This is a genomic window from Paenibacillus endophyticus (assembly GCF_014192395.1).
GTDB lineage: Bacteria > Bacillota > Bacilli > Paenibacillales > Paenibacillaceae > Pristimantibacillus > Pristimantibacillus endophyticus.
This window is the reverse complement of record NZ_JACHXW010000001.1, coordinates 230,686-346,028: the sequence shown is the minus strand read 5'-3', so window position 1 is coordinate 346,028 and position 115,343 is coordinate 230,686. Positions and strand designations below refer to the sequence as shown.

Sequence of the window (115,343 nt, the reverse complement as noted above, 5' to 3'; positions counted from 1 at the left end):
AAGAACACCAAGCACTCTCTTCCACACGCTACTTTTCCACAACTGGTCAGCTTGTGAATGATCATGCACGAGCTGCAGAACTTGAAGCCTTGCAAGCTTCAATTGGTTCCAAAGCGCTGACAAGCCGAACAATACGACAAAGAAAACAACGGTGAATAAAACAGCAGGCCCATATATGGCGTGGTAACCAGTCAAGGTTACTTGAAGCTGCGCAGCCATCAGCCTACCGACTAAAGCGGACAAACCAAAACCTAGCGTTAGACCTATTCCTAACGAAAGGATCCCGACCGCAATCGTCTCGATGAACATAAGCGACCGAATTTTGCTTTTTCTAGCGCCAAGCACCAGATATAAGCCGTACTCACGCTGGCGCAGCGAAAGAAGAAATCCATTTGCGTACAAAATGTAAAAAAGCGTAATCGCCGACAACAGAAATGAACCCATGATATAGACGAGCTGTATAGAATCAATGACAGCATTCGCTTCCGTAAAGCTGCGGTTCCAAGCCATCGTCTGAAACATATAAAAGATAGAGATCGACATGACCAGTCCCGCTAAAAGGATCATATAATCCTTGGCTCTGCTCTTCATGCCTGACAATGCTAACTTGATTAACATAAGTCCACCTCAGCGCCTCTCCTGAGCATAGGAAGCCTCAAAAATTGGACTTGCCGCCGATGCAGCCGCCTTGCCATAGTCGCCGAGCACATCCAATATTTGCTTGTAGAATACTTCCCGGCTGCCGGTGCGGTGCAGCTCCTGAACCAGCCGACCGTCTTGAATAAATACAATTTTCCCGCAATAGCTGGCGCTGAACGCATCATGCGTAACCATTAAAATTGAAATTCGATCTTCTTCATTCAAGCGCTTCATCGTCTCAAGCAGGCTGACTGCATTTTTCAGATCAAGGGAGCCAGTCGGTTCATCGCCAAGCAGCAAAGCCGGCTTATGCACGAGCGCGCGGGCGGCTGCGGTACGCTGCCTTTGCCCTCCGGAGATCATGGCCGGATACTTATCGGCGATCAGAGATATGCCAAGCTTCTCCATGACCTCGTTCACCTTGCTTTTCATTTGAGAGACAGCCATGTTTTGAAGAGAAAGCGGCAGTGCAATATTCTCGTATACGGTTAAGTTGTCCAGCAGATTAAAGTCTTGAAAAATAAATCCGAGCTGCTTGGCGCGAAAATCCGAGAGCTCCCCCGACTTCATGCGGGTAATATCCGTACCCGCAATGCTGATCGTCCCTTCCGTTGGATTGTCCAATGTTGAAATGACATTAAGCAGCGTAGTCTTGCCTGAGCCGGAGGCTCCCATTATGCCAATGAATTCGCCTTCCTGCATCGTGAAGGAAACATCTTTTAACGCATAGAACTGATTTGCAGGACTGCTTCCATATATTTTGGATAGTTGTTTAATTGCAATAACTGGCGTACTTCTCATCTCTCCAGCATCTCCTTCTATTTAGGCAAATAGGTTCGCCTTTCTTTCACTTTAAGTATAGATAAGACAGCTCTAGCAAACGTAATGTAACACTAAAGAAAACATGAAGATTTCCTTAACATTTATACTAATGGTGTAAAGAACGCAAAAAACCGACGTCAGCGCCAAGCGCAAACATCGGTCTATTAGCAGTCATTAAAGAAAAGGTTCAGCCTATCATTGCTGCTGTTTCCATGCGGGCAGCCCCGTTTCGCCCGTTATCCTTGGCAGTGTACAACGCTTTATCACAAAGCTTGTAAAGTGATTCCAGCTTCGTTTGCTCCGTCGGAATGACGGTAACAACGCCTAGGCTTATAGATAGCCTGCTCGCCATCTCGGGAACAAGTAGCTGCATGGTGGACTGCCTTAATGCTTCCACCAGTTGGTCGGCTTCGTACTCATCCGTCTCTGGCAGCAGAATAGCGAATTCATCACCGCCGTAGCGGCTGAAGCAGTCCTTGCTGCGCAGCAGGGAGCCTATGTGCGCAGACAGCTGCTGCAGCGCGCGGTCGCCGATTACATGCCCATAGGTATCATTAATCTTCTTGAAATGGTCAATGTCAAACAGTACGAGAGACAAATGCTCGCCTCTTCTAGCGTGCTCGGCAATTATTCGCATGGAAAATGAAATAAACGTCCTTCGGTTGAGAACACCCGTCAAATCATCATAATTAGCGAGCCTTACCAGCTCTTGATCCGCCTGTTCCTTCAGAAGAAGAACAAAGCCAATGTTGCCGATGAACATAATTAAAAATAACGACAGAAACGTAAAGGTCTGATAGAGGCTTGGCGTGAACATGCCGATCATTTCATGCGTACCAAGCGCAAAGAACGCTCTTCCGAGCAGCGCTGCCAAAATGGAAACATACAGCAAGCCGATTATTCTCTTAATAAACGACGGATTCTGTGAGCGGATCAATATATAGGCTGGTACCGCCATAAACAATGCTATTCCAATCGAAGCCACTGCAATTCTTACATTCTCATGATTGCTTGTGAACAAAACGATATGAAAAGCGGCAATGATAAGGATCGTCAGCATAAGGTATAACATTCGGATCGAATGACTGAAGCGATGCTGAAGCTTCAGCATCGCCGTTGTTTCCAGCGAGAAACCGATAAAGAGCAGCGAGTTTGTCAGCGATATCGTTAACAAATCCGGAATGCCGTTCCGCATGACGATCACCAGCCAAGCAAGGACTTGCGTACCTTTAGCGATTAGAAACATGCTCAGCATGTGATCTTTCATATGGGTACGCCAATAGGCGCTGATGAGAATAACCGAAAAAACATGTCCAAATACTATCAAGACCATAACCGTCTTCATATCCAATAGCATACTCACTCTGGGCACCAACTTATGCAAGGATTTACCGTATGCCTTGATTATACTAGATAGCCAATGTTTTTTCATTTACTTTATTGCATTAATTACTAGATGAACCATCCCCTACGCCTAAACGCGAACACTTATCTTCGGTTAGCCCATGAGCGTGCAGCTGTCCGCCGCTTTCACAGCTCGATTCATCCTTTGCTCGTTATGAATGATATAATTCATGCATGTCCCTAATCTTCTGAGCCATTGAAGCTATCCCTTCTGCAGGCGCGACAATTTTGGCTTTCACCCCCAGCGACCAGATCAGCTCGATGTAGAATGACAGATCCTCTAAGGCAATTGGTACCGCAGCCGTACCGCTCCCATCTTCATTTCGGCTAATAAAGGGCGCAAAGCGCGTATTCGTTTCCAGCTGCCAAACTCCTTGCTGCGTTAGTTCCAGCTTCAGCAGCGTTTGTTCAAGCAGACGCTTATCCGGTTTATCCAGCAGCGTCAGCTGTTCAATTTCTTCACGACTTTCGATATTCGGGTTCATTTCCACAAAAGTCATCCGATCCGCTCTGAATTGCCTGATCTCATCTCGTAAGAAGCAATACGCTGGGCAATACCAGTAACCAGAGCTCGCATACAGTCCAATAGGTTGAATATCACGCAGACTCTCACCGTTGCTGGAACGATATGACACCGATACAACGCTTCGATTCATAATCGCTTGAAGGAGAGATTGCAATATAATGGGGGACATTTCCCGGTAAGGGCTATAGAGTGCGACTCTATTTCTCAGCTGGTCGATATGTTCCTTCATATCCGCGGGCAAGTAATGATAAAACTTATGGAGTGCCAAGCTCGCCCCTTCTCCAAACGGAAGCGAGCTGAAATAATCCAAGGACTGTCCGGCAAAAAACATGGCAACGGCCTCGCTTTCCGTGAAGCTGATCGGCGGAAGCAATCGCTCCCGCAGCAGCCTATATCCGCCACCACGTCCCTGTACGGAATAGACAGGCACGCCAAGCTCGCTTAGCTCGAGCAAATCCCTCGTAATCGTGCGAGTGGATATACCGAATTCATCGGCTAGCTCCTGCACCGTGAATGATCTTCTCGCATTAACAATCATCATTAATTGTATAAGCCGCTGCGACTTCTGCAAAGGCAACCCTCACTTTCACTCCTTTTATTTTAGCTTAATTTGTAAACAAGACAATATCTGTCTTATTTGAAGGATAGGATATAAGTGCAGCACCAATCCAAACGATAGATTAGTGGGGGGAATACACATGAATAAGATCGATGGCTTGCCGCAAGAAGTTGGTTTCGTATTCATCCATGGGGCCGGTTTGAACAGCGGGATCTGGAGTAAAACGGTGGAGAGTTTCGGATATCCTTATTTACTCGTTGATTATCCGAATCGAAGCGGTCGTCATGATGCAGGGAACAAGCTAACTTTGGCGGATTATACGGCGTATATGCATGAGCAAATCAAGCAATGGGGCATTCAGCGATTCATACTCGTTGCCCATTCTTTAGGAGGTGTGCTTGCCCTTCGATTAGCAGAAGCGTTCAAGGAGCGCATTGCAGGTTTTATAGCAATTGGCGCCATTATTCCAAGCAAGGGCAATTCATTCCTCTCGACACTCCCGATGCCGAATAGAATTCTGATGCATGCCCTCCTGCGGATGATAGGAACCAGGCCTCCCAAATCGGCCATTCGCGCCGGAATATGCCATGATCTAACAGAGGAGCAGGCAGCCGAGCTTATAGACGGATATATCCCTGAGTCTCTGCGCGTATATCTAGACCGTTCTGATTCGCCAGTGCCTCCGGTGAAAAAGCTGTATGTGAAGCTAAGCAATGACAAGGAGCTCAGCCCCGCCATGCAAAATAAAATGATTGCCAATCTGGAACCTCATGCCGTGCAAAGCATGAATACTGGTCATCTGCCTATGCTTGGCAATCCCGCACAACTTCGCGAGCTGCTGCAAAGTTTCCTGACTTATTCAGCAGAAGCCCCCTGAATTCAGGCTGAACCTATTTCAGGCTTTTGGCTGGTTCAGCTCCCAAAGCAGCAGTACTTTAAATTTTCACTGCATTCCTGTGTAAATATTCTCAGCCTTTCTGCGGGCAGGGCAGAAGCAGGACAGCAGCAGGACAGCAAAAAGCCTCTGCTCTCGTTGCCGGCAGCAGAGGCGATTGACACGCTTTATTTATAGTGCTTTTTCCGAGCATGGCTCCTCTTTAATCAATAGCACCGAAATATATTGCAGCACGGCCATTGCGAAGAGTACGACAGGCATCCATATCGATTCCAAATCCTTGGCTAGAAAGATAAGCAGTGTAATGGACAACACTCTCCCGACATTAAGGAAGAGCTCCCGCATGACCACAGACTCTACGCGAAGCTGCCCTTTCAACGGCAGCGTGCCGATTAAGCGGTAATAATAAGAAGTCAGCGTATTGACAGCGAGCGGGTTGCAGATGGAGAACAAAATCATAAATATGGCGACTGACCAAAATTCAACTTGGACAAGCAGCAGCGACGAACCAAGTGCCACGCCTGTCGTAGAGAGCAGCACATATTTGCGTACTTGCTCTTTCTGCGCTTTTCTTGATATGACATAACCGGTAGCAACGGTAAGCGAGGAGAAAAACACGCCTAAGTACCCGACCCAATCTTCGCGTCCGACCGTTTGGAAAAGCATGATATTAGGCAAAAAAAGCATAATGCCCTGGAATAGGCCGAGCACGAAAAAACTAAACAATGCTTTCATCCATCGCCGGTTCTTGTTCATAACAAGCCCCATGAATTTCAAATAATACGCTTTGTGATGGGATTGAATCATCGGAATGCGGAAGCTCACAATCGCGGCGATCAGGAACATAATAAACGCCATGGAAAAGATAATGACATACCCCTGCAAGCCTTCGCTGCGCTGAATGATGAACCCGGCTAACGCAGGTCCGGCAAGCCCGGAAGCATTAAACGCGATCATATTGATCGCAAGAAAACGAATGCGGTTCGCTTCGGTTGAGACATCGTATTGAATGACTAAGTAACCGGTCCAATACAAGCCGGCAGCGACTCCGTTGAAAATAGCAAACAGTATGTAATATTGCGCGACATGCTCCTGGGCAATGACGACCATCAAATAAAAGACCGCGATCATCACGATGCCGAGCCGGTACGTAACCATTCGGTCACGACGCTTGGCAATCCACCCGCCAAGCGCGAATGCAGGCGGTGTGAGTAAAAATACGATAATGTTGTAAATTCCGTTGATCATCAAATCCTGCGTTAACCGCCATAAATATAAATTCAAAAACAAGCCTGACATGGATGCCCCGAACTGAAAGCAGCAATGAATAAGCAGTGCCGTGACGGCATTTTTGCTCAGTTTGCTCTCAGGAGATAGCGGTGCACCTTTAAAAAGGTTTAATTTGGTCCAAAATCTGGTCCGATTCCCCATCTGCTGCATCCCCCGTTGTACATCAACTGGATAACGTTTTCTTTTTATTTATTTTATCATATCGATTCCGTATTCCCCTCAGGCAAGAAAGCGCTCTCTTGCTCAAATTAGCCACTAGCCCCCCATATGGCAAGCTGTAGGAAACCTATTCTTTGTTTTAGTTCATTGTTCTCTCGTTTAAGGTTACAGCCTTGACTTGAAAATGTAGGACGAAACAAATTTCGTAATTAAAAATAAAAGAAGCTTAATCACAGAGCGACGCTCCGGATTAATGCTTCTCCATCTTAAGCTCATATCTTGTCAGCCTGGTGAATATTTCTTCCTCTTGGATATGCTGTCGATCAAAGTTGCGGAAATAGGTTCGAAGCTCCAGGTATGCGTCCTTAGCTTGATCCATCTCCCAAACCCGCTGATAGTCGCATAAAATAGGATATACGGGAGCCACCCTATTAATTCGCGGCTCTAATGCTGCGCAAGCCAGCGCAAGCCCTCCGCCTTGTGAACCGCCTATGGCCCCAACGCGATTCGCATCTACTTCAGGCATATCCATCAAAATTCCCGCCAGCTGCGCCGCATCCTCCCTTCTTTCTTTCTGTCTGGCGCGAAAGCATTTCCCTTGAGACAGCTCACGTTTACATGCCGTTTAGGCTAGAGCAGCGCTTCGACTCTGCTGCAGAACGATGCCTCTGTCTCCAGCCCGGACCAATAGGTCAAAGCTTCGTTGAAAAATAGGTTCCACTCGCTTTCCGTAAGACCAAGCTCACTGTTGTATCGAAACGTGGGAATGATTTCGCGATACATGTTAAAACGGGCAGGTCTGTATCCATCCTCATGACCTGCCCATTCCGCCGCCGTTTTCAAGCTGGGCAAGCTTAATGTCTTCTGACGGATCAATAGCTGCGCCTTATGGCTGGTCAGAAAATCAACAAGAACCCGCGCAGCCTCCACATGAGGCGATTGCTTATTCACCGAAAGTCCAATGGAAATCAAATGCGTCGCAGGAACTTTTAGATGCGGGAGCTGTGCCACATCATAATCGATGCCCGACTCGCGAATGCGGTTTAGACTCAAATAAGTCGTAATCATCATCGAAATTTTACCTTGCGCGAATAGCTCCTCTGCATGGAAGTTCGTATCCTGCTTGGGCAGGAGCGATGTCATTCGGTTAGCAATCATGTCCTTATAATATCGGATGCCCTCCATCATGGCTGTTCCGCAAAGCTTAACGCAACCATCGGAGCGCTTCTCGAATATCGCCCCACTCTGGAGCAGAAATACGGCACAACGGTTTCGTTGAGACACGGAAAAATGGAACCCGATACGTTCGTTGTCGATATTCAATTGATTGGCCGCATCGAACAATTCGTCCCAGTCCCAGCTGCCGTCAGGCTCTAACAAGCCTTCCAGTTCGAAATGGTTACGGTTGTAACATAGAATGGCCGGACTAAACATGAAAGGTTGAGAGAGCAATTCCCCGTTGACCCTAAAAACATCCGTCAGAAAGGGATACATATCCGGCATTTCCTCCAGAGGAGCCAGATAGCTTCCGCTATTCGTTTCAACAAAATCCTGAAATTCAGAATCATTTAACGTCATCACATCAATCATGCCATAGTCCATGTAGGGCTTCATGACGTCCGGACTATGAGCGGGAAGGGTTACATCTTGGACTTGAATATGGGGATATTCGTTATGAAAAGCAGCGAGCAGGTCACTTAACCCCGCTTCCAGCAAGGTCGTGCCATGATGGCCGAGCTTTATGGTCATCTTCTGCCGTTCCCCCAGATTCACGACTCGATTGCCTACCCGTGGCAGCTTTTCAATTAATTGCTCATCGACTAATGCATCCAGCACCGTACGCACGGTTTTATTGCTGAGGCCAAACTGGTCAGATAGGCTCTTCTCGGAAGGCAAATATTGTCCTTCTGCCCTCTTCCCCGTAATAATCTCGTTTCTTAATTGCTGCAGCATCTCATCCTGCCGCAAACGAAACGTCTTGCGGCTGTGTTTATTTTTCATCTTATTCTCCCTGAATGAATCGTTGTTGCTTATTGGTTATGCTGTCTACATTATGCTTTCGACCCATCTTGGCCAACCGTCTTCAACCAATGATCCAAAAATAAGTATGCAAGCATGCGCATCCCTTCTGGAAAATCATGACCGCCAGAACCCATCCATGACTGAAACTGGTCCTCTTTGCCTAACCAGCGATAAAGCTTTTTAAGCTCCAGCATCCCTTCCCCGATGCATTTCCAGTGCGGGAAAATATGATCTTCTTGACCCGCATAGCTAAAGAATGGCGTAGGTGCGCATAAAGCTACAATTTCATGAAATTCAAATGGAATCTGATCCTGCAACAAGTCTGCCGATATTTTGGGAATATGCGTGTAGGGGTAGCTTCGGAACGTCCAATGCTCTGGGTTGGGATCACCTGTAAAAGGGCTAAAGCCACAGCTGGACACCACAGCCTTGATCCGCTTATCTATCCCAGCCAAGAAATAGGCATTGTATGCCCCGAATGAATGTCCAAGCGCTCCAATTGCGTGTGGATTCACCACTTCAAGGGAGCATAACACCTCAATCCCTTGAATATGATCCGTTATGTTTTTGGCGATGGTAGACCATTCTGGATGCTGTTCATAAAAGGGTTGGCTGTTGAATGCCGATTGGCCTGGATAGACCCGTTCGCCGGCTGTCAATGCATCCGGTACAAGCACCACATACCCGCGCTGCACGAGCTCGATTGCATACATGCGATTCTTTCTACCAGTTACTAGAGCAATGTCATCTTTTCCTTGCGCTATGGTGGGATGCATCGCAATAACAGCGGGAAACGTTGGCTTGGGAGAATCATTGGAACCGTTTACAATCGGAACGAGTAAATAAGCGGTAATCCAGTCCCCGTACACCGTGTCGTATTCGATATGGTGCCGAACATAACCTGATTCCCTGCTCTCTGATATCCTTTGCAAGCGAACAGGTACCTTGGATGGCACCTCGCCAATGTAATCCAACCATACTTTCCGAATGTCTGTAATCTTCGTTGTCCACTGTTCATCACTATCAATCCCGTCTAAGAGCGGAGGAATGCCGATTTGGTTGAGTTGCGATAATCGATATGCGATAGTTGCTGCCTCCCTTACTTAAGCAAAAAAGTACGGACCTTCAGTCTGACTCACATCTGGTTTATATATCGCGATTATAGCCGCTCGATATCGGCGAGTCAATACACTAGACATGAGTTAGAAAGCAAATGTCTCCCGTATCGGAATAGCCGCAGGAAGATTATGACATACCCTTCTGGGAAGCGTGCCTTTATCATAAAATATTGCACATCCTCCGATACATCTCTGGTGAAACCCCTTGCCATTTTTTGAATACATGACTGAATTGATGAAGGTCTTTATATCCCACGAGCGTGCCGATATATTCGATCTTCAAATCCGACTCTCGCAAATATTTAATAGCTTCATGATGGCGAATTCGCTGTAAATACTGGTACGGTGTTGTCCCGAAGGTTTCTTTGAACAAGCGAATGAAATGATCCTCGCTTAGATTAAGACGATGCGCCATTGCTGAATTAGACCATTGCATATGCATATTCTGATGCAGTTCCTTTGTCAATTCATGAAGCGCCTTGTCATAGGCAGGCAAGGTTACCCTCACGATTTTCTCTTGATGTCTCATTAGTGCGGTAATAATAAGCAGCATCAAACCTCTGCATACCGTTTCGAATTCTGGCCTTGCGGACATAAACTCATCCTTAATGCTATCCATCCAACGCACAATCTCCTGAGGAATAGAAGTATAGCGGCGGGCAAATATAGCATCTCCCTGTCCGTTAACCGGCAGGAAACAGAATTGATCATCGTGTACCGCCTGTTCATCGACAATGACGCCGAGGTCGTTTCCGATATCCAGCTCATCGTAAAAGTCAAAATGAATGCCCAGCAATTGCGCGCCTGGCGCAGATGTAATTTCTATCCGATGATAATCAGCCGACTGCAGAAATAACAGATCCCCGGCATTGTAAGTGATCGGATCGGGCTCATTGCTGAAATGTACGCGCATCTCGCCTGCAATCACATACATAAATTCAAAATCATATAATCTACGGGTCGTTCCGCGCATGCTCAAAACATACTGATTCTGTGCCCAATGTACACTCGGCAACAGTTCCCGGCTCACAAATTTACGAGGTTTAACATGTGAGGCTGCTATGGCTAAATCCCCCCTTCTCCAGAAAATAGATCGATTTATGACAACTTTATCACGGAAACACGCAAATACATCCTCATTTTCGAATGTTACTATTTATGTACCATATCGGAAATAAGCAATAAACATAAAAACTCATGTAGATAGGATGATATGCGATGAGAATCGGTATTATTGGGTACGGCGCTCGTATTGAAGGCATATTCACGCAATTATCAAAGGTAGATCCCAGTTGTCAGATCGTCGCCATTGCCGATCCGCGCATGGAAGAGCTTAAGCTGTCGGCCACATTCGACCATTCAGAACAGGTGCAATGGTTCGAGTGCGCAGATGAACTCTTGGATAACGTAACGTTGGACGGCGTTGTTGTAGGCACACGCTGTAATCTGCATACGGAAATCGCTCTAAAGGTGCTGAAGAGAAATTTGCCGTTGTTTCTTGAGAAACCCGTCGCAACGACTTACGATGATCTATTCCGGTTAAAAGCTGGCTATGAGGCATCCCATTCACAGGTTGTCGTCTCCTTTCCTTTGAAGAACACACCTTTGGTAAAGCTGGCCAAAGAGATTATTGATTCCGGGAAAATCGGTACGGTGGAACATGTCCAAGCCGTTAACAATGTTCCCTATGGCAATGTATATTACCAGAATTGGTATAGAGATGAACAGATAACCGGTGGCTTATTCCTGCAGAAGGCTACGCATGATTTCAATTACATTAATTATCTGGTTGGCCAGCATCCAGCGGCGGTATGCGCTATGAAATCGAAACAGATCTATAAAGGCGATAAAAAAGCAGGATTGCAATGTACGGATTGCGATGAAAAATACAGTTGCCCTGAAAGCTCATTAAACCATGAATTAGGCAAATATTGCAGCTTCGCCGAAGACACCGGTAACGAAGATTCAGGAAGCGCGCTTATTCGTTATGATACCGGCATGCATGTGTCGTATTCGCAAAACTTCTTCGCCCGGCGTGCCGCAGCAAAACGCGGTGCGCGGTTGCTCGGCTACAAAGGCACATTGGAATTTGATTGGTACACAAGTGAATTGAAGGTGTTCATGCATCATGAAGCACGGGTGGAAACCCATCAGCTTGACGCCAACGCCTACGATGGGCATGGCGGAGGGGACACGAAGCTGCTTCTTAACTTCACGAGGGTCATGCGCGGGCTTGAGCAATCCGCAACACCGCTCGAAGATGGATTGCTTAGTGCATTATTATGCTTGAAAGCTAATGAGTCAGCGGACACCAATACGTTCCGTACCATTGATTGGAACAGGTAAACGACTTATTTGCTTGCTGCATGCGGGTTTAGCACCTTTTGCCTCTGCAAAAAAAAGAGACGGGCTCAGCGAGAGGCAAATGCCCCTTTCCTAAACCGGTCTCTTGTTTCATCCGCGAAATAAAAGGTTATTTATCACTTTTAGCGAATAATATGCGTATAGAACCTTACCTTATTACTAGAAAAAGTGGTGAAACAGCTATGAATGCACATGATTATACCGTCATTGACTTTGAAACGAGCGGACTCGATCCGAAGAAGGATCGCGTCATTGAAATGGCTGCAATCCGCTGCGTGAACGGTGAGATCGCCAGCGAATTCAGCACCTTGGTCCGCTATGATGGCAAGCTTTCAGCCAAGATAACGGAGCTAACCGGCATTACCGATGAAATGACCGCAACCGGCATGGATGAGGATACCGCATTCCGCATCTTAAACCGCATGCTTGGCGATAACGTTATTATTGCGCATAATGCCGCCTTCGATCTCGGCTTCCTGCACCATTCCTTGCAACGCATCGCAGGGAGATCGTTTACGAACAGCTTCATCGATACGCTTACGATCAGCCGTGCACGACATGTCTATCCACATACGCTTAAGGATATGTCGGACCGTTACGGCATACCGCTGATCGGCGGACATCGGGCGCTTAACGATGTTATCGCCTGCTGGGAAATCTTCCGCAAGATGGACGAGGAAATGCCTGCTGCAGATTTTCTCAACACGCTTGGTTATCTCAAGAAGTTCGGTCCTCCTGCATGGAGCCCTCCCGGAGCTATCCTAGAGCCGATTGAGCTGAAGTACGCGCCGCGTTAGACGCGCTCCTTGCCTTTATCCGATTCGCCAGCGTTCTTATTCGCTGCGTCACGGTCCTGCTGCATCTCTTCGACCGTCTTCACTTTCAGGCGCGCTGCACCTGCGTAATCACGGGTAGGAAGCAGCGGGCCTTCCGTTTGGCGTTTCTTGGCAGCTGCAATAGATTCCGAATACTGCGGCAGCCATTGCTCCTGCGCCACAAGCATCTCATCGACCATTTGCCAAATTTCATTAGGATTGCAGACAGCGCCAACAAGCGGATCCATCATGAACGCTTGACGCAGCAGTTTGTCGTCGCCATGAATAGCAGCCTCTACTGCCAAGCGCTGCACGGATATGCTGACATTGCATACCGCTGCTGCCCCAAGCGGCAGATCGCCAACCGTTGGCATGGAGATACCATTGCGGTCCACATAACCTGGAGCCTCGATGATTGCATCGTTAGGCAGATTCCCGATAACGCCGTTATTCTCTACGTTGAAATGTCCGCGATACACGCGTCCCGTTTCCAATCCCTCGATAATATAGGAGCCATGCTCATGGCTGCGCAGCTCGCTTTTGAATTCGTTGGCCGGATCCTTCATCCAGTTAGGGAAATCTGTCTCGAACCAGTTGCGTCCTTCCGTGCAAACGCGCAAATAACCGCCAGTTTCTCCGTTAATCCACGAGCTGAGATCAATCCAGTCGTTAATTTCCTCTGGACGCTTCCGGTACCAAGGCACATACTCGCTTAAGTGTCCATTCGATTCCGTGCTGTAATAGCCGAAGCGGCGCAGCATGTCGATGCGTACTTTCTCAGTACGGCTAAAGTCTGGATGCTTCTCGAAGGCTTCCAGCAGCTTGCCGGTCAGATCCTCGCCGTTATGCTTAATTTGGACATACCATGTCTGATGGTTGATGCCTGCACAAATGATATCGACTTCCTCTTGTTTAAGGCCGAATGCTTCAGCGATCTGCCAGTGGCCGCCCTGTACCCCATGGCATAAGCCAATCGTACGCACGCCGCCGTATTTATTGCATGCCCATGTCATCATAGCCATCGGATTGGCATAGTTAAGCAGAAGCACATCCTCCGCTGCAACCTCGCGAATATCACGACAAATGTTCATCATCTCTGCGATGCCGCGCTGTCCGTACATAATGCCGCCTGCACTCAGCGTATCGCCTACGCATTGATCGACGCCGTATTTCAGAGGAATGTCCACGTCTGTTGCAAAAGCTTCAAGTCCTCCGACGCGAATTGTACAAATTACGTACTTCGCATCCTTCAGCGCTTCGCGGCGATCCGTTGTCGATTGAATCTGGATCGAGAGCCCGTTCTCATGAATGTCACGCTGGCAAAGCGCGGTAACCATCTCAAGGTTATGCGCGTTGATATCGGTGAACGCGAGCTCGATGTTTTGAAATTCAGGAACAGCAAGCAAATCCCGCATTAAGCCGCGCGTAAATCCGATCGATCCTGCACCAATGAAAGTTATTTTAAAAGCAGACATGCGAATCAGCCTCCGATTATCGTTTAATAGAGTCGTTCTATCTCCTCTATATTGTAACAACGATAATAAGGAAGCGTTATCAAAATTGTGACTTCATGATCTATTCCTTGTCAGAAATCGTCACTTTCATTCGCATTTTTTTGCCCGCGATAATCCCATATTTGCGTATTTAGCGAGTTCCGATAGGCGATAGGCGTGCTGTCGGTATACTTTTTAAACATCGCGTGAAAGTATTGCCTGCTTCCTACGCCGACATAATCGCATATATCAGCAATCGCGATATCTGTCTCGCGAAGCAGCATCATGGCTTTCTCCATGCGAAGCTCTGTCAAATAGCCGGTTAATGTTTTGCCGAGCTGCGCCCGGAATACCCGGTGCAAATAACCGGGATGCAGGCTGACCGCGGCCGCAATATCTTTGACTTGAATATCGCGGTCATAGTTATGGTGCATGTATTCAATCGCTTGTTTCACGTAACGGTCAATGGAACTCGCGCCCTCTGAACCCGTTTCGCTCCGCAGCCTGGCAATCGCAAGGATCAGCTGGGCAAAGAGCAGCTCCGCTTTCATGTTCAGATTTTTCCCTTTTCGGTCAAGCTCCAGCACCAAGCCTTTGAGCACCTGATAAACCTCGCTTGGATCACGTAAAAACAAATAAGAGGACGGCTCTGTGATCAATTCAGCCACAAATTCGTCCTCCACAGCAAGCTGACGCATAGAAGGGAACGCCGCCTGGCGCTCCCTGAAATCAAATTCCACGTTCAGCATACGGCATGGCCCTCGCTCATCAACCGTTAACCGATGCGGCGTATTGGCGTTCAAGATGACGAAGTCGCCTTTTTTAAGCGTCATATCGCAGCCTTCTGCTTCCGCCGTTCCTTCGAACCCAATTACGCAAACACCAGAAATCACATACATGATTTCGATCGAATCATGTGTGTGAAAGGTCATCGCGTAATCCGACCATTGCTTGAAATAATAGGCGAACACATGCGGATGCAAATCGCCAATCATCCATTCCTTCTTAAAAAGCGTTCCTCCCATTGCATGCGTCCCCCTTGCCCATCAGCTAGGTTGTTACACGGAAGCCAGCTTAGCTACAGCACGCAGCGCCGTGTCAATCTCACGCTCTACCGCCTTCGCAACTAGGTCGGTGTGCGGATCGTATTCACCCGCCAAATCAGCATCCGCATACCCGTCCAGCGCTAGAATAGCGCCAGAGCGCGCGCCGCGAAGCGTTGCAATAATGTAGAGCGCAGCGATTTCCATCTCAACGGCTATCGCTCCCGACTGCTTGTACGCCTTATGGGGAATATCAACGACTCCCGAGAAAAAAACATCCAACGTAACGGTAATTCCCTTCTTCACGATGCCTTCGCTTTCTTGAGCCGCAGCATAAAGCGCCTCCGTAACCTCGCTGTCCGCGATTGCCGGGAAACCGGCAGGCACCAGCTGATGCGTCAAGCCTTCCGCCCTTACAGCGGCCGTGCTTACCACTAGACTGCCCGCGGGATAGTCAGCAGAATAAGATCCGGCCGTACCTACGCGAATAAGCGTCTTTACGCCGCCGCGAATGAGCTCCTCGAAGCATACGGCCGCGCCTGGGGAACCTACGCCATGGCTGACGACAGCCAGCCGCACGCCTTCGTATTCGCCAACGAACGTCCGGTACTCTCGCGCGAACGCAAGCTCTTTGGCATGATCAAGCTTTTGAGCGATTAGCTCCGCCCGGCGCGGGTCTCCGCACACGATGGCATACGCTGGCAAATCTTCTGGATTAACCTGTAATATAGGCAGCATCTTATTAATCAAACTCCTTCTTCAACCATTCGTCCTCAGGCATTTCATTTTCTTCGCTGCTGAAGCGCTGTTCTTTGAACGGATCCGCATAGTTATGGAAGCCGTTGCGCTCCCAGAACCCTTCGCGGTCCTCCTTCATGAATTCGATGCCCGTGATCCACTTCGCGCTTTTCCAGAAATACAAGTGGGGAACAAGCAGCCGCATCGGCCAGCCATGCTTGTCTGTAAGCGGCTCTCCGTCGAAGCGGTGCGCGAGCAATACGTTCTCTTCCAGCAAATCCGCAAGCGGTACATTCGTATCGTAATCCTCGTCAGCGTGAATCATCGCATATTGGGCATCAGGCTTCACCTTGAGCAGCTGCATCAAATCCTTGAATTTAATGCCTTCCCATTCCGTGTCAAGCTTCGACCATCTCGTCACACAGTGAATATCGCAAACCGTCTTCGTCTGCGGAAGCGCAAGCAGCTCCTCGAAGCTGAACGTACGCTCCTCCTCCACCTCGCCAAACACACGAAGCGACCAGCTGTTTATGTCGTATTCGGGCACTTCTCCCTCATGCAGGATCGGGAACCGTTCCGTTACCGTTTGGCCGGGCGGAACACGATGCGCAACCTCTGGCGAAACCGCCGCTTGCTTAATGCTAGTTACTTTTTTTAAACGCTCTGCTTTTTTGTGCATCGTCTTTCTCCTTATCTGCTACCTGGAGCTTTCGTTTGATTTGCGTGCTTCCTGGATATAGCCTTTGTCTTTGAAAAACAGCATAGCGATAATCGTAACGATATACGGCAGCATCATCGTGAAATGCGTAGGCAAGGCAAAGCCTTGCAGCCGGATGCTGAGCGCATCCATAAAGCCAAAGAGCATGCTTGAAGCCATGACGCCGATCGGATTGGATTGTCCGAGCATGGTTGCTACTAGCGCGATAAAGCCCCGCCCAGACGTCATGCCCTCGGTGAACATCGTTACATTGCCTAGGGACAGCTGCGCGCCTGCTAGTCCGCATAACACGCCGCATATGAGCACTGCGCCGTATTGAATCCTTGACACTTTAATGCCAAGGCTTCTAGCCGCGGTCGGGTTCTCCCCTGAAGCAAGCAGCCGGAAGCCGGTTACGGTCTTGAATAAGAAATACTGCAAGCCGATTACAAGCAGAATCGATAGATACACGAGCGGCGAATGCCCTGACAGCACATCCCCGAGCCACGGAATATCTTTGAGAAGCGGAATATCCCACTTCGGCAAACCAACCATATCCTTATTGTAGTATGCGCCTTTCACATCAAAGATTGCGCGCAAGGAGAAGGTGGTGAGGCCAAGTGCCAAGAAATTAAGCGCGATACCGACTACGATTACGTTGGCCTTGAGATGGATGCTCATATACCCGAAGATAATGGAAAATAAAAGCGAGCATAGAACTGCAATCAACACCGCTGCTAATACATTGCCAGTAAAGTGGTTGCCTACGATGGCAGAGAAAGCGCCGATCAGGATTAAACCTTCAAGGCCTACGTTAAACAAGCCGACTCGCGCACATATCGCACCGCCAAGTGCCGCAAGCAGAATCGGAGTTACCATCCGAAGCGTCGAGGCAAATAAAGAGGCATCTAGTAAAAAGTCCATCTTATGACCTCGCCTTCTTGCGTTTAATAAATGAATATGTGAATTTGGCAGATACGAATAAGATGAGTACCGCCTGGATAATGCTCGATACTTCGAGCGGTACCTCCGTGTTGCGCTCCATCCCCATGCCGCCGGTCTGCAAAGCGGCCAGCAGTATTGCGGCAACTGCTGTTCCGAGCGGATGCGATCCCGCTAGCAGCGTCGCCATAATTCCTGACCAAGCATAGCCTGGCGAGGTTAAGGCGCCGTCCAAATAACGATACTGGGTGCCGAGCACCTCAACGGAGCCGGCAAGGCCTGCGAACCCACCGCTTACGAACATGCTGATCAGCATCATCTTGCCGCGCTGCACGCCGCCGTAGCTTGCGAACAACGGATTTCCGCCCAGCATGCGAATTTCGTAGCCCTTCACCGTATAACGCATGAACAGGAACAGCAGAATTGCGCCGACTACCGCCAGTATGAAGCCCGCGTGGAGACTCATTCCCTTGAACAGCTTAGGCAGCCAAACGCTTTGATCCAGCATGACCGTCTGCGCCATCGCGGCTGAGCCTGTTCGGTCTTTGAGCGGATAAGAAACCATGTATCCGGCGAACAATGTGGCAATATAGTTAAGCAAAAGCGTCGTTATCAATAAATTCATTCGGAATCTAGCATCTAGCCATCCCGCAAAAGCTGACCAAATGCCGCCGGCGATAATTCCGGCAATAATAGCTGCAATAAGCTTGACCAAGCCTGAACCGGGTAAATAAATGGCCGTTACCGCGGCGCTTAGCGCGCCAAGCACCATCTGCCCCTCTGAGCCCATATTGAAAAACCCAGCCCGAAACGCAAGTGCAACCCCAAGCCCAATCAGTATAATAGGTGTCGCCCGGCTTAATGTATTCGTCAAAAAGTAAAAGCTGCCGAATGCGCCCTTCCACATTTCAGCATAGGTCTCCATGACGGAGCCGCCAACGATGACGATGGCAATCGCGCCTGCAGCCAGTCCGACAATGACAGCGAGTAGCGGCTGCATCAGCGACCGTCCGAATTGTACCAGCTTATCCAACTGCTTTTCCTCCCGCCATTAACAAACTGATCTGTTCCTCCGTGGCCGATTCCGCATCAAGCTCGCCGACGATTTGTCCTTCATACATGATCAAAATACGATCAGAGAGCTTCAAAATCTCGGTTAGCTCTGATGAAATGAGCAGAATCGCTCCTTTTTCATCTCTTTTCTTGAGCAGCTCGCCGTGAATGATTTCCATAGCACCGACATCCACTCCCCGGGTAGGCTCTGCAGCGATCAGAAACGGCGTATGCTGTGCAAGCTCCCTTGCGACAATAAGTTTCTGCAAATTCCCTCCGGAGAGGAACTGCGCTTTGGTTGATAACGAGCCTGTCTTGATTCCGAATCGCGACACCCATTCACTCACCATTCCGCGAATGCCTGAGCCATTTAGAATACCTAGCTTTTGGTGCCTGTCCGTATGGCCCATTAAGCCGTTTTCCGTTACAGTTGCATCCTTTGCGACGCCCCATTGATAACGGTCCTCTGGGATGTGGGCGAGTCCTCGCTCGCGAATAGATCCGACAGAGGCGCCAGTCACATCCTGTCCAAGCAGCTTGATGACACCATGATCTGTTTTCATTAGACCGGATATCGCTTGAATGAGCTCTGATTGCCCATTGCCGGAAATCCCCGCGATACCCACGATCTCGCCCTCATCAACATGAAGACTGATATTCGTTAGAACTGGCTTCGTTTTCGCTCCTTTTATCGAGAGGCCAGCAACCTCGAGCACCTTCTTGCCTCTGGACGCTTCATTCCGCGATATATGTATCAAATCCCGGCCAACCATTAGCCGCGATAGATCTTCCGCATTCGTGTCCTTTGCATCCACGGTTCCCGTAACCTTGCCATCGCGAAGGACGGTAACCCGGTCCGCAACCTCCATAATTTCCTGCAGCTTGTGGCTAATCAGCACGAAGCTTTTGCCTTGCGCGGCCAAACCTTTAATCGCGACAAGCAGCTCCTTCACTTCAAGAGGAGTAAGCACGCCTGTCGGCTCATCCAGAATAATAACCTCGGCGCCTTGGTACAGCACCTTCAAAATTTCAACGCGCTGCTGCATGCCAAGCGAACAGTCAGCTACCTTCTTCCATGGATCGACGGGCATGCCGTAAAGCTTGCCTATCCGCTCTGTTTCAGCGGCTGCCGCTTTACGGTCAAAGCCGATTCCTTTGGACGGTTCCCGTCCGATAACGATATTTTCTGCAATCGTAAACGTTGGAAATAGCATGAAATGCTGGTGGACCATGCCGATTCTATGCTTGATCGCGTCAGCAGGACTTGCGAACGAAACCGCCTTCCCATCCAGAAGGATTTCGCCGCTTGTCGGGCTTTCCATTCCGTATAAAATGCGCATCAGTGTTGTCTTGCCGGCACCGTTCTCCCCGACCAAGGCATGAATTTCACCGCGGTTGAGCGAGAACTGCACCTGGCTATTTGCGGTTACGCTGCCATACGATTTCGTAATGCTGTCCATTTGCAGCAACATACTCATGATCCTCCCCTTTCCTGCCATAGGCGTTTAAACAAAAAAACCGCTTCCTCCATACTGGAGGAAGCTTCCAAGCAACGAGCAAACCGGCTGCAAAGGTAGCAGCCGGCCAGTAATTCTATTGTGCGAGCGGGTTAACTACTACGATTTTACCAGATTTAATATCTTCTGCAATCGTCTTAACTTTATCAACGTTCTCTTGGCCGATGAATGGGCTAAGTGCAGAAGTGCTGTCTCTTGTTACAAAAGTAAGGCCTACGCCGTCCTCTTTCAATCCATAGTCGGCTACGCCGAATGCGAAAGTGCCGTCTACGAAACTTTTAACCGTTTCGTATGCTACTGCATCCGTACCTTTCAGTTGCGAGAGAACGATATGCTCCGGATCTTCCTCCGTACGGTCTGTATCTTGCCCGGAAGTGAAGAACCCTTTTTCCTTCGCTGCTTCGAATACGCCGTTATCGCCTACTGCAGCCATGCCTGCGATGAAGTCAGCGCCTTTGGATTGTTGAAGCAATGCAAGCTCTTTCCCTTTAACCGGGTCTGTGAAGCTGCCTACATAGTTGATCAGAAATTGCGCTTCTGGATTCGTGCTTTTCAAGCCTTGCTCGAAGCCTGAAGTATATTTGCTAAGCAGCGGCGCGTCCATTGCAACTACAGCGCCCACGATATTTGTTTTTGTAGCTAGGCCAGCAAGTGCACCCATTAGATAAGATGCTTCGTGCTCGCGGAAGTTAACGCTGCGAACATTCGGAAGATCTACAACCGTATCGATAACAGCGAACGACTTGTCCGGATTCTCGGCAGCAACCTTCTTCAAAGCATCCTCAGCTTGGAATGTAGCTGTAATAATCAAGTCATAATCTTCTGCAACCGTTGCACGGAGGTTTTGCTCGAAACCGGCAGGGTCAGTCGATTCGATTGTTTTAACTTCAGCGCCGAATTCCTCGCCCGCTTTTTTGAAGCCTTCATCCATTAATACAAAAAATTTGTTTACACCGATTTTTTCAGGCAGCACAAGCGCGATTTTTTTCTTGTCCGCTTTATCGCCAGCCGTGTTATTCGTCGCTGCGCCGTTATTCGCTGCGTTTCCTGCATCATTTTTGTTAGATCCGCAAGCTGCGACAATCGCAACCATTAGAAACAACGATAGTGCTACTGCAAATGCCTTCTTCATCGTAATCTCCCCTAAACCATTAGATGTATTAATTCCTTTTAATCCTAGTTGTTTTATCGGAATTTGTCAACCTATTTCATTTCGACAAATTTCTAGTTTATTCTACACTAATATTCATCGCAATAATAATGAAATATGAAAATAGTCACGAATTTGTAACATCCGTTTCCATATTTCTGCTCATCGTTTCAAAAAGCTGGACACCTTGCTCCATATCCGCTTCCGACATGCCATCAAAAAGCTTATGCATGATCTTTGAACGGAGCTTCTCGATCAGCTTGACGATGTTTAAACCATCGTCTGTTATTTCAAGCATAACGACTCGGCGATCCTTCTCGCCGCGCTCCCGTTTCACGTAACCAAGCTCGATCAGCCTGTCCGCAATGCCCGTTACGCCACCGCTCGTAATTAAAAGCTGTTCAGCCAAAGCCGACGCCTTCTGCGGGCCCGATTTTGCCAAAATCGTGAGCATTCTGCCATGGGTCATCCCGAGACCGTGAACGTTATAAGTATTCCATTCCGAATTAATCTGCCTGCGTACTTGACGAAAGGATTCGTCTAATTTCCTCATCAATTCAAGCCGTTCCGCACTTGAAGCTTCCAATCGATCACCAACCTATTCTTTCATACTATATTTCATAAAACTCAACTCCCTATAGTTTACGTTCCTCAACGCGATTAAGTAACTTCTTTTCTCAAAAAGGCATGAATGAAGCCCTAATATACGAGCATTGCCACGTTAAGACGGGACATTCGATGCATGCAGCTTATTCGCCCAAAAAGGCCAATCCGCAAGATTCGGATTGACCTTCCTACTTAAAGGATATTCGCATGCGCTAGGAACCTTGCAGAAACCGCAGCGGCTGCTTCTCTAGCAAGCTGGCCCTCACAGCCTCCCACAGCTCCCTCATAAGCTGCTGAAGCGGCCAAGCAGCTGTAGACATCGCCGACACCGCGATCCCAAAGCGATGCGTCAGAGACGCTCCTGATACGAGGTTATGCCCCTCTGGAGTAACAAAGCGATCCAGTTTTTGCTGCAGCAGCTCTAGATGCGAACCGTCCAAACGATCGGAGAACACGTAAAAGGTGGCTGAGTGGGTAAGCTCTTCCCAGCACCCCGCTGCCGCCAGCGCATGCCTCTCCGGCTCGATCTGCTGGCGCTGGAAGAAAATAAGCTCCTCGCCGTAGTAAACGGAAATGGTATTTCGATAGGATCGGTAGCCAAAACGCTCACCCCGCAACGATCGTCCTGGACATAGCACCTCTGCTTGCAGCCAGACGGAGCCCTGGCTCAAGTTAACGCGCGTGTTATTCCGGAATGCTGCATCCTTATACAGCATAACCGGTTCCGGCATATGCTCGACTATGGCATTCTCCGCAAGCTCGAATGTCTGCTGCATGGAGGAATCCTCTGGCGGCTTGCTCGGATGCACTTTGGTATAGGATTGATTGGTAATCATCACATGTGATGATTCGCCGCAAGTCCACTCCAGAGCGTAGCGGTCGCCGCTTAGCAGTCCTGGCGACACATCCATGACAATGATGCCTAGCTGCCCCTCCAGAGGAAATGCTTTTGCAATTTTGATGGGAGCGGTATGAAATTTCGTTTCGACAACCGTGCGCCCTAAGCGACTAGCGAAGGCGGCACGAAGCACTGACGTTCTAATTACGACTTCCCCGTCTATAGATGTTTCCCGCGGCTGTTGATCGGCAAGCTCCATCTAGGTCGCAGTATGGCGCTGCTCAGCGGGTATGGCCGTCAGTTGAATGACATGGGAATGCTCCGTCCCACGGGCATGGGCGACCTCATGCGTCAGCCAGCTTACGATCTCGTCCACGCCATCGCCGCCGAACAGGTTCGAAAATACGAATGGGCGCTCTCCGCGCATTTTGAGCGTATCCGCCTCCATGACTTCAAGGCTCGCTCCAACATAAGGTGCCAAATCGATCTTGTTGATCACGAGCAAATCGGAGCGCATAATGCCAGGACCGCCTTTACGCGGAATTTTCTCTCCTTGTGCCACATCGATAATATAAATGAAACGATCGACGAGCTCGGGGCTGAACGCAGCCGCCAAGTTATCGCCGCCGCTCTCGATAAAGATAAGATCCAGATGGTCGAAGCGCCGCTCAAGCTCCTCAATCGCTTCGAAATTCATCGAAGCGTCCTCGCGGATCGCCGTGTGCGGGCAGCCGCCCGTTTCTACGCCAATAATGCGTTCCTCAGGCAGTACGCCTGTATTGAACAAAATTTTCGCATCTTCCTTTGTATAAATATCATTCGTAATAACGGCAACGCTATATTTGGTGTGCAGCTCGCGAGTCAGCCTTTCCACGAGCGCTGTCTTGCCGGACCCGACCGGCCCGCCGATACCGATACGAATTGGCCTTGATGCGTCGATGGCCGGGCTTTCCCATTCCTGATGCGTATGTCCTTGTCCTTGGCACATAAGTTCATTCCTCCATTTGTTTGTTTATAATAATCAAGACATAAATAACCTTGAGTACAACCGCTCATGCCTCATCATAGCAAGCTCCGCCATCGGCATATTCGAGTAAGCCTCTTCCGGCGCAAGCTTCTCCACGATTTTCATCGCTTCCTCCGTAAGCGGAGTCAGCTTCGCAATAAGGAACTGCCCTTCTGTCTGTCCCATCGACATAAGCCTCAGCGCGCTGTTAATGCACGTAACAATGCAAGTGTAGAAATAGCCCTGGATAGCCCGCTCCTCGGACAGTCCAAGCAGCCAGCATGCATAGCCGTGGGACAGCGGATGGGAAGCGAAGCATGCCCCCGCCCGCAGCGCGTCTGCAAGCGGCGACCAATCCAGCTGCGGGTGGATGGCGGATGCCAGCTGAAGCAGTCTCCTGCCCATCTTCTCCACGCCGCTGCGGGTTTCCGAAGCTACTCTCTGCAGATGGACAAGCCGTTCAACTGACCAAAGCCGTTCCCAATCCGCTAGCGGCGCATCGCGGTACACGGCTTTTATAACCATCGCATCCGAGCTTGCCCAGCTTTGCAGCAGCATGGCCGCGGCATACGCGTACAATTGGCCTGATCGGCTCATTCTGCCGTCTTGGACCATCGTCTCCAGTCCAAAGGAATGAGAGAACCCTCCAATAGGGAGCGCAGAGTCAAGCAGCTGCTGCATAGCCAGCCATTTTACGCTTTCATTCATGACTGTCAGCCCTTCCTAGCTACCGATGCGGTACCGTTCAAGATTTAAAATAAGAAGTAACGCTGCGCCATAGGCAGCACTTCAGCCGGCTCGCAAGTGATATGCTCGCCATCCACCATAACGTGGTAGGTTTCGGCGTCCACCTCAAGCTTTGGCGTTGCGTCATTATGGATCATATCCTTCTTCGTTACCGTGCGGCAGCCTTTAACCGGCTCAATACGCTTCTGGAGCCCGAGCTCCGCTGCTATGCCGCGGTCGAAAGCAGCCTGCGACACGAACGTAATGGAGCTATTGAATACCAGCTTGCCGAAAGACGCGAACATCGGTCTGCCGAATACCGGCTGCGGCGTCGGGATCGAAGCATTCGGGTCTCCCATTTGCGCAAAGGCAATACTCCCGCCCTTCAGCACCAAATCAGGTTTGACGCCAAAAAACATCGGGCTCCAAATGACGAGGTCGGCGAATTTGCCTGCCTCCAGCGAACCTACGAGATGCGATACGCCATGCGTAATCGCAGGATTAATTGTATATTTGGCAATGTAGCGCTTTATTCGAAAATTATCGTTCTGCTCATTATCCGGATGCAGCGGACCTCGTTGTTTTTTCATTTTGTCAGCTGTCTGCCAAGTGCGGATGATGACCTCGCCGACACGCCCCATCGCCTGAGAATCTGAGCTAATCATGCTGAACACGCCCATATCATGCAAGATATCCTCGGCAGCTATCGTCTCTGGCCTAATTCGCGAATCCGCGAATGCGACATCCTCAGGGATGCTGCTGTCAAGGTGATGGCAAACCATCAGCATGTCCAAATGCTCCTCGATCGTGTTGATCGTGAACGGGCGCGTCGGATTCGTCGAAGAAGGCAGTACGTTCAGCTCGCCAGCCGCAATAATAATATCGGGAGCATGCCCGCCGCCCGCGCCTTCGGTATGATAGGTATGGATCGTCCGCCCTCCGATAGCCGCAAGCGTATCCTCCACAAATCCCGCTTCATTTAACGTGTCGCTGTGAATAGCGACCTGCACGTCATATTGATCGGCCGCCTGCAGGCAGGCATCGATCGCAGCCGGCGTTGTCCCCCAGTCCTCATGCAGCTTGAGCCCGATTGCGCCTGCCTCTATCTGCTCGATAAGCGGGGCCGTAAACGAAGCATTGCCTTTGCCCGTATAACCGATGTTCATCGGAAAATGCTCCGCAGCCTCCAGCATCCGCCGCATATGCCACGCGCCTGGCGTAACGGTCGTAGCATTGGTACCCGTAGCAGGACCCGTTCCGCCGCCGATCATTGTCGTCACTCCTGAGGATAGCGCCGTTTCTATTTGCTGGGGGCATATAAAATGAATATGCGAATCCACAGCGCCTGCCGTTACGATTTTGCCTTCGCCGGCAATAACCTCCGTGCTTGCGCCAACGATCATATTAGGGTGCACGCCGTCCATAATGTCCGGATTCCCGGCTTTCCCAATACCGACGATATATCCGTCCTTAATGCCAATATCCGCTTTCACAATACCGGAATGATCGATGATGACCGCATTCGTAATTAAAGTATCCAGCACGCCTTCATCCCGCAGCGCACCGCTGGATTGCCCCATGCCGTCACGGATTACCTTGCCGCCGCCGAATTTGCATTCATCGCCATACACCGTATAGTCATGCTCAATCTCCGCCCAGAGCTCCGTATCAGCGAGCCTCACTGCATCTCCCGTCGTCGGGCCGAACATAGCCGCATAGCTTTTGCGATCCATTCTTGTCATGCTCCGCCACCTTCCCAAGCCTTCAAGCGCTCGCGAACCTCATCTGGCATCGCGCCGTTCACCGCTTTTCCTTGGCTAAGGCCGTTCAAGCCAAAGCTAAGCTTGGCACCGCCTAGCTCAACAAGCGTTACCGGCTTCTCTTCGCCTGGCTCGAACCTGACTGCCGTTCCTGCCGCGATATGAAGCCTCATGCCAAAGGCAGCTTCACGATCGAACATCAATGCACGGTTCACTTCAAAAAAATGAAAATGAGAGCCTACCTGCACAGGTCTGTCACCTGTATTCACTATGATAAGCATCGCCGTATTGCGTCCGGCATTCAACTCAATTTCGCCTGCTGCTGTTCGATACTCTCCAGGATTCATATGCAACTGCGCTCCTCTCTCGTCTAAGTATCGCTAGCTCGTAATCGGATCATGGATCGTAACAAGCTTCGTTCCGTCCGGGAAAGTCGCTTCCACCTGAACCTCATGTATCATTTGCGGAATGCCTGGCATAACCTGCTCCGCCTTTAATATTTGCGTTCCATATTCCATAAGCGCCGCAACGGTCATCCCATCCCGGGCACCTTCCATTATTTCAGAAGTGATGAGTGCTACGCTCTCTGGGTAATTAAGCTTTACGCCGCGATTCATCCGCCGCCTTGCCAAATCAGCCGCAATGGTAATGAGCAGCTTTTCTTTCTCGCGTTCAGTCAACTGCATGTCTTCACCTCTTCATCCATAATACTTCCATTATAGACAGCAAATTATGGATAGTAAATCACTCTGCGTTAGTTTTTATGACATTGAAATAAAAAAATCTAGAATAACTCTTTCGAGTCACCCTAGATTTAACATCATACTTACACTATTATTCACATGCGAATTATCGACATTAATCGACATCATTCAACCTATCGATGGATAAATGTTACCCCACTTGAATACCCAGCTTGCTTTGGATGTGACCAATCAAGCTCTCCAGTCCATCGGTTTGAAAACCATAGTCAAACAATAAGCTCGTTTCTGTAAATCGCTGCTCAGGCGTACGCGCTCCCATAATAACCGAAACCAGGCGTCTATCCGCCTGCTTCGCTGTACCTGTGAAGCAATAGCCGGCTTGAGGGGTGTAGCCTGTCTTTAATCCATCATTTCCCGGGAAAGCATAGGGCATTCCGTTCAGCATTAAATTCGTCGTCTGCAGCTTCTGCGACGTGCTTGCAAGCTTTACGCTGCTCCGACTCGAAACCTCCAGCACCTCGGGGTATTTTTTCAATAGATATCCGGCTAGTAAAGCCGTATCTTTGGCTGTCATGACGGTATCCCGCTGATTGGAAGCTTCTTCGAAAGGAAGCAGATCCTCCGCGCTTAAGCCTGTCGCGTTCGCGAAAACCGTTTGGCTCGATAACCCGAGCTTCTCCGCTCTGTTGTTCATCAGCACGGTAAAAGCAGCTTCACTCCCTGCAATATGTTCAGCCAACGCTACAGCAGCATCGTTGGCTGAATGGACCGCCATCGCTTCAAACAGCTCCCTGACCGTATAGCTTTCTCCTGCCCCGAAGCCGATCTGAGAGCCCGGCACCTCAGCCGCGTACGAGCTTGTCGTTATGCGCTCGCTCCATCCAAGCTCCCCTTCATTAGCCATATCCAATACGAGCAGCTCTGTCATAAGCTTGGACATGCTTGCTGGAGGAAGCGGCTCATTGGCATTTTTCTCATAGATGACCTTGCCGGTCTGAAGATCGATTAATATGGCTGAGCTGGCTTCGAGCTTAAGATCGGACACGGCCGGCTTGCCTTTCAAGGATATGAAGTACATGGTGCAAGCTATTAAAGCAACAGCAATCACTAGGATCTTAACAGTTGCGGTAGCGTTTCTTTTGTACGTTCGTTCTTCCATCATCATGTTTCTCCCTCTCGCTTAACGTTCTATACGATCAGTATAGGAGCATCAGCTTAAGGAGACCGTAATCAAACCATAAGAAAAGCTTAAATATTAGTGAATAATCGGTAAGGCTACCCGAAATGACGTTTGTTCGAGATCGCTTGATACCGATATCATCCCGCCATGCTTCTGGATAATTCCCTTCGCAATCGCGAGTCCGAGTCCCGAACCGCCTGCCCATTGCGTCCGAGATTTATCTACTCTATAGAAACGATCGAAAAGATATGGCAAGTCTACCGACGATATCGGCTCGCCGAAATTGATCACCTCAACGATAGCCGCTCCATCCTCGGCGCTTGCCTTGACGATAATCTGCTTGCCCTCTTTTCCATAATTTATCGCATTGGAAATTAAATTTTCAAAAACACGCACGAGCTTAGCCGGATCCCCTTCAAGCATAACGCTAGCCTTATCCGACACAAGCCTGCTTTGCATGCCTGCTTCTTGCAGCGGCAGCCGGAATTGGACGAGCAGCTGTCCCAGCATCTCAATCAAATTGAAGGTTGTCAGCTTAAGTCCTGACGTATCATGACGCATTCTCGTATATTCGAATAAATCGTTAATCAGCACATTCAGCCGCTGCGATTTGTCATAGGCGATCTGAACGTAATGCCTGAGCTCTACCTCATCACGATACCGGTCCTGCTCAATTAATCCCAAATAGCCAAGCACCGAGGTGAGCGGCGTTCGCAAATCATGCGATACATTCGTGATGAGCTCATTTTTGGTTTGCTCGGCTTTGCGCTCGTCGTCGAGGGCGTGGTGCAACCGTCCAACCAAATTATTAATATTAGAAGCCATCGGGCTGAAGAGGCTGCTCTTGCTCACCTCGATCTGGTAATCCAATTCGTATCTTCCTTCAGCAATTCCGCGAACCGTCTGATTCATTTGACTAAGATTACGGAACATTTGCCATTGCAGCATGAAAAAGTACAAAAAAAACAAAACAATTCCTGTTCCGCCAAAAAGGATGGCTTCGGTGAATATCGAAATCAAATTGCGCGATATATCCCTCACGACCGATATTCGGTCAACGAGATACATGCCTGCGAATATAAAGAAAAATACGGTGATAAACGCAAGCGATGCGCTCACGATCAGATTCAGTATCGAACGGAAGACCAGCTTCAAGGCGATATTATCCTTCAATTTTATAGCCAACCCCCCACACGGTAACGATCATTTTATCCCCAAGCTCCTTTTCCAGCTTATCCCTCAGCTTGCTGATATGTACCATTACCGTATTATTGGAATCGAAATACTTCTCTTTCCATACTTGCTGAAATATATCCTCTGCGCTGAATACCCGGCCCGGCTGGCTCGCAAGCAGGTGTAGGATACCGAACTCCGTGGACGTCAAATGAAGCGGATTCCCTTCGATCTCAGCCGTATGGCTAAGCTTGTCAATTCGGAGCGGCCCCAGTCGAAGCTCCTTCTCCGAGCGTGAATCCATGCTGTTTTCTGCTTGTGCTCCATACTGGTAGGTTCTCCGCAGCAGCGACCGAACGCGGGCTATGAGCTCCAGCGGATTAAACGGCTTGATCATGTAATCGTCCGCCCCGGTCATGAGTCCCATTATTTTATCCATATCCTCAGCCTTCGCGCTCAGCATGAGAATCGGCACCGATTGGTCCCGCCGCAAGCGGCGCGTCGCCTCGAGCCCATCCATGTTCGGCATCATAATATCCAAAATGACCAGATCAAACGGATGTTTCGCATAAGCCGCCAAGGCTTGCTCGCCGTCATACGCCTTTTCTGTGGAAAAGCCCTCATTCTTCAAATAAATTTCTATAAGATCAGCAATTTCTCGCTCGTCGTCGACTATTAAAACGCGTCTTTCCATAAAGATGCAGCCTCCTTCAGCCTGTTGTTGTTTTCTCATTGTGTCCTTTGAGCATACTATACATGAATATTGCGAGGCATGTCCCATGCTTTGGCGCATTATCACAATGTTTAAGGCTTTTTTAATGTTTTCTTAAACTATGCCCGAACCCGCTGCCAATCTCACGTTATAGCCAACGCTTGTCTGTTGTGATAAAATCGAGAGTATTATTATTTTATTATGCACATAGGGGGCACTTACATGGCGGCCAAAAGAATGCGTTCAGACATGATCAAAAAAGGATTCGACCGCGCACCGCATCGCAGCTTGCTGCGTGCCGCAGGCGTAAAAGAAGAAGATTTCGATAAACCGTTCATCGCGGTTTGCAACTCGTATATTGATATTATTCCTGGCCACGTTCACTTGCAGGAGTTCGGCAAGCTAGTTAAGGAAGCAATCCGCGAAGCTGGCGGCGTTCCATTCGAATTTAATACGATTGGCGTAGATGACGGAATCGCTATGGGCCATATCGGCATGCGCTACTCGCTTGCGAGCCGCGAGATCATTGCCGATTCCATCGAAACCGTAGTCAACGCGCACTGGTTCGACGGTATGGTCTGTATCCCGAACTGTGACAAGATCACACCGGGCATGATCATGGGCGCGCTGCGCGTCAACATCCCGACCATGCTCGTTAGTGGCGGTCCGATGAAAGCCGGTAAAACATCAGACGGTCGCTCCATCTCGCTTTCCAGCGTATTTGAAGGCGTAGGCGCTCACCAAGCCGGCAAAATCAACGATGACCAGCTCATGGAGCTGGAACAATTCGGATGTCCGACTTGCGGCTCTTGCTCAGGTATGTTCACGGCTAACTCCATGAACTGCTTGGCTGAAGGCATGGGACTAGCTATGCCTGGTAACGGTACAATACTTGCCGTGGCTCCGGAACGCAAAGAATTCGTTAAAGAAGCAGCTCGTCAGCTGATGAAAATCATCGAGCTCGGCATTAAACCTCGTGATATCGTAACGAAAGATACCATTGATAATGCGTTTGCACTTGATATGGCGATGGGCGGTTCAACTAACACCGTTCTTCACACGCTTGCAATCGCGCATGAAGCTGGCATCGAATACCCGATTGAGCGTATTAACGAAGTGGCTGAGCGCGTACCGCATCTTGCAAAAATCGCACCGGCTTCCGATTACCACATCGAGGACGTTCATAATGCAGGCGGCGTAAGCGCAGTTCTTAATGAGCTGTTCAAAAAGGAAGGCGCTTTGCACGGTGATGTTATGACAGTAACAGGGAAAACACTGCGCGAGAACGTTATTGGCTGTGAGATTCAGGATACCGATGTTATTCGTACAATCGACAATCCGCACACCGCGCGTGGCGGACTAGCTGTATTGTTCGGCAACCTTGCTCCTAACGGCGCGATCATCAAAACCGGCGCAGTAGACAAATCGGTAGGCGGCTACCACAAAGGACCTGCTATCTGTTTTGATTCGCAGGACGAGGCACTGCACGGCATTACGAACGGCAAGATCAAAGAAGGCCATGTTGTCATCATTCGTTACGAAGGACCGCGCGGCGGCCCTGGTATGCCTGAAATGCTAGCTCCAACCTCGCAAATCGTCGGTATGGGTCTAGGCGCTAAGGTTGCTCTCGTAACAGACGGTCGTTTCTCGGGCGCCTCGCGCGGAATCAGCATCGGCCATGCTTCACCTGAAGCAGCCGAAGGCGGCCCAATCGCTTTCGTGCAAGACGGCGATATCGTCGAGATCGACATGAACAACCGGACGATGGACCTTCTAATCAGCGACGAGGAATTCGAAAAACGCCGTTCCGAATGGAAAGGCTTCGAGCTCAAAATCAAACGCGGCTACTTAGCTCGTTATGCGCATCTTGTAACTTCCGCCAGCACTGGCGGCGTAATGAAAATGTAATAAGTCTACACGAAGGTGAAACGGCTGTCGCCGTCCTTTGGCGGCGCGGCGCGTTTCATGCCAAGAAATATAGAGAAAGTTTGCGAAATCATATACTTTCCTATATTTTAAAAAAAGGAATGCAAGCTGGAAACAGCCTGCATTCCTTTTTTATGTTCGCGGCGTACCGATTCTAGCCGGCAACTAGCTTGCCTGCCAGCACGATTTCACCGCGCGGCTGCAAGCCTTTTGCATCGGGCTCATGCGTAATTGCGATCTGGTCGTATTCATCAGGCTTAAACGTATAATAGAGTGCGCCCGTGCCGTCATTCGTTAGGAATGTACCTGCATTAACCGGCTTTCCTTCCTTTAGCAGCCAAACCTGAAACGCTTCGTCGTTCGCAAGCTTAGGTAGATTCTCAGCTTGTACGATCAGATGCAACCCATTGGCATCCATAACGATCGTAGCTAGTCCTTGCGCAACGATATCCGGTATGGCTGGTGTAAGCGAAACGACATGATTGACTTGAATGCCTGAAGACGGCTGCTCTGCCGCAGCCAGCTGTTGCTGCAGCTGCTGAACCTGAGCGGCAAGCTTATCAGAATCGCCGTTTAAGCGACCTACCTGTTGATAAAGCACTCCCGATACCACTAACAGAGCGGCAGCCGCCCCGGCGAGCAAAGGGGTCATCCAGCTTTTTGTTTGCTGCTTAGACAACGATTGCGCTGGAGGCATATCTATGACTGGTTTTACTTCCGAGCTCATGGTCTCTTTTTCTTCTTCCAATGAAGAGGACGATGCTTCCCGCGAGCTTGCACGATCCGCATCTGCGACTGCGGCAAGAATGCGAGCCTTCATTCCAGAAGGAGGGGCTACAGGCTCCACCGTTAACGGCATGATATTAAATAATGCGGACAACTCCTCCATTTTGCTCCTGCAAGCTGCACAGCTTGCCAAATGGGCTTCGAATGCCAGCTTGTCCTCGTCATCCATTCCGCCCAGCACATACATTTCAACGTCTTCACAGCTAACAACATGCTCATTGCTCATGGACTTGCCCCCTCCTTCCACGTCGAATCAAATTTCTTTCTCAGCTGAGTCAGTGCCAGCCTGACCCTGCTCTTCACCGTCCCAAGCGGGATATCATGCCTTTGACTAACTTCTTGCTGCGTATAACCCATAAAATAGATAAGTTCGACAACTTGTTTCTGATCCTCGTTCAACTCGCCGAGCGCTTCTTTCATCTGCTCGCCAAGCATTTTATGCTCAACCTCCTGCTCCGTCGAATAAGGAGCGGCCTCTCGTTCAAGCGCCCCTTCCTCCTTCGTCTCAAGCGGTTTTCTTCCATGCTTTCTAAGCCAGTCGATAGATAAGTTTCGTGCAATCGTAAAGATCCAGCTGCTGATCTTCCCAGCTGCTTCATCCGTGCGCAGTCTGCCTGCAGAATTCCATACTCGGATGAATAATTCCTGCACGACCTCTTCGGATGCCATCGCGTCTCTAACGATTCGAAATACGAAAGCATACACCTGGCGCTCATAACGGTCATATAGCTGCTCCAAAGCGGCTGAATCTCGTTCCGCAATTAATCGGATGAGCAGTTCGTCTGATGCTGACTCCCCCATAAAGGGTTCACCTCCTCCGATATTTCCTGCTATAATCATAGCTTTTTCATAACAAAAGGCAAACCTAACGGTATTCGTTCCTAATAATGACGTTTTTTCACGTCTAAACCAATCAAAAAACAGCCGCTTAAGGTGAATGACCCTAGGCGGCTGTCGGAAATTCGCAAATCAATGATTCCACGTTGTATTAAATGGCTGTTGTTTTCGTACCTAGTTGTGCAGCTTCGTCGGCAGCTGCACTTAATGAACGCTCTACAGCTTCGGTAATATCCTGCATTCGATTAAGCTGTTCTGTTGCGTAACGTCTAACGGTCGTAACGGGCATAAACAGCATTCGCGGTGAAACTGTGTCTTTTTTCTTGTTGCTTTTGACTGTTTTCTTCGTATTGGTAAGCACCTTAATCAATATGCGAAGGTAAACGCGTGTGGATTTGGCGAACAGTCCCTCAGGCAGTTGAAAGATCTCGAAGCCCAAGCGATCCGCACCGCGATGAATCATCGTCACGCCATATACCGCTTTGATATCCTTGGCATCTGAATCGGCGGCAAGTTGATTGGCAAGCAGCGGAAGCGCTTGTTCAACCTCCCTGAGCATGCGAATGCCGGTTGCAACTGGCGATCTAGACGTTGCTGCGATACTCGAGAGCATTTTGTTATCGAAATGCAGCTCGGCTACTCGGTCACCCTTGACGACATTCCCGCCCTCGGCAAACGCGATATCCTCGCCATTATAAGTAATGACCCGGTAATGAAAAGCGGCTTCCGCTTCATTGCCAACCGTCTTAAGCCGGAATAGGAAGTGGAAGAGCTTCTCCCAAGTGAGCCAAAGCGAAACCAGCACCTTTTTCCATATGGACCTATGCATCGACTTGGCTGCTTCTGTCAGCTTAATCATTTCATCGATCGCTATGAATCGGTAGCCTTGCTTCGCGCCTTCTTCCAAATAGGCTTCCAGCGCAATAAGCATGTTGCGCGGCGCGTCCTTGTCTGCTCCGAACGTCATCCCGCAATCATGCAGCAGCAAAACCTCGCCTGGCTTAAGCTTCTTCATCATCCGTTTCTTAAGCCTCTCAGAGCCAAGCCGCGTGCGCCAATCACCAAACATGGCAGACCATAGAATAATTTGGAGATGTCCGAATTTCGCATAATCGAATACGTTTACGATTCCCCAAGGCGGCCGATAATAAGCCGAACGCGATCCTGTCGCATGCTCGATAATGTCTAGCGTGCGTTCAATCTGCCGTTTCACTGTTCTTGGGCGCATGAGCCAATTCGATTTGTGCACATAATTGTGAACACCGAGATTATGCCCTTCATCCTTCATTCGACGCAGCAAGTGCTCCTGGCCTTCAGCGTGCGAGCCCACAATAAAAAACGTCGCCTTCGCATTGTAACGAGCCAGCAGGTCGAGAAGCTGAGCCGTGTAAACCGGGTCTGGACCGTCATCGAAGGTTAAAGCTATCTCTTTCTCTACAAGACCCTTCTTAAAAACTCGAAAGCCAAATGTACGGCTAATTAGTCCAGGAAGAAACGCATAGAAGGTTGCAACGTATAATCCCCATAACAGCAAATTTTCCATTTTGTTTTCCCCACCGTTATATGATTTAGTCGACGAATGAATAGCGGTACAAAACAACAACAGTAGCTTTAATTGTAGCATAATGCAATAAAAAATAGGCATCTTTTTAAAAACTATAGTACAATCTTTATGGAAATATGAATATGGAAAAAGAAGGAGTACCCCTTATGTTGCCCTTTTACAAAAAGTATTGGCGAACCGCTTTTGACATCGCCTTAATTGCTCTCACTGTTTACTTAATTATGTACTCTTTCAGTTATTTGTACCGAATCGCAACACCCATTTTCTTCTCCTTCGTTATTTTTTTATGCATTGAACCGCTGGCAAGGCGGCTGAACAAGCTGGGGATGAAGAAATCAATTGCCTCCGGCATATCTGTACTCGTGTTCACCCTTATCATTCTAGCCGCCTTCTCAGGCGCAGCTTACCTGCTAACGAAGCAAGGCACCCAGCTTGTCAATGATTTCCCCAAATATCAAAAAGTACTCGCTGGCCAAATCGCCAACATTACCGTTGAGCTTCAGCAGCGGTTCGGCACAACGTCAGCTGATCTCGATCTGGTACAGCGGTCCAAGGACTTAATTGAAGGAGCGTCCTCTACCTTAGCGAAATTCGGACAAACCGTGCTCCGCAGTGTAGTCGGTTATGTCTCTTCATTCTCCACCTTCATATTCAATTTTGTGGTGGGGATTATATTAGCTTATTTCTTAAGCATCGAAATTACGACATGGAAGCAGACCGCCGAGGAAAAAACACCAAATACGTTCAAATCTGCTTTCTTTTTCCTTCGCAACAATGTATTCAAAGGAATTGCGCTCTACATCAAAGCGCAAGCCAAAATGATCGGCATTACGTTTGTCGTCATCTTGGCCGCACTGCTGCTGCTCCGTGTCGACAATGCTTTCGTCATCGCAGTGGTATCCGCGATTTTCGATATTTTGCCGCTGCTTGGCGTTGGTACGATCTTCATTCCTTGGATCATCTATTTGATCATAGTCGGCAAAATTTCGCTGGCTATATGGCTATCGGCGCTATTTCTGGTTGTGGTGCTGACTCGCCAAATTCTTGAACCCAAAATTACGGGCGACTCCTTAGGCGTGTCCGCTTTCACGATGCTGGCCTTCATGATCGTGTCCCTTTCGTTATTCGGTATTGCCGGCGTCATTCTTGCACCTATCCTCATGATCCTGATTAAAGCGCTGTATGACCAAGGTTATTTCCATCGCTGGATCCGCGCTCCGCTGGGAGAATTCGATTCGCCTCCAACTGATCCCGGCATCGACCATTTGGAGAAACCAGAGAACCCGACTAAAAAGGTTTAGTTCGCTTCAAAAATAGAAGTCATGCCTTAGCAGAATGAAGAGCTTTCTGCTGAAGCATGACTTCGTTTTCATTTCAAATGAAATTCTTATCGTTGTATATTTATAAGGAGGTATATCAGATGAGCGCCATTGCAAAATTGCCAACGCCGCCTTATTATGCGGTGATCTTTTCTTCCGAGCGTACCGAGGGTGATAAAGGATATGGGCTTATGGCCGATAAAATGGTCGAGCTCGCTTCGCGGCAGACCGGCTACTTGGGTATCGAGTCCGCACGAGATGAAGCACTAGGCATTACCGTTTCCTACTGGGCGTCTCTTGAATCCATTAAAGCATGGAAGGACAACGCCGCACATCAGGTTGCCCAGCAAAGAGGAAAGAGCGAATGGTACCAAAGCTTTGCACTGCGCATCAGCAAGGTGGAACGGGATTATTATTTTGATAGGTGAACATCAGCAAGCTGGATCGAGACTGTTATTTCGATTGGTGAACATCAGCAAGCTGGATCGAGACTGTTATTTCGATTGGTGAACACCAGCAAGCTGGATCGAGACTGTTATTTCGATTGGTGAATACCAGAATGAACGAGCTGATCGTTTACGATCAGCCAGTCCCTACAACTAAACGTTCACTAATCCACTATGCTAGATAATAATCACTAATCAACCTTTGAAGATAATCGTTCGCTAGTCAACTATGCAAGATAATAATCACTATTCAACCGTGGAAGCTAATCGGGCGGCAATGTCCATAACGCCGCGAAATAGTCTTGTCGCCTGGTTCGAACTGCCAGGCGGCTGGTTTTCCACAAGCACAGCAATTGCGTAGCGCGGCTTCTTGACAGGGCCGTAGCCCGCGAACCACTGGTGGTTGCGGTCGATTCCGGCCCGCGTTGTCTCAGCGGTGCCCGATTTGCCGGCAACCGCCCACAGCCCTTGGCGGATCGATCGACCGGTTCCATGGTCGACGACCGCCGCCATGCCGCGCAGCAGCGCATGCGCCGTGGCCGGTTTAATCCGGCCACGGGCTGCTTGCGCCCGCTGTGCGGGCAGCTTGACCATCCGCTGGCCGTTGGCATAGCGGATTTCCGTGAGCAGGCGCGGCTCCATTACGCGCCCGTCGTTCAGCAGCGTTACAATCAGATTAGCCGCTTGAAGCGGCGACATCCTTACATCACGCTGCCCAAGTCCGCTTTGCGCGAGCGTACCGCCGTCAACGGCAGCAAGCATCGCAGCTTGCTCGCTTGCCGCATCGGAGGCGCTGCTGGTCTGCTTCCCCGAATTCTTCTCTCCATTCCCCGCTCTCAGCCCTCCACTTCCCTGCTCTTCATTCCACTCACTTAGCTCCCCGCTTCCCTGCTCTCCATTCCACTCGCTTAGCACCCCGCTTCCCCGCTCTTCCCCACCACCTGCGCTTAAGCGCTTTGCAGCCGCAAACAGCTGCCCGCTCTCCTCTTCCTCGAGCAAACGCAACGGCTCCGAGAATGGGCCAAAAGCCTGCTTACGATGCCAGCCCGCCTGCTGCCCGATCCCAAGTGCATCTGCGGTGCGCTTCAATTGAGCCGGCGTCAGACGTTCTGCGATCGTAGCAAACACAATATTGCATGATTGGGCCAATCCCTCCTGCAACGTCACATGACCATGTCCGCCGTCCTTCCAGCAGGATAAGCCGTATTTGCCATATTCTCCGCTGCAGTAGAAAGATTCATGTTGGTTCGCAACACCAGCTTCAAGTGCTGCGGCTTCCGTTACAAGCTTAAATACGGAGCCAGGCGCAAAAGCTTTCACAGCATGGTTCTCCCACTCGGTCCCATCCGCCGTTGCGAATCGTCCTGGCTTAAGCTGCGGTCTCGATACCATTGCCACAATATCGGCGTTCCGTGTATCCAGCACGACAACAGCCCCCTCCTTCAGGCCATGCGCATCCACATATTCCTCAATCTCGTTTTGAAGCCGCAAATCGATTGTCGTCATCGCCTTCAGCGGGTAATAACGATTGTTCGGCTGCGTAATTCTAACATCCAAGCCATGCAAGGGAGCATTTCGTCCATCCATGAAATAAGAAACCGAGGTCGGTCCAATCCCGTGCAATAGCTTATCCAGCGATTTCTCCAATCCTGAGCCGCCGACCTGATCAGCCAGCTTGCGTTTGCCTTCTTCCAAATCCGCCGCCTGCTGGGCTAACAGCCACTCCGGGTGCTCGCTTGTAAATCCAATGAGATGCTTCGGCTGAAAAGAAGACAAATACCGATTGCGATACGGCAGTACCCGAATGCCGTTCAACGATAACTGCTTAATCTTGCTTACCTCCGCTTGCGACAGCCTCAAGGGCTGCTGCTCCCCTGCTTTTTTCCAGAAAACAGGCTCCCGCACTTCGTCCCACATGTTCATCAGCTGTTCTTTTGTGATGTCCAAAATGCGGCTAAGTGCGATTAAATCTGCTTCATTCCCCCTTATATCATTTCTTACCGGAAACAATGCAAGAGACGAATAGGTCTCGCCTGTTAACGGAGCCCCGTTTCGATCATAAAAATCACCACGACCGGAATCCAATACAAGATTGCGCTGCCGCTGCTGGACAGAAAGCCTTTGCCAGCCGCCTCTGCTTGATTTGTTCGAGAGCGCGGCTGCGGGAGCGCTCCCAGGCATTAATTGCAGCCAAGCCAGTCTTCCAATATAAACGAGCATAATCAGGCTGATAGCCATTGCAGCCAGCGATATGCGTTTTAGTCTTCGGTTCCTCAAGCTGCACCCCTCTTTAAATCCTGTCCTGATTTTTATTGCAATATGGTTTTTATTAACTATTGTGTCCTTCAGTCACCCCGCTTCAAACCTTCCAATCCTTCCGAAAAAACAAAAAAGAGCAATTCAGCAGTAATTGCCTGAAATGCTCTTTCTCAAAAACTAAATTAAAAGCTTCAACTCCTGTATGGCTCACATTTAATCAATCTTAAACTGTGAAAGAGAATCCTTCAGCTCACGGGATACGGTATCAAGCTTCTCGGACAAGCGCACCATCCCGTCGCTTATGCTAAGCTGTTCGGAGCTCAGTGATGCTACTTCCTCAGATGTAGCCGAGGACTCCTCCGCTACCGCGCTTACGTTAGTCATAGCATCAGCAAGCACCGCTTGCGACTGATCAAGCTGTCCGATGGAATCGGTCACGAGATCGAGTCTCTCGGCAAGCTGACCCATTTGACCGGACACCGTTAAGAAGATTTGGTTCGCTTCCTTCACAGAGCCAATCTGCTCTTGGAACAATGGATACGCGTCAGACAAAACATTTACCGTTTCGTCGATTTCTCCTCTAATCTTCTCCGTAATTTGACCGACTACATCAATCGATTGACGGCTTTGATCCGCAAGCTTGCGAATCTCGTCGGCTACGACCATAAAGCCTTTTCCGGCTGCACCCGCACGGGCTGCCTCAATCGTTGCGTTCAAGGAAAGAATATTCGTTTGCTTCGTTAGGTTATTCAGCACGTCCAATATTTTCACAATGGAGCCTGTGCTTACTTTAAGCGCATCGACCTTCTCCACCATTGAACGCGTCATTTCCTCCGTCATGCCCGTTTTTTGGATGAGCACGCCCATATATGTCGTACCTTGCTCACTCGCTTTTTCCACTTCTTGCGCGGAGCGGACCATTTCCTCGTTGGCTGCAATTACTTTTTTCATTTGAACATCAATATTACCCGTCAAGTCTGTGCCCTTCTCTGCTTCAACAGCAAGGCTAGTTGCACCGCCAGCAATTTCTTCGGTTGCCACGGCAATTTCCTTAGCAGAAATCGCTGTTTTTCTCGAAGCTTCGCTTAGCTCTGACGCTGTATGAAGTACATCTTCGGCAGAACGTGTTGTTTGTACGGCTAGTGCTTTTATTTGAGTCATCATCAGATTGAAGCTGTCGCTCAGCTCCCCGATTTCATCCCTGCGCTTCTTCATCTCCGAGCGAACCGTTAAATTGCCGCTAGCTCCTTCATTCATAAGATTGCGGAGCTTAACAAGCGGCTGCGCAATCGTCATAATGACAAGGATGCCGATTGCAATGGCAATGACTGCAGCGATCAACACTGTAATCCAAGTCATATTCTGAATCGCTTTGGCATCTTTCACAAGCTCTTTCACCGGTACTGTACCTACCAGCTTCCAATCCATGGTCGCAAAGGTTTTGTATGCCGCAAGAACCTCTTCGTTGTTTTTAGTCTTCATCTTTACGGAATCCTGAATCGCCTTATCTCCTTCAGACGGTAAAGTGATGCTTGCTTCCTTGCCAATCATTGTTGCATCGGTATTCGTAATGTACGTATTGGCTGCATCCAGAATCGCAATTTGGCTGCCTTCGCCTAAGTTAACATCCTTGTACCGCTCAGCAATCGAGTCAACCGATACTTCCATAAGCAGGACATAAGATGCCTCGCTCGAGGTAGTATCCTTGATAAGACGGCTTAATCCGACCGTACTCACACCTGTTGAGTTTGATAAGCCCTCAGGCTGGGGAGGTATCCAATTTGTTTTCCCTGACAGCTCAACCGTCTCCAAGAACCATGCTGTTTTCAATAGTCGCTCTGCGCTGCTGCTGCTCGCAGAGCCTGCTGTAACGACTTCTAGCTTTGGATTTACGGGTAAAAGCATCAATGAAATAATCGTGTTATTGCCCATTACGTATGATTGCATTTTTTCGCTCAGGTTGCGCGAAGCTTCAAATTTGTTGTAATCATCGACGCTATCCAGCATTTTTCTTACGATTTCATGGAAGCTCTTATCGATTAGAATTTGCAGCGAAAGATCCTCATAGGTCTTATAAATAACGTCCATGTTATTAGCGACTTGCTTTATCGTCTCAAAACTGGCATCAGAAACCTTGCTTTCAATAATTTTCTTCGACTGCGAATACGCCAATAGTCCTACTGTCAATACGCATGCAATAATACCTACAAAAATAATCGTGAACAGCTTTGTTCCTACTGATTTTAACGGATTGGAAAGCTTCGTAGTCATGACAGACTCTCTAGCTGCCTTCGCTGATAGCTTCATAGCCTTCATTCCTGATTGCGCTTTCATGCTGAACTCTGATTTCCCAGCATTTGACCCGTTCACAGCTGATTGTTGCTTCGTTTTCTTCGACTTCTTCACTTTTTGTTCTTCTTCGTTTTTCATTGGGAAAGACACCGCCTTCAATATTGTAAGTCTGAATTAGTTCGTATGCTTCTAGCGAATCTTGCCGAAATATGTATTTACTATATATTATTTTATATCGACACAATCTTGTCAATCCATAATAAGAAAACAAAAAAAAGAGCCTTATTTTTTTTGGTAAAATAAGACTCCAGTCCTGCTATATAGGTTTATTTTCGTCCAAGCTTCTTCCTCATCATGTCCATTGGCTTAACCGGCTTAAGTGTACGGATCCGAATCTGCTGCAAAGGATGCCTCGCCGCTTCCAATCCCGCACCTTCTATGTCCGTCATCTCCGTAACGGTCTGCTTGAAGAACGTGCCCTCCGGGCCGACAAACTCCACTTCCTGGCCAACCTTGAAATGATTACGCTGCTGAATGGTAGCAAAGCTTGTTTTCGGGTCATAATCCACAACGATACCCGCAAAGTCATACGGTGCCGCTTTCTCCTCCGGCTCGTAGATGTGATCCTCCGCTCCAGGCTCATCCAGGAAAAAACCTGTGTTAAGCGGACGATTCGCAGCTTTGTTGATTTCCTCGATCCATTCCTGCTTCAGCTCGAAATGCTCTGGATCCTCAAAGTACGCATCGATCGCTTGCCTGTACACATTTACTACCGTTGCCACATAATGAATGCTCTTCATTCTGCCTTCGATTTTGAAGCTGTCAACGCCTACCTCAATCAGCTCTGGCAAATACTCGATCATACAAAGATCCTTTGAGCCCATTGTAAACTTGTCTTCCTCTTCGTCATACATCGGCATATCATCCACAAACAGATCGTACTTCCATCGGCAGGATTGACAGCATCCGCCACGATTGGAATCTCGGTCGGTGAAGTGATTCGAAAGCACGCAACGGCCAGAAAACGAGGAGCACATCGCACCATGAATAAACGCTTCAATCTCAATATCAACATGTTTTTTTATTTCGGCTATATCCTTAAAGCTGGTTTCACGTGCCAGCACCACCCGTGGCAAGCCCTCTTCCTTCCAAAACTGCACCGCTTGCCAGTTCAGCGTTGACTGCTGCGTGCTCAAATGCACCTCCAGCTTTGGGGCGACGCGCTGCGCTGTTTCGATAATGACTGGATCAGCCGCAATAATTGCAGAGATGCCTGCGTGCTCTAAAGCGCGCAAATACTCCTCAAGACCCTCAACATCCTCATTATGCGCATAAATATTAGTCGCAACAAATACCTTTGCTCCGTATCGCTTGGCGAACTCAACGCCTTCCTTCATCTCCTCGAAGCTGAAGTTGTCGGCATTGGAGCGCAAGCCATATTTCTGTCCGCCAATATAAACGGCATCTGCACCGTAATGGACAGCGAACTTGAGCTTCTCCAAGTTGCCTGCAGGAGCAAGCAGCTCTGGTTTAGCAAGACGATGCCGCTTGCCTTGATAGCGCGGAGTCGTTTTCTCTATAGTCGTCAATGTTGTGCACCTCCTGTAGTTTCGCCAAGCGTAAACGGCTGAAGCCATCCTCTGGCGGCTAAGCTTACGTTTCGCGTAGAAATATAGAGATAGTTGGCGAAATCATATACTTTCCTATATTTCAAGCGTAAACGGCTGTCGCCGTCTTCTGTGGCAAAAGCAGTCGTTTCGCGGAGATATATAAGCACATTTATATGTAACACATATAAATTCTTATATATTAAGCAAAACTTGTCTCGCAAGCCTGTTTCTAACGTTATACCGAGTAAAGGAAGCTCGGCCAAATCCCACTTAATATACCTGTTCCTTATAAAAGAATCCGTAGCTTAGCTCCCGATTGGGATCCTGAATCTGTTGGATAGCTTCCAGCCATTCCTCGTTGAACGCATAAGCCTCAGGATCGGACAAGTATGAATCAATAGCCTGCCGATAAGAGCGCACAACCGTTTCATTATAGTCCATTGATTTCATTATGCCTTCAATCTTCAAGCTGCTGACGCCTGCTTCGAGCAGCTCATGAATATTCTCGACCATGCAAATGTCATCCGAGCTCATAATATGAGTCCCGTTTATGTCTTCATAAATCGGATACCGCTCATCCTGCCGTTCTGCTTCCATCACATATAGACCGCGATCCTTATCCTTTTGCGGCAATCGCTCAGGCTCTGTTTGATGATCTAGGTAGCTCCCGACAAGCGAACGTTTGGAATGGTAAATGTTCGTCATCCCGTGTACCTGTACTTGAACCTCGAGATCAGAAGCGGCTGCTGTATCAATGACTTGCTCCATGTTCAGCTCGCGTGCCAGCACATACCGGGTCGCCCCTCTGCGGCCCCAATAATTTGCCGTCACGTAATTCGTAGACGTCATTTCGGCATTCCAATGCAAAGCGATGCCCGGCGCATGTGACCTAGCAGCCATTAATACCGCCGGATCGCCAAAAACAAATGCATCGACGCCAACATCCGCAAGCGTTGAAACATACGTATTCAAAGATTCAGCCGCTTCGTTATCCATTAAATTATTTAGCGCTGCATAAACGCGGACGCCATGAGGCCTCGCAATCTTTACGGCCTCTGCGATCATTTCTAACGTAAATTCCCCTGCTAACCGTGTACCGTAGCGTGCTTCGCCGATAACGAAAGCATCCGCACCTGCTGCAATGAGCCTTCGAAGCTCCTCTAACGATGCGGCGGTAGCTAACAATTCTGGCTTGTACGCCATGCCTGCTCCTCCTTAAAGCTCTAAGCGGACGCACTTGCATATCCCTTGATCAAGTGACGTCTTACCCAGCGGTCTGATTACTCTTTTCGATGTTTCTTAAATGCTCTTTATACGTTTTTGCAAACAAATGAGATTGGCTGCCGTCTTTTTTCGTAACATAGAAGATAAATTCCGTTTCCTCCGGATACAATGCGGCCTGAATCGATGCCAGACTTGGGCTAGCGATAGGGCCGGGAGGCAATCCTTTGACTTTATACGTATTATATGGACTATCTACCAGCAGATCCTTCTCGTACAAGCGCTCCTTGGGCTTATCGAGCGAATACTGAACGGTAGCATCAATTTGCAGCTTCATGCCATCGGCAATTCGATTGTAGATAATGCCGGCAACGAGTGCTCTTTCTTCATCGACAACGACTTCGCGCTCTACGAGCGAGGCGATCGTTAATAAGTCATGGAAAGATATTTTTCTCTCATCGAGCACATCCATCCAGCCTTCTGGTAGCTCTGCCAGCTTCCTGTCAAGCTCAGAGACCATCCGATTGATAATGTCCTCTTCGGTGCTGTCCTTCTTCATTTCATACGTTTCAGGAAACAGATAGCCTTCCAGGCGCTCATGCAGCTTATCGCTCTCTGGAATCGAACGCACAGCCTCAGCGTCTCCCCAGTTTTTCTGAGCCGCAATCAATCCAATAAACTTTTCTCTGTCAATCAGCTTCTCTGCTGCTAGCTTGTCAGCGATTTGCAGAACAGTGAATCCTTCTGGTATCGTAAAACGGACCGTTTCAGCTGCAACAGTGGAGCCAGTATTCAACTTCTTGATAATCGTTTCCTTTTCCATACCTGGGTTAAGCTCATAGATACCGGCTTGAAACTGACCGCCTTCATCCTTCAGCTTCAGGTAATACTTAAATATAAATGCGTTTTTGATTATGCCCTGCTGCTCCAGTAATTCAGCCACCTTATTGGCTGACGTTCCTTTTGGAACCTCTACTCTTTGCATTTCTCCTGATGAGGTAGGCTGCAGGCTGCTCCAGAAATAAAAGGCGACACTGCCTGTACCGATGATCATTATGCCAAGCAAACTCAAAATAACCCATAGCGTAATGCGGCTGCGCTTCGGACCGCGACGTGAATATTGGTCGCCTTGCTCAGCCTGCTGTGATGTCTTATCCAATCTTAGACCCCCCGCTTTATGATACTTAAATATTTTTTTCTCGAATTGCGCAGGCGAAATGGCTGATACCGCATATATGCAGCTCAGCTTCTGCTTGTATTCAACGACAATTGTACCATAACATGTAAGAAGAAACGCATGACGGCGTCCTTTTAATAGACGCCATCGTTTCTACGAAACGTATAGAGAAAGGATGAGTAACCTCATATCCTTTCCTATACGTGAACAAAAGAGCGGTTAGAAACCGCTCTTTCGTTAACTGCATATGCGCTTACTGAACGTTAAGGGCGCTCGTCGGTCGAGAACAAAAGATCATCATAAGCTTCCGATGCCGCTTCCCATTCCTCGTCATCCTCAATGTTTTCAAGCTGCGGCTCTCCGCCCACTTGAACAACTCGGAAAAGCTCGACATCTTCTTCACCGCGCATCGGATCGGATTGAAGTGCCGCGTAAATACGGTCACCTAGCTGAAATTCAGCCTTAATGTCGTATACTTCTACGCTGCCGTCATCCGCTTCTAGCTCAATTTCATTGCCAAAAGCAGTTCTCAAGCTATTCAGCTTCTTAGGCGCTTCATGCTCATTGCCAGACATTAGTTTTCTTCCTCCATCTCGCCTAGAAGCGTGTTGAACGTCTCCTCGACCATGTTCCACTCTTCTTCATCTTCAATCGTATAAAGCTTCAGATCGTCGCCTTCTTCTTCGTAACGGAAAGCGTAAACCTCATCTTCCTCTTCGTTCTCGCCCGTAAGCGGAACAACCATCATATATTTCTGATCGGAACCATCAACCTCAAATTTCATGATGACTTCGAATTCCTCTTCATTTCCTTCTTCATCCGGGATATAAATAATTTCCGGCTCTTCGAATTCCATTTCTTCTTTTGTCATGGTTACCCTCACCTTTTCGCTTTAGAATCGAGATAATTTTGCAAAATGAGCGTTGCCGCCATTTTGTCTATTACGAGCTTTCGCTTCTTCCGGCTGACGTCCGCTTCAATAAGCGTACGTTCGGCAGCTACCGTTGTCAGCCTTTCATCCCAAAGGTGAACAGGTATGTTTAGTTTCTGCTTAATCAGTTCTGCGAATTCAATACAAATTTCCCCTCGCGGACCGATGGAACCGTTCATATTCTTAGGCAGGCCTACTACGATTTCGCTGACCTCATGCTCCTTGACTAACGCAGCAATTTGGTCAAACTCGCTGCCGTCTCTCCTGCGTTCGATAACCCCGGTCCCTTGCGCGGTCCAGCGAAAGGCGTCGCTGACAGCAACACCGATCTTGCGGTCGCCATAATCCAATCCCATTAATCTCATTTCAAGTCCGGCTCCTGCCTCATTTGTTATTGTTTCTTATGGTTTAGGTAAAACCGGACAAGCTCTTCGATTAATTCGTCTCGTTCTTTTTTGCGAATTAAACTTCTGGCGTTGTTGTGCCGCGGAATATACGCGGGATCTCCGGACAGCAAATACCCAACGATCTGGTTAATCGGATTATACTCTTTCTCGAGAAGCGCTTCATGCACGGATAGCAGAATGTCTTGAGAAGATTCAACCCCCTCCGCCGTCACGTTAAATTTCATTGTTTTGTCCATGGAACTCATCGCCAGCACCTCGCTTTCCAAACCGCTTTTCAATGAGATATACAACTATATCATATCACATTTGTTTGATTAAGAACTAGTTCTTCCGCAAGTTTCAAAGCCTCTTCCAGCTTTGATGTATCTTTTCCGCCCGCTTGCGCCATATCTGGGCGTCCTCCGCCGCTTCCGCCGCAATGAACAGCCGCCTCTTTTACGATTTTCCCGGCATGGAAACCCTTCTTAATGAGATCCGCGGAAACCGCTGCCGCTAGGTTTACTTTTCCGTCCGCAATCGCGCCGAGCACGATGACGCTGGACTCCAGCTTCAACTTCAGCTCGTCAACAATTCCCCGAAGCGCATCCATGGAAGGCGCATTGACTTGCGCGCACAATACCGTGATCCCATCAACGGTTTTGGCGTTTTGCTCAAGCGAACCTGCCTCGATCCGGCTAAGCTTCGCTTGCAGCGATTCATTATCGCGCGTAAGCTCCTTCACTTGGCCGAACAGCGCTTCAATCCGTTTCGGAACGTCATTGGCATTCGCTTTGAGAAGACCAGCCGATTGCTTGAGCAGCTCGAACTGACCTTCCAAATAGTTATAAGCATGCTTGCCTGTAACGGCTTCTATCCTTCTAACCCCTGAACCGATACCGCTCTCGCTTAGCAGCTTAAACAACCCGATTTGCGAAGTATTGCCTACATGGCAGCCGCCGCATAGCTCCAAGCTATAGCTCCCTACTTGAACGACCCGGACCTCATCGCCGTATTTCTCGCCAAACAGAGCCATTGCACCCATTGCCTTCGCTTCATTCAATGATTTAATGTCAATCGAAACGGATGTTCCCAACCAGATTTGCTCATTTACGCGCCGTTCGATTTCGACTAGCTCCTCTGCTGTTATGCTGCCAAAGTGCGAGAAGTCAAACCGCAGCCGTTCCGCTTCTACCAGCGAGCCTGCCTGATTAACATGATCGCCAAGCACCTCTTTGAGCGCCTTATGCAGCAGATGCGTTGCCGTATGGTTCTTAACGATATCGTCCCGAACGACTCTTGTTACGCTTGCTTGCGCAGATTGACCGCTTCGAGCGGTTCCTTCGGCAACAATGGCATGATGCACGCTTTGTCCATGAGGCGCCTTCGTGACATCGAGGATGTCGAGTATAAAGCCATCGCCTTTGATGGTTCCCTTGTCCCCAATTTGTCCGCCGCTCTCCGCATAGAATGGCGTACGGTCCAAAATGACTAGAACCTTGCTGCCTTGCGCTGCACTCTCGACTAGCAAGTCATCTTGAACAATGGCAATGATTTTGGAGTCAGATACCAATTCATTATAGCCAACAAACTCGCTTTTAATCGTGAATTCGCCAAGCGGACCGCCTTGAACCTTCATGCTGCCGGTATCTTGGCGGGCTGCGCGAGCACGCACGCGCTGCGCCTCCATTGCTGCATCAAATCCTTCGCGGTCAACGGTCATACCGTTTTCCGAAGCGTAGTCCTCTGTCAGATCGAAAGGAAAACCATAGGTATCATAGAGACGGAACGCATCGTCGCCGTTAATCTCTTTATTTCCTGCTTTCGTGGCAGCTGCCACTAGGTCAGACAACATTGCGAGCCCATCGGACAATGTCTCGTGGAATCTTTCTTCTTCCGTACGAATGACGCGCTCGATAAACTCGCGTTTCTCGACAACCTCTGGATAGTACACCCCCATAACCTCGCCTACGATAGAAGTAAGCTCATGGAGGAACGGACGGTCGATGCCGATCGTTTTACCATAACGTACGGCACGGCGGAGCAAACGGCGGATAATGTAGCCGCGTCCTTCATTAGAAGGCATAACGCCGTCACCGACTGCGAACGCAACCGTACGAATATGGTCTGCGATTACCTTGAGCGCTACGTCATGCTCTTCATTCGTTTTGTAGGTTACCTTAGCAATCGTGCAGGTACGGTCAATGATCGGACGGAACAAATCCGTATCAAAGTTAGAATCCACATCCTGCAGAATGGAAGCAAAACGCTCAAGACCTGCGCCTGTATCAATATTTTTAATGGGAAGCGGCGTATAGCTGCCGTCTTTATTGTGGTTGAACTGTGAGAAAACGACGTTCCATACCTCTAGGAAACGCTCATTTTCCCCGCCTGGCCAGCATTCCGGATCCGTTAGGTCGCCATATTTGTCGCCGCGATCATAGAAAATTTCAGTACATGGTCCGCATGGCCCTTCGCCGATATCCCAAAAGTTCTCTTCTAGCTTATAGATGCGCTCTTCCGGAAGACCGATCTTTTTGTTCCAGAATTCAAACGCTTCCTCATCCTCCGGATATACCGTGACGGATAGGCGGTTCGGATCAAATCCGATCCACTTCGGCTCAGTTAGAAATTCCCATGCCCATGTGATCGCTTCTTCCTTGAAGTAATCGCCGATTGAGAAATTGCCCAGCATTTCAAAAAACGTATGATGTCTGCGTGTTTTGCCGACATTCTCAATATCGTTTGTTCGGATGCATTTCTGCGAGTTGGTAATCCGCGGGTTATCAGGTACGATACGTCCGTCAAAATAAGCTTTAAGCGGCGCCATGCCTGCATTAATCCATAGAAGTGAAGGATCGTTGTGCGGGACAAGCGACGCGCTTGGTTCGATTTTATGACCCTTGCTTTCGAAAAAAGCAAGCCATTTGGACCGAATTTCACTAGCTTTCATGTTAATAAGCCCCCTTTTCATCATAAAACACAAAAAACGCCCCTGTCATTGACAGGGACGAAAACATTCGCGGTACCACCCTGGTTATTGCTCGCTGCATGCAGCCTGCGCAATCGCCTTCATTAGACGTTAACGGGTCCACCCGGTGAAGTTCATTCACACTCCGAAAAGAGCTTTCAGCCACCCTTCGTCATAAAAGCTCTCTCAACCGACACAATTGACTGGCGGGCAGTCACTGTGAAGAAGCTTTCTCTCTGGTTAACGGGCATTGGCCTACTTCAATTCGTCAACGCTTTATCACCTTATTTTTGACACTTGATTATTTTAAAATTATAGCTACACCCTCTCAACCTGTCAAATAATCTTTCTGCGCACGTAATAAGCGAACATATGCTGGATAATGACCTTGCAGGCCGCGAATATCGGGACCGCCAATATCATTCCAACGATGCCGGCTATTTCGCCACCAACTAAGAGCGCGAATATGATGGACAAAGGGTGCATGTGCAGCGTTCGCCCAACAACTTGCGGAGAAATCACATTGCCCTCGAGTATTTGGCAAAGCGTATTAATGATAGCGACTAAAATGACCATTTTCAAGGATACCGTTGAGGCCATTAGCAATGCCGGGGCAGCCCCGAAAAAAGGACCCAAGTAAGGAATGACATTCGTGATGGCAACAATGCTCGCCAATAGAAGCGCATATGGCATTCCGATGAGCAGATAGCCAAAGTAAGCCAATACCCCGACGATAACGCAAACCAAAAACTGTCCTCTTATGTAGCTGCCTAATGCCGTATCAATATCCTTAAGGAGTCTTACTGTGTTTTTGCGATGCGACTTGGGCACATAGGTGATAACCGTTCGCTCGAATACGTCAAAGTCCTTCAATATGTAGAAGGCAAGGAACGGTATAATGAAGGTGATGAATATCGCATTAACCATAGATCCGATATTATTCACGAAGTTGAATAAGCTTTCGGACAGCTTTTTCTCAATATGGACAAGTGATTTGTTAAGACCGCTGCGAATGCTTTCGGGCAAGAAGGATGTATTGTTAATGTCCGTTACGATATTTTGCGCACGCATGGACAACTCAGGCACGTGACGATTCAATTCTTGCACCTGGTTGATAAACATGGGGATCAGATTAACCAGAAGAACGGTAATGACTGCGCAAAAGACCGCATAAATGAGCAGCACCGCAATCGTTCGAGGCACCTTTCTCTCATGCAGGATCGTCACGATTGGATTAAGCACATAGGAAATAATCATGGCTATAACAAAAGGTGCAAAAACAGCCTTCAAAAAGATGTATATGCTCACGATAAGCGGCTTGATCAGCAGCAATAAATAAATGGATATCAGGCCTAATATCAAATAAACCAGCCAAACAAACAGACGGTTCTTTGTAAAGCGTTCCACCGTCCTCACCCCCGAACCTTCGTTTTCCACCTGCCTCCAGCAAGGCGAGCGGAACTAGTTCAGTATATGTACAAGCGGCTCGATTCATCCGTATACAGCAAAAAAAGACGGCCAGAGACCGTCTCTTCAAAGTCATTGTTATGAGAAAGCACGTCAATTGACGTGAATCTGAGTTATTTCCTCTTCAAAGAACAAGTCGTCAAGCGAGCTTAACGTACCATCCTCTTCTACTTGGTAAACCGACATTTTCTCGCCGTTTACCGTCAGTTCTATGAAGCAGCCCCAACAATAAAACTGGTGGGAACCGATCTTTCCGATATCTTTCGAGTTGCAATTCGGACATCTCATCATCTTTCATTTCTCCCTATCCTCTGAAATTGGAAGCTGCGACAGGCTCCAATTCCGCTTCACTGACAGCAGGAACAATAATCGCGTCTTCCCCGAGTAATACGCTATCCGGATCACTCGGCGCTCTCAGCCATTTGCGCCCTTCCATCAGATCCGAAACAAAACCGTCCGTAAGCTCGTAGCCTACTATTTGTGTACCCTCTTTTGGGTAAAAATAAACATCCGACACACGGCCAAGTTGAATACCGCTAACCGTTACGACGGGCAAATCCTTTAATTTCACTAAGCCGGTGTAAAAGGAACGCAGCAATTGCTTCGACTTCATCCGAAAGATCGACGCTTCATCTGCTATAATGACGGTGTCCTCGCCGCAAGTGAGCACGTGAGACCACTCGACGATCTTAGCAGTAGTAGCAAACCATTTGGGACAATCAAGAATGAGCCCCTTTAGTTGCCAGTGCTCATCAAACCAAGCGTCCTTGACCGTGCCAACCAGCTTGCCCGAATGAATGACGATGACGGGAAGTCCAATAAGCCGTTGAAGTTTAATCACGCTTAAGCGGAGTCCTCCTAGTAGTTATTACGAATACGCCTCACGATTAATCCGATCTTCTGTGCGGCTTCTTCTAATTCCTCCAAAGTATTCCCCAATCCGAAGCTAAATCTTACGGCAGATTGAATTCGCTCCTCAGACAGCTCCATGGCTCTCAGCACATGTGATCGCTCAAGCGCGCCAGAAGTGCAAGCGGAGCCGCTTGCTGCAGCAATGCCTTCCATATCCAAATTCATCAGCATCGTTTCCGTATCGACTCCGATAAAGCTGACATTTACGATATGCGGCAAATAGTCCTCCCCGCTTCCATTAACCAAGACGGGTATGCCAGCATGCTCATGAAGCAGTTCTATCCATCTCTTACGAAGCTTGTCCATAAAAGGTTGCTTATTTTTTCTCTCGTTCACACAAATGTCAACTGCTGCTGCAAATCCAACGATTCCTGCGATGTTTTCGGTGCCAGCCCGGCGTTTTCTTTCTTGTGATCCGCCATGCTGGAGAGGTTCAAGCGGAGTCCCTGAAGCGATATATAGTGCGCCAACGCCCTGAGGGCCGTTGATCTTATGGGAAGAGAAACTCATGAGGTCGATCGGCAGCTCGTTGAGCCGGTAATCGAACCAGCTTAATGTCTGTACGGCATCCACATGGAAGATCACGCCCGCTGCTTTCGCCATTCGTCCGATTTCTTCTATGGGCTGAATCGTTCCTACTTCGTTGTTGCCATGCATAATGCTAATTAGGGCGGTCTCTGGTGTAATAGCCGCTTGAACGGTCTCTGGTGATGTGCACCCTACCGAGTCGACAGGAAGTACCGTTAGAGTGAAGCCTTCTTCCTTGGCCAGCCACTCGCACGTATGAAGAACGGCGTGATGCTCGCCTGCAGAAGTAATGAGATGTGTTCTCCCGCGTTTGCGCTGTGCTCTGGCTGCTCCGATAATCGCCGCATTATCGCTCTCCGTCCCGCCTGAGGTGAACAGCAGCTCTCCCGGCTTGCAGCCGATCGCTGCCGAAATTATATCGCGCGACCGGTTGAGATGGAGCTTGGCCGCTCTTCCAAACGCATGCATGCTAGACGAATTGCCGCCAGGACCCAGCATGACCTCGAGCATCGCTTTGGCGACGTCAGGATGCATAGGCGTAGTGGCGGCATGGTCAAAATAATGTTTTGTCATAGGTTCGCTTCCTTTAGATGTAGAACATGTAGCTGTCAGGTTTGCCCGCGTCTTCGAAATTGATGAGATCCGCGAGCGTCGTCGAGTCAAGCACATCAGCGATGCTGTCCCGTATTCTGAGCCAAAGCTGGCGTTTCGCAGGGTCATCCTCTTCCGTAAAGTCTACCGGTGAAATAGGGCCCTCAAGTATGCGAATGATATCGCCGGAAGTAATGGTTTCCGGATCCTTCGAGAGGATATAGCCGCCGTATGCGCCGCGAATACTTTTCACAAGTCCTGCATTGCGAAGCGGTGCTACTAATTGCTCCAAATAGTGTTCGGAAAGCTGATTGCGCTCCGCTATGCTCTTGAGCGACGTTGGGCCTTCCCCAAATTTAACTGCAAGCTCCATCATAATCGTTAAGCCGTAACGGCCCTTTGTCGATATTTTCAAAGTGGCACCTCTTTAGTTGGTTTTATAGTGGTTCATCCATGTGTCTGCATGCGAAGCTATTAATTCTCTGTATTCCCATTTCACTTATATGTTAACATATCACGCACGCGCCGTGTGCAAAAAGCTTGACTACTTCATGAAAAAGTTTGCTTCCTATGTTACAATAATAATGGTTTGATTTGAGCAAGGTGGTGTTTATGATGGAAAAACCAATCGCATCGACAAGGGTTGTCGTCGGCATGTCAGGCGGCGTCGATTCCTCCGTCACAGCTCTGCTGCTGAAGCAGCAAGGGTACGACGTTGTCGGCATATTCATGAAAAACTGGGACGATACCGATGAATTCGGTCATTGCACGGCGGAAGAGGACTCGGAAGATGTCCGCCGCGTATGTGAGCAAATCGGTATCCCGTATTATACCGTCAATTTTGAACGGCAATATTTCGATAAGGTATTCAGCTATTTCCTTGATGAATACAAGCGCGGGCGCACGCCGAATCCCGACGTCATGTGCAATCGCGAAATCAAATTCGGCGATTTCCTTCAGCGCGCAATGGAACTTGGAGCAGACTATTTGGCTACAGGGCATTACGCTCAGGTCGAGCGCACGGAGGATGGGGTTACCAAGCTGCTGCGAGGCATTGATTCCAACAAGGATCAAACCTACTTCCTCAGCGCATTAAATCAGAGACAGCTTGCGAAAGCGATGTTTCCGATTGGACATCTTCCAAAACCCGAAGTTCGCCGCATCGCAGAGGAAGCCGGTTTGTATACGGCGAAGAAGAAAGACAGCACCGGGGTATGCTTTATCGGCGAACGAAACTTCAAGACGTTTCTTAGCGGGTATTTGCCAGCCCAAGCAGGCGATATGATTGACGTTCAAAGCGGCGAGAAGAAGGGCCGGCATGATGGCCTTATGTATTACACCCTTGGTCAGCGCCAAGGTCTTGGCATCGGAGGCTCGGGCTCGGGCGAGCCGTGGTTCGTCGCTGACAAGGATTTGGAACGCAATATCCTTTACGTCGTACAAGGCGAGCAGCATCCGAGCCTCTATTCCGAGAGTTTGACCGCGAGCGGAATGAACTGGATTTCCCAGCCTTTGCAAGCAGGAGAAACCATCCGCTGCACAGCCAAATTCCGCTATCGCCAGCCGGATCAAGGCGTCAGCGTTACGGTGCTTCCAAACGGAGATGTCCGAATCGTTTTTGATAAGCCTCAAAAAGCGATTACCCCGGGCCAAGCCGTCGTCCTGTACGACGAAGCCGTTTGTCTTGGAGGCGGAACGATCGAAACGGTCCAAAAAATCGATGCCGATGCCATGCTGACTAAGCAAGCGTAATCGAATCAATAAAGAAGGCTGCTTCATACATCTTCAGATGTGAAGCAGCCTTTTTTCTTTTTATTCACACGATGTACTTCATCCATGTTGATGACCTGCTTGCTTCCCCCTGTACTCGTTGTCGTTGATTGCCCGAATACGCAAACGGGAAATGCGCAAATGATCAGTCTCTTCGATAATAAACTCAACGTCATCCCCGAATCGGATGTGTTGATTGCTTGCTGGCGGAAGCTCAATTCTAGAATACATCCAACCGCCGATTGTGTCATAATCGTCCGTATCGATGTCTAGCCCAAAGAAGCTGTTCACCTCCTCGATCAGCATTAGCCCGCTGACCGAATACGTACCGTCATCCATTCGCTCGAGCTGCTCACGCTCTTCATCAAACTCGTCTTGTATTTCGCCGACGATTTCCTCCATAATATCCTCCAGCGTCACGAGGCCTGACGTTCCGCCATACTCATCGATGAGAATTGCGATTTGCGATCTTCGTTTCTGCATCAGTTTTAGCAGCGTGCTAATTTGCATCGATTCGGGTACTGTTGTAATGGGTCTCGTAATCTGTCTAATATCACTTAGGCTTTGGTGCGTATCCTTTAATAAATCCTTGATATGCACAAAGCCGATAATATTATCCTTATCATTCTCGCATACCGGATAACGGGTGAGCATTTGCTCAAGCGCATGCTTTTTGTTCTCCGTTATCGTATGGCTGGCATTCAAGCAAATCATCTCTGTGCGAGGAATCATGATTTCCCTGGCATTGGTTTCTGTAAAATCAAAAATGTTATCAACGAGCGTCAGCTCAGTATTATCAATAAATCCATTTTTATGGCTTTCCTTCATCAGAATGCGTATTTCATCCTCGGTATGCGCTGAATCCTTCTCGTTTGCTGGCTCGATTCCCATTTTGCGAAGGAGCTGGTTGGCCATTTCATTCAATATCCAAATAAACGGGCACATGATTTTATACAAAAAAACGAGCGGTGTAGCGGTTAGCAGCGTTACTGATTCAGCTTTGCGGATAGCAATCGTTTTTGGTGCAAGCTGGCCAATCACAAGATGAAGCACCGTAATAAAGGTGAATGCGAGCAGGAAAGAGAAACTATGAAGAACCCCTTCGCTGCGTATCCCGAGCTGGTTTAGGAGAGGCTCGATAACCCTTGCAACCGCAGGCTCCCCAATCCAGCCGAGACCAAGGGAAGCAAGCGTAATGCCAAGCTTGCAAGCCGATAAATAAGCATCCAAATTTCCAGTCATACGCATAGCAAGCTTGGCGCGGGAATGGCCTTCCGAGGCAAGCAAATCCATTCGACTGCCCCTAGCTTTCACCATTGCGAATTCAGCAGCGACAAAAAAACCGTTCATAAAGACCAACAGAAAAATAAGAATCAGGGACAAACTAATCGGCATCGGGTCATTCAACGAGTTCCTGCCCTCCGCGAACAATCATGCCGTTGCGAAAGCAGGTGCACCTCCTTTGGGAACAAAGATACGGCGATCTTTGTGTAATGTGAGAGCATCTCTTGTTGCTGAGCCGCCGTGTCATGCGGTATAACCGGAGGATAAACCATTTTCAAGACCGTAGTTATTTCTATTCCGCATAGGCTATCCATTATACGCAGTTTTCTAACCATTCTTTGGATATTTAAGCGGTGCTTGGATGGCCCTTCAACAAATGTTCATAAAGCCGTTACGAATTGATCATGAAGTGCCCGGCTGACGCTTGGTGAAATCTGTTATAATGCAATCAGTCTGCCAGTCAGACGCGTCATTAAATTATGTAGGAGGTTTACAAATGAAACGAATATTACTGATTTGCTTAGCCGCGTTATGGCTTCTCCCAAGCGTTGCTTTGGCCCATTCAAAACTTGAGGAGGCAGTACCTGCGCAGGATGCGACAGTCGACGTCCTTCCGGAGCGCATAGAACTGACCTATAATACAAAAATCGAGAAGCTTAGCAATTTCAAGCTGTTAAACGCTGCTGGCGAGGAAATAGAAAAGGACAAGGTTGAGGTTGACGGAATGAAGATGAGCGGAGGCTTGCCGGATACGCTTCCCAATGGCATTTATACGGTGAAATGGGTCATCATTGGCGCAGACGGCCATTCGGTCGAAGGTGACTACGCCTTTACGCTTGATGCTCCTGTTGTGACAGAAGCTCCTTCTCCCGAGCCAACGGCGACTGCTGAGACTGCCACGCCGTCACCTTCGCCGTCTAGCGAAACGGACCCAAGCACGAACGCAGGCAGCGATGATAATCCCTCAGGAGCAGCTGGCGATGATACGAACTATACGCCTGCCATCATCATTGGTGCGATTATAGTTGTTGCGGCGCTCGTCTTGTTGATGCGGAGGCGGAAATAATGATTTACGTGAGCGAAGGCCTTCTTTATGTTTGCTTCGCCATTCTAACAGGATCATTGCTGCTTAAGCTTGTACCGGAGAATAGAAGGCCGTCCATTCAAGTGCCGAATGGCTTGCTGCTTGCATGCGCGATAGCGATTCCGATTTTCTCGTATGTGCCTATTCACAACCTTGCCCTTGTTTTCGGCAAAGATTTCGACATGTCCTACGGCTCCATTCTCAAAAGCATCCTGCTGGATATCAATACAGGCAAAGCTTGGCTATGGACGGCTATAGGTTCGGCTGGGCTGGCTCTGCTTCTTGGGCTAAAAGCATTTCGCAACGATAAGCATATGCCCAAGGTTGCTTTGTTTGTGACCTTTTTGCTGATCGTATGGCTGGGCTATGCGGGACATGCTTCGTCGTTATATGGCTTTAGAGGCTTGATTACGCACTCGTCCCATTTCCTAGCCGTAAGCGTGTGGATCGGCATCTTATTCGTTGTCAGCTGGTTTGCAAAGGATAACGCCAATTGGCCTGCGTTTCTACGGTGGTTCTCTCCCGTAGCTATAGCAGCCGTTGTCGTGACGCTGCTTGCCGGGATCATTCTCATGACTTTCACGACACCTGAATATGTTAACGCGTGGATGCTGCCGTATGGTCAAATGCTGTTGATTAAACATTTATTAATACTGCCGCTGCTGTTATTTGCGTACTCCAATGGCTTTGGCTACAAGAAGGCTGTTAAAAACCATGCAGATTTCAATCCAAAGCGCTGGTTGAGAGCGGAGAGCTTGATTGCCCTGCTCGTGCTTGCCGCTACAGGCGTGCTCGGTCAGCAAACTCCCCCTCATATTGTGAAGGAGACGCTGCAAACCGTCTCGCCATCGCCATTATTCACGACCATTTATAAAGGCAGCTTCAGCCCTGATATCGCGCTTCATTTCAACCTTCAGCTGGAAAGCCTGCTTATGTTTGCGGCTGCGCTGCTAATGGCAGGCGGGCTTCTATGGATGTACCGTACGAATAAGCTGATTCCTGCTTTTCTAATGGGCATTCTAACCGCTGTTTTTGGCTATTATGGACTGATGTTCGCTATTGCATAAAACATTTGTTCTGCCTACATACGAAAGGCTGCCCGAGTTTAATATCTCAGGCAGCCTTTTATTGTATGAGACGATAGAAACTGTTTTATTTGCGTTTTTGCTGATTTTGCCGTATTTTGTCCTCCATGCCCTGCTCCGTCGCTTTGTAGAAGGACATGCTTCCAAGCGTATTGGGCAAATATTGCTGCTTCACGTAATGGTTTGGGAAATTATGCGGATATTGATAGCCTTCATGGCCAAGCTGCTGAGCGCCTTTGTAGTGCGTGTCGCGCAGATGCAAGGGCACTTCCGCACCGCCTGCCCTCTCCATCGCCGCCTCTGCATTGCCGATCGCAATGGCCGTCGCGTTCGACTTCGGGCTCTCTACAGCAAATAGAATAGCCTGCGAGATGTTGTACTTCGACTCCGGCCAGCCAATCTTATGGTAAGCGTCCATTGCCGTAACAGCCTGAATCATCGCTTGGGGGTTAGCTAAGCCAATATCCTCGCTGCAAGCTACGATCAGCCTGCGAAGGAAGGTCATGGGATCCATGCCCAGCTTCTCAACCGCATACAAAAACCAGAAGAGAGCCGCATCGCTAGAGCCTCTGACGCTTTTGTGGAATGCCGACAACACATCGTATTGCGTGGAAAGGTCTGCCCGTATTGAGGGCTTGCGTATGGATTCCTGCGCCACCTCCAGCGTTAATCGCACGGAACCGTCCATCTCCGAAGGCGTCGTAACCGCAGCAAGCTCAAGCGCGTTCAGCGCTCTGCGAATATCGCCGCCTGCCATCGACGCAATGTGACGAAGCGCCTCCTCATCTGCTTGCAGATCCATGAAGCCAAGTCCCCGTTCGCGATCACTGAGTGCCCTTCGCATCGCTTCATAGGCATGCTCCTCGCCAAGAGCCTCCAGCTGAAACAGCGTGGAACGAGACAATAAGGCTCCATTGACATGATGAAATGGATTCTCCGTCGTTGCCCCAATAAATATAATGATTCCCTGCTCAACCGCAGGCAGCAGCGCATCCTGCCTTGCCGTATTGAAGCGGTGCACTTCATCCAGAAAAAGTATCGTCTTCTTTCCGTACATCGCTTTATTCGTACGAGCCTGATCGATAACCTCCCGTACATCCTTTACCGAAGCATCCACTGCGTTCAGCTTTACGAATTCACCCGCTGTTCGCAGTGAAATAATGTGTGCTAGCGTCGTTTTGCCGCAGCCAGGAGGTCCGTATAGCAATATGGATGATACCTGGTCCCCTTCAATGGCTCTACGCAGCAGCTTACCAGTCCCAACTATATGTTCTTGCCCAATATACTCATCTAAGGTTTGCGGCCGCATACGGTCTGCTAACAGCCTTGCACGCGGCATTTCCGTTTCCTGATAAGAGAATAAATCCATTCAGCTTCCCAACCTTCTGCCCTCTGTTACGTCGATCATAGCATACAAGCACATTTGTTCGCTACATTTCCCGGTATTGATCAAGGGTTTGATTATGCAAGGTGAAACGGCTGTCGCCGTCCTTTGGCGGCGCGGCGCGGCGCGTTTCATTCCGAGAAATATAGAGAAAGGATGAGCAAACTCATATCCTTTCCTATCTTTCAAGCGTAAACGGCTGCCAGCGTCCTCTGTGGCAAAAGCAGTCGTTTCGCGGAGATAGATAAGCACATTTAGATGTGAAAACATATAGATGTGCTTATCTATCAAAAAAGCCATGCCAGAACTAGCGTTACCGCTGTTTTGGCATGGCTTTTATTAGAAACTTTGAGTATCTCATCGTTTGAAAAGCAGAAGCTTCGATCCTCGTAAGCGCAAATCTTGCTGTCGGTTCGCTATTAGGCCTCAATGCCGCCAGAGTCAAGCAAGTCTTTGACAACCACGCTGACCATGATGAGTCCCGCAACAGGCGGAACAAATGAATTGCTGGCGGGAGGCTGCTTCGCCTTGCGAATTTCCGGCGCATTCTCCGGTACGATTTGTTTCGTTACATCCTCGCGTGGTTTAATCGGCGTTTCTGTAGAGAATACAACCTTTACGCCGCGTTTAATGCCATCCTTGCGAAGCTTCGTCCGGATAACCCGAGCAAGCGGGTCCGTATGGGTCTTTGAAATATCAACAACCTGAAATTTCGTCGGGTCCATTTTATTAGCTGCGCCCATGCTCGAAATAATAGGAATCTTCCGTTCCAAGCATTGCTTGATCAGATGAATTTTATACGAAATCGTATCCGAAGCATCTACGACGTAATCGAGCGGATACTCGAAAAACTGTTCAAACGTTTCCTCCGTATAAAACATCCGCAGCGCTATGACATCACACTCGGGGTTGATCAGCTTTATCCGGTCCCGCATAAGATCCGCTTTCGGTTGGCCAACCGTAGTAATAAGCGCATGAACCTGACGGTTCACGTTCGTAATATCAACGACGTCCTTATCGACGAGAATAATCCGTCCTACGCCTGTACGCGCGAGCGCTTCAGCCGCAATGCCGCCTACACCGCCAATGCCGAGCACGGCAACCGTGCTCCCCTTCATTAGCGCAAGTCCTTCTGGCCCAATAGCCAGCTCCGTACGTGAAAATTGATGAAGCATCAGGCTGCCGCCTCCTTTGCTTGGATTGCTTATTTTTCAGTTGATTCCGCTGCTGCAACTGCCGCTACGGGCTGCTTTGGCTTTAAAACTGTGCGAATGTGCAGCTGCTCAAGCTGTGAAAGCTCTACTTCGGACGGCGCATCGCATAGCAAGTCGGTCGCGCTTGCCGTTTTCGGGAACGCAATCGTTTCACGCAGATTTGTACGGCCAGTAAGAAGCATCACCAGACGGTCGAAACCGAAGGCAATACCGCCGTGTGGAGGCGTGCCATATTCAAAGGCATCGAGCAGGAAGCCGAACTTCTCTTGCGCTTCGTCCATGCTGAAGCCAAGCGCCTTGAACATTTGCTCCTGTACTTCGCGTTTGTAAATACGCATCGAACCGCCGCCGACTTCATAGCCGTTCAGGACTAGATCATAAGCTTGTGCCCGGATCTGGCCTGGGTCCGTATCGAAGAAATGAAGATCTTCTTCATTCGGACGAGTGAACGGGTGATGTTCAGCTACGTAACGTTTAGCATCCTCATCCCATCCAAGCAATGGGAAATCCACAACCCAAGCGAATTTGAATTTGGATTCGTCGATCAAGCCAAGATCTTTGCCCAGTTTTGAACGAAGGTTGCCAAGCACATCCGATACCACTTTTTTCTTATCAGCAGAGAAAGTGAGCAAGTCGCCGTCTTCTACTTGCAGACGCTCGGTTAGAGCAGCAATTTCTTCCGGCTTAAGGAATTTCACGATTGGACCACGCCATTCGCCGTCCTTCACGGTAATCCAGGCAAGCCCTTTACCGCCGTAGCGTGCTGCGAACGGCTGCAGGTCATCTAGCTCCTTGCGGCTCCAGCTCGCACAGCCTTTGGCGTTGAGCGCTTTAACAACGCCTCCGCCAGCTGCAACGCTTGCGAATACTTTCACTTCGCTGCCGGATACGATATCCGTAATATCTTCAATCTCAAGGCCAAATCGAAGATCTGGCTTATCCGAGCCGTATTTGTTCATCGCATCAGCATACGTAATGCGTTGGAACGGGAGCTCCAGCTCAACGCCAACGGTTTCCTTAAGAAGCTTAGCTGTCAGCTCTTCCATCATGGCAAGCAATTGATCTTGCGAGAGAAAGGAAGTCTCGATGTCGACTTGCGTGAATTCCGGTTGACGGTCCGCACGAAGATCCTCATCACGGAAGCAGCGGGCAATTTGGTAGTAACGCTCAATTCCACCTACCATGAGAAGCTGTTTGAAAATTTGCGGCGATTGCGGCAGAGCGAAAAACTCGCCCTCATGCACGCGGCTCGGCACCAAGTAATCACGTGCGCCTTCCGGCGTGCTTTTGGTCAGGATTGGCGTTTCGACGTCGATGAAGCCTTCGCCGTCAAGGAAATCACGGAAAATCTTAGCCGCTTTCGAGCGAAGGAACAGCGTTTTTTGCATTTCGGGACGACGAAGGTCCAAGTAGCGATATTTCAAGCGAAGCGATTCATCCACCTCAACGCCGTCCTCGATTGGAAACGGAGGCGTTTTAGCCGCGTTCATGACTTCAATATTTGTAACCCGCACTTCAATTTCGCCTGTAGCAAGGTTCGCGTTATACGTTTCTGCATCACGCTCAACGACCGTGCCTTGAATCGCAAGCACGAACTCGTTGCGCGCACGGTCAGCGATTGCTAGCGCATCGCCGGAGAAATCCGGGTTAAATACCGTTTGTACGATACCCGAACGGTCACGCAAATCGATAAAGAGTACGCCGCCAAGGTCGCGACGACGCTGTACCCAGCCGTTTAGAATAACCGTTTGTCCAACGTCCGCTTTCGTTAAGCGGCCGCAATGATGTGTTTTTAACAACATAGTTTTCATGCTCCTCATTCAGTTAGATTATATAGGGGTAATTCATTAACCAATTATTTCATCAGCCAGCTTATCTAAAGCTACGACGCGCTGCTCGCCCTTAGCCATATCCTTAAGCGAAATCTCGCCTCTCTCCAGCTCGTCATCGCCAAGAATAGCCGTATAACGGGCTTGCAAACGGTCAGCAGATTTCATCTGAGCCTTCATCTTGCGTCCCAAATAATCGCGTTCTGCTTTGATCCCTCTCTGTCTCAGCTGATAAACCAGCTTCGTAACCTCACGCTCAGCCGCTTCGCCAAGCGCGACGACATACACGTCGATTTGGCTGGAAATAGGCAATTCGGTCTCTTGATGCTGGAGCAGCAGGATCGTTCTCTCCAGACCTAGGCCAAGTCCGACGCCTGGCTGGTCCGGACCGCCGATCTCCGAGACAAGACCGTTATAGCGGCCGCCTCCGCCAACGGTATCGATCGTGCCGATCCCCTCAGCCTTGTATTCGAAAGCGGTATGGGTATAGTAGTCCAGACCGCGAACGAGACGATGGTTGATTTCGTATGGGATGCCCATATCGGTCAAATACATTTTCACTTTATCAAAGTGAATCTGGCATTCCTCGTCCAAACTGTCCAGTATGGAAGGCGCATCGGTGAAATGCTCTTGATCAACCTTGCAATCGAGTACGCGCAGCGGATTTCGATCCATGCGTGATTGACAATCCTTGCAAAGCAGTTCGCGCTTCGGCTCAAGGAAAGCAAGCAAGCGTTCACGGAAAACGGTGCGAACGGCCGGTGTCCCAACCGAGTTGATTTCAACGCGTACGCCTTTTAAGCCAACCTCCGTATAGAAGGTATAACCGAGTGCGACCACTTCAGCATCGATGGCAGGGTCAACCGAACCTAGCGCCTCGACGCCGAATTGATGCAGTTGGCGGTATCTTCCAGCCTGCGGACGCTCATACCTGAACATGGGACCGATATAGTAGAGCTTAGACACGTCTGGCTCACCATACAGCTTGTTCTCGACATAAGAACGCACTACGCCCGCCGTGCCTTCTGGACGCAGCGTTAGGCTGCGATTGCCGCGGTCAGTGAACGTGTACATTTCTTTCTCAACGATATCAGTCGTTTCTCCCACTCCGCGCTGAAATAGCTCCGTGGACTCAAATATTGGTGTGCGAATTTCGCGAAAGTTGTAGCGCTGGCAAATATCGCGTGCCTTCTGCTCTACATACTGCCATCTCTCTACCGCTCCGGGCAAAATATCCTGCGTGCCCGGCATTTTTTGAAAAGCCATAATTAAAACCTCCTGACTCCATAATCGATTTAGAAGCCGTCGCAAGACGCAAAAAACTCCCGTTCCTAACAGCTTGCGCCATAAGGGACGAGAGTGTATCTCCCGTGGTACCACCCACATTCCGAGCCTGCATCCCATGCATCAGCCCGCTCCAAGACGGTTAACGTCCGTCATCCGCAGTCCAGCTAATGAGTGCCTATCACCAAGCCTATTGCTTGCTTCATGCACACTGTTCGCCGTCTGTTCTCCGGGAAGTCTGTTCATTCTGCCGATATAAGGACCCTTGCAGCCAACTGGCGTCCCTCTCTGGATACAGCGCGTAGAATTACTTTGTCCCATCCATGAATCGCTTATCTATACTGAGAATTAATTTTACCTCCAGCAGCAGTTAAAGTCAAGATCGAGATGCATACCGATAGGTTTTCCGTTAATGGGCAGAAAAAAACCTACAAAACGTGTTTGCAGGTCCAAAAGTAAAATATATTTTTAAAAAGGGGGTCGAGGTCTATTATAGGCCAATGATGTTAAAACAAAGTTAGAGATTGATTACAGAAATATTACAATTTCGAAAGCGTTTTATTGCGATTGCGTTCTTCAAACGAAGCAGCCGCCCGGTCATTTGATCCCCGGACGGCTATAGATGCTCGTTATAAATGATTGGGGTTATCACGGCGCGGTTGCTGTGGAAAGCCTGCCCATTCCTCCGCTGCTTCTATATCGTCCTCTAGTTCAGCGAAAATCTTAGCCTCTCTGCGGTCAGGATGTAGCAGCTTGCGTGATATCCTTTCAATGCCTTGCTCTTTGCGTGACTGATGCATGCGCGGAATACCTCCAATATTACATTCGACTTCTGCCAGACAATCGAGCTGTCTACAGAGCTTATGGTCTATTGTTTCCCGCGATTGCCTTCTTACATACCGCTTTCCAAAATTATCGTGACAGGCCCTGAATTAACGAGCTCCACGTCCATCATCGCTCCGAACCGCCCCGTTTCCACGGTTAATCCCATGGCACGCAGCGATTCATTAAAGCCGTCATACAGGTTCTCCGCCTGATCCGGCTTTGCTGCTGCCATAAAGTTTGGCCTTCTGCCTTTGCGGCAATCGCCGTAAAGCGTAAATTGCGAGACGGAAAGCAGCTGCCCCCCGATATCCAAGACCGAGTGATTCATCTTCCCAGTATCATCCTCGAAGATTCTCAGATGAGCGACCTTATCCGCCATCCACCTCACGTCTGCCTCCGTATCGTCATGTGTGATGCCGACTAGAAGCACTAAACCGAAGTCAATGGCCCCAACCGTTTCGCCCTGAATGACAACTTTGGCTTTGTTGCTGCGCTGAACGACGACTTTCACTGCCCGTTAACCTCCTATATGGCTTGCGCTTGCTTGCGACTATTTTCTCAAAATTATTGCATAATCCGTTGAACGGAATAAATATCCTGCACCCGTTTTATTTTCTCTACAACCGCGTTAAGATGCTCAATATTTCGAATGAGCACGGTAATATGAATAAGAGACATATTCTTAACAGAACGTCCGGTTACAGCCGATATGTTCGTTTTACTTTCCGAAACAGCTTGAAGCACTTCGTTTAACAAGCCTCTGCGATCATTTCCGGTGATTTCGATATCCACGCTGTAGTTGGCGTCAATCGTATCCTCCCATTCGACCTCGATAACGCGGTCGCCTTCCTCGCCCTCTTCGCCAAACGGAATATTCTGGCAGTCCATTCTGTGCACAGAAACACCGCGGCCGCGAGTAATGTAACCAATAATGGTATCACCCGGTACCGGATTGCAGCAGCGGGCAAAACGAACAAGCAAATTGTCGATGCCCTTTACCGTTACACCTTGGTTCATCCTAGGCTTCCGATTACCCGGCGATTTAATTTCCTTAACCTCGCTCGTTAGCTCGAGCTGATTGGCAAGCTCGGCTTCCCTGCGCATTTTCTCTGTTAGCTTCGTGCAAATTTGCGCGGCCGTAATCCCTCCGAAACCAATGGCAGACATCATATCTTCAATGTCATTGAATGCAAATTTCGATGCGGCCTCCAGCAGCTTGTCGTCCTGTAGCCATGCTGACGGCTCAAGACCCAGACGCTTCAGCTCTCGTTCAAGCAAGTCCTTGCCCTTCGTGACGTTTTCCTCGCGTCGCTCCTTCTTGAACCATTGCCGAATTTTGCTGCGGGCATGCGAGGACTGTGCGATTTTGACCCAGTCTTGGCTTGGTCCGTATGAATGCTTCGACGTCAGAATCTCAACGATATCTCCCGTCTTCAGCTTATGGTCAAGCGGGACGATGCGTCCGTTCAGCTTCGCGCCAATTGTCCGGTTCCCAACCTCTGTATGGATGCGGTAAGCGAAATCAAGCGGTACGGAGCCGGCAGGGAGCTCAATGACCTCACCACTTGGCGTAAACACAAATACCAAATCGGCAAAAAAGTCCATTTTGAGCGATTCCATGAACTCGGATGCGTCGCGAGCCTCATGCTGCAGCTCCAAAATTTCGCGGAACCAGGACATTTTGTCCTCGAAGTTGCCGCCCGGAACGAGCGAGCCTTCCTTGTAGGCCCAATGCGCTGCGATACCGTATTCCGATGTACGATGCATCTCCCATGTGCGAATCTGCACCTCGGTAGGCTCGCCATTAGGTCCGATAACGGTCGTGTGCAGCGATTGGTACATATTCGCCTTCGGCATGGCGATGTAATCTTTAAAGCGGCCAGGCATCGGCTTCCAAAGCGTATGAATGATGCCAAGCGTCGCATAACAATCTTTAATATTGTCTACGATAATCCGAATCGCAAGCAGGTCATATATTTCAGTAAACTGCTTGTTGCGGTCGGTCATTTTTTTGTAAATGCTGTACAAATGCTTTGGCCTTCCAGAGATATCGCCTTCAATGCCCATTTCCTCAAGCTTCTCCGTAATGCGGCCGATAACATCCTCGATGAACTGCTCTCGCTCCGCGCGCTTCTTCTTCATGAGATTGGCGATGCGGTAATATTGCTGCGGATTCAAATAGCGGAGCGCAATGTCCTCCATCTCCCATTTGATCGCCGAAATACCCAAACGGTGGGCAATAGGGCAGAAGATTTCAAGCGTCTCATAGGCAATCCGGCGCTGTGCTTCCTCTGACTGGAATTTAAGCGTGCGCATATTATGCAGGCGATCTGCCAGCTTTATAAGAATGACGCGGATGTCCTGCGCCATAGCGACAAACATTTTACGATAATTTTCGTTCTGCTGTTCTTCCTTGGAACGAAACTGAATTTTTTCAAGCTTAGTCAGGCCGTCTACCAGCATCGCGCAGGTTTCGCCAAATTTCGCGCGAACCGTCTGCAAATCTACAGTCGTGTCCTCAACGACATCATGAAGCAATGCCGCAATAATAGACAGCACGTCCATTTGCATATCAACAAGAATATCCGCAACCGCTACGGGATGCAGGATATAAGGCTCTCCCGACTTCCGCACTTGTCCGTGATGGGCTTGCTCCGCAAAGTCATAGGCTTCCTGGATGCGTATAAGGTCCTGCTCTTTCATATAGGCGGATGCCTTCTCGAGTAAATGCTCAATGCCCATGAAACGTCCCTTTCTGATTACACTCCTGGCGGATCCCATTCATGCGTTTTCCGAGTTTTTATAATATTATGCCTGTAATAGCAGCACCGCGTCAACTACCGAAGAGCTTGTGGAATAAAATAAAACCGCCTGGCCTTCCCGCAATAAGCAGTAGAAGCAACAGGCGGTGCATGTATAGACTAGCTTCGCTATGTCATTTATTCGTAGGTCATGAGTGAGAAAACGTCAATTCCGTCAAGCTTCTCGCGCCCGGTCAGGTAAGCAAGCTCGATCAGGAACGCAGCCCCGATGACTTCCCCGCCAAGCTGCCGAACCAGATTGATCGAAGTCGCGATCGTTCCGCCTGTCGCAAGCAAATCATCCGCGATGAGAACGCGCTGTCCCGGTGAAATCGCGTCCTTGTGCATAGCGAGCTGATCATTGCCGTATTCCAAGTCATAGCTTGCTGTAATGGTTTCGCCTGGCAGCTTGCCGCTCTTGCGGATAGGAGCAAAGCCCACGCCGAGCGCAACCGCTAGCGGAGCACCGACAACGAATCCGCGTGCTTCCGGACCGGCAATAACATCGATTTTCATATGTGCAATGGCAGCTCGCATTTCTTCAATCGCTGCGCGATAAGCTCCTCCATCCTTCAATAACGTCGTAATATCTTTGAACCTAATGCCAGGCTGCGGGAAATCGGGAATTACCCGAATGTAATCTTTGAAGTTGTATGTTGTGTTGGACACGAGAGGTCAACCCTTTCCTTTTCAAACTATTCTTTAGCGTTAATGACCGGCTACGGACATTCGTGATGCTTCATACTGTTCTTTGGCCGAGCGATAACGCTCCGAGGCCGCCAAATCCCGCTTCTGCGGTGAGCTTGCAGCGGACATCATACCGTTGCTGCGCTCAATAAACGCCAGCTCCTCGAATACATCAAGCATCAGCTCTACGATAACTAATGATAATCCGCTTTGCTTAGCGATTCGTTCATTTAGACCCGATAGCTGAGCTTGCCCAAGCTGCTTCAACTGCTGATAAACCTTGCCAAAATCCTCGCGTTCAGGGAACATTTCCGCAGTGGGGTCGAAATGCATGTCATGCAATTGCAGCTGCGGCTTTCGCTGCCCGTTCCATTCATTGATCGACAGCTCGCCAATAACATCGACTTTGCTTCCGGGACGCAGTCCCTCTGCCAGTATGCCCATGCTGAACCCGATACCGTCGAGCAAGGGACGCCCGCTCCCAAGCGATAGCTTCAGATGTTTGGAATCCTTGCCAATCGTGCGCCGATCGGCAAGCTCAGCACCTTGGAAGAGAAGTCTCGGGGAAGGGTTCCCCATCCCGAATGGCTCGAGCTGTGACAGCTCGGCAATCGTTTCGAGAGTTGCCTCATTCACGGAGCACATCAGATCGACGGCTGTTTTGGGTATCCAATCATCAGCGCTGAGCCACTCCGACGCCAGCGTGCCCAGACGCTGCTCGAGCTCTTGCAAACGATCGCGATGCAGGCTCATTCCGGCAGCGGCCTGGTGGCCTCCGTAATGATCGAGCAGCTCGTCACATGCTGTAAGCGCCGCATGGAGATCAAAGCCCTCTATAGAGCGTGCAGACCCCTTACACATCCCCGTCTTCTCATCTATCCCCAAAATAATAACGGGTTTATAATTACGTTCCAATAGCTTGGAAGCTACGATGCCGATTACACCAACATTCCAGCCTTCTCCTGCAAGCACGATGACTGGCGGTGAGGCAATGCCAGAAGCTTCAGCCTCCGCCGTTTTCATTTGCCAGAGCTGCTCCGCTTCCTTAACAATGCTCTCTACGACACGCTGCCGCTCTTTGTTCAAGCTATCCAGGCTGATGGCGGCAAGAATCGCATTGTCATAATCTTCTGTCGTAAGCAGCTCTACGGCCCGCTTCGCATGATCCAGCCTTCCGGCTGCATTGATTCGCGGCGCCATGCCGAACGCGACGCCTGTTGAGGTTATCGCTTCAAGCTCGATACCGCCCGCTTCCGCCAAGGCACGGAAGCCCACGCTAGGCTGGCTCCTCAAACGCTCCAATCCATATCGGACCAATATCCGATTCTCATCCTTCAGCGGCATCAAATCTGCTATCGTGCCTAAGCTGGCAATATCCGCCCATTCAAGCGGCGGCCGCTCAAGCAAAGCATGCGCCAGTTTAAACGCTACACCGACGCCGGCCAGCCCCTTGAACGGATAATCACAATTTTCTTGCTTCGGATTCACGACCGCGCAGGCGTTCGGAATTTGCTCCGGAGGCTCATGATGGTCAGTCACTACGACATCGATGCCGAGCTCCCCTGCATAAGCGATTTCATCGACTGCGCTGATGCCCGTATCGACGGTTACGATCAAGCGGACACCTTCATCAGCAGCGAGTTTAATAGCTTTCTTATTCAGACCATATCCTTCTAATGCACGATGCGGGATGTAATAATCAAATTCATAATTCAAGGCTCGAAACAAATGTACAAGCAAGGAAGTGCTGGACACGCCGTCAGCGTCATAATCGCCGTAAATTCGTATTTTCTCGTTATGGGCTGCAGCTTGCCTGATCCTCTCGACTGCCTCTTTCATGCCCCTCAATAAATACGGATCATGAAAATGCTCGACACCGCCTCGCAGAAAACGCTCTGCCGTACCTATTTCATCAAAGCCTCGCTTAACAAGAAGCTTGGCCACTAGCGGCGGTAAACCGAGATGCGAAGCCAGCTTTTTGGCGTTTTCTTCGTCGGTTGCAGACCATGGAGCAAGCGCCCACCTTGTTTTCCGCTGAATCATGCTGCTTTCCCCTCCTCTGCTGTTTGGTTTTGCTTATTGCAGCAGTGTCGGCATCTGCTCCTGATTCGGATCATGATTGGACTTGTATGGATAACCAGGATCATAAGGCTCAACATAAATCGATACGTCCGTTACATGAATAAAACGTTTCATGACAAGCTGCTTTACTCTTTTCGCAATTTCTTGGCCTTCAAGCACCGATATGCGCGGATTAACGCTTATAACCATATCGGCTATAACGTAATGGCCATGTTCCTTCGCCCTCATGGACTGCACCGTAATTACGCCTTCCACCCGCTGTACCAGCTGCATAAGCTCATCCGGATTCTCGTCCAACGATGTTGATTCGCTATCCTTGCGGATAAATACGGTCGCCATCCTATAACCGTTCATGACAACAATAACCGCAATAACAATCGCTGCGGCCGGATCAAAATAATAAAGGGCAGGGACCGAGAGCAGTTTCCCAATAATCGCGCCGCTAGCCCCAAGCAAGGCCGCCGAGGAGCAATAAAGCCCCATCATCCGATCCTTTTCCGGGGAGAAAAGCTGCTGTACGATTAATGAAATGACGATCGCTGCAGTTGCGCTCCAATGAGGCGCTGACGGCACGCCGTCAGCAATATCGCGAATTGCCGAAATGCCAATCTCGAGCCCTATGATGAGAAGGACGACTGACAACAGAATGGTTGTCGCCGCCTCTCCTCTTACATTTTCTGTTTCCGCCGTGGAATTAGACTGAACCAGCTTCTGCTGTCTGCTTGTTCGCAATCCGGATATTGCGGCAATGCCCGCTGCTACCTCGGCAGCCGACCGGAATGCATCTGCAAGCAACGCCTTGCTACCTGACAACCAACCTATCACGCCTTTAAATAGAGCCAGCAGCATGTTTCCCCATAAGCCGGCCCAGCTTGCGGACTCTGCTTTTGCATATCGCTGTGTGGTTGACATTTTTACCTCCTAAAAGATTTTGCGAATGCAAAATCTGCTTCGTGAGCATATGCTTAGATTTTGCGAATGCAAAATCTGCTTCGTGAGCATATGCTTAGATTTTGCGAATGCAAAATCTGCTTCGTGAGCATGTGCGAACTTAGAATTAAGCCGTTGTCTTAGCGACTGCTTTCGGTTTTTGTTTGCCTTTGAGCAGAAGCCAGAGCGGGCTTGCAATACAAATCGATGAATATGCACCGCTGGTAAGGCCGATAATTTTTGCTAGCGCGAACAGCTTGATGGACTCGCTTCCGAAGATAAACAAACAAACGGCAACGACGAGAACGGCCAAAACCGTGTAAACATTTCTCGCCATCGTTTGCCAAATACTTGCGTTTACCATTTCAGAAAGCTGCTCACGGTTTTTGTATTGTCCGAACCGCAGGTTCTCCCGAATACGGTCAAATATAACGATCTTATCATTAATGGAATACCCTATTGTCGTAAGAACGGCCGCAATGAACGGAAGGTCTACCTCAAGTCGGAAGATAGAGAATAGAGCAACCACCACAAACGCGTCATACAAAATTGCGATATTTGCTGCAAGAGCAAAACGCCATTCGAATCGAATCATAACATAAATCATAATGGCGACACTCGCGATCAGAATCGCCCAGATTGTCTTAATGCCGAGTTCCTGCGCCATGTCTGGAGACACGACGTTAACCTCTGAAGAAACCTGATCGCCGTATTTGGCTTTAAAGCCTTCTTGAATTTCAACAATCTTGGCTTGTGTAAGAACCTCATCGAAACGGGCAGAAACGCGATCGCTATCCGTACCGCCTACAGTAGGCGTAATGCCTTCAATTCCAGCTTTTACCAGAATCTCTTTGGCATCCTGCTGATTAGCCGCCTTGCCTACCAATATATCCATGTTTGTTCCCGCCTTGAAATCGACACCGAAATTCAGGCTAAAGAAAAGCAACGACAAGATCCCTACTATAGTCAACGTGATTGAGAACAGAAAGAACTTGTTGCGGTTCCCAATAAAATCGTAACGAATCTTTGTATTAAAGTTCACGGATTTCTGCCTCCTTCACACCATAATAGCTTGGTTTTGTAAATAGATTGCTCTTGATAAGCAGCATGATCAAAAACCGGGACAAGAAAATATTCGTCAGCATGCTGACAAGAATACTGAAGATCATCGTTAATGCAAAGCCGCGAATGGCACCATTTCCGATGAAATAAAGGACCGCGCTTGAGATGATATTTGTGATATTCGCATCCATAATGGTACGGAACGAGTTTTTCGAGCCCGCTTTAAGCGAGGATAGCAAGCTTTTGCCGCTGCGGATTTCTTCCTTGATCCTCTCGTACATAATGATATTGGCATCGACAGCCATTCCGATCCCCAGCACGAAGGCGGCGATACCAGGCAGCGTTAACGTAGCGTTCATTAAATTGAATACAACGAGCAAAAGCCAAGTATAAGTAATGACCGTGATTCCTGCTACAACGCCAGGAATACGGAACAGAATAAGCAGGAATACCAATATGATAACCGTACCAATAATGCCCGCCTCAACGGTATCCTTTAAGGAAGCAAGACCGAGCTTAGCGCCTACGCTTTGGGTATACTTTTCAGTCAGCTTGAGCGGAAGCGCGCCTAGGTTGATCATATCAGCCAATTCATTGGCTTCATCTACTGTATAATTTCCCGATATCTGAGCGGAACCACCAGAGATGGGAAAATTAACAGAGGGTTTAGACAATTCTTTATCATCGAGATAAATTGCCAGATATTGGCCTGTCAAACGTGTTGTAATCTCTTCAAACTTTTTGCTGTCCTTAAGCTCAATGGTAACAAACGGCTTGCTTAGGTTATCATAGCCGATACCTGCGCCGTTTGGCTTGAAATCACTGCCGTCTAGTTCAATTTTGCCGTCTGGGCCGCGGAATGTCAGATTGATTGGTTTAGCGAGAATCTCGCGTACTTCATTCTCATCCTCCACGCCAGCCAAACGCAACCGAATCCGGTTCGTGCCTTCTGTCGTAATCTCTGGCTCAACAATTCCGAGCTCATCGATCCTTTTCTCCAAGCTTCTTGCTGTTTCTTTCAAAGATTCCGGCGTTACAGCCTCTCCGCCTTCAAGAGGCGATGCTTCGTACAAAACCTCGAAACCGCCTTTTAAATCAAGGCCTAGCCTTACGTCTTTCACTAGCGATGGGCTTGTCCAAGCGATAACGCCAAACATAATGACTACGATCGCAAGGAAGGCAATAATTCTCTTCCCGAACATACGTCTAAATCCCCCTTATGATCTCAATATTCCTATTATACAGACGAGGCAAAATCGAGTCAAAAAAAAAGAAACCCAGTTGATCAGAACTGGGTTCCCTTGTATGCGCTAATGGTCATGAAATTCATAAATTTCATCACTTTCAGAGATAGAATGTCGTTAACCAATTCGTGAAGCTCCGGGTGTCCCGTCTTCTTGTATTTCTCGCTGACACACTCCCATACCTCTTGACCCGTAACATGCTCGTACCCTATAAGATGAAATTCTTCCGCTTTGCTTATGCATAGCTCTTCAATCACACGATTTAATTCTTCGTCTGCCATGCTGCGCCTCCTAAAGCCTTGTGACATCAACCATCGTTCGTATAGCAAGATAAGCAGCACACCTTGTCCGACCCATGCCTATACACAAAACGCTTAGTCTGTTTCAGCCACTTTAACTTTTCTAATCCAACTATTCGCTGTTGCACATCCGAATTCCTGCACCGTCTTCTGCAATCTGCAAATTGAGTGACATGGAATCGGACATGCCGAGCATAAAGATGATAGTAAAAGCCTGTCTTAAAGCTTCGTCTGATTGCTCAGGCAGGAGCAGATCAGCTATTCCACAATAGAGAAGAGGGTAATCCAGTATGACGAAGCATAAAAACGCAACCAAACAAACATTCATCAAAGGCGCTATGATTTTGCTTGCCGCTGGCATCATTAACCGGTTGCTCGGTTTCGTGCCAAGAATCGCTCTTCCTCGGATCATGGGCGCGGAAGGCGTCGGCTTATACCAGTTAAGCTACCCCTTTCTTACGGTGATGCTCACCATTATTACAGGAGGTATCCCGCTGGCCGTTGCCAAATGGATTGCCGAAGCCGAATCGCAAGGAGATTCGGCGCGCGTGAAGTATATTTTCCGAACCGCGATGGGGTTAGTCGCCTTGCTTGGCGTTATCATGACCGGAGTCATGCTGCTAGGCGCCAAATGGATTACGACGCATATCCTGCCTGATGCACGCGTTTATCAAACCTTTTTGGTGATGACGCCTATGCTGATGATCATAGGATTATCCTCAGTTTATCGCGGTTACTTCCAAGGAAAACAAAATATGATCCCGACAGCGGTCTCGCAAATCGTCGAAACGCTGATACGCATAATCGCATCGCTAACCTTTGCCTTTTTGTTCCTGCCCTATGGTCTGGAATGGGCTTCCGCCGGTGCAATGCTAGGCGCAGTAATTGGGGAAATCGGCGGTTTGGCCGTCCTGCTTTGGAAATATTACCGGGACCGTCCCTCAACGAAACAAACCGTTAAAAAACCCGGTCAAGCAAAATCAGAAAAGAACATACCCGTATTGCGCAGACTGCTTAGCTTATCCATTCCTGTCACCGGGAGCCGTCTAATTGGTTCTTTCTCTTATTTGCTTGAATCCATCCTTACCGCACGAAGCCTAGCAGCTGCCGGAATAGCTACCGGGCTCGCTACCGCTCAATACGGAGCGCTGCAGGGTATGATCGTACCTTTGCTGCTGCTGCCGACCGCCTTGACTTACTCGCTGGCGGTATCGCTTGTACCCTCTTTGTCCGAGGCTGCAGCACGAGGCGATCATGCCTTAATTCATAAAAGATTGCATCAGTCCATGCGGCTCGCTCTTGTATCTGGTGCCCCATTCGTAGTCATTATGTTTTTGTTCGCCGAGCCTATCTGCCGCATGCTCTACAACCATGCCGATATTGCTCCTATGCTTCAGCTCATTGCTATCGTTGGCATTTTCATCTATCTGCAGGCGCCGCTGCAAGCAGCGCTTCAAGCACTGAACAAGCCAGGTACCGCTTTGATCAATACTTTAATCGGCGCCATCGTGAAGCTGTTTCTCATCGTTCAGCTGGCCTCCGATCCCGAATACGGCATATACGGCGCGCTTATTGCCATTAACGTGAATATTGTCCTCGTTACCCTTTTGCATGCGATAAGCGTATTGAAATTCATCGGCTTCCACATGAAGGTGCTCGACTTTGTCAAAGTGGGGGCGGCGATGGTCATTATGGGAGCAGCAGCCCAGTTTACAATGAACCAGCAGCCGTTGCCGGCAGAATGGGTTAATCTGCTGCTTGCCTGTGCGGCAAGCGCAGTTATTTATTTATTATTGATGGTTATCATGAAAATTATCGATCGTCATGATATGGTACGCATTCCGCTGTTCGGGAATTGGTTTAAATAAATAAGCAATAGAAACGGCGATAAAAAGAGGGATCGCCCTCTCATTATCGCCGTTTCTTGTCATGCGTATCAACAAACAGCTTTCCTTTGTGGTCAATGGTGCAGAAAAATACATCCTTAAAATCGGTAACCCCTTTTTCCTGCAGCACATTCTTAAGCCAAAATCTCGTCTTTTCAAGCTTTTCCAAATTCTCGTCCTGTACCTTGCCGTCCATAATGAGCGGTACCGGCAAAATTTCGAATCGATATTTGGACGGTATTATTTTGGATTGGCTATAGGTTTTAAGATTATCCCCACCCAAGTTTATATGATCATCTTGGCCTCTGCCTTCGTCACCTACAGAATCGTTCGAATCCTCTTTCGGTATGACAGAAAGCTTTCCACTCGTTTCCAGTATTGCGAATTCCACGTCCGACACCGCGCTGATTTTGTTTTCCCGCAATTGAAGCATTAAATCATCCAAATTGTAACGCTGCTTTCGCATTACATCGCTATTTAATTTTCCCTTGTCGATAATGACACTAGGCTTTCCGTCGAACAAGAGCCTTAGTTTACGACTTTTCATCGTTATAAACGCACTTCCAACTTGAATGAGCAGCAAAACAATCATAGGCATTATGCCGCTCCACATGGAACGCTCCATATCCTCAATGACAATTACCGCAATCTCTGCAATCATTACGGAAATGACCAAATCGAATACAGACAACTTTCCGATCTCCCGCTTTCCCATAAAGCGCATAATCAGAAACACAACGAAATAAATAATCACCGTCCGGATTAACAGGCTCCAGAATTCCAAGCGGAAACCTCCTCCTCGACTTGTCATTTGAGCTGCAGTCAGCCCCTTTGTGCGTAAAGGTATTCTCACCTGCGGCGCATAACCTCATACTCTGCCCGCTTATACGAATATATGGCAAGACATGCAAGTAGTTGTACTAATCCGGTTAGCTTGACCATATGGATAAGTAATACGTACCAATCGCTGGGGGGAATTTGATGAGCTCGGTAAAACAAGCTGTTAAACCGCCTTTAATTGCATCACCGCTTCTTGCTGGAGTTTTATTTTCTATTATTTGGCTGGCCGCTGGCGCCTTACTGCTATCCTTGCTTTTACATTTCACGGACATGAAAGAAAGCAGCCTGGCTATGAATGCCCTTCTGGTTCATGGCTTCGCTTCACTTGCCGGGGGTTTTACTTCCGGGAAACGATCCGAGAACAAAGGATGGTACAACGGCGGATTGCTTGGTTTAATTTACGGAGCAATCGTCATTATCATCAGCTTCTTAGCCTCGGACGCCTCACTCTCCCTGCACAGCGCAATGCTGCTTGGAGCTTCTCTTCTCGCTGGTGCTTTCGGCGGAATGATCGGCGTCAATATGAAAAAATAAAAAGAAGCTGACATGCATGCATGTCAGCTTCTTTTTATTATTTTTCCAAATCAACCGTTGCTGATGGTGCAGAGTTGATGATTGTGTTGATTGCACTGCGCTCGAATGTCATTTTAGTTGTATCGTTTACACGAAGTACAACTGTGTCATCGCTAAGCTCGACGACCGTTCCGTGCAAACCACCAATTGTTGAAATTTTATCGCCTTTTTTCAATTGGTTGAGCATCGAAGAACGTTGTTTCTGTTTCTTCTGCTGCGGACGAATAAGCAAGAAATAAAACACCGCGAACATAAGTACAAACGGCCAAATCATTCCTAAAATGTTACTTTGACCTGCATCTGCTGCTAGCCACATCGAAATCCCCCCTTTCAAAATCCTTTCTCATTATCGAACAGGCCGTAGCTTGTGAAGAAGGAATCCCGGAAATCAAGCAGCCGGTCATCCATAATCGCTTGCCGAACGTCCCGCATGAGTTGAAGCAAGAAATGCAAATTGTGGTAAGTCGTAAGCCTCATGCCAAATATCTCATCGGCTTTGATGAGATGCCGTATGTACGCTCTCGAATAATTCGTACACGTATAGCAGGAGCATTCAGGGTCCAGAGGGCTGAAATCCTCCGCATATTTCGCGTTGCGAATAACGAGCCTGCCTTGACTTGTCATGGTTGTCCCATTACGGGCAATCCGAGTCGGCAGTACGCAATCAAACATATCAATACCGCGGATAGCACCTTCAATCAATGCATCCGGTGATCCCACTCCCATAAGATAACGAGGTTTATTCGCAGGTAAAATGGGTACTGTATAATCGAGCACATCGTACATCAAATGCTTAGGCTCGCCTACGCTCAGTCCACCAATAGCATACCCCGGGAAATCCATGGAAGTCAAATCATTTGCGCTCTGAATGCGAAGATCCTTGTACATTCCGCCTTGCACAATGGCAAATAGTCCTTGATCCTCTGGTCTTGCATGGGCTTGAAGACAGCGTTCTGCCCATCTTGTCGTACGCTCCAACGATTTCTTCACATATTCATGTTCGGCTGGGAATGGCGGACATTCGTCGAAAGCCATCATAATATCCGAGCCTAGCGCATTTTGGATTTCCATCGCAACCTCAGGCGATAGAAACTTTTTGTCGCCGTTGAGATGGGAGCGGAAATGGACGCCTTCTTCCGTAATTTTACGCATTTCGCTTAGGCTGAAAACTTGAAAGCCTCCGCTGTCTGTCAGGATCGGGCGATCCCAGTTCATGAACTTGTGCAGGCCCCCTGCATTCCTTACCGTTTCATGTCCTGGTCTTAGAAACAGATGGTACGTATTGCTCAATATAATTTGGGCATCCATCGTTTTCAGTTCTTCCGGACTCATCGTTTTGACCGTAGCCTGCGTGCCTACCGGCATAAAGGTTGGCGTCTCGATCACGCCGTGCGGAGTATGCACGCGACCAAGGCGCGCTCCCGATTGTTTGCATTGTTTGATTAACTCATATTTTACAGCCACGATTCACGCTTCCTATTCCTAGTTAGTAAATAAACATTGCATCACCGAAGCTAAAGAACCGATATTGTTGCACAATCGCTTCTCTATAGGCATGCATAACCTCATCACGTCCAGCCAGTGCACTTACGAGCATGACCAGCGTAGACTTCGGCAAATGAAAATTAGTCAGTAACGCATTAACGAGCTTAAACTCGTAGCCTGGAAAAATAAAAATCGATGTCCAGCCGCTGCAAGCCTCAATTGGATTCCCTTCGAACCGGACCGCTACCGTCTCCAGTGTTCTAGACGAAGTTGTGCCCACTGCAATAATACGGGCACCGCTCCGTTTGGCTTCATTTATTATGGCTGCATTCTGTTCATTCAGCTCATAATATTCCGAATGCATCTCGTGATCCTCTACCAAGTCCACCGACATCGGACGAAAGGTTCCAAGGCCAACATGGAGGGTCACATACGCGAGCTTGACGCCTTTTGCTTGAAGCTTGTCAAGAAATGCATCCGTGAAATGTAGTCCGGCTGTCGGCGCGGCAGCAGAGCCTGCGTGTTTGGAGTAAACGGTCTGATAACGCTCGCGCTCCTCAAGCCTCTCCTTGATGTAAGGCGGCAGCGGCATCTCTCCCAATCGATCCAGCAGCTCCTGAAAGATTCCCTCGTATTCGAAGCGAATCGTTCTTCCGCCCATCTCGCCTTCCTTCTCAATAACGGCCCGCAGCAAAGGATTGCCTTGCCCGTCATCGCCAAAGGAGAGAGCGGTGCCAACCTTGAGGCGTTTGGCAGGCTTGCCAAGCGCCTCCCAGCTGTCCCCCTCAAGCTGCTTCAGAAGCAGCAGTTCGATCTTGGCGCCCGTATCGCTCTTCACGCCAGTCAGCCGCGCAGGAATCACTCTCGTATCATTGAGGACAAGCACATCCCCGGCTCCAACGTACTGTTCCAAATCTGTAAAGCTGTTATGCGTTATTTCGCCCGTCTGCTTATTGAGTGCCAGCAGCCTAGATGCTGTGCGATCAAGCAATGGGGTTTGGGCTATAAGGTTTTCCGGCAATTCAAAGTCAAACCATTCTACGTTCATATCGATTCAATCATTCCTTAGCGATGGTTACATCTTTGTAGTAGTATTTCAAAATATATTGATAGTCATACCCTTGCTGGGCAAGGCTTAGCGCGCCATACTGCGATAAGCCAACGCCATGCCCGTTACCGGTACCGATGAAACGGAATGACGGCTCTTTGGTAGCAGCGCGCAAATGCTTGCTGCCATCCATGATAAATAAATTGGACTGGCTGGCCTCTGTTACCTTGCCGCCGGCACTGATCATGTAAACGGGAGCCGAGTCGCCCAGCTTCGTTCTTGTTGCTGATCCCGAACCTAGCAAAGCAACCTTCGCCGTTTCTTCGATTTGAAACAATGTGCTTGGCAGCGAGCCTTGTACCCCTAGCGTGCTGCGGAGCATATCCGGATAGCTCACCGTTAGCTTTTGGCCATTGGCTGTAATCTCGGTTGCACGGCCAGAAGCACCCTTTTGACTAACTTCCAGCGTACGCAGAGGACCCGATATCGGCGTTTTCACTTTGGCATTTATAACGGTCAGCATCTCTTGGGGCGTATAAGGGCCTCTCACCCAAGACATAGAATTAGACTCCACTTTTTTCTCCAGCACGATAACTTTCGTTCCGCTGTCTGCCGTTGCCACAACTGGAATCGTATCTTGAATCTGCGGATGCTTGCGAACCTTTGTCCCATTCGTATTCACCTGCATAATTGGACTTCCGGCCGCCGTCGTTTGACCAGTCTCATCTAACAAATCATCACGCACATATCCGATTTCCCCGCTGGGAAGAACAACGCGGTACCAGCTGTGCAAGCCTGTTTCGCTGGATGTGTCCGGGCTTTTCACCGGCATCAAATAAGGTACGGCATTGCCCCATATCTCCTTGGCATCTGCTGTCATGCCGCCGCCGCTGGCTGCGAACAATGCCTCAATAACTTTCCCATCGTGCATGGCCACTTCGCCTGCCGTATCATCGACAGCTGCGATTGTAGACGGCTTCTCAGAGCCTGTGCCGTAATAGGCTTGGCTAAGCGTGGTATCCACAACATGAGCGATTTGGAAACCAAAGCCTTTGTTCAATGCGTAAGAGCGCGCCGCAACGGCCTGTGCCTTAAGCGCCTCAGCTGGCCATGAAGGATACATCTCTACACCGACAACGGAATATAGATATTGCTCAAAAGGCAATTCATTGATAACCGCCATCCGCCCATTCATCATACTAAGCTCGAATTGCCCGCGATAGCTGCGATTGCTTCGCTCCGTTAGCTTGATCGGATCAGATCCGACTGGAGAGATTGCTATTTTAGTATCGCTCCCTGCAAACATGTATAGCTCTGAGCTGCTTTCAGCTTTCGCGCTAAGCGTATGATCATTGCGAAGCATGAGATAGGGCAGCTTGGCATCTGCCGTTTTCAGCGCGCCGCCTCCTGCCGCTTTGGATGCAGCAGCCTGCACAATCTGCAGCTCTGCATCTGTTACTGCAGCGCCAACCATAACGGAATAGCTTGCCATTTCTGCTTGGGAGTCGCGGACAGCTACATAAGCATCCAAACCGACCGCCCCAAAGCTGCTGGCAGCTGCTATCGCTTCCGCCTTACCTGCAAGAGGAGCAGACTCCAAATGCAAGGGACCCTGCTGCACGGCCTTATACCCGCCAACCAGCTTGGAGATCTCGCTGTCGGCCGCCCACTTGGTTTGAGCAGCGGCTGCTTCTGCCGCCGTCTTATATGTACCTTCTATGACTTGATAAACGATCGAGCCATTTTTGGATAGCGAAGTGAGAAAAGCAGCGCCCTTTAACGCTTGCAGCCTCTTCTGAACCGCAAGGGCAGATGCGAAAGTTGTCGATTCATACACTTTAACTTTAAAGCTGTCTGCTGCAAATCTAACGCTAGTGCCGCCTGACACATTGAACCAGCTGCTTACGCCATCCGGCTGTCTTGAACCGATGTTCAAGCCTGCAGGCGAAGAAAAGGTTGCCGCAGCAGTTGTATCATCATATTTCCCAGGCAATTGCATGAAAAGAGCAACGCGAATTTGATCCAGCTTCGGTACTGCCGCATGTGACGGAGAGCCCGTCCACGTCGTTGCAAGCACCATAATTGCAACTACAAGCATCAAATATTGCTTGAATGACCGTTTATTTGCCATGTTTGTCTCTCTCCTCTCTGCTCTTCGGCAATTCACAGCCGTTAATGGAACAGCTTTGCTCGGTCGAGCCAAACCATTCGTATCTTCGGTTCGCAACAAAACGGTACATGCGATCGGCAATGCGGCTCATGCCCGGAATGCGATAGAAGGCGGACAGCCAGCCAAAACCTTTTACCGTTCTTAGTATCCTAACAACGCCGTCTGCGCCAGCATAAAGCTTCCCTTGTTCATCGACTACATGCATCTTCTCGTATAACGCTGCAAAATCAAGCTGCGGACTTCGCGGCAATAGCTCGTCCGAGCCTCCAGCTGCTTCCAATTTCTGAATTTGTATGAATTGCAAGTCTGCCTTTGAATGAAGTTCCTTCAGCTTAGCTACGGAAGCAAGGCATAGGTTGCAATACCCGTCATAGATAACATAGAGCTTCTCAGCGTACAAGCCGCGTCTCCTTCCCATTCCTGTTACCTCCCCGGAATGGGAAGCCCCAAATGCCTATAGGCACTGTCTGTCGCGATTCTCCCGCGAGGCGTCCGCTGTAGGAATCCAATCTGCATTAAATAGGGCTCGTAGACATCCTCAATCGTTTGACTTTCTTCCCCGATGGTTGCCGCAATGGTATCGAGGCCAACCGGTCTTCCGGCAAACGTCGTCATCATGGCTTGGAGCATTTTGAAATCGATCAGATCTAGACCCATTGGGTCTACCTGCAGCAGCTCTAGCGCGGATCTCGCTAAATCATGCGTAATAACACCGTCACCGCGAACCTGTGCAAAGTCTCGAACGCGTTTCAGAAGCCGATTCGCAATACGGGGTGTCCCCCGCGACCGCATGGCAATCTCCCCGGCAGCTTCCCCGACTATGCTTACATTCAGAATCTCAGCTGTCCTCGCCACAATAAAAGCCAATTCATCAATCGTATAAAACTCAAGTCTGCTTACGACACCGAAACGGTCTCGCAGCGGTGCCGATAGCAAGCCTGCCCGAGTTGTCGCGCCGATAAGCGTGAATGGCGGCAAATCCAGCCTTACAGAGCGGGCGCTAGGCCCTTTCCCAATCATGATATCCAGAGCGAAGTCTTCCATCGCCGGATACAAGACTTCCTCTACCGTCCGGTGCAGGCGATGAATTTCGTCAATAAACAGTACGTCGCCCTCCTGCAAATTCGTCAGCAATGCAGCAAGATCGCCAGGCCGTTCGATCGCGGGCCCGGATGTCGTTCGCAGACTGACGCCAAGCTCGTTAGCAATAATATTCGATAGCGTCGTTTTGCCAAGTCCCGGCGGCCCATACAATAGGACATGATCCAGCGCTTCCTTGCGCAGCTTCGCTGCTTCGATGTACACCTTCAAATTTTCCTTTGCCTTCGATTGCCCGATATATTCGGCCAGATAGCGTGGACGCAGGCTGAGCTCAACCGCCTGGTCTTCCATCATCAGGTTGGCGGAAATGATTCGATCATCCATTTGCCTTTATCTCCTTCCGTTACCCTTTGAACAGCTGCTGAAGCGCCCGCTTCATTAAGGAATCAACGGATTCCTCCGCCGTTGCGCTATGCTGCAGGCCCAACCATGCTTTATCCAACTCTGCTGCCGTATAGCCGAGAGCCGCAAGCCCCTCTCTGGCTTCCTGCCAAGCGGTGCCAGCTCCTTGACCGGAATGCCTGCTCGAAGTAAGATCAAGCGCTATGCCTGCCGCCGTAAGCAAGCCTCCGTCCAAGCCTGCGCCGATCAGCTTGTCTTTCAGATCCAGAATCATTCGCTGTGCGGTCTTTTTGCCAATGCCGGGAAGCTTCGTAAGGAAAGCGATGTTTTCCTGCTGAATGGCCGCAATAACGGCGTCCGGCCTTCCCCCTGAAAGAATGCCAAGCGCTACGCGGGGACCGATGCCCGATACCTCAAGCAGCTTGCGGAATAGGGCCTGCTCTTCTCTAGTCTCGAAGCCGAACAAAAGGATCGCATCTTCGCGAACACTATGGTGAATATATACGGTTACGGGTTCTTCCTTTTTTGCGAAAGCATAAGGATTCGGTGTAAACACGCGATAGCCGGTGTCTCGAACATCCAGAACGATATATTCGGTTTCCAGATGAACGACATTGCCTCTTAAAAAATCAATCACGAACGCTTCACCTCGCTTATTTTTTGATTCAGAACGAACGAATGCGCATGGCAAATGGCCACGGCAAGAGCATCGGCCACATCATCCGGCTTCGGTACTGCCGATAGCTTCAGAAACATTTTGACCATCTCCTGCACTTGCTTCTTCTCTGCTTTGCCATATCCGACAACGGCCTGCTTCACCTGAAGCGGCGTATATTCGCCAATGGGGAGGCCCCGCTGGGCAGCAGCCAAGATAATCGCTCCCCTAGCCTGTGCGACATCAAAGGCAGTGGTTACGTTCCGGTTAAAAAACAGCTTCTCCACGCCGACGGTATCCGGCTTATATTTATCCATCAACGCGCCCGCGGACTCATACACCTGCAGCAATCGCTGCTCGGCAGGGGTATGAGCTTCCGTCAGAATCGCGCCATATTGAACAGGCGTAAGCTTGTGGCCGATCTTATCTATAAATCCGAATCCAACTATGGCATAGCCAGGGTCAATCCCAAGAACGCGCAAACGCCCATCTCCTCAAATAACTTGCTAATCAGCGCAATCGCTGAAAGTTGCTTCGTCTATTATAGCAAAAGATAGGAGGAATGAGAACGCGCGTTTGATATTTCGGCTTTCAGCCCATACAAATAAGGCCGCGCATCGCTGCGCAGCCTCTCTTTCCTTCCTGTTCTTAGCCTAATAGGCGGGTTGCATAACCTTCTGGTTTTGCTCGATGGCATAATCGCTAAAAGTGGATAGCACGCTGTTATACTCTTCGATATCACTAATACGGATACCTTTAGTAATCTGATCAAGCTTGTCCTGCGGAAGGCTGCTCTCCATATAACGTACATCCAGCTGAAAAAAGGTGCGCACAACCTTTTCTTTTTTGGGGATCCCATCATAAAGATTCAAATTCCCCTGCTTGTCCACACCCATATACGCGTTCGCCTTGCAATGCTCGGATAAATCCTCTATGTGCTGCTCAACACGGACCAAGCTATTCGATACATCCAGCTCCGCCTTCCACTCTGGGTGACCCAGCAAAAGCTTTGCAACTTGCTTACTCATCATTCGGCCGAGGGGCTTCGTTTCCTCGCCGCATACATAAACGCGATGCAGTTCCACCGCATACGGGCTCTTTTCGTTCTCAAGCCTATGGATAATGCTTTCTTCTGTGGAGATATCCGGCGCTGCCAGCACAGGCTCAGCTTCGGCAAGTAAAAGCCCGCCTGCCAGCAAGAAAGGGATGATTGCCCCTAAACTCCATGTCGGCCGGCGTTTTCTTCTGAGCTGCCTTTTTAAGTTTTTCCAAAGGCTGAATTCCATCATAGGGAAGACCCCTTCATTATATTTTTTGATAGTATGCGCCAGTAATAGATAAATATACAAAAAACAAGAAAACCCCCAATGGTTGATGGCAACCATTGGAGGTATCCCCCTTGAATTAACGATTAAGCCACGGCTGATTTCCACGATTTTTCGTTTTATTAGGTCGTGAAGATACTGTCCTAATTACCGCCTTCTTCGTGTTTTTCCGCTGTACGACTATTTTCACGGGTTTATCAAGCTCGGGCTCTGCCTGCTTTGCCGCATTTTGATCCGAACGGTTACCTTTGCATCCGCAATCCGCTTGATTGGCATCATTAGCACCTGCCGTTTGCGGCCAGCCTGGATATGGCGGATAGGCTGGATAGCCATATCCATACCCGTACCCTCCATCATGCTGAGCTTGCGCCGGCATAACCATGCCATGGCCGCCATAGCCATAACCATAATCAGGTTGCATATTTGATGGCGATATAAAGCCTTGGTTCGGATGCATCGCATGCGGCGACACCATTCCTTGGTTCGGATGCATTGCAAGCGGCGACACCATTCCTTGGTTTGGCTGCATCGCTAGCGGCGACACCATTCCTTGGTTTGGCTGCATTGCAAGCGGCGACACCATTCCTTGGTTTGGCTGCATCGCAAGAGGCGACACCATTCCTTGGTTCGGCTGCATCGCAAGCGGCGACACCATTCCTTGGTTTGGCTGCATCGCAAGCGGCGACACCATTCCTTGGTTCGGCATTGCCGAAGCTCCCGCCACCATTTGGCTGTTCTCGCTTGCATCCTGCTGGAGCGGATTTACGCCAGGATAACCATATCCCCAGCCAGGCCCTGCCGCCATCGGCATCGTTGAAGGAGACGGATAACTGCCAACAAATACTGTGCCTGGAGGACAGTCGAACGGCACTTCATTACTATCCCCTAGCGGGCTTACCGTGCTTCCGAAGGGAACCGGCTGCTGCCAGCCGCCATAGCCGTAACCATGCCCGGTTTGTGCCGGCATTGCCATGGAATGGCCGCCATAACCATATCCGCCATATGCAGGCTGTTGCTGGACAGGAGATACGGCTTCAGGCGCTTTGGGAAGATCGTATAGTGATAACGCTTCGGTAGCAGGTATCCCATACTGCTTAAATAAATCGACATTAGGCTTATATTCCGAATGAATAGGCTGCAGCTTCTTCTCAACAGGCTTTTGGATCGGAAGCGCTTTTTTAGCCGGTTCAACCGCAGCTGCTTTTGGCGCCGGCAGCGGAGCTGGTTTCACGGGCTTCACGATAGGCGCCACTGGCTTCTCCTGAACGGGAGCAACGGGGGATGGCGCTATTGGCGCAACAGGCACTGGCGCGATTGGCGCCGTTGGCGTTTTGCCCGCAATCGGTCCGGTAGGTATTTTGCCAGTTATCGGAGCTGTAGACAGCTTCCCTACCCAGCCCTGCACGTTTTGCATAATCGATGTGGGATGCAGAGAACCTGCACCGCCGGTACCTTGGCCCATGCCGTGGCCGGCACCATGCCCGTCGGTTCCACCATGACCCTGATCGCTCACCTTAGGGATGTTCACAACCTCACCGGTAAGCAGCACATTCGGGTTTTTAAGCTGCGGATTAGCTTTGATCATGTCAGCAAGCGGCACACCCCAAGCCTTCGACAGCTTCCAGAGGGTATCCCCCTGCTTCACGATATGCTGATGCATGATGTCCATTCCGCCGCCTGAACCGCCAGTATGGCTTGATGGTATTTTCAGCTTCATTCCTACATCGATGACGTCCGGGTTCGTAATACCCGGGTTCAGCTTTAAAATCTCTTCGAGCGATACATTATACTTCTGGCCGATGGAGTATAAGCTGTCGCCCTTTTTTACAATATGGATTTTCACTCGCCGTTACCCTCCTGTCACGTTCTGAATAACATGGCACTGCTTATGCCTATTATCAATCCTTACATCCTATGCAGAATATGGGCGAGTGTCTCCACTTTCACAAAAAAAATAGTAAAAAAGCCGAGATCACTCCTAAGAGTGAACACGGCTAGCTGCTGTTTAATGCTCCATTATGCGTACGTTCTATTTTTTGAACTCAATAAAGCTTGGATAGCTTCCCAGCACGCGAACCTGACAGCCGATTGCTTCAATTTCCTGCAGTGCGGACGGCAACAGAACCGTGTCGAGCGCCATGTCGATATCGATAAAGAAATAATAATTGCCTAGCTTTTTCTTTGTCGGACGCGACTCAATACGGGATAAGTTGATTTTGCGCCATGCAAAAGCTGCAAGCACTTGATGAAGCGCACCTGGGTAATCCTCGGGCAGCGTAACCAATATGCTCGTTTTGAATTTATCCGATTGCCTAGCCGTGTAAGGCTCCGAGCCAACAAGCAAAAACCGGGTATAGTTGTTGTCATGATCGGTAATCTCGCTAGCGATAACATCCAGCTTCTCATTCGCTGCAGCTGTCTTGGTGCCAATCGCCGCCCAGCCGGCATTCGGATTGTTCTGCACGATTCGAACACCCTCGGCCGTACTGCTGACATGCTCCGTCACCGCGTGAGGAAGATTGGTTCGCAAAAACTGCAAGCATTGCGCGATCGCAACAGGATGGCTGATGACCTTCGTAATTTTTGAATAATCTACAGCACCCTCAGCGCCTTGCGCTTCGGCTTGACGGCCAATTAAATTCTGGATGGATGGATAGACCCACTCTGCTTGTATCGGAATATCGACCTCATGCACAAGCCAATCCATATGTAAGCTCACAGAACCCTCTATCGTATTCTCGATCGGAATAATGCTGTACTCACTAATTCCATTAACCGTGGATAGAAACACATCCGAGATGAGCCTATGATACTTCCAATCGATCTGCTCACCGCCAAAAAAGTATCTAGCCGCCTCATCCGATACCGAGCCGGCAGGTAAAACCGCAATCGTTTTCATACCTACACTTCTCCTTTAATTCGTTCAGGAAGAGGAACCGCAGGCTGCTTCGATATATCCTCAACCGTAATTCGAGGGCCTAGAACGGCAGGCGCTAGCCATAATGTTCTAGCCTCAATGCCTTCCTGCTTGAGTGTCTCCAGCAGAAACGGCTCCAATGCATCAGCATCCCCTGCCTTGTCGTCCACAAAAGCAATCAGCGTCGGTCCAGCTCCGCTTAGCGCAGCGCCCAGCGCGCCATATTCAACCGCGCGCTCCAGAATCGTCGCCATGCCGGGAATCAATGCTGCACGGTAAGGCTGGTGCAGCCTGTCCTTCATCGCATGGCGGATCATGCCAAGCTCGCCGCTTGCAAGCGCGGCGACAAGCAAAGAGCTGCGGCCGACATTGTACACCGCGTCGGCCATCGATAGCTGCGTCGGCAGCGCATGGCGCGCTTTCTCCGTCGACAGCTGGAAGGCCGGGATCGCTACAAGCGTCTTCAGCCGTGGATCCGGCTCCAGGCGAATATAGTCCGCGCGCTCCCCGTCCCAAGCAGAGACAACGATACCGCCGAACATAGATGCGCCTACATTGTCAGGATGGCCTTCTAAAGCCGTTGCCATCTGAAACAGCTTATCGTCCGTCAATGGGCTACCGATTAGCGCATTCGCCGCTACGAGAGCTCCTACAATCGCTGATGCGCTGCTGCCAAGTCCGCGAGTCAGCGGAATGTCGCTGTGCATCGAAATCGATAGTTCAGGCACTTGGACGCCCGCTTCTTTGAATACAAGCTGCGCCACTTTGTAGATTAAATTCGACTTGTCTTTCGGCAAACCCCGCATTTGATCGCCATAGAATTGGTATTCGGTTTGTTCACTGACCCGGAGCTCAATCCATGCATACAGCGAGAGCGCCATTCCCAGCGTATCGAAGCCAGGACCCAAATTAGCCGTGCTTGCCGGTACTCTTACAATAACTCTGCGATTATTCATGATCTTACCCTTCTACGCGGTATACGCTTTTCACTTTATGAACCACTTCAAGCGATTCGAAAGTAGCCAGTACTTTCTGAATAGCTGCTTTATTCGCGTCATGAGTAATAATGATAATTTCCGCCTCAGGATTAGACGGGGTCGGCTGCTGCAGCACAGACTCCAGGCTTACTTCAAAATCAGCGAATACCTGTGTAATCCGTGCCAGTACGCCAGCGCGGTCTGCTACTTTCAAAAGCAAGAAATACTTGGACGAAATCTGATCATCTGTCTTAAGCTTCTTCTCTTTATAGGCTAGGCTGCCTTGCATCCCGTTAACGCCTAGCTTCAGGTTTTTCACGACAGCAACCAAATCAGACACGATTGAAGTTGCAGTTGGAAGTTCACCGGCGCCGGCGCCGTAGAACATCGTCTCGCCAACCGCTTCGCCATATACATAAACCGCATTGAACACGCCGTTTACCGACGCTATCGGATGAGATTGCTTAACCATTGTCGGCTGTACGCTAATGCTGATTAGATCATCCTGACGCTCTGCGATACCTAGCAGCTTCACTTCGTAGCCTAGACGCTTTGCATACAAGATATCCTCTTTCGTAACGGAAGATATGCCTTGAACCGACACGTCCTCCAGCGCTACATTGGCGCGGAAACCGATCGTTGCAAGAATCGTCATTTTCCGGGCTGCGTCAAGACCTTCGACATCCGATGTCGGATCGGATTCCGCATAGCCGAGCTCCTGAGCTTCCTTTAGCACATCCAGATAGGATGCACCCTCCTGGCTCATTTTTGTCAGAATGAAGTTTGTTGTACCGTTAACGATACCCATGATTTTGTTTATCCGATCGGAAGAAAAACCTTCAACGAGCGTACGGATGATCGGAATGCCTCCGGCAACGCTTGCCTCATACATGATATCACAGCGATTCTCCTGTGCTTTTGCAAGTATTTCCGGACCATGCAGCGCCATCAAATCCTTGTTCGCCGTTACAACATGCTTGCCAAGCGCAAGCGCTTCTAGAATGTATTCCTTCGTGAGCCCGATACCGCCCATAACCTCAACGATAACGTCGATGTCGGGATGTCTAATAATATCCCAAGGATCCTCCGTGAGCTTATCCTGATCGATTGCGATATTGCGTGCTTTGTTTTTGTTTTGCACGAGCACCTTTTCAATCACGATCGGCGAGCCTACTTGGCTTGCAAGATCCTCCTGATGGCCTTCCACGATGCGAACGACGCCTGTTCCTACAGTTCCAAGACCTAATAAACCTACTTTAACCGGCTTCATATATACCCTCCATTATTCATTCTGTTATCCTTGTCCGATGACCGAAGCTTTACGTACGCCTGGCAGGCTGCGCAGCATATCGACTAGCGTTGACAGTTCCCCGGAAAGCTGCGAAATATCGACTGATATGACAACGTTAGCGAAGCCTTGGAGCGGAATGGTCTGATTCATCGTCAACACATTGCCCTCCAGAGACGCCACAGCGCTGAGCACATTCGAGAGCATGCCGGAACGATGCTCCAAATCCATGGATATCGTGGCAATTCGCTCCCTCTCCAGCTCATTGAGCGCATAAACGCCATCCTTATACTTATAGAAAGCGCTTCGGCTAAGTCCAGCCCGTTCAACCGCTTCGTGCACGGTTGCCGCTTCTCCCCGTCCCAGCATTTCCTTTACTTGTATCGTCTTCATTATCGCTTCCGGTAAAATATCCTCTCGAACGACATAATAGCGTTTATTCACTATACGTCCTCCTCAAAAAGACAATTGTTCACCTATAGTGGACATTATATCGAAATATTTGGCTTGGGGCAATAGGCAAATAAGAAAAGACGGCTTTCGCCGTCTTCGCTTGTTATTTGAATTTTTCTTTATTAGCCGTTCGGATTATAATCGCTGCCCTCGAAGAATTCAAAAGCAAAATCGCCGATTTGCACCATGTCGCCGTCTTTTGCACCCATTTTGCGAAGCTCGGCATCGACGCCCATTTTACGCATCGTGCGCGCAAAACGCATCACCGCGTCATAGGAGGTCAAATTCATCCGCTTCATGTATTTATCGATGCCTTCGCTAACGATAACATACACTTCGTCTTCCTTATGAATCGCGAAGGTTGTTTCTTCACGCTTCTCGTACGTGTAGACCTTCCGCTCGGCAACATCCTTGACATCCTCGATCTCGACTTCCTCGGAGATCGTATCGAGCACGTCAGCCGCTTTGTACAGCAGCTCCTGAATGCCTTGCTTCGTCAGCGAGGATATAGGCAGAATTTCATAATGGCGGTCACCCCTTGCCTCTGCAAGCTGCTGCTTGAACAATTCAAGCTGCTCCGCGGAGTCCGGCATGTCCATTTTGTTAGCTGCAATAATCTGCGGGCGATCCGCAAGCTTCTCGTTATACAGCACGAGCTCCTCGTTGATCTTCAGCCAATCATCGAACGGGTCGCGTCCTTCGGACGCAGACATATCGATGACATGAATAATGACCCGAGTCCGTTCGACGTGGCGAAGAAACTCATGACCAAGGCCTACGCCTTCATGGGCACCTTCGATCAAACCAGGCAAATCCGCCATGACGAAGCTGCGGCTGTCCCCAACATCCACTACGCCGAGATTCGGAGTAATTGTTGTGAAATGATAAGCACCGATTTTAGGCTTGGCACCAGAAACGACAGACAGCAGCGTCGACTTGCCCACGCTTGGGAAGCCAACCAGACCTACGTCAGCCATAACCTTAAGCTCAAGTACAACCCAGCGCTCTTGCCCTTCCTCTCCATTCTCCGAAATATAAGGAGCCGGATTGTTCTGGGTTGCGAAGCGGATATTGCCCCGTCCGCCTCGTCCGCCTTTCGCGATTACGATCTTCTGACCATGACGCGTCATGTCAGCAATAATCTCCTGCGTGTCGTCATCGACGATGACGGTTCCTGGTGGGATACGAACAATCGTATCCTCCGCTCCCGCGCCATGCATGCTTTTTACTTTTCCGCGTTCGCCGCGGTTTGCTTTGAAATGCTTCTGGTAACGGAAATCCATGAGCGTGCGAAGCCCTTCGTCAACTTGAAAAATCAAGTCGCCGCCGCGGCCCCCGTCGCCGCCGGCAGGTCCGCCCTGCTCGACATACTTCTCACGGCGGAAAGAAACGATTCCATCGCCCCCGTCGCCGCCTTTTACAAATATTTTCGCTTTATCGACAAACATGTTGTGCCCCCGTTCATGCGCGCATTTCCGCTCTCAGCAGCACCTTTGCGTACGGCTGCTCGAAGTTGACCGGCTGCATTGGCGCGCCTTCCAACTGCTGTTGTATTTTTTGCTTCCATTGCTGTTCATTCATTAACTCGCCATCGTAGAAAAACGTTGCGCTTAGCGTATCATTCTCAAGCGACAGCTCCAGCGTAAGAACAGCAGCATTACCATAGCCAGGCTTAGCCGCAAACCGATATGCGTTAATCGTATGAATGAGCGTTTCGGCTATTTGATCGGCATCTGCCGTTAATTCGTTTAAATGAATATCGCCTATAATGACGAGCTGCAGCTCCAGCGAATTCGAAATGGTGCGAAAGGATTGAATGTAGCTGATCAGAGACGGAACGCCAAGCTTGGATATTTGGCTCTCCACAGCCATTCGCTCACTTATTTTTCCCACAAACTCCGCAGCTTTATCCAGCTTCTTGAGCCTGATATAGCCAAATACCACTTGAAGGTCATTCATCCAGTCATGGCGATGATGATTGAGAGTTCGTATTGCGGATCCTTGCAATGACAAGATTGTCCGTGCAGTCCGCTCCGCATGCTCTTTCCGTTCCGTTCGTATCCAGTAAGTTGCAACAGCTAGTAGCCAAACGAGAAAGACAGCAGTTAACCACACTTTAGTGGGCCAAATAAATACTGCGGCACAAGGCAATATGACAGTGCCTGCCGCGTAATATTTCGCCTTTGTTAAGCGTCCCATCGATTAAACCTACTTTCATCGTATTTCCCGAAAACATAAGAAAGCATACCTTTTCCATATCCTTATCTTATATTTCTCCGGCAAAGCTAATTCAGCATACAGAGTTCGCCGATGGCGTTTTTACTTACTTATCCAGTATATCATGCGGTCGTCCCACGGTCATCAGCCTTGAAACAAAAAAACCCGGCCTAGCGATGCAGGCCGGGGCTTGGTGCATATATAATGTTGTATTAAGCTTCTACTGCAGCAGCTACCGGAGCTAGAACAGCTGGATACACGCTCACTTTTTTGCGGTCGCGTCCCCAACGTTCGAACTTCACTACGCCTTCTACTTTTGCATAAAGCGTATCGTCTTTCCCGATGCCTACGTTAGTTCCTGGGTGAATTTTTGTTCCGCGTTGGCGAAACAAAATGCTTCCAGCCGAAACGGTTTGACCGTCAGCACGTTTAGCGCCAAGGCGCTTCGACTGCGAGTCACGTCCGTTTTTCGTGGAACCAACACCTTTCTTCGAAGCAAAAAGCTGAAGATTCAGTTTCAACATAGTTATTCCCTCCTTCTTAAAGGTTTGTGGAGCAAACCTGCTTCGGAAGCATGGACATTAAGGCTTGCGGAGCAAACCTACTTCGAAAGCTTACGCATTAAGAAGTTCATGAATGACGACATGCTTGCCGTATGATTTTGCGATAGTGTCAAGCATAACCGCCATCGATTCCAGCAGCAGCTGCATCCGGCCATCCGAAGCCTCGTCCGCCAGCGTCGGAATATCCGACGACAGCCAGCCGTTCTTCATCTTGGCAGGCAGCTCTTCTCCTGCTAAAGCTTCGATCGCGTTGACGGTACCTACCGAAACGGCCGATACTCCCGCACAAACAATATCTTTGCCGGGCTTCGCATATTTAGCATGTCCTTCGACTGCGAATGATACGATGCGTCTGTCAGCGGCTCTTCGTACAAAAGTAATGGTTATCATGGAAATCCCGCTTACGCTTGGATTTTCTCGATTGTTACTTTTGTGAACGGTTGACGATGACCTTGCTTACGACGGTAGTTCTTTTTGGCTTTGTATTTGTAAACGATGATTTTTTTGGATTTGCCTTGTTTCTCGACTTTACCTGTTACTGTAGCGCCGGATACTACCGGAGTTCCAGTTACAAGACCGTCACCTTTAGAAACCGCCAAAACACGATCAAACGTTACGCTTTCGCCTGCTTCAGAATCCAGTTTCTCGATGTAGATAACATCGCCTTCCTGAACTTTGTATTGCTTTCCGCCTGTTACGATGATTGCGAACATTGTTGGTGCACCTCCTTATTTTCGAAGACTCGCCTAATTCAGGTGGTCTGCAGCTTGCGCCGCATACGCTTGTATACCCAATCGGAGCGGTACTTGTACATCTCATTCCACTGAGGCACGAGACACACACCCAAAGAGTGTACCATACTATGCAAGCTATATCAATTGATCCAGCAAAAAAACGGCGATTTATTTAGATCGGTTGTACAATTACACCTGACTTTACTAGACAAACACACACTCAGTACCGCTTGCCGTTCAAAAAAAAGAAAAACCCGCAACAATCGCGAGCCTAGTCTGCTTGCTATTCATTTGCTATTCATTTGCTATTTATTGGCCTTACATCTTTTTTATTTATAATCACGCCACAGGAAGAGCATCGTTCAGTCAGCAAATGTACGGCTGTTTCACGCGCCTTCTTGCGAGTCATCTCCATAAGCCCAAGCTTGGTCCAGCCGAGAATCGTGCATTTCGTTTGGTCGCTGCGAGTCTTCTCCATCAACCTGTGCATCACTTGCTCACGGTGGTTGTCCAATCCCATATCTATAAAATCAACGATAATAATGCCGCCTACGTCTCTCACTCTCAGCAATCTCGCAATTTCATCCGCAGCTTCCATATTGGTATGGAATACCGTATCCTCAAGGCCCGAGGATCCGATAAACTTCCCCGTGTTGACATCGATAACCGTCAGCGCTTCCGTCTCTTCCCATATGAGGTGACCGCCGCATTCCAGCGAAATTTTGCGGTCGAAGGCTTTCCTAACTTGATCGGTCACGCGGTAAGCATCGAATAAGGGCTGGCCCTTCTTATGCTCATATCGCTTCAACCGCTTGCGAAGCTGGGGCGTCATCTCCTCAAGCAGCGCGGATACCTCAGCGAACCGCTCGCCGTCATCTATCCAAATTTCATCCATATCCATCGTCAGCGTGTCGCGGACCGCTCTTCTTAATAACCCGGCTTCACGATGCAGCTCGGAAGGTACGGCTGCTTCTTCGCCTCGATTAACGATATCCTGCCACAACTCTCTGAGCTGTACGATATCGCCGTGAAGGGACTGCTCGCTTTCGCCGCCTGCAGCCGTGCGCAGTATAATGCCTTCCTCGCCTTGCCTCAGCTTTTCTCCGATGGCACGCAATCGTGCGCGATCGCCCTCTATGCTAATTTTTTTGGATACGCCCACATAATCAGCGGTTGGCATATACACAAGCCATCGGCCAGGCAGTGAGAAATGGGTGGTGACACGCGCGCCCTTGCCGCCGAGAGGCTCCTTCATCACCTGTACGATCAGCTCTTGTCCCGGTTTGACTAAATCCTGGATCATCGGTTTTAAAGCGGGCTGTTTTTCCAAATGCGGGTGAAGCAGCTCATCAATATACAAAAATGCATTTTTGGCTAATCCAATATTTACGAAGGCAGCCTGCATACCCGGCAGCACATTAACCACTCGTCCTTTATACACATTGCCGACCATGCTGCTTGCTTTCGTCTTTTCCATAAAAAAATCGATTAGGCGGCCGTTCGCAAGCACAGCGGTTTGCAGCATCTCGCCCTGTACATGCATCAACATTTGCTTCATACCCGAGTATCACCTGCCAGTACGCTTTTCATCTATTTTAACTGAAAAGTTCCGACACTGCACGATTGGGATTATTTTCAGACAAACAGCCTTCGACAATTTTTTGTTCCGGCAGCACTTTTACTTCCTTGCTGCCTGCTTCAAGCATATAAATTAAATGATACCTTTCCCGTTGAAACAATCTAGCAACCGAGATTATAGATTGCCGTCCGTTTACGATAATCGGGCTCGCAATATGGCCCTTCGAGAGCGCATGCAGCGATATGCGTTCGCGGTACATCAGGAAACGATAAAATAAAAAAGGAACGTTCCGGTAATACGTCCAATTGGTCATAACAAGAAAGATGCCAACGATAAGCAGGTTGAGCTGTATACCGCTGGTGCGCAGCAGCCATGGAAGAAGCGACGCTGCAATCATCAGCAGACTAAATAACATGCTGATGCGTGCAGACCATAGCAGCATTTTGTAATAATTCACAGTATAGCTCAAAGCTGCCTGCAGCAGCTTGCCTCCGTCAAGCGGGTGTATGGGGAGCAGATTAAACAAGCCGATCATCAGATTCGCCTTCCATACATAGGTCGCCCATTCAAGGTCCCAAAGGCCAAGCTGCCCGCATGTCCACGCAGCGAGCCCCATCCAAACATTTTGCAGCGGACCTGCTATCGCCACGATCGCTTCTTCCTTCGCCGGCAGCCCGCCTGCCTCCTCTACCTCAACCACGCCGCCGAACGGGAGCAGCTTGACTTCCCGTACCGTCCATCCGTAGCCGAGCGCTACGAATACATGACCAAGCTCATGCACCAGTACGAGTAAAAATAAGGTAATGAGCTCGGCGAAGTACCCCGTCATGACCGATCCAAGCATAATGATGACAAACAGCGGATGAACCGACCATACGATACCTTTCCATTTAATCAATCGGTATCACGCCCACTGGATCGATATACTGATCATTCTGCTTCACTGCAAAATAAAGTAAGCTCGGCTGCGAGCCCTCTGCCTTTAACAGCCTGCCGATCGGATCGCCGGCCTCTACCCAATCATTGACACTCACCTCTGCTTTGCCAAGCAGCCCATATACGGTAACGCGCTGGTTTGCGTGTTGGATGAGGATCGTCGTGCCCTTGTTATCATCCTTATCCGTCAGCAGCAGAACGCGTCCCGTCTCAGCAGCGACAACCTGCTCTTCCGATCCCCCTGCCAGCTCAATCCCGTTCAACAGCTCTGCAAAGGTTCTAACCAAGGAGCCTCCCTCAAGCGGTGCCACAATCGGCAGCTTGACGGTTCCATCCGCACCAATCGCTGACTCGCTATTATCCTTGAAAATGGGGATAAACGAAGGGGCTCCAGCAAACGTATCCTTGTACCATGCGGCTGCTGCCGCAAAATCGATTTCATCGGAAAGCGCCTCTTTGACAAGCGCTTGTCCCTTAAGCGTGTACGACGTATCATAATGGAACATAGCCCAGACCGCTCCAAAAAGCATAATGGCAATGACCAGCTTCCATTTCAGCTCTTTGCGGAAGGAATGCTTGTTTTTTCCGAAATTCGGGTCTTTTTTATTCGTCAGATCCGGAGGCTTCACAAAATTTTTATTATCCATAAACCCCTTGTCGTCGCTCCAGCTCGCCCATGGGTTCGGATTCGTTTTCCAGACAACCTCCGGGTCAAGCTCTTCTGTCTCGTCTGCCAAAACATACACATGCTCTTCGTTAACCTTTTTCCGCATATCAAATTCCTCCCCGCTTCCAACGTCCTTGCGACAGCTTGTTTCTTTATACATGGATATGTGGGGAGAGAGACAAGTATGCGAACCTCCAAACGATAAAAAACTGCCCCGATACGGATCAAATCCGTCTCAGAAGCAGCTTTATCTGTAGCAAAGCCTCAATCGGCCAGCTCGTATTTTTCTTGATGCGCCTTGATGCTGAAAACAAGCCCTATCGACAGCATATTAAGCAAAAGCGATGTCCCGCCATAGCTTACAAAGGGCAGCGTAATCCCCGTTATCGGCATAATCCCAATCATCATTCCGATATTCTGAAACACCTGGAATACATACATGGAAACAATGCCGATTACGATAAACGAAGCACGCAAATCATAACATTTGAAAGCGATTATAATCATTCGGTAGATGAGCAGGAAATAGAGCAGCAGGAGAATAGCCGAGCCTTGGAAACCGAATTCCTCACCGATTACGACAAATATCGAGTCCGAATACGGGTACGGAACGAAGCCTCCATTTTTCATATCCCCTTGCAAATAACCATCACCGCTCAAACCGCCCGATCCGATCGCAATTTGCGCATTCTCTGATTGATGCTTGTCATTTGCAGTCGCAGTCTCTGGATTGATAAACGTGTTGATCCGCTTATGCCAATGTCCCATATCCCTATCATCCAAATAATCGAAGATTTCCTGATTAAAAGTATTAAATAAAGAAACGAACAGCACTAGACCGGCAACGACGACAGCAAGGCCCGCAATGACATGCGTATACTTTACGTTCCCAATCCAGAGCATCCCGAGCACGATAACCAAGTAAATAATCGCATTTCCTAGGTCAGGCTGAATCATAACGAGCAAGAAGGGAAGAAACGAAAAGGCTGCAATCGGAAGCAGGTCTTTCATGAAGGTAAGGCGCTCGCCCTGTCTGCGTCCCATAATGTAGGCAATCCCGATAATAAGCACAATCTTGACGATCTCGGCTGGCTGAAAGGACATGGTGCCGAGCTTGAACCATCCTCTTGCGCCATTGATGACTGCACCGAAGAAATAGACAAGAATCAGCATGGAAACGCCGATGCCGTAGAGCACATGCCAGCTCTTAAGCACAATGCGGTAATCGAACAACGTTGCTGCGATAGCAATAAAAAAACCCATGCCGTAAAAGATAAGCTGTTTAACGTCCGAACCGGCATATTTGGGGAAGTTGGCAGTAGCGCTATGAATAACAACCGTGCTGATCACCATGAGGAATACTAAAATAATCAAAATTCCCCAATCCAGCTTTTTTAGTTTGTTAAGCAAATCGTAATCATCCTATTCCAAGGAACTTACGGAAGCGCTTGAACGCTCCCGCCTTCTCATCAAGCAGCATGAGTGGAACCATATCGCCTAAGATGCGGCGCGCAATATTCCGGTAGGCGATAGCGGCACGCGAAGCCGGATTCATAACCGTCGGCTCTCCGCTGTTTGCGGCAGAAATTACTTTTTCATCATCGGGCACAATACCCACAAGATCAACAGCCAGCACTTGACAGATTTCATCAATATCAAGCATTTCGCCCGTTTTCATCATGTTTTGGCGAATGCGGTTAATAATCAGCTTGCTTGGTATTTTTTCTTGTTCGAGCAAGCCGATAACTCGGTCGGCATCACGTACGGCAGCATTCTCCGGAGTTGTAATGACGATAGCGCGGTCTGCCCCAGCAATTGCGTTCCGAAAGCCATGCTCAATACCGGCTGGACAATCTATGATAACGTAGTCATGGTCCTTCTTGAGTTCCAATATCATATTTCTAACCTGCTCTGGCGTAACGGAGTCCTTATCCTTCGTCTGTGCAGCTGGAAGCATATATAACTCATCAAAGCGCTTGTCCTTGACGAGTGCTTGATTCAATCTGCAACGGCCCTCGGCAACGTCTACCAAATCGTAAATAATCCGGTTCTCGAGTCCCATGACCACGTCTAGGTTACGAAGTCCGATATCGGTATCCACCATGCATACTTTCTTGCCAAGCAAAGCTAGCGCGGTACCCAGGTTTGCCGAGGTGGTCGTCTTGCCGACGCCGCCCTTACCTGATGTTACAACAATCGCTTCTCCCATATTCTACACTCCCTTAAACATGATAGGATTATGCCGTATGCGGAATAATTGCGCTAGCTTATCGATTTGCATTCTGCCTTCGCTTAAGAAGGCGAACTCCATTGAAGCATCGCCGGTCATCCATTCCTCTGGCGGTCTGCTGATTATATCCGCAATGCGAAGCTGGGTCGGCTTCATGAGCGAAGTCGCGATAATGACGTCCGTTCTTCCTCCGATACCCGCATGCGCTGTGCCGCGCAAAGCGCCCAGCACATAAATGTCACCTGTGCACATCAAAGTGCCGCCTGGATTCAAATCGCCGATTAAAAGTAAATCCCCGTCATGCTCATAGGTTTGTCCCGAACGAATGATAGACGTAAGCACCTGAAGATTTGGCTGATCCCCTTGCGTCAAATCAACCTTCAGCGCTTCTGACTCAACGGATTGGACCATCAGATTTCCTTGTGACCGAATCACGCTTTTGATTCGATCCTTGTCATCATCCGATAGTTGCCTTGAGCCGAGCTTTACGTGTACATGTACGAGCGGGCCTGTGAGCAGCTGCTGATGCGTCTTCTCCAGCTTGTATTGCAATTCATCAAGTAGCGTCGCGAATTCACATTTATCGTCGAGAAGGAACACGAGACCTTCTTTTACACCTTTTATAATTATATGCTGCTTATCGGTCACGTTCGTCCCTCCCCAACCTAATGGATTCTTGATGCGACTAACAAAATCCTGCCTGCGCCATTATTTTATTCATCATCCTTCTCCGCCTTCACGCCAGTCTGGCCTTCAAACAGCTTTCTTGTCGGCACGTAACAGGCAAGCGCGAACGCTAGCTGAAGAAACAAGCTTGGAAGAATATAATCGATAAGTGCCCATGCGTAGCTTTCATTCGTAATTCGAAACACGCTGTATACAAAATAAATAACGCTGTCGTAAAGAAGGCATGCGAAGCCGATAATCGAAATCGCCATCATAATCGTGGAACGGCGGCGCTCAAGTAGAACGCCTGTGAAATATCCCATAAGACCCATAATAAAAGCGTTAATGCCGAGTAAATGGCCAAAATAAACGATATCCTGCAGCAAGCCGAAGCTGACGCCAAGCAGCAGGGCCAGATGCCGGCGGCTGTACAATCCAGAGAAAATGACCATGACGAAAACAAAGTGAGGAATGATCCGATGTCCGAAGCCCGCTGGAACAATCCACGGAATTACCGCTCCCTCAATGACGAAAAGGAGAATCATTAGCAGGATGATTCGGTTCATGCTCATTGATCGGCAGCCTCCAGTTCAGGCACCTGAACGACAAACACCTCGGTCAAGTGGTCAAAGCTGGCTGCTAGTTCAACCGATGCCGTGTATGTAAGCCCAAAATCGCCTAGCTGCTTCGATTCCAACGTACCGACAACCAGACCTCTTGGATACACACCGCCCAAACCCGAGGTGATTACGGTATCCTGAATGGTCATTTTATCCGTCTCTGCGATTTTGGTCATGAGAAGCCTGGACGTTTCCTTATTATAGCTGCTCAATATACCGAAAGACTCATCCTCGCGACCCATGATCGTTACCGCAATCAGATTGAATGTCGGTGAAGATTCATCAAGCTCCGTAATCGGAGTCACAGCCGCAGTGTATGGCGTAACCGAACTTACCAAGCCGATCAGCCCTTTAATCGTCGTGACCGCCATATTCGGCTTAATGCCGTTTTTGGAGCCCAGATTAATGGTCAATGTCCGATTGTTAGCGTCATTGCTGACAGAGATAACCTGCGCGATTAAAAAATTATAATCATTCATTTGCTTCTGGGCTTTTGTGAAATCCAGCTCTTCCTGAAGGCGCTTATTCTCTTTTTCTACGAAATTGTAATTGATCTTCTCTCGAGAGTAGGCGGCAGCGGTAAGACGAAGCCGCTCATTCTCCTCATAGATTGTACGGAGATTGCCGATATCCTCAAAGAAGCCCGCTATAGAACCAGCGGGCTTGTAAAACCATTGCTGCACGTATGCTGCCGTATCCTTCAAAAACTTCTCCGGCCATGATAATTCCTTACGGTCACTTAGCGAAAAGCCGATGACCGCTATGCACAATATAAATCCGATCATAAGCATAGACATACGCTTATTCCGCATTAGCTTAAACAGCTCGATCACCTGCCCATTTCATATCCGTATCCCAGCGGACCTAATTTAGCGTCTCGAACGAGATGCTGAGCTTCTTGCTTTGAAGAGATGAATATTATCAAGCGAGCGGCCTGTTCCAATCGCTACGCAGTCCAGCGGATTGTCCGCAACGATAACCGGCATGCCTGTTTCCCGCTGCAGCAGCTTGTCCAGGTTGCGCAGCAAGGCGCCTCCGCCCGTAAGCACGATTCCGCGATCCATAATATCGGCTGACAGCTCAGGCGGACACTTCTCAAGCGTAACTTTCACAGCGTCAACGATCGCATTAACAGTATCTGCCAATGCCTCTGTAATTTCATCGGATGTAATAGCCAGCGTCTTAGGCAAGCCCGATACAAGATCGCGTCCGCGAATTTCAATCGTCTCAGGCTTTTCAAACGGGAGCGCTGAGCCAATCTCCATCTTGAGCTGCTCCGCGGTGCGCTCGCCGATCATAAGATTGTATTGCCGCTTGATGTATTGCGTAACCGCCTCATCCATTTCATCGCCCGCCACGCGAATGGAACGCGCGGTAACGATGCCTCCCAAGGAGATGACCGCTACTTCTGTTGTACCGCCGCCAATATCGACAACCATGCTGCCTGTCGGCTCCCATACTGGCAAATCAGCCCCGATTGCAGCTGCGAAAGGCTCCTCGATTGTATAAGCCTCACGAGCTCCGGCTTGCTTGGTTGCATCCTCTACTGCCCGTTTTTCTACCGCTGTAATGCCTGAAGGCACACAAACCATTACGTTTGGATGACGTGGGAATAAAGAGCGCTGCTTCTGTGCTTGACGAATAAAATATTTGATCATCGTAGCCGTCGTTTCGAAATCGGCGATCACGCCGTCTTTCATTGGACGAACAGCGCGGATGTTGCCTGGCGTTCTGCCGATCATTTTTTTGGCCTGCTCGCCAACTGCTTCGATTGTTTTTGTATCTGTACGAAGGGCCACTACGGAAGGCTCTCTTACGACGATTCCCTTGCCTTTGACGAATACCAACGTATTTGCAGTACCTAAATCAATACCTAAATCTTTCGAAAAACCACCAAACATGTTGTTGCTCCCTTCTAATTGCCACATCACTTTATTATATTACATATGTCCTTGTTCCTTCAAACTTACGAATCTTCCGTCGCCAATTACGAGATGATCAAGCACTTCTATTCCGACTAGCTGGCCGGCCTCCGCCAAGCGCCGCGTTAATGTGATATCCTCCGGGCTTGGCGTTGGATCGCCGCTTGGGTGATTATGAATGCAAATAATAGATGCGCTGCTGCGGGAGATGGCTGCGCGAAAGACTTCACGGGGATGAACAAGCGATGCATTGAGCGTACCAACGGACAAGGTTTCGCGTCCAATAATGTGATTTTTGGTGTTTAAAAACAAGCAAACGAAGTGCTCCTTCTTCAAATAGCGAAGATCCTCCATCACATAATCCGCTGCATCCTGGGGCTTGCGGACGATAATCGCTTCGCCCATTTGACTCCGTGAAATTCTTTTGCCCAGCTCAATTCCCGCACGAAGCTGAATCGCTTTGGCTGGGCCAATTCCGCGAATGGACGTCATCTCTTCCATGCTCATATCCATCAGGTTACGCAAGCTGCCGCATTGTTTTAATATCGTCCCTGCCAGATGCACAGCAGATTGACGCTGCGTACCCGTACGGAGCAATATCGCTAACAATTCGGTATGGCTAAGTGCTTCTGCCCCATATTTCATCATGCGCTCTCTCGGACGTTCTTCATGGGGGACATCACGCAAAATCATCGGTTGCGGCAACATGTCCCAATCCCGCCTTCTCCCTATTGGTTTGTTTATAGCCTGCCTAATTTTTGAAAAAAAATCCGAACGGCGCTGCAAAACATCCTTTAGATTACTGCGATATCAAAGGAGGCCAGCATGTCGGACAATAGCGACAACGGAAGCCCTACAACGTTGAAATAGCAGCCATCAATGTGGTCAACCATCGTAGCTCCCAAGCCTTGAATACCGTATGAGCCCGCCTTATCGAGCGGCTCGCCTGTTGCCACGTATCTTTTGATCTGATCCTCGGTAAGGGACTTCATCGTGACCTTCGTCATGCGATGCGCAACAACAGCTTCAGAAGTAGAAGAAACGACAAGCGCGACACCTGTAAACACCTCATGGGTTCGCCCTTGTAGGCGCCGCAGCATCGACATGGCTTCTTCCTCGTCGGCTGGCTTGCCGAGCACTTCACCATCAAGCACCACAATGGTGTCGGCGCCAATAATTAAAGACGTTGGAACCTGTTGCTTTTGTTGCAGCATTGGAATCGCAGCTTTTGCTTTTCTAAGACTAAGCGTCTCCACGGCCTGCGCCGGGGACCAGCCTGCTTCGATCGTTTCATCCGTATCAGTAGACAAAATATAAACCGGCAAAGAAAGGTCCAGCGATGCGACCAGTTCTTTCCGGCGCGGTGACGAAGAGGCCAGGACGAGCTGGCTGAACGCTTCGTTGCGTAATTGGTTATAAGCCATCAAATTATTGCTTCTCCTTCATGCTTTCCTTAAGCGGTCAATGGCCGTCTCTCTACATTTTGCGGTACAACCATATTGCAATTACAGCTCCAATTAAGCTGAACAAACTGAATTGCAGATGAAGCGCTAGGTTGAAACTGAGCACATATAGATCAATGGCGGGAGACCATGAAGCCTCAATTGGTTTGGTTAGAAATGATATGCCTGGAACGGGGGCCAACCACCGCGCGACTAATGCGCCGGCTAATAAGCCAAGAATGATAAAAATGAGAAGGATCCAGCCGTTTTTCTTCATCTTTCAACGCCTCTCGCCATGAAATGACACCTAAGACCATTATACGCATGAACCTATTCGTTTACAATGCGCTGATGGACTCAAACCATTCTTTCTGTGCGATGACTGCCCGCATAATTCCAGTTTGCGAAGACCATAAGTGAGCTTGTGAGGGCTTCTTATCATACTCTACCATTGATTCTGCAGCCGAATTAACAGCTTGAATGATCTGCTCCAGATAGGCCTTTCCATCCGCGTCACCTATACCTATTCGCATCGCTGCCGCATTTTCGGTCCATTCTTTATGCTCTGCTTGCCAGGAGCTTGCTGCTGTTTTACTCAAGGGATTGAACGTCGGCTGCTCCAATTGAGCCAATGTCAATTCATCCAGCATTTGGACGAGTATACCAGTCTGTTCAAAGAAGCGCTGTGCGACAGCGGAATCACCTGTGAATGGCAGCTTGCCAGGGGTATCGATCGTTACTTCTTTGACGTATAATTCGATCTCCGGCAGCAAACCCTTGATTGCTTCTGCCTGCTTGCGGTCGCTTCCCAATCCCGCATAGACTCGGTAATCCTTAGCGCTCGTCATAGCCGCCGCCGCCAATCCTTGCTTAGCAAGCTGATCAAGCGCGGCATCCTTCCCCTCCGTATTGCTGAAAACGCCGAATTGCAGCATGAAATAAGTATGCTCCAGCCCTGTCAGGCTGATTGTAGCAGCTGTGCTGCCTTGCTGCCCGCCAGAGCCATCCACCGTTGCCGGTTTAGACGTATCACTATTTTTGTCGATTGCTCCGGTCTCCGATCCTTTATCACCAGCTGCGACACTGCCAGTGACAGGTTGAGCATCCGGCTTATTGCCTGCTTCGCTAGGAAAAAGGCTAGCCCCTGTAAATAAGGACAGCAGCAAATAACCAAATAGCGCTCCCGTTGCAAGCGCTGCTGCTACCGACAAAAAGACATTAAACCATGAAGGTGCGGACGAGCCTCTCTTAATTCTCGAGTATTGCGCTTTTCCTCTACGCGGCTCCTCGTATATTCGCTCTTCTGCATGAGCCTGAATGTCATCCAGCTCCTCATGAACGGGGAAAGCCGCTTCTTCATCTATGGCCTTTTTTTCTTTTTTCACCAAATACAGCTCGTCCTTGTACGGATCTTCTTTTTCTATTCTCTCGATAGGCGGTATAACTGCTTGTTTGATTGCTTTCACATTGTTAGCTGCCGGCACGGTATCCGCGTTCCGAATCAGTTCCTCCAGAGCGGCGATATCCTCTTGAAAGGGGCTGTTCCAAGGGCTGACCTCGCTCATAGAATGCTGTTCCGTGGTTGGATATAGGGGAATTACGTTCTTTTTAGGCAATCTATTAACCTGAGGAGCCGTGCTGCCTGCTTCATCGGGTTTGTTCTCAGAGACATCCCGCTGCTTCTCGAGGCTGTTGCCATCTCCCGTTACAGCTTGTCCATTGCGATCGAAACGATAGGTTATCCGATTTTTTTGCGTCATTCCATCCACTCCTTGTCCCTTTCAACTCGTATCATTCTATGAGAGTTTTACGAGATTTAGACCGAACGGAGAAAGGAAGAATATGGCTGATGCCCCACTGGAATTCAAAAAGCCCGATGACTCCAGCGAGGAATCATCGGGCTTTATCGTTTATTGATTCGACTTCAATGATTTGGCAAGCAAATCCGCTACCTTCCAAATATCGCCTGCTCCCATCGTAATGACGAGATCGCCAGGTACGACGCGTGCAGTCAAATAATCGAGCACTTCTTCCTTTGTCGGCAAATACGTGGTGTTCGAATTGCTGTTGCTCTTGATAAGCTCTACAAGCTTAAGCGAGGTCACGCCCTCTATTTGAAGCTCGCCAGCCGGCGAGTAAATGTCGGTAATAATGACTTCATCCGCCTCCGGGAATGCACGGCTAAACTGCTCGAACAAAAAGAAGGTACGCGTATACCGCTGTGGCTGAAATACCGCAATGATGCGTTTCCCCGTCGCTTTTGCCGCGCTAATTGTCGCTTTGATTTCAGTTGGGTGATGGGCATAATCGTCGATAACCAAAATATCATTGATTTCGCCAAGCACTTGAAATCTGCGTTTAGCTCCCCTGAAGGATTGAATGGCTACGGCAATCTTGTCGAAAGAAAGACCCGATTCCAAACAAGTGATGACCGTTGCCATTGCATTATACACATTGTGCAAGCCTGGGACGGACAGCTCAACCTTGCCGAGCTCTGCGCCTTTGTACGTCATCGTGAAGGCTACCTTACGGTCTCCAAGCACAATGTTCTGGGCTTTATAATCCGCATCGCCTTCAATGCCGTAGGTAACAAGCTGCGATTTGTCAATAACGCCTTTGTATACCTGCGGGATCAGTTCGTTAACCGTCTCGTCATCCGCGCATACGATCGCTTTTCCGTCCGCTTTCACCTGCTGCAAAAATTGCACGTAAGCCGCCTTGAGCTTGCCGAAGTCGCCGTCATAATTTTCCAGATGATCGGGCTCGATATTCGTCACGATAGCGAGCGTCGGATGGTAGTGAAGGAAGGAGCCGTCACTCTCATCCGCTTCTGCCACGACGTATTCGCCCTTCCCTGCTTTTGCGTTAGTGCCTACGTTGACGATTTCACCGCCAATAATGTAGGTTGGATCTGCATCGCAGGATTCCATAACGAGTGCGATCATCGAAGAAGTCGTTGTTTTTCCGTGTGCGCCGGCTACTGCAATGCCTTTGCCTGCATTCATCAATCTAGCCAGCATCTGCGAGCGGTGCAGTACAGGAATGTTAAGCTCCTCGGCCGCTTTCCGTTCCACGTTGTCCTTAGACAGCGCCGTGGAATACACAACCAAATCCGCGCCCTTCACATGCTCAGGCTGATGACCGATATAGATGCTGGCACCATTGGCTGCAAGCTTCTCTGTTAATTCTTGCCTAGCGACATCGGACCCGGTCACCTTATAGCCCATTTCCAGCATAACGCGGGCAATGGCACTCATTCCGTAACCGCCGATTCCGATGAAATGAACGTGTTCTGCCGTATTCAAAGACGGTTCACCAACCTTTTTCAGAATCCGAGTTGTACAAAATGCGGGAGCGAACGTCGGCGATTAAATAGAGCGTGCCTGTTACGACCCCAAGGTCTGTTTCCCCGGTTAACTGTTGTAGTTTTTGTAATGCTGCTTGCCAGTTCTGTTCCACTACAAGCTCGAATGCATGCTCTTCTGGCAGTTGCTGGCGCATTTCCTGCACTAGATCAGCCAAAGCAGCCGCATCCTTTTTCATCCGAAAATCAGGCTCGGTCAAGATAAGCGTATCCACTATTGGTAGTATATGCTTAAGTACATCCTGATGATTCTTATTCTCCAGCATACCCATCATAAGATGTAAACGATCATATTGATAAGTGTTTTTAAGCGCCTCAACGAGCGCTTGCGCGCCTTCTGGATTGTGCGCGCCGTCAATCAAGAGGCGCGGCTGCTCTGACAGCATTTCCAGTCGGCCCGGCCACGCTGCCGCTTTGAGCCCTTCACCAAGCACCTCGTCCTCTACCACCAGAGCGTTATATTGGCGCAGCACCTCAAGTGTCATTACAGCTACTGCCGCATTTGTGCGTTGATGCGCGCCGTTTAACGTTATCGTCAAAGGCTCGATGCTGCGGAAAAGATTATTGAAGCGGAAGGTTTGTTCGTTCTCGCGCGCCGACAGCGTCTCAACGTGAAACTGCTCGCCCAGCAAATAAAGCGTGCTTTTTTTCTCGGTTGCCGTGCGTTTGATCACCTCAATCGCCTCAGGCTGCTCGACCGCGCTTATGACCGGTATGCCGGCTTTAATAATGCCAGCCTTCTCGCTCGCCACAGCTTCAATTGTATTTCCTAGACGGTCCATGTGATCGTGTCCGATATTCGTAATGACCGTTACGACAGGCTGAACGATATTCGTCACATCCAGGCGTCCGCCAAGACCAGTCTCCCAGACGACGTAATCGGGATACGTAACTCTCGCGTAAAATAGAATAGCGAGCGCAGTGGACACCTCGAACATCGTTGGCGAGCCAAGCTCCGTCTCTGCAAGCTCTTCAACGATCGGCTTCAGCTCATTTGCAAGCCTAAGCAGCGTTTCTTCGTCGATATCGACGCCGTTGTACTGGAACCGATTCGTAAATTTGGTAATGTAAGGCGACGTGAACGTTCCAACGTCATAACCTGCCCGCAGCAGCACGCTGGTCAAAAAAGCACATGTCGAGCCTTTGCCGTTCGTGCCTGCGATATGGATGAATTTCAGCCTGCGATGTGGATTATCCAGCAGCTCCATCAGCTTTTCGATCCGTTCCAAGCCCGGACGTATGCCGAATGGAATTAGGCCATTTATCCAATCTACGGCTTCCTTATAGGATTGCAGCGGCTCTGAGAGCCGCTGCTCAAATGGTTGATTCGTCATTCCAATCGTTCCTTCTTCCGTTTTGCAGCGTTAACCGCGCAGCTCCGCAATTCTAGCCAGCACCTTGTCGCGTTTGTCTGCATAATCGTTCATTTTGGCACGCTCTTCGTCAATGACCTTGGCTGGCGCCTTCGCGACAAAACCTTCGTTGCCAAGCTTCTTCTCAATGCGCTCAACCTCAGCATTCAAATGCTGATGCTCCTTCTCAAGCCGCGCAATTTCCTGCTCGATGTCGATCAGTCCTGCGAGCGGCAGGTAAAGCTCTGCGCCTGTCAGGATCGCAGTCATCGCTTTGTCCGGCGCACTAATATGCAAGCCCGTTTCAAGGCTTGACGTACCGCAGAAGCGCTTAATGAATTCTTCGTTGCGGGTCATAATAGCGGCTTCAGCCTCGCTGGACGGCTTGATCAGCATCTCGATTTTTTTGCTCATCGGCACGTTTACTTCCGCGCGGATGTTGCGGACTGCACGGATCATCTCCATGAGCAGTTCCATTTCTTTAACGGCATCCGGCGCTTCAAGGGCCGTGTCGTACACCGGCCATTCGGCCAATGTGATCGTATCGCCTGTATGCGGCAGATGCTGCCAAATTTCCTCGCTGATATAAGGCATGAACGGGTGAATAAGGCGCTGCGTGCGATCCAGCACGTAAGCAAGCACCGATTGCGTCGCTTTTTTGGCAGCTTCATCCGTGCCGTAAAGGCTGAGTTTAGCGAATTCGATATACCAATCGCATAGATCATCCCAAATAAAGTTATATAGGATACGTCCGGTTTCGCCGAACTCATAGCTTTCAATTAAGCGGGTTACATCGCGTACGGTCTCATTCAAGCGATGCAGAATCCAGCGGTCCGCTGTGCCAAGACTCACTTTGATGTCGATGTCGGCCGCTTCCACGCCCTCCAGGTTCATTAAGGCAAAGCGCGATGCGTTCCATATTTTGTTCGCGAAATTACGAGCCTGCTCTACCTTCTCCCAGCGGAAGCGCAGATCCTGTCCCGGCGTGCTGCTTGTAGAGATCATGTACCGCATTGCATCTGCGCCGTACTTTTCAATTACCTCAAGCGGGTCAACGCCGTTGCCTTTCGACTTCGACATCTTCTGGCCATCGGAATCGCGAACGAGACCGTGGATCAATACGTCCTTAAACGGCGACTGCTCTGTAAATTCGAGCGCCGTAAAGATCATGCGCGCAACCCAGAAGTAGATAATATCATAGCCCGTTACGAGTACATCCGTTGGATAAAAGCGTTTCAGGTCCTCGGTTTGATCCGGCCAGCCGAGTGTGGAAAACGGCCAAAGCGCTGAACTGAACCATGTATCGAGCACGTCGTTGTCTTGGCTGAGATGCTCGCCTGCCATATCCTCGCGGGACACATGCATTTCGCCAGTCGACTCGTCATACCATGCCGGGATGCGATGACCCCACCATAGCTGCCTCGATATACACCAATCGCGTACGTTCTCGATCCAGTGCAAATAAATTTTCTCGAACCGTTCCGGAACGAAGTTCACGCCTTTTCCAGCCTTCTGGGCAGCAATCGCTGCTTCAGCGAGCGGTTTCATCGCAACGAACCATTGCGTGGACAGATACGGCTCGACAACAGCGCCGCTGCGCTCGCTGTGTCCAACCTGATGCACATGATCCTCGATGTGGACGCATACGCCTTGCTCCTGCAAATCCTTAACGAGCTGCTTGCGGCAATCAGCGCGGTCAAGTCCTTGGTAAGGGCCAGCTTCGGCGTTCATCGTGCCAGTCTCATCCATTACGATAATCTGAGGAAGGCTGTGACGCTCTCCCATCTCGAAGTCGTTCGGATCATGTGCCGGCGTAATTTTCACGGCACCGGAGCCGAATTCCTTATCCACGTATTCATCGGCAATAATCGGAATCTCGCGTCCGATAACCGGAAGCACGATCAATTGACCAATCATGTGCTTATAGCGGTCATCCTCGGGATGAACGGCCACTGCAGTATCGCCAAGCATCGTCTCCGGACGCGTCGTTGCCACCGTGATGAAGCCCGAGCCGTCTTTGAGCGGGTACTTCAAATGGTAAAGATGACCGTTTACTTCCTTATGCTCAACCTCAATATCGGAAAGCGCCGTGCGTGCGGCCGGGTCCCAGTTGATAATTTTTTTGCCGCGATAAATGAGCCCTTTCTCGTACAGCTTTACGAAAACTTCACGTACAGCCTTGGACAAGCCTTCATCCAGCGTGAAACGTTCTCTCGAATAATCGAGGGAGAGCCCCATCTTCGCCCATTGGTCGCGAATCGTGTTCGCATACTCATCCTTCCACTCCCATACCTTCTCCAAGAACGCCTCTCGACCAAGATCATAACGAGACACGCCTTGCTCGCGCAGCTTCTGCTCTACTCTTGTCTGCGTGGCGATGCCTGCGTGATCCGTGCCTGGCAGCCAAAGCGCATCGTAGCCTTGCATACGCTTCGTTCTAATCAAGATATCCTGCAGCGTGAAATCAAGCGCATGACCGATATGAAGCATACCCGTTACGTTTGGAGGCGGTATTACAATCGTATACGTCTCCGCATCCGGGCGCTTGCCCGCCTCAAAAAATTTCCCCTGCATCCAGTAATCGTACCATTTCTGCTCAGCTGCCTTCGGATCATAGGTTGTTGGCATTGCAGTTGTCGTTTGATTTTCTGACATTCGTTCCATCCTCCATAAATCGATCTACAAAAACAAAAAAAACCTGCCGCCCTCAACATAAAGGACGAAAGGTTTAGCTTCCGTGGTACCACCTTTGTTCCACGCGAACGAAGTCCGCATGGCACTCAAACAGATAACGGCTGTAGCCGGCCTGAATTCGGTAGAGCACAGGTTGCTCCTACTTGGCTCAGGCAACTCCGGGGCGACTCGTAGCAGTCACTTCCTGCGGAACCTCTCAGCGTAACGGTTCCACTCTCTGAAGGCTTTGCTGTCTACTATTCCCCTTCAATGTCGTTATAACGCATATATAGCCTTAATCATACCTTTCTTACACAGCTGAGTCAACCAAACTAACGCAAGAAATGCCCTTATCGCTCATTTTTATGAGCAACAAGGGCATTCCCGTCAAGCATCGCATTAAGGAATATACAATAGCTGTCCTTCCGACACTCCTGAATCTTCTAATCGGTTGTAAATGACGATTTCTCTCGGGTTTAAGCTGTAGCGAGAGGCAATGACATCAAGCGTCTCGTCACGCTGCACGATGCACATCCTGATTTTGCGGAATTCTGTATCCTCTGATCGTTTCCCGAGGAACAGGTTTTTCCATTCAATCTCATCTCCTGATGCTTGCACCCTTGCTTCCTCATCCGCTCGCTGCTGTGCAACCACCTGCTCAGCTGCTTCACGGGCCGCTTGCTCACGCCTGCTTGTTTGCAGCAAGGTCAGTATTCCGACATCTGGCGGCGCGCCAGCCCCGTCTTGAGGCTGCTTGCCATTGAAAGCGATTCGCAGCTCTTGCTTTTCAGCTTCGGGCTCGACTCGCTGCACAGGCAATACTGCTCCAATCGACTCGGATGAAGCTTCCGGTTCTTCCGCTTCTTCTGCCTCTGCTTCTTCCGCTGCGAATGCAATGCGTTCTTGCTCCGATGCCTCTGCTTCTTCCGCTGTGAATGCGATGCGTTCTTGCTCTGATGCCTCGGCAGATTCTTCAACCGGCTTCGCAAAGCCTGCGTTTGTATTCGCATACGTGGATGAAGCAGTAAGCCAGCCTTCGCTCGCGAACTGCTGCGAGGCTAACGTTATTTCCCGTTCATCCTCTGCCGGTCCGACATCTTCTTCTGCCTGTTGTTGCGTCACATCCGCAAAAAGCTGCGAGGTACTCCAGCCAGTATCCGAAGCAACGGAAGAAATTGTAACAATCGCCTCCGATTCGTCCGCCCATTCTTCCTGCTGTTGATAGGCAATTTCTTCTTGCCTGCCATATGGATCTTCTGCTGGTATGTACGGCGTTTCAAGCGCCGCATTCTGTCCATCATACGCTTCCGGAATGCGCTCCTCGTACATTTCACGTTGATGCACAACGGTGAACGGTTCCTCGCGCCAGATTTCCTCCTGTTCCAACACAGGCTGAGCAGAGATGCCCCGCAGCGATAATACGCCTGTAATGTTCAGCGTTCTCGCTGACAATAGATCCACGTCGAAATTATCGATCTCGATTGAAATGTCATCCAGCCGCGATATCCGGTTCATTGGCAGCGTAATTTCAACCGGTATCCAGTGCTCAAGCGTGAGTGAATTCTCGGAATCAGTTTGACTCCGATAAACTCCGCTCAGAAGAAGCTGCCCTCTAAGCACAGCATGATCCCCCTGGTCGATAACCTGAATGCGGGGAACAAGCTCGATTTCCTCCAGCTCGTCAATTGCCGCAACATCATCGGGCAAATGGACGCGCTCATACACGTCAAAGCGTAATCCGTTCGTTTGATCCGACACGCTAAAGTCCTCCCCTCTCCTACTGAATGCTTGGTCTAACTTTACATTCACTACTTATCTATATGGTAGGAGAAGCTGGAGCATGACTATCATTTTGATCGTGCCGGCATCTTGCCCGACAGCTGAGCCAGCCACTGCGGCCATGGGGAAGCGATTTCCACGGCCTTGTCCGTCCATGGGTGGGCGAATACCAGCTTTTCCCCATGAAGCGCTTGATGGCCCAGCAAACGGGAATCGCCACCATACAAGCTGTCACCGACCAGCGGATGGCCGATGTAGCTAAGATGGACACGTATTTGATGCGTGCGTCCCGTTTCCAGCTTCACGCGGATCATCGACATATCGGCATTCGAGGCAATCACCTCATAATGGCTAATCGCCGCATCTCCTTGATCCGATACACGCCTTCTTGAACGGTGATGCCTGTCTTTGCCAATCGGTGCATCGATCTTTCCCTCGGCCTTGGTCATCTGCCCGTGCACAACCGCTATATAATGCCTGTCAATCTGCTTTGCCCGCATGGCTTCGTCAAGCTTCCACTGTGCCAAATCGTTTTTGGCATATAGAACAGGACCGGATGTATCATCATCAAGTCTGTGGATATGGCGAACATTTAACGGATCGCCTTGCGCCAGAAGATGCCTGGCCGCTGCATCATCCAATGTGCCGGCTTGTCCTGGGGACGAACCATGAACAGCCATTCCTGCAGGCTTGTCAAAGACGAGACAGAACTCATCCTCGTAAAGCACCATAGGCAGGAGCTCGGCCGAATCCACACGGATATTTCGATAGACGGCGTCACTGCGCGGATCTACCGGCGGGAACGCGAGCAGTTGAAGCACATCGCCTTCCCAGCGAATCCCGCCTACTGAAAACAACCGATTAACCCACTTCTGCGGAAAAAAGGAATGGGCCAGCAGCCACTGCCGCACGATGTGCGGATGACTGCCAGCCCGTGGCTGTGACAGCTCCGGCGTTGCCGCCGGACTCTTCTCCGAAGGGGAATCAATGGCTGGAGCAGCGGCTATGGCTTGAAGAGCCGCATCATCCAGCTCCAGCCACTTGCCGTTTCTCTTAATATGACCACCAATCATTCCCGTTCCTCCTATTCATAAACCTTCATAAACCTATAAACGACCTAATGCGACATAATGCGCCTCGATCGTAGCGTCGATATCCTCATCGGTATGAACGGCGGATACAAACATGCCTTCGAATTGGGATGGAGCCACGCTAACGCCCAGATCTAGCATCGAAGCAAAATAAGCCTTGAATCTTTCCAGATCCGATGTTTTGGCAGACTCGAAGTTGATAACCGTCGTCTCGGTGAAGAACGGACATACCATGGAGCCCACACGATTGATTGTGCTTGGAATGCCATGCTTGCGAGCATTCGATTCAAAGCCGAGCTGAAGTCTGACGGCTTGACGCTCCAGCAGCTCATAAACCTGCGGTGTCAGCAAGCTTAGCGTCGCATGGCCTGCAGCCATCGCAAGCGGGTTGCCAGACAGCGTACCAGCTTGAT

Annotated in this window: 109 protein-coding genes, 1 pseudogene and 2 other annotated features (2 of these 112 only partly in view); of the genes and pseudogenes, 11 read left to right on the top strand and 99 right to left on the bottom strand. The window is 49.3% G+C overall.

What is annotated here, in order from left to right; translation table 11 throughout:
- The 4 genes from FHS16_RS01545 to FHS16_RS01530 form a co-directional block, all read right to left on the bottom strand.
- Positions 1-618: the start of an FtsX-like permease family protein gene (locus FHS16_RS01545; protein ID WP_183557924.1), read on the bottom strand. 1,206 nt of this gene lie to the left of the window's left edge; 618 of the gene's 1,824 nt are visible here — the first part of the coding sequence; it begins with the start codon at positions 616-618; its stop codon lies off the left edge, out of view.
- A gap of 9 nt (positions 619-627) precedes the next feature.
- Positions 628-1,440, bottom strand: a complete 813-nt coding sequence (locus FHS16_RS01540; RefSeq protein ID WP_183557922.1) for an ABC transporter ATP-binding protein — start codon at positions 1,438-1,440, stop codon at positions 628-630.
- Positions 1,441-1,648: 208 nt separating this feature from the next.
- Complete coding sequence (locus tag FHS16_RS01535; RefSeq protein WP_246431558.1) at positions 1,649-2,818, bottom strand: GGDEF domain-containing protein; 1,170 nt, start codon at positions 2,816-2,818, stop codon at positions 1,649-1,651.
- 199 nt (positions 2,819-3,017) lie between these two features.
- The gene (locus tag FHS16_RS01530) at positions 3,018-3,968 is read right to left on the bottom strand and encodes a helix-turn-helix transcriptional regulator (RefSeq protein WP_246431526.1); all 951 of its coding nucleotides are present in this window, start codon (positions 3,966-3,968) and stop codon (positions 3,018-3,020) included.
- Positions 3,969-4,089: 121 nt separating this feature from the next.
- Here FHS16_RS01530 and FHS16_RS01525 point away from each other — a divergent pair, with 121 nt between their 5' ends.
- A complete protein-coding gene (locus FHS16_RS01525; protein WP_183557916.1) occupies positions 4,090-4,827 on the top strand; it encodes an alpha/beta fold hydrolase in 738 nt (245 codons plus the stop codon).
- Between the two features lie 189 nt (positions 4,828-5,016).
- Here FHS16_RS01525 and FHS16_RS01520 read toward each other — a convergent pair whose 3' ends face one another.
- From FHS16_RS01520 to FHS16_RS01500, 5 genes and pseudogenes are all read right to left on the bottom strand, one after another.
- A complete protein-coding gene (locus tag FHS16_RS01520) occupies positions 5,017-6,276 on the bottom strand; it encodes an MFS transporter (protein ID WP_183557913.1) in 1,260 nt (419 codons plus the stop codon).
- 301 nt (positions 6,277-6,577) lie between these two features.
- Positions 6,578-6,901, bottom strand: a pseudogene (locus FHS16_RS01515) (acetylxylan esterase); the annotation flags it as partial.
- A gap of 23 nt (positions 6,902-6,924) precedes the next feature.
- On the bottom strand, positions 6,925-8,295 hold the full coding sequence (locus FHS16_RS01510) for an extracellular solute-binding protein (RefSeq protein WP_183557907.1): 1,371 nt from the start codon (positions 8,293-8,295) through the stop codon (positions 6,925-6,927).
- A 50-nt stretch (positions 8,296-8,345) separates the two neighbouring features.
- Positions 8,346-9,290, bottom strand: coding sequence for a dienelactone hydrolase family protein (locus FHS16_RS01505; protein WP_183557904.1), 945 nt, complete (start codon positions 9,288-9,290; stop codon positions 8,346-8,348).
- Positions 9,291-9,594: 304 nt separating this feature from the next.
- On the bottom strand, positions 9,595-10,407 hold the full coding sequence (locus FHS16_RS01500) for a helix-turn-helix transcriptional regulator (protein WP_183557901.1): 813 nt from the start codon (positions 10,405-10,407) through the stop codon (positions 9,595-9,597).
- 245 nt (positions 10,408-10,652) lie between these two features.
- On the opposite strand from FHS16_RS01500, the gene FHS16_RS01495 reads away from it, so the two are divergent.
- Both FHS16_RS01495 and FHS16_RS01490 read left to right on the top strand, forming a co-directional pair.
- Positions 10,653-11,780 carry a Gfo/Idh/MocA family protein gene (locus FHS16_RS01495; RefSeq protein ID WP_183557898.1) on the top strand — a complete coding sequence of 376 codons (1,128 nt, stop codon included), beginning with the start codon at positions 10,653-10,655 and terminating at the stop codon, positions 11,778-11,780.
- A gap of 200 nt (positions 11,781-11,980) precedes the next feature.
- Positions 11,981-12,595, top strand: a complete 615-nt coding sequence (locus FHS16_RS01490; RefSeq protein WP_183557895.1) for a 3'-5' exonuclease — start codon at positions 11,981-11,983, stop codon at positions 12,593-12,595.
- On the opposite strand, the gene FHS16_RS01485 is transcribed toward FHS16_RS01490, so the two are convergent.
- From FHS16_RS01485 to FHS16_RS01400, 18 genes are all read right to left on the bottom strand, one after another.
- A complete protein-coding gene (locus tag FHS16_RS01485) occupies positions 12,592-14,088 on the bottom strand; it encodes an alpha-glucosidase/alpha-galactosidase (RefSeq protein WP_183557892.1) in 1,497 nt (498 codons plus the stop codon). The genes FHS16_RS01490 and FHS16_RS01485 overlap by 4 nt on opposite strands.
- A 110-nt stretch (positions 14,089-14,198) precedes the next feature.
- Positions 14,199-15,131: an AraC family transcriptional regulator gene (locus FHS16_RS01480; protein WP_183557890.1), complete on the bottom strand. Its 933-nt coding sequence runs from the start codon at positions 15,129-15,131 to the stop codon at positions 14,199-14,201.
- Positions 15,132-15,164: 33 nt separating this feature from the next.
- On the bottom strand, positions 15,165-15,887 hold the full coding sequence (locus FHS16_RS01475; protein WP_183557887.1) for a nucleoside phosphorylase: 723 nt from the start codon (positions 15,885-15,887) through the stop codon (positions 15,165-15,167).
- A gap of 4 nt (positions 15,888-15,891) precedes the next feature.
- Positions 15,892-16,566, bottom strand: a complete 675-nt coding sequence (locus tag FHS16_RS01470) for a sulfite oxidase-like oxidoreductase (RefSeq protein WP_183557883.1) — start codon at positions 16,564-16,566, stop codon at positions 15,892-15,894.
- Between the two features lie 18 nt (positions 16,567-16,584).
- The gene (locus FHS16_RS01465) at positions 16,585-17,508 is read right to left on the bottom strand and encodes an ABC transporter permease (RefSeq protein WP_183557880.1); all 924 of its coding nucleotides are present in this window, start codon (positions 17,506-17,508) and stop codon (positions 16,585-16,587) included.
- 1 nt (position 17,509) lies between these two features.
- Positions 17,510-18,559: an ABC transporter permease gene (locus FHS16_RS01460; RefSeq protein ID WP_376769641.1), complete on the bottom strand. Its 1,050-nt coding sequence runs from the start codon at positions 18,557-18,559 to the stop codon at positions 17,510-17,512.
- Positions 18,552-20,051 carry an ABC transporter ATP-binding protein gene (locus FHS16_RS01455; protein ID WP_183557877.1) on the bottom strand — a complete coding sequence of 500 codons (1,500 nt, stop codon included), beginning with the start codon at positions 20,049-20,051 and terminating at the stop codon, positions 18,552-18,554. Before FHS16_RS01455 ends, FHS16_RS01460 begins: the two co-directional genes overlap by 8 nt.
- Positions 20,052-20,172: 121 nt before the next feature.
- Positions 20,173-21,228: a BMP family lipoprotein gene (locus tag FHS16_RS01450; protein ID WP_183557874.1), complete on the bottom strand. Its 1,056-nt coding sequence runs from the start codon at positions 21,226-21,228 to the stop codon at positions 20,173-20,175.
- 145 nt (positions 21,229-21,373) lie between these two features.
- A complete protein-coding gene (locus tag FHS16_RS01445) occupies positions 21,374-21,832 on the bottom strand; it encodes a MarR family winged helix-turn-helix transcriptional regulator (protein ID WP_183557871.1) in 459 nt (152 codons plus the stop codon).
- A gap of 232 nt (positions 21,833-22,064) precedes the next feature.
- The gene (locus FHS16_RS01440; RefSeq protein ID WP_221226227.1) at positions 22,065-22,949 is read right to left on the bottom strand and encodes an urease accessory protein UreD; all 885 of its coding nucleotides are present in this window, start codon (positions 22,947-22,949) and stop codon (positions 22,065-22,067) included.
- Positions 22,950-23,678 carry an urease accessory protein UreG gene (ureG, locus tag FHS16_RS01435; RefSeq protein WP_183557868.1) on the bottom strand — a complete coding sequence of 243 codons (729 nt, stop codon included), beginning with the start codon at positions 23,676-23,678 and terminating at the stop codon, positions 22,950-22,952.
- A gap of 33 nt (positions 23,679-23,711) precedes the next feature.
- Entirely contained in the window at positions 23,712-24,404 is a 693-nt protein-coding gene (locus FHS16_RS01430) for an urease accessory protein UreF (RefSeq protein ID WP_246431525.1), read from the bottom strand.
- 44 nt (positions 24,405-24,448) lie between these two features.
- Entirely contained in the window at positions 24,449-26,164 is a 1,716-nt protein-coding gene (ureC, locus tag FHS16_RS01425) for an urease subunit alpha (protein WP_183557863.1), read from the bottom strand.
- Entirely contained in the window at positions 26,161-26,529 is a 369-nt protein-coding gene (locus FHS16_RS01420; RefSeq protein ID WP_183557860.1) for an urease subunit beta, read from the bottom strand. The genes ureC and FHS16_RS01420 overlap by 4 nt, the downstream gene beginning before the upstream one ends.
- A gap of 33 nt (positions 26,530-26,562) precedes the next feature.
- Complete coding sequence (locus FHS16_RS01415) at positions 26,563-26,868, bottom strand: urease subunit gamma (protein ID WP_183557857.1); 306 nt, start codon at positions 26,866-26,868, stop codon at positions 26,563-26,565.
- A gap of 208 nt (positions 26,869-27,076) precedes the next feature.
- On the bottom strand, positions 27,077-28,051 hold the full coding sequence (locus FHS16_RS01410; RefSeq protein WP_183557854.1) for a D-alanyl-D-alanine carboxypeptidase family protein: 975 nt from the start codon (positions 28,049-28,051) through the stop codon (positions 27,077-27,079).
- A gap of 90 nt (positions 28,052-28,141) precedes the next feature.
- On the bottom strand, positions 28,142-29,239 hold the full coding sequence (locus tag FHS16_RS01405; RefSeq protein ID WP_183557851.1) for a sensor histidine kinase: 1,098 nt from the start codon (positions 29,237-29,239) through the stop codon (positions 28,142-28,144).
- On the bottom strand, positions 29,229-29,933 hold the full coding sequence (locus FHS16_RS01400) for a response regulator transcription factor (RefSeq protein WP_183557848.1): 705 nt from the start codon (positions 29,931-29,933) through the stop codon (positions 29,229-29,231). The genes FHS16_RS01405 and FHS16_RS01400 overlap by 11 nt, the downstream gene beginning before the upstream one ends.
- 240 nt (positions 29,934-30,173) lie before the next feature.
- On the opposite strand from FHS16_RS01400, the gene ilvD reads away from it, so the two are divergent.
- Positions 30,174-31,859 (top strand): dihydroxy-acid dehydratase, encoded by a 1,686-nt coding sequence (gene ilvD / locus FHS16_RS01395; protein WP_183557845.1) that lies wholly within the window; start codon positions 30,174-30,176, stop codon positions 31,857-31,859.
- A 172-nt stretch (positions 31,860-32,031) separates the two neighbouring features.
- On the opposite strand, the gene FHS16_RS01390 is transcribed toward ilvD, so the two are convergent.
- The 3 genes from FHS16_RS01390 to FHS16_RS01380 all read right to left on the bottom strand — a co-directional run bounded on the left by FHS16_RS01390 (position 32,032) and on the right by FHS16_RS01380 (position 35,043).
- The gene (locus FHS16_RS01390) at positions 32,032-32,889 is read right to left on the bottom strand and encodes an anti-sigma factor (RefSeq protein ID WP_183557842.1); all 858 of its coding nucleotides are present in this window, start codon (positions 32,887-32,889) and stop codon (positions 32,032-32,034) included.
- Positions 32,886-33,464, bottom strand: a complete 579-nt coding sequence (locus tag FHS16_RS01385; protein WP_183557839.1) for an RNA polymerase sigma factor — start codon at positions 33,462-33,464, stop codon at positions 32,886-32,888. Before FHS16_RS01385 ends, FHS16_RS01390 begins: the two co-directional genes overlap by 4 nt.
- A 187-nt stretch (positions 33,465-33,651) precedes the next feature.
- Entirely contained in the window at positions 33,652-35,043 is a 1,392-nt protein-coding gene (locus FHS16_RS01380; RefSeq protein WP_183557836.1) for a polysaccharide deacetylase family protein, read from the bottom strand.
- Between the two features lie 167 nt (positions 35,044-35,210).
- On the opposite strand from FHS16_RS01380, the gene FHS16_RS01375 reads away from it, so the two are divergent.
- Positions 35,211-36,365 (top strand): AI-2E family transporter, encoded by a 1,155-nt coding sequence (locus FHS16_RS01375; protein WP_183557833.1) that lies wholly within the window; start codon positions 35,211-35,213, stop codon positions 36,363-36,365.
- A 119-nt stretch (positions 36,366-36,484) separates the two neighbouring features.
- A complete protein-coding gene (locus FHS16_RS01370; protein ID WP_183557830.1) occupies positions 36,485-36,811 on the top strand; it encodes an antibiotic biosynthesis monooxygenase family protein in 327 nt (108 codons plus the stop codon).
- A 264-nt stretch (positions 36,812-37,075) separates the two neighbouring features.
- Here FHS16_RS01370 and FHS16_RS01365 read toward each other — a convergent pair whose 3' ends face one another.
- The 15 genes from FHS16_RS01365 to cymR all read right to left on the bottom strand — a co-directional run bounded on the left by FHS16_RS01365 (position 37,076) and on the right by cymR (position 53,586).
- Positions 37,076-39,106, bottom strand: coding sequence for a peptidoglycan D,D-transpeptidase FtsI family protein (locus FHS16_RS01365; protein ID WP_183557827.1), 2,031 nt, complete (start codon positions 39,104-39,106; stop codon positions 37,076-37,078).
- A 195-nt stretch (positions 39,107-39,301) separates the two neighbouring features.
- Positions 39,302-41,518 carry a methyl-accepting chemotaxis protein gene (locus tag FHS16_RS01360; RefSeq protein ID WP_246431524.1) on the bottom strand — a complete coding sequence of 739 codons (2,217 nt, stop codon included), beginning with the start codon at positions 41,516-41,518 and terminating at the stop codon, positions 39,302-39,304.
- Positions 41,519-41,706: 188 nt separating this feature from the next.
- Positions 41,707-42,969, bottom strand: coding sequence for a peptidase U32 family protein (locus FHS16_RS01355; RefSeq protein ID WP_246431523.1), 1,263 nt, complete (start codon positions 42,967-42,969; stop codon positions 41,707-41,709).
- Between the two features lie 291 nt (positions 42,970-43,260).
- Positions 43,261-44,193, bottom strand: coding sequence for a peptidase U32 family protein (locus FHS16_RS01350; RefSeq protein ID WP_183557821.1), 933 nt, complete (start codon positions 44,191-44,193; stop codon positions 43,261-43,263).
- Positions 44,194-44,254: 61 nt separating this feature from the next.
- Positions 44,255-45,370 (bottom strand): endolytic transglycosylase MltG, encoded by a 1,116-nt coding sequence (mltG, locus tag FHS16_RS01345; protein WP_246431522.1) that lies wholly within the window; start codon positions 45,368-45,370, stop codon positions 44,255-44,257.
- 281 nt (positions 45,371-45,651) lie between these two features.
- On the bottom strand, positions 45,652-45,963 hold the full coding sequence (locus FHS16_RS01340) for a DUF1292 domain-containing protein (protein WP_183557818.1): 312 nt from the start codon (positions 45,961-45,963) through the stop codon (positions 45,652-45,654).
- Positions 45,963-46,259 (bottom strand): DUF1292 domain-containing protein, encoded by a 297-nt coding sequence (locus FHS16_RS01335; protein ID WP_183557815.1) that lies wholly within the window; start codon positions 46,257-46,259, stop codon positions 45,963-45,965. Before FHS16_RS01335 ends, FHS16_RS01340 begins: the two co-directional genes overlap by 1 nt.
- A gap of 8 nt (positions 46,260-46,267) precedes the next feature.
- Positions 46,268-46,684 carry a Holliday junction resolvase RuvX gene (gene ruvX, locus FHS16_RS01330; protein ID WP_183557812.1) on the bottom strand — a complete coding sequence of 139 codons (417 nt, stop codon included), beginning with the start codon at positions 46,682-46,684 and terminating at the stop codon, positions 46,268-46,270.
- A 26-nt stretch (positions 46,685-46,710) separates the two neighbouring features.
- Positions 46,711-46,971 (bottom strand): IreB family regulatory phosphoprotein, encoded by a 261-nt coding sequence (locus tag FHS16_RS01325; RefSeq protein ID WP_183557809.1) that lies wholly within the window; start codon positions 46,969-46,971, stop codon positions 46,711-46,713.
- 50 nt (positions 46,972-47,021) lie between these two features.
- A complete protein-coding gene (gene alaS, locus FHS16_RS01320) occupies positions 47,022-49,655 on the bottom strand; it encodes an alanine--tRNA ligase (RefSeq protein WP_183557807.1) in 2,634 nt (877 codons plus the stop codon).
- Positions 49,656-50,009: 354 nt separating this feature from the next.
- On the bottom strand, positions 50,010-51,080 hold the full coding sequence (locus tag FHS16_RS01315; protein ID WP_183557804.1) for an AI-2E family transporter: 1,071 nt from the start codon (positions 51,078-51,080) through the stop codon (positions 50,010-50,012).
- Positions 51,081-51,233: 153 nt separating this feature from the next.
- A complete protein-coding gene (locus tag FHS16_RS01310; protein ID WP_183557801.1) occupies positions 51,234-51,431 on the bottom strand; it encodes a YrzR-like zinc ribbon domain in 198 nt (65 codons plus the stop codon).
- 13 nt (positions 51,432-51,444) lie between these two features.
- Entirely contained in the window at positions 51,445-51,981 is a 537-nt protein-coding gene (locus tag FHS16_RS01305; RefSeq protein WP_183557798.1) for a PRC-barrel domain-containing protein, read from the bottom strand.
- A 17-nt stretch (positions 51,982-51,998) separates the two neighbouring features.
- Complete coding sequence (locus FHS16_RS01300) at positions 51,999-53,153, bottom strand: cysteine desulfurase family protein (protein WP_183557795.1); 1,155 nt, start codon at positions 53,151-53,153, stop codon at positions 51,999-52,001.
- Positions 53,154-53,166: 13 nt separating this feature from the next.
- Positions 53,167-53,586 carry a cysteine metabolism transcriptional regulator CymR gene (cymR, locus tag FHS16_RS01295; protein WP_183557792.1) on the bottom strand — a complete coding sequence of 140 codons (420 nt, stop codon included), beginning with the start codon at positions 53,584-53,586 and terminating at the stop codon, positions 53,167-53,169.
- A 200-nt stretch (positions 53,587-53,786) separates the two neighbouring features.
- On the opposite strand from cymR, the gene mnmA reads away from it, so the two are divergent.
- The gene (gene mnmA / locus FHS16_RS01290; RefSeq protein WP_183558479.1) at positions 53,787-54,923 is read left to right on the top strand and encodes a tRNA 2-thiouridine(34) synthase MnmA; all 1,137 of its coding nucleotides are present in this window, start codon (positions 53,787-53,789) and stop codon (positions 54,921-54,923) included.
- A 78-nt stretch (positions 54,924-55,001) separates the two neighbouring features.
- Here the strand turns inward: mnmA and FHS16_RS01285 are convergent, their stop codons facing one another.
- Positions 55,002-56,348 carry a hemolysin family protein gene (locus tag FHS16_RS01285; RefSeq protein WP_246431521.1) on the bottom strand — a complete coding sequence of 449 codons (1,347 nt, stop codon included), beginning with the start codon at positions 56,346-56,348 and terminating at the stop codon, positions 55,002-55,004.
- 373 nt (positions 56,349-56,721) lie between these two features.
- Between FHS16_RS01285 and FHS16_RS01280 the strand changes: the two genes are divergently transcribed.
- Positions 56,722-57,291 (top strand): copper resistance CopC family protein, encoded by a 570-nt coding sequence (locus FHS16_RS01280; protein WP_183557789.1) that lies wholly within the window; start codon positions 56,722-56,724, stop codon positions 57,289-57,291.
- Positions 57,291-58,376 carry a CopD family protein gene (locus FHS16_RS01275; protein ID WP_183557786.1) on the top strand — a complete coding sequence of 362 codons (1,086 nt, stop codon included), beginning with the start codon at positions 57,291-57,293 and terminating at the stop codon, positions 58,374-58,376. The genes FHS16_RS01280 and FHS16_RS01275 overlap by 1 nt, the downstream gene beginning before the upstream one ends.
- 85 nt (positions 58,377-58,461) lie before the next feature.
- Here FHS16_RS01275 and FHS16_RS01270 read toward each other — a convergent pair whose 3' ends face one another.
- The 14 genes from FHS16_RS01270 to FHS16_RS01205 all read right to left on the bottom strand — a co-directional run bounded on the left by FHS16_RS01270 (position 58,462) and on the right by FHS16_RS01205 (position 74,017).
- On the bottom strand, positions 58,462-59,763 hold the full coding sequence (locus FHS16_RS01270) for a replication-associated recombination protein A (protein WP_183557783.1): 1,302 nt from the start codon (positions 59,761-59,763) through the stop codon (positions 58,462-58,464).
- Positions 59,764-60,197: 434 nt separating this feature from the next.
- Positions 60,198-60,953 (bottom strand): tRNA threonylcarbamoyladenosine dehydratase, encoded by a 756-nt coding sequence (locus FHS16_RS01265; RefSeq protein ID WP_183557780.1) that lies wholly within the window; start codon positions 60,951-60,953, stop codon positions 60,198-60,200.
- 29 nt (positions 60,954-60,982) lie between these two features.
- The gene (gene aspS, locus FHS16_RS01260; RefSeq protein WP_183557777.1) at positions 60,983-62,794 is read right to left on the bottom strand and encodes an aspartate--tRNA ligase; all 1,812 of its coding nucleotides are present in this window, start codon (positions 62,792-62,794) and stop codon (positions 60,983-60,985) included.
- Between the two features lie 45 nt (positions 62,795-62,839).
- Positions 62,840-64,087 (bottom strand): histidine--tRNA ligase, encoded by a 1,248-nt coding sequence (hisS, locus tag FHS16_RS01255; protein ID WP_183557774.1) that lies wholly within the window; start codon positions 64,085-64,087, stop codon positions 62,840-62,842.
- 141 nt (positions 64,088-64,228) lie between these two features.
- Positions 64,229-64,426, bottom strand: coding sequence for a hypothetical protein (locus FHS16_RS01250; RefSeq protein ID WP_183557771.1), 198 nt, complete (start codon positions 64,424-64,426; stop codon positions 64,229-64,231).
- A 308-nt stretch (positions 64,427-64,734) separates the two neighbouring features.
- On the bottom strand, positions 64,735-64,905 hold the full coding sequence (locus FHS16_RS01245) for a hypothetical protein (RefSeq protein WP_183557768.1): 171 nt from the start codon (positions 64,903-64,905) through the stop codon (positions 64,735-64,737).
- A gap of 92 nt (positions 64,906-64,997) precedes the next feature.
- Positions 64,998-65,441, bottom strand: coding sequence for a D-aminoacyl-tRNA deacylase (gene dtd / locus FHS16_RS01240; RefSeq protein ID WP_183557765.1), 444 nt, complete (start codon positions 65,439-65,441; stop codon positions 64,998-65,000).
- A gap of 53 nt (positions 65,442-65,494) precedes the next feature.
- Positions 65,495-67,672, bottom strand: a complete 2,178-nt coding sequence (locus FHS16_RS01235; protein ID WP_183557761.1) for a RelA/SpoT family protein — start codon at positions 67,670-67,672, stop codon at positions 65,495-65,497.
- 197 nt (positions 67,673-67,869) lie between these two features.
- Positions 67,870-68,400, bottom strand: coding sequence for an adenine phosphoribosyltransferase (locus tag FHS16_RS01230; protein ID WP_183557758.1), 531 nt, complete (start codon positions 68,398-68,400; stop codon positions 67,870-67,872).
- Positions 68,401-68,439: 39 nt separating this feature from the next.
- Positions 68,440-70,461 (bottom strand): single-stranded-DNA-specific exonuclease RecJ, encoded by a 2,022-nt coding sequence (gene recJ, locus FHS16_RS01225; RefSeq protein ID WP_183557754.1) that lies wholly within the window; start codon positions 70,459-70,461, stop codon positions 68,440-68,442.
- Between the two features lie 33 nt (positions 70,462-70,494).
- On the bottom strand, positions 70,495-71,412 hold the full coding sequence (locus FHS16_RS01220) for a cation diffusion facilitator family transporter (RefSeq protein WP_183557751.1): 918 nt from the start codon (positions 71,410-71,412) through the stop codon (positions 70,495-70,497).
- Between the two features lie 145 nt (positions 71,413-71,557).
- A complete protein-coding gene (gene secF, locus FHS16_RS01215) occupies positions 71,558-72,472 on the bottom strand; it encodes a protein translocase subunit SecF (RefSeq protein ID WP_183557748.1) in 915 nt (304 codons plus the stop codon).
- Complete coding sequence (gene secD, locus FHS16_RS01210) at positions 72,462-73,694, bottom strand: protein translocase subunit SecD (protein ID WP_183557745.1); 1,233 nt, start codon at positions 73,692-73,694, stop codon at positions 72,462-72,464. Before secD ends, secF begins: the two co-directional genes overlap by 11 nt.
- A gap of 83 nt (positions 73,695-73,777) precedes the next feature.
- Complete coding sequence (locus FHS16_RS01205; RefSeq protein ID WP_183557742.1) at positions 73,778-74,017, bottom strand: post-transcriptional regulator; 240 nt, start codon at positions 74,015-74,017, stop codon at positions 73,778-73,780.
- Between the two features lie 308 nt (positions 74,018-74,325).
- Between FHS16_RS01205 and spoVB the strand changes: the two genes are divergently transcribed.
- A complete protein-coding gene (spoVB, locus tag FHS16_RS01200; protein WP_183557739.1) occupies positions 74,326-75,903 on the top strand; it encodes a stage V sporulation protein B in 1,578 nt (525 codons plus the stop codon).
- A 43-nt stretch (positions 75,904-75,946) separates the two neighbouring features.
- Here spoVB and FHS16_RS01195 read toward each other — a convergent pair whose 3' ends face one another.
- Positions 75,947-76,732, bottom strand: a complete 786-nt coding sequence (locus FHS16_RS01195) for a YetF domain-containing protein (RefSeq protein WP_183557736.1) — start codon at positions 76,730-76,732, stop codon at positions 75,947-75,949.
- 170 nt (positions 76,733-76,902) lie between these two features.
- Between FHS16_RS01195 and FHS16_RS01190 the strand changes: the two genes are divergently transcribed.
- Complete coding sequence (locus FHS16_RS01190) at positions 76,903-77,295, top strand: TIGR04086 family membrane protein (protein ID WP_183557733.1); 393 nt, start codon at positions 76,903-76,905, stop codon at positions 77,293-77,295.
- A 37-nt stretch (positions 77,296-77,332) separates the two neighbouring features.
- On the opposite strand, the gene yajC is transcribed toward FHS16_RS01190, so the two are convergent.
- From yajC to hemL, 38 genes are all read right to left on the bottom strand, one after another.
- The gene (yajC, locus tag FHS16_RS01185; RefSeq protein WP_183557729.1) at positions 77,333-77,650 is read right to left on the bottom strand and encodes a preprotein translocase subunit YajC; all 318 of its coding nucleotides are present in this window, start codon (positions 77,648-77,650) and stop codon (positions 77,333-77,335) included.
- A gap of 14 nt (positions 77,651-77,664) precedes the next feature.
- Entirely contained in the window at positions 77,665-78,798 is a 1,134-nt protein-coding gene (gene tgt, locus FHS16_RS01180; protein WP_183557726.1) for a tRNA guanosine(34) transglycosylase Tgt, read from the bottom strand.
- Between the two features lie 22 nt (positions 78,799-78,820).
- Entirely contained in the window at positions 78,821-79,867 is a 1,047-nt protein-coding gene (queA, locus tag FHS16_RS01175) for a tRNA preQ1(34) S-adenosylmethionine ribosyltransferase-isomerase QueA (RefSeq protein ID WP_183557723.1), read from the bottom strand.
- 10 nt (positions 79,868-79,877) lie between these two features.
- On the bottom strand, positions 79,878-81,998 hold the full coding sequence (locus FHS16_RS01170) for a SpoIID/LytB domain-containing protein (RefSeq protein ID WP_183557720.1): 2,121 nt from the start codon (positions 81,996-81,998) through the stop codon (positions 79,878-79,880).
- Positions 81,988-82,455 (bottom strand): thiol-disulfide oxidoreductase DCC family protein, encoded by a 468-nt coding sequence (locus FHS16_RS01165; RefSeq protein ID WP_183557717.1) that lies wholly within the window; start codon positions 82,453-82,455, stop codon positions 81,988-81,990. The genes FHS16_RS01170 and FHS16_RS01165 overlap by 11 nt, the downstream gene beginning before the upstream one ends.
- A 5-nt stretch (positions 82,456-82,460) precedes the next feature.
- Positions 82,461-83,462, bottom strand: a complete 1,002-nt coding sequence (gene ruvB / locus FHS16_RS01160) for a Holliday junction branch migration DNA helicase RuvB (protein ID WP_183557714.1) — start codon at positions 83,460-83,462, stop codon at positions 82,461-82,463.
- Between the two features lie 19 nt (positions 83,463-83,481).
- A complete protein-coding gene (gene ruvA, locus FHS16_RS01155) occupies positions 83,482-84,117 on the bottom strand; it encodes a Holliday junction branch migration protein RuvA (RefSeq protein ID WP_183557711.1) in 636 nt (211 codons plus the stop codon).
- Positions 84,114-84,617 carry a crossover junction endodeoxyribonuclease RuvC gene (ruvC, locus tag FHS16_RS01150; RefSeq protein WP_183557708.1) on the bottom strand — a complete coding sequence of 168 codons (504 nt, stop codon included), beginning with the start codon at positions 84,615-84,617 and terminating at the stop codon, positions 84,114-84,116. Before ruvC ends, ruvA begins: the two co-directional genes overlap by 4 nt.
- Positions 84,618-84,788: 171 nt before the next feature.
- Positions 84,789-85,424, bottom strand: coding sequence for a BofC C-terminal domain-containing protein (locus FHS16_RS01145; protein ID WP_183557705.1), 636 nt, complete (start codon positions 85,422-85,424; stop codon positions 84,789-84,791).
- A gap of 115 nt (positions 85,425-85,539) precedes the next feature.
- Positions 85,540-87,303: a LysM peptidoglycan-binding domain-containing protein gene (locus tag FHS16_RS32175; RefSeq protein WP_221226225.1), complete on the bottom strand. Its 1,764-nt coding sequence runs from the start codon at positions 87,301-87,303 to the stop codon at positions 85,540-85,542.
- 186 nt (positions 87,304-87,489) lie between these two features.
- Positions 87,490-88,359, bottom strand: coding sequence for a prephenate dehydratase (pheA, locus tag FHS16_RS01130; RefSeq protein WP_183557702.1), 870 nt, complete (start codon positions 88,357-88,359; stop codon positions 87,490-87,492).
- A gap of 2 nt (positions 88,360-88,361) precedes the next feature.
- The gene (gene thrB / locus FHS16_RS01125) at positions 88,362-89,333 is read right to left on the bottom strand and encodes a homoserine kinase (protein ID WP_183557699.1); all 972 of its coding nucleotides are present in this window, start codon (positions 89,331-89,333) and stop codon (positions 88,362-88,364) included.
- Positions 89,334-89,337: 4 nt separating this feature from the next.
- A complete protein-coding gene (locus FHS16_RS01120; protein ID WP_183557696.1) occupies positions 89,338-90,624 on the bottom strand; it encodes a homoserine dehydrogenase in 1,287 nt (428 codons plus the stop codon).
- Between the two features lie 24 nt (positions 90,625-90,648).
- Complete coding sequence (locus FHS16_RS01115; protein ID WP_183557693.1) at positions 90,649-91,086, bottom strand: ACT domain-containing protein; 438 nt, start codon at positions 91,084-91,086, stop codon at positions 90,649-90,651.
- 131 nt (positions 91,087-91,217) lie between these two features.
- A complete protein-coding gene (gene obgE, locus FHS16_RS01110) occupies positions 91,218-92,543 on the bottom strand; it encodes a GTPase ObgE (protein WP_183557690.1) in 1,326 nt (441 codons plus the stop codon).
- A gap of 13 nt (positions 92,544-92,556) precedes the next feature.
- Positions 92,557-93,294: a Spo0B domain-containing protein gene (locus tag FHS16_RS01105; protein ID WP_183557687.1), complete on the bottom strand. Its 738-nt coding sequence runs from the start codon at positions 93,292-93,294 to the stop codon at positions 92,557-92,559.
- Positions 93,295-93,524: 230 nt separating this feature from the next.
- Positions 93,525-93,836, bottom strand: a complete 312-nt coding sequence (gene rpmA, locus FHS16_RS01100; RefSeq protein WP_053374800.1) for a 50S ribosomal protein L27 — start codon at positions 93,834-93,836, stop codon at positions 93,525-93,527.
- Positions 93,837-93,926: 90 nt separating this feature from the next.
- Entirely contained in the window at positions 93,927-94,265 is a 339-nt protein-coding gene (locus FHS16_RS01095) for a ribosomal-processing cysteine protease Prp (RefSeq protein ID WP_183557684.1), read from the bottom strand.
- Positions 94,266-94,276: 11 nt separating this feature from the next.
- Positions 94,277-94,588: a 50S ribosomal protein L21 gene (gene rplU / locus FHS16_RS01090; protein WP_138752392.1), complete on the bottom strand. Its 312-nt coding sequence runs from the start codon at positions 94,586-94,588 to the stop codon at positions 94,277-94,279.
- 15 nt (positions 94,589-94,603) lie between these two features.
- Positions 94,604-94,693: a sequence feature (ribosomal protein L21 leader region), on the bottom strand.
- 214 nt (positions 94,694-94,907) lie between these two features.
- Complete coding sequence (locus tag FHS16_RS01085) at positions 94,908-96,167, bottom strand: Rne/Rng family ribonuclease (protein ID WP_183557681.1); 1,260 nt, start codon at positions 96,165-96,167, stop codon at positions 94,908-94,910.
- Between the two features lie 37 nt (positions 96,168-96,204).
- Positions 96,205-97,086: a M50 family metallopeptidase gene (locus FHS16_RS01080; protein ID WP_183557678.1), complete on the bottom strand. Its 882-nt coding sequence runs from the start codon at positions 97,084-97,086 to the stop codon at positions 96,205-96,207.
- Positions 97,079-97,897 (bottom strand): M23 family metallopeptidase, encoded by an 819-nt coding sequence (locus tag FHS16_RS01075; RefSeq protein ID WP_183557675.1) that lies wholly within the window; start codon positions 97,895-97,897, stop codon positions 97,079-97,081. The genes FHS16_RS01080 and FHS16_RS01075 overlap by 8 nt, the downstream gene beginning before the upstream one ends.
- A gap of 158 nt (positions 97,898-98,055) precedes the next feature.
- On the bottom strand, positions 98,056-99,201 hold the full coding sequence (locus FHS16_RS01070; protein ID WP_183557672.1) for an FtsW/RodA/SpoVE family cell cycle protein: 1,146 nt from the start codon (positions 99,199-99,201) through the stop codon (positions 98,056-98,058).
- A gap of 7 nt (positions 99,202-99,208) precedes the next feature.
- A complete protein-coding gene (gene minD, locus FHS16_RS01065; RefSeq protein WP_183557669.1) occupies positions 99,209-100,000 on the bottom strand; it encodes a septum site-determining protein MinD in 792 nt (263 codons plus the stop codon).
- A 3-nt stretch (positions 100,001-100,003) separates the two neighbouring features.
- A complete protein-coding gene (locus FHS16_RS01060; RefSeq protein WP_183557666.1) occupies positions 100,004-100,669 on the bottom strand; it encodes a septum site-determining protein MinC in 666 nt (221 codons plus the stop codon).
- Between the two features lie 65 nt (positions 100,670-100,734).
- Positions 100,735-101,259 carry a rod shape-determining protein MreD gene (gene mreD / locus FHS16_RS01055; protein WP_183557662.1) on the bottom strand — a complete coding sequence of 175 codons (525 nt, stop codon included), beginning with the start codon at positions 101,257-101,259 and terminating at the stop codon, positions 100,735-100,737.
- Positions 101,256-102,104: a rod shape-determining protein MreC gene (gene mreC, locus FHS16_RS01050; RefSeq protein ID WP_246431519.1), complete on the bottom strand. Its 849-nt coding sequence runs from the start codon at positions 102,102-102,104 to the stop codon at positions 101,256-101,258. The genes mreD and mreC overlap by 4 nt, the downstream gene beginning before the upstream one ends.
- Positions 102,105-102,176: 72 nt before the next feature.
- Complete coding sequence (locus FHS16_RS01045; RefSeq protein ID WP_183557656.1) at positions 102,177-103,208, bottom strand: rod shape-determining protein; 1,032 nt, start codon at positions 103,206-103,208, stop codon at positions 102,177-102,179.
- A 39-nt stretch (positions 103,209-103,247) separates the two neighbouring features.
- Positions 103,248-103,937: a RadC family protein gene (gene radC / locus FHS16_RS01040; RefSeq protein ID WP_183557653.1), complete on the bottom strand. Its 690-nt coding sequence runs from the start codon at positions 103,935-103,937 to the stop codon at positions 103,248-103,250.
- 86 nt (positions 103,938-104,023) lie between these two features.
- On the bottom strand, positions 104,024-104,653 hold the full coding sequence (locus FHS16_RS01035) for a Maf family protein (RefSeq protein ID WP_183558474.1): 630 nt from the start codon (positions 104,651-104,653) through the stop codon (positions 104,024-104,026).
- Positions 104,654-104,705: 52 nt separating this feature from the next.
- Positions 104,706-104,948 (bottom strand): DUF4321 domain-containing protein, encoded by a 243-nt coding sequence (locus tag FHS16_RS01030; RefSeq protein WP_183557650.1) that lies wholly within the window; start codon positions 104,946-104,948, stop codon positions 104,706-104,708.
- Positions 104,949-105,009: 61 nt separating this feature from the next.
- Positions 105,010-106,431 (bottom strand): SPOR domain-containing protein, encoded by a 1,422-nt coding sequence (locus tag FHS16_RS01025; protein ID WP_183557647.1) that lies wholly within the window; start codon positions 106,429-106,431, stop codon positions 105,010-105,012.
- 150 nt (positions 106,432-106,581) lie between these two features.
- Positions 106,582-107,976, bottom strand: coding sequence for a UDP-N-acetylmuramate--L-alanine ligase (gene murC, locus FHS16_RS01020; RefSeq protein ID WP_183557644.1), 1,395 nt, complete (start codon positions 107,974-107,976; stop codon positions 106,582-106,584).
- A 7-nt stretch (positions 107,977-107,983) separates the two neighbouring features.
- Positions 107,984-109,369, bottom strand: a complete 1,386-nt coding sequence (locus tag FHS16_RS01015) for a bifunctional folylpolyglutamate synthase/dihydrofolate synthase (protein WP_183557641.1) — start codon at positions 109,367-109,369, stop codon at positions 107,984-107,986.
- A 30-nt stretch (positions 109,370-109,399) separates the two neighbouring features.
- Complete coding sequence (locus tag FHS16_RS01010) at positions 109,400-112,042, bottom strand: valine--tRNA ligase (RefSeq protein ID WP_183557638.1); 2,643 nt, start codon at positions 112,040-112,042, stop codon at positions 109,400-109,402.
- Between the two features lie 57 nt (positions 112,043-112,099).
- Positions 112,100-112,340: a binding site (T-box leader), on the bottom strand.
- A 119-nt stretch (positions 112,341-112,459) separates the two neighbouring features.
- Positions 112,460-113,818: a LysM peptidoglycan-binding domain-containing protein gene (locus tag FHS16_RS32360; protein WP_183557635.1), complete on the bottom strand. Its 1,359-nt coding sequence runs from the start codon at positions 113,816-113,818 to the stop codon at positions 112,460-112,462.
- 89 nt (positions 113,819-113,907) lie between these two features.
- Positions 113,908-114,912 (bottom strand): RluA family pseudouridine synthase, encoded by a 1,005-nt coding sequence (locus FHS16_RS01000; RefSeq protein ID WP_183557632.1) that lies wholly within the window; start codon positions 114,910-114,912, stop codon positions 113,908-113,910.
- A gap of 33 nt (positions 114,913-114,945) precedes the next feature.
- Positions 114,946-115,343 carry the final stretch of a glutamate-1-semialdehyde 2,1-aminomutase gene (hemL, locus tag FHS16_RS00995; protein WP_183557629.1) on the bottom strand. It continues 904 nt past the right edge of the window, so only the last 398 of its 1,302 coding nucleotides appear in the window; its start codon lies off the right edge, out of view; it ends in the stop codon at positions 114,946-114,948.

Bases quoted from the DNA above. Each gene is read 5' to 3' on its own strand.
- FHS16_RS01540 (WP_183557922.1), bottom strand. From the start codon at position 1,440: ATGAGAAGTACGCCAGTTATTGCAATTAAACAACTATCCAAAATATAT.
- FHS16_RS01535 (WP_246431558.1), bottom strand. From the start codon at position 2,818: ATGCTATTGGATATGAAGACGGTTATGGTCTTGATAGTATTTGGACAT.
- FHS16_RS01525 (WP_183557916.1), top strand. From the start codon at position 4,090: ATGAATAAGATCGATGGCTTGCCGCAAGAAGTTGGTTTCGTATTCATC.
- FHS16_RS01520 (WP_183557913.1), bottom strand. From the start codon at position 6,276: ATGGGGAATCGGACCAGATTTTGGACCAAATTAAACCTTTTTAAAGGT.
- FHS16_RS01510 (WP_183557907.1), bottom strand. From the start codon at position 8,295: ATGAAAAATAAACACAGCCGCAAGACGTTTCGTTTGCGGCAGGATGAG.
- FHS16_RS01500 (WP_183557901.1), bottom strand. From the start codon at position 10,407: ATGCGCGGAACGACCCGTAGATTATATGATTTTGAATTTATGTATGTG.
- FHS16_RS01495 (WP_183557898.1), top strand. From the start codon at position 10,653: ATGAGAATCGGTATTATTGGGTACGGCGCTCGTATTGAAGGCATATTC.
- FHS16_RS01490 (WP_183557895.1), top strand. From the start codon at position 11,981: ATGAATGCACATGATTATACCGTCATTGACTTTGAAACGAGCGGACTC.
- FHS16_RS01485 (WP_183557892.1), bottom strand. From the start codon at position 14,088: ATGTCTGCTTTTAAAATAACTTTCATTGGTGCAGGATCGATCGGATTT.
- FHS16_RS01480 (WP_183557890.1), bottom strand. From the start codon at position 15,131: ATGGGAGGAACGCTTTTTAAGAAGGAATGGATGATTGGCGATTTGCAT.
- FHS16_RS01475 (WP_183557887.1), bottom strand. From the start codon at position 15,887: ATGCTGCCTATATTACAGGTTAATCCAGAAGATTTGCCAGCGTATGCC.
- FHS16_RS01470 (WP_183557883.1), bottom strand. From the start codon at position 16,566: ATGCACAAAAAAGCAGAGCGTTTAAAAAAAGTAACTAGCATTAAGCAA.
- FHS16_RS01465 (WP_183557880.1), bottom strand. From the start codon at position 17,508: ATGGACTTTTTACTAGATGCCTCTTTATTTGCCTCGACGCTTCGGATG.
- FHS16_RS01455 (WP_183557877.1), bottom strand. From the start codon at position 20,051: ATGTTGCTGCAAATGGACAGCATTACGAAATCGTATGGCAGCGTAACC.
- FHS16_RS01450 (WP_183557874.1), bottom strand. From the start codon at position 21,228: ATGAAGAAGGCATTTGCAGTAGCACTATCGTTGTTTCTAATGGTTGCG.
- FHS16_RS01440 (WP_221226227.1), bottom strand. From the start codon at position 22,949: ATGGAGCTTGCCGATCAACAGCCGCGGGAAACATCTATAGACGGGGAA.
- ureG (WP_183557868.1), bottom strand. From the start codon at position 23,678: ATGTGCCAAGGACAAGGACATACGCATCAGGAATGGGAAAGCCCGGCC.
- FHS16_RS01430 (WP_246431525.1), bottom strand. From the start codon at position 24,404: ATGAATGAAAGCGTAAAATGGCTGGCTATGCAGCAGCTGCTTGACTCT.
- ureC (WP_183557863.1), bottom strand. From the start codon at position 26,164: ATGACAAGAATGGATCGCAAAAGCTATGCGGCTATGTTCGGCCCGACG.
- FHS16_RS01420 (WP_183557860.1), bottom strand. From the start codon at position 26,529: ATGAATCCTGGAGAGTATCGAACAGCAGCAGGCGAAATTGAGTTGAAT.
- FHS16_RS01415 (WP_183557857.1), bottom strand. From the start codon at position 26,868: ATGCAGTTGACTGAACGCGAGAAAGAAAAGCTGCTCATTACCATTGCG.
- FHS16_RS01410 (WP_183557854.1), bottom strand. From the start codon at position 28,051: ATGATGATGGAAGAACGAACGTACAAAAGAAACGCTACCGCAACTGTT.
- FHS16_RS01400 (WP_183557848.1), bottom strand. From the start codon at position 29,933: ATGGAAAGACGCGTTTTAATAGTCGACGACGAGCGAGAAATTGCTGAT.
- ilvD (WP_183557845.1), top strand. From the start codon at position 30,174: ATGGCGGCCAAAAGAATGCGTTCAGACATGATCAAAAAAGGATTCGAC.
- FHS16_RS01390 (WP_183557842.1), bottom strand. From the start codon at position 32,889: ATGAGCAATGAGCATGTTGTTAGCTGTGAAGACGTTGAAATGTATGTG.
- FHS16_RS01385 (WP_183557839.1), bottom strand. From the start codon at position 33,464: ATGGGGGAGTCAGCATCAGACGAACTGCTCATCCGATTAATTGCGGAA.
- FHS16_RS01380 (WP_183557836.1), bottom strand. From the start codon at position 35,043: ATGGAAAATTTGCTGTTATGGGGATTATACGTTGCAACCTTCTATGCG.
- FHS16_RS01375 (WP_183557833.1), top strand. From the start codon at position 35,211: ATGTTGCCCTTTTACAAAAAGTATTGGCGAACCGCTTTTGACATCGCC.
- FHS16_RS01370 (WP_183557830.1), top strand. From the start codon at position 36,485: ATGAGCGCCATTGCAAAATTGCCAACGCCGCCTTATTATGCGGTGATC.
- FHS16_RS01360 (WP_246431524.1), bottom strand. From the start codon at position 41,518: ATGAAAAACGAAGAAGAACAAAAAGTGAAGAAGTCGAAGAAAACGAAG.
- FHS16_RS01350 (WP_183557821.1), bottom strand. From the start codon at position 44,193: ATGGCGTACAAGCCAGAATTGTTAGCTACCGCCGCATCGTTAGAGGAG.
- FHS16_RS01340 (WP_183557818.1), bottom strand. From the start codon at position 45,963: ATGTCTGGCAATGAGCATGAAGCGCCTAAGAAGCTGAATAGCTTGAGA.
- FHS16_RS01335 (WP_183557815.1), bottom strand. From the start codon at position 46,259: ATGACAAAAGAAGAAATGGAATTCGAAGAGCCGGAAATTATTTATATC.
- ruvX (WP_183557812.1), bottom strand. From the start codon at position 46,684: ATGAGATTAATGGGATTGGATTATGGCGACCGCAAGATCGGTGTTGCT.
- FHS16_RS01325 (WP_183557809.1), bottom strand. From the start codon at position 46,971: ATGAGTTCCATGGACAAAACAATGAAATTTAACGTGACGGCGGAGGGG.
- alaS (WP_183557807.1), bottom strand. From the start codon at position 49,655: ATGAAAGCTAGTGAAATTCGGTCCAAATGGCTTGCTTTTTTCGAAAGC.
- FHS16_RS01310 (WP_183557801.1), bottom strand. From the start codon at position 51,431: ATGATGAGATGTCCGAATTGCAACTCGAAAGATATCGGAAAGATCGGT.
- FHS16_RS01300 (WP_183557795.1), bottom strand. From the start codon at position 53,153: ATGACAAAACATTATTTTGACCATGCCGCCACTACGCCTATGCATCCT.
- mnmA (WP_183558479.1), top strand. From the start codon at position 53,787: ATGGAAAAACCAATCGCATCGACAAGGGTTGTCGTCGGCATGTCAGGC.
- FHS16_RS01280 (WP_183557789.1), top strand. From the start codon at position 56,722: ATGAAACGAATATTACTGATTTGCTTAGCCGCGTTATGGCTTCTCCCA.
- FHS16_RS01275 (WP_183557786.1), top strand. From the start codon at position 57,291: ATGATTTACGTGAGCGAAGGCCTTCTTTATGTTTGCTTCGCCATTCTA.
- FHS16_RS01270 (WP_183557783.1), bottom strand. From the start codon at position 59,763: ATGGATTTATTCTCTTATCAGGAAACGGAAATGCCGCGTGCAAGGCTG.
- FHS16_RS01265 (WP_183557780.1), bottom strand. From the start codon at position 60,953: ATGCTTCATCAATTTTCACGTACGGAGCTGGCTATTGGGCCAGAAGGA.
- aspS (WP_183557777.1), bottom strand. From the start codon at position 62,794: ATGTTGTTAAAAACACATCATTGCGGCCGCTTAACGAAAGCGGACGTT.
- hisS (WP_183557774.1), bottom strand. From the start codon at position 64,087: ATGGCTTTTCAAAAAATGCCGGGCACGCAGGATATTTTGCCCGGAGCG.
- FHS16_RS01250 (WP_183557771.1), bottom strand. From the start codon at position 64,426: ATGGGACAAAGTAATTCTACGCGCTGTATCCAGAGAGGGACGCCAGTT.
- FHS16_RS01245 (WP_183557768.1), bottom strand. From the start codon at position 64,905: ATGCATCAGTCACGCAAAGAGCAAGGCATTGAAAGGATATCACGCAAG.
- FHS16_RS01235 (WP_183557761.1), bottom strand. From the start codon at position 67,672: ATGGGCATTGAGCATTTACTCGAGAAGGCATCCGCCTATATGAAAGAG.
- recJ (WP_183557754.1), bottom strand. From the start codon at position 70,461: ATGATTCAGCGGAAAACAAGGTGGGCGCTTGCTCCATGGTCTGCAACC.
- FHS16_RS01220 (WP_183557751.1), bottom strand. From the start codon at position 71,412: ATGTCAACCACACAGCGATATGCAAAAGCAGAGTCCGCAAGCTGGGCC.
- secD (WP_183557745.1), bottom strand. From the start codon at position 73,694: ATGTTCGGGAAGAGAATTATTGCCTTCCTTGCGATCGTAGTCATTATG.
- FHS16_RS01205 (WP_183557742.1), bottom strand. From the start codon at position 74,017: ATGGCAGACGAAGAATTAAATCGTGTGATTGAAGAGCTATGCATAAGC.
- spoVB (WP_183557739.1), top strand. From the start codon at position 74,326: ATGACGAAGCATAAAAACGCAACCAAACAAACATTCATCAAAGGCGCT.
- FHS16_RS01195 (WP_183557736.1), bottom strand. From the start codon at position 76,732: ATGACAAGTCGAGGAGGAGGTTTCCGCTTGGAATTCTGGAGCCTGTTA.
- FHS16_RS01190 (WP_183557733.1), top strand. From the start codon at position 76,903: ATGAGCTCGGTAAAACAAGCTGTTAAACCGCCTTTAATTGCATCACCG.
- yajC (WP_183557729.1), bottom strand. From the start codon at position 77,650: ATGTGGCTAGCAGCAGATGCAGGTCAAAGTAACATTTTAGGAATGATT.
- queA (WP_183557723.1), bottom strand. From the start codon at position 79,867: ATGAACGTAGAATGGTTTGACTTTGAATTGCCGGAAAACCTTATAGCC.
- FHS16_RS01170 (WP_183557720.1), bottom strand. From the start codon at position 81,998: ATGGCAAATAAACGGTCATTCAAGCAATATTTGATGCTTGTAGTTGCA.
- FHS16_RS01165 (WP_183557717.1), bottom strand. From the start codon at position 82,455: ATGGGAAGGAGACGCGGCTTGTACGCTGAGAAGCTCTATGTTATCTAT.
- ruvB (WP_183557714.1), bottom strand. From the start codon at position 83,462: ATGGATGATCGAATCATTTCCGCCAACCTGATGATGGAAGACCAGGCG.
- FHS16_RS01145 (WP_183557705.1), bottom strand. From the start codon at position 85,424: ATGATGGAATTCAGCCTTTGGAAAAACTTAAAAAGGCAGCTCAGAAGA.
- pheA (WP_183557702.1), bottom strand. From the start codon at position 88,359: ATGAAAACGATTGCGGTTTTACCTGCCGGCTCGGTATCGGATGAGGCG.
- thrB (WP_183557699.1), bottom strand. From the start codon at position 89,333: ATGAATAATCGCAGAGTTATTGTAAGAGTACCGGCAAGCACGGCTAAT.
- FHS16_RS01120 (WP_183557696.1), bottom strand. From the start codon at position 90,624: ATGAAGCCGGTTAAAGTAGGTTTATTAGGTCTTGGAACTGTAGGAACA.
- obgE (WP_183557690.1), bottom strand. From the start codon at position 92,543: ATGTTTGTCGATAAAGCGAAAATATTTGTAAAAGGCGGCGACGGGGGC.
- FHS16_RS01105 (WP_183557687.1), bottom strand. From the start codon at position 93,294: ATGGGACGCTTAACAAAGGCGAAATATTACGCGGCAGGCACTGTCATA.
- rpmA (WP_053374800.1), bottom strand. From the start codon at position 93,836: ATGTTGAAACTGAATCTTCAGCTTTTTGCTTCGAAGAAAGGTGTTGGT.
- FHS16_RS01095 (WP_183557684.1), bottom strand. From the start codon at position 94,265: ATGATAACCATTACTTTTGTACGAAGAGCCGCTGACAGACGCATCGTA.
- rplU (WP_138752392.1), bottom strand. From the start codon at position 94,588: ATGTTCGCAATCATCGTAACAGGCGGAAAGCAATACAAAGTTCAGGAA.
- FHS16_RS01085 (WP_183557681.1), bottom strand. From the start codon at position 96,167: ATGAAGCAAATGTTGATGCATGTACAGGGCGAGATGCTGCAAACCGCT.
- FHS16_RS01075 (WP_183557675.1), bottom strand. From the start codon at position 97,897: ATGCGGAAAAAGGTTAACGAAGAGCATGTGTATGTTTTGGCAGACGAG.
- minD (WP_183557669.1), bottom strand. From the start codon at position 100,000: ATGGGAGAAGCGATTGTTGTAACATCAGGTAAGGGCGGCGTCGGCAAG.
- mreD (WP_183557662.1), bottom strand. From the start codon at position 101,259: ATGAGCATGAACCGAATCATCCTGCTAATGATTCTCCTTTTCGTCATT.
- mreC (WP_246431519.1), bottom strand. From the start codon at position 102,104: ATGTCTATGCTTATGATCGGATTTATATTGTGCATAGCGGTCATCGGC.
- FHS16_RS01045 (WP_183557656.1), bottom strand. From the start codon at position 103,208: ATGTTTGGTGGTTTTTCGAAAGATTTAGGTATTGATTTAGGTACTGCA.
- radC (WP_183557653.1), bottom strand. From the start codon at position 103,937: ATGTTGCCGCAACCGATGATTTTGCGTGATGTCCCCCATGAAGAACGT.
- FHS16_RS01035 (WP_183558474.1), bottom strand. From the start codon at position 104,653: ATGGCTTATAACCAATTACGCAACGAAGCGTTCAGCCAGCTCGTCCTG.
- FHS16_RS01030 (WP_183557650.1), bottom strand. From the start codon at position 104,948: ATGAAGAAAAACGGCTGGATCCTTCTCATTTTTATCATTCTTGGCTTA.
- FHS16_RS01025 (WP_183557647.1), bottom strand. From the start codon at position 106,431: ATGACGCAAAAAAATCGGATAACCTATCGTTTCGATCGCAATGGACAA.
- FHS16_RS01015 (WP_183557641.1), bottom strand. From the start codon at position 109,369: ATGACGAATCAACCATTTGAGCAGCGGCTCTCAGAGCCGCTGCAATCC.
- FHS16_RS01010 (WP_183557638.1), bottom strand. From the start codon at position 112,042: ATGTCAGAAAATCAAACGACAACTGCAATGCCAACAACCTATGATCCG.
- FHS16_RS01000 (WP_183557632.1), bottom strand. From the start codon at position 114,912: ATGATTGGTGGTCATATTAAGAGAAACGGCAAGTGGCTGGAGCTGGAT.